Source organism: Burkholderia sp. PAMC 28687 (assembly GCF_001577465.1).
Taxonomy (GTDB): Bacteria; Pseudomonadota; Gammaproteobacteria; order Burkholderiales; family Burkholderiaceae; genus Caballeronia.
The window spans coordinates 1,309,443-1,424,785 of the sequence record NZ_CP014507.1 but is presented as its reverse complement, the minus strand read 5'-3'; the positions used below and the strand labels follow the sequence as shown (position 1 = coordinate 1,424,785).

The window sequence follows — 115,343 nt, the reverse complement described above, 5'->3', positions numbered from 1 at the left end:
CGCCGGTCATGATGGACGGCAACGCGTTCGGGAACTGCACCTTGTAAAGCAATTGCCAAGGCGTGCATCCGAACGCCTGACCCGCTTCCACGATCTCGCGATTCACGTGCTTGATCCCGAGCGATGTGAGACGCACGGCGGGCGGCATCGCGAAGATGACCGTGGACAAGATGCCTGGAACGCGGCCGAGGCCGAACAGCATGGCAGCAGGAATCAGGTACACGAACGCGGGCATGGTCTGCATCAGGTCGAGGACCGGACGCACGATGGTCTCTATGGTCCTGCTCTTCGCCGTCCAGATGCCGAGCGGAATGCCAAGCAACAAGCTGATCAAGGTCGCCGACAACGTCAGGCCAAGGGTGATCACCATCTCGTCCCAGAAGCCGGTTGCATAGATCAGCAGCAGGGACAACAACACGAAGAGCGCAAAGCGCCAGCCAACCCGCCATAAGCCGATGCCGACAAAGATCGCCATCATCAGCCACATCGGGATGGCTTGCAGCCCGTGTTCGACCATCGCTGCGAAGCTCTCGATAACCCGGCCGATCGCATCGAAGGTTTTTGCATCGTGGTCGAGCAGATATTTGACGCCGTGATCGACCCAACTGCCGAGCGGAATAATTTCAGACATGGGAGCCTCTATGTCGAGTCAGAGCCTTGAGGACGTTCGTCTTGTTGACCGAACCACAATACGATCCGTCCGCGTCGACCACCGGCAGCGGTGCGCGGCTTGCGACCACGCGGCTGACCACCACATCGAGCGGCGTCGTGCGTTGAATGCATTCAATGACGTTGATTTCCGGCGATGCCTGGCCCACCGAATCGCGGCATACAAACCCGCGGATCTTGCGTTCCTGGTCCATCACGAACGCGTAGTCGGCGCTGCCGTTGAGCGCTTGCGAGACGCTCGATGCATCGATCTGCGAGCCGTGTCTCATCAACGGCACGACATCGGTCTGCATGAGATCGCCGGCCGTCAGATAACGGCTTGTGTCGATACCGTCGAAGAACGCGCGCACATAGTCGTCGGCGGGATTCGAAATGATTTCCTGCGGCGTGCCGATCTGGACCACGCGGCCGCCTTCCATGATCGCGATGCGCGTGCCGATGCGCAGCGCCTCTTCAAGATCGTGCGACACGAACATGATCGTGCGCTGCTGTTCGCGCTGCAGATCGAGCAGCACGTTCTGCATTTCCTTGCGCTTGAGCGGATCGAGTGCCGAGAACGCCTCGTCCATGATCATCAGCGACGGGTTCACGGCCAGCGCCCGTGCGAGACCCACGCGCTGCTGCATCCCGCCCGACAACTGCGCGGGCAGTTTCTGCGCAAACGGCGCGAGACCCACTTGTTCGAGCACGCCCATCGCGCGTTTTTCGCGTTCCTTGCGTCCGATCCCCGCCACTTCCAGTCCGAACGCCGCATTCGATAAAACCGTGCGTTGCGGCATCAGCGCGAACGACTGGAACACCATGCTCATGTCCTTGCGCCTGAGCGATGTCAGCTCCGAGCGCGGGACGGACGCCACATCGCGCCCGTCGATAAGGACCTTGCCCACGGTCGGCTCGACCAGCCGGTTGATCAGCCGGATCAGCGTCGACTTGCCGGAACCCGACAAGCCCATCAGCACGAAAATCTCGCCCTCGCGTACGTCGAAGGACACGTTGTGGACGCCGACAATCTGGCCGGTCCTGGCAAAGACCTCTTCTTTCGTTGCGCCGCCGGCAAGCATGTCGATCGCCTGCTTCGGGCTCGTACCGAAGACCTTGCACAGGTTTTCGACCACGACCTTTTCGGATTTCATCGAACGCTCTCCTGGTTGGCGGACGTGCGTCCGCGCTCTGCATACATAGTTGCCAGAAAAAAGTGCGGGTTGCCGACTATTTCCGACGCTCACATGTGGAAATACGACACCTCGATTTGCTTTTTCTCGAAGCAAAAAAGACGGAGCCTTGTTGGGAAAGGGTTTGCGAGCAATCGAGAGCGATTTTGTGAGGTTTTTCGGATGTCGCGCCAGAGCAAGTGGCAGCGCTTTTCTTCGAATTTCAGGCAGCTTTCAGCCTTTTCCCGGGACCCGGAAGCGTTGCGAACGGTCGTTTCAGGTCAAGAATGCCGCCTCGCTGCCGTTAACCCTTCATATTCCCTACATGTATCTCAGAAATCAATATGTCGAAATTCAACCTCCGCCGGGCAAGTGCCGGCGCGAAGTTCGCTGTTCTTGCGTGCGTTCTTGCGGCCATGGTCGTCGCCGGTTTCACCATTGTGGTCACCCATTCGGCCGGCGAGGAGATCGATGCCCAGGCGCTCGACCGCATGGACGACGATAACCGTGCAATCGGCACGATGATCCGTCTCTACGACAAAGCCGTCACCGCAGAAGTCGAACGCGCCATGACGCTGTTTTCGAGCTTCCTCCCGGCGGATTTTGCGCTGGACGAAACGCAAAAGGTCGATATCGGCGGACTGGCGACGCCGACATTCAAAGCCGGCGACAAGCCGATGAACCTCGATTTCTCGATTCCCGATCAGTTCCTCGAACGCAGCGGCGCGATTGCGACCGTGTTTGCGCGAAGCGGCGACGATTTCGTGCGCGTGACGACCTCGCTGAAAAAACAGGATGGCGAGCGCGCGATCGGGACGCTGCTCGACCGCAAGAGCCCGGCGTATGCGCTGATCGTGGGCGGCAAGCGATTTACCGGCATGGCGTCGCTGTTCGGCAAGCAGTACATCACCGAGTACAAACCCGTCGCCGATGCATCGGGCCGCGTGATCGGCGCGTTGTTCGTGGGCGTGGACATCACGGCGGAGATCGCCACGCTGCAGCAGAACATTCGCGATCTGAAGGTCGGCGAGAACGGCTACTTCTTTGTCATCGATGCATCGAGCGGGCCGAATCGCGGCAAGCTTCTGGTGCATCCGGGCATAGGCGACTCGACCGGCACGGCGCTCCAGTCAGCCGATGAACGCATCGCGCCGTTCAAGCAGATGCTGGACGCAAAAGAAGGCCGCCTTTCCTTCGATGCCCCTTCCACGCCCGAGCTTGCGAACCCGCAAGTGCATGGCGGCGCGAAGGAGATCGTGTTTCGCTCAGTGCCTGAATGGCAATGGGTGATCGGCGGAATTGCGTATCGCGATGAACTTCTCGCGGATATGCGAGCCATGCGCCATCGTTTCCTGGTGCTGGGGTTGCTCGTGATCGCCGGGTTGGTCGCCGTGCTGCTTTTTGCCGTGCGCAAGCTCGTGACGCAGCCGCTGGAACACGTCACGCACGCGTGCGAACAGATCGCCGCGGGCGACCTCAGCGTGCGCCTCGCCACCACGCGCGAAGACGACGTCGGCCGGTTGATGATCGCAATCGATGGCATCGCGACGGGCCTGGCGCGTATCGTCACGCAAGTGCGCAGTGCATCGGCGGACATGTCGGATGGCACCGGACGGATCGCGGCCGGCAGCAGCGACATCTCGCAGCGCATCGCGACGCAGGCCAGCAGTCTCGAGGAGACGGCCGCGAGCATGGAACAGATCACATCGACAGTGCAGCAAAACGCCGCCAATACGGCGCAGGCGGATCAACTGGTGGCATCGGCAAGCGAAGCGGCACGTGAGGGCGGCGAAGCGGTGAGCCGCGTCGTCACCACGATGAGCGCAATCGATGCATCAGCGCGCAAGATCTCGGACATCACCTCCGTGATCGAAGGCATTGCGTTCCAGACGAACATCCTGGCGTTGAACGCGGCCGTCGAAGCGGCGCGCGCCGGCGAACACGGCAGGGGATTTGCTGTCGTGGCATCCGAAGTGCGCGGCCTTGCGCAACGCAGCGCCGCCGCGGTGAAGGAGATCGAGGGGTTGATCGCGGAATCGGTCGGCCGGGTCGCCGATGGTTACCGGATCGCCGAAGAAGCGCGCGGCACGATGACCGGAATCGTGGAACGCGTCGCGCGGGTGAATGCGATCATCGGTGAAATCAGCGTGGCGTCGCGCGAGCAATCGAGCGGTATCGAGCAGGTGAATCTCGCGGTCGCGCAGATCGGCGAAGCGACGCAGCAGAATGCGGCGCTGGTCGGCGAAGCGGAACAGTCAACCGCTGAACTGCTCGAACATGCGATTGAGCTCAACCGCGCGGTGAGCGTGTTCCGGGTCTGATCAACCTACGACGTCGGCCGGATCATCTCGAACATCTCGCCAATTGCGGCGTAGTCCCCGCGATATCCCGCCCGCATGATTGGCTGCGCGGCGGCGGTATCGAAGATGCCGTCCTTCAGGAACTCACGGCGGATATGTACGCCGACCACCTGGCCGAGCGCGAGCCAGTTGTTCATTGGCGTGCCGTCCAGCGCTTTTAGCCGGACGATCTGCAGAAGCTTGCATTCGAGCGCCGCCGGAGACTCCGCCACGTGCGGCACGTTCACATTCACGCCCGGCGCCTTGGTCAGCCCGGCGAGTTCGAATTCATCGACCTCATGCGCGACCGGCGCGGATGTCTTGTTCATCTGCTCGGCGAGCGGCCTGCTCGACAGATTCCACACGAACTCGCCGGTTTCCTCGATGTTCGTGATGCTGTCCTTGTACCCTTCGCTCGAGAACCCGATGATGTACGGGAACGTCGCGAACGCGCCAAAAAAGCTGTACGGCGCGAGGTTGACGCGGCCGTTCGGATCCCGGCTTGATATCCACCCGATCACCCGCGGCGCAACGATCGCCTTGAACGGATCGTGTCGCAGCTGATGTCCTTCGTCGGGGTGGTAGAAATGTGTGTCGGTGGTATTGCTGCTGTCATTCATGATTCTTCCTGGTCTGCTTTGCCGTGTGATGGATCAGCCGTTTGCGCCCTGCCTTTACGCGCGCGTGGTGTGCATCGTCCCAATCATAAAAGCCCTGCCCGCTGCGCACGCCCACGTGACCGTTTTCCACGCGCTCGCGCATCAACTGCAGGACGTCTTCATCCTTCGCAAGTTCGGGCATCAAATGCAAGCCGATGTCGAGCAGCGTGTCGAGCCCGCCCAGATCCGCGCTTTCCAGCGGTCCGACCATGCCGTAACGCCGGCCGAGCGACGCTTTCATCACGGCATCGACAACTTCCGGGGTCGCCGCGCCCGACCTCACGATAGCCAGCGCCTCTCGTAACACGGCAAACTGCAGGCGGTTGCCAACGAAGCCCGGAATAGCCTTTGTCAGCACAACGGGTTCCATGCCGATGGCCGTCATCAAATCGGCCGTGCGGCGTGTGACCCCGGGATCGGTTTCTGTACCCGGTACGACTTCAACGAGCGGGATGGTATGCGGTGGATTCCAGAAATGCGCAATCACGAACCGAGCCTTGTTTTCCAACACTTGCGCGAGAAGATCGGGCGGAAAACCGCTGGTATTGCTGGCAAAGATGGCGTCGTCGCGCAGTAACGGTTCGAGCGCCCTATAGGTCCGGTTTTTCAGTTCGAGCACTTCGGGAATCGCTTCCACGATAAACCCCGCCGTCGCCACACGTTCGAGCTTGTCCGTGGTTTCAATGCGCCCGAGGACAACCGCTTTATCGTCCGCATGGAAAACGCCGGCGTCGATCAGTTCCTCAAGGATTGCCTCTGCTTTTGCCTGCACCGACGCCAGTCGCGCGGCATCGATGTCATGAACGATGGTCGGGTAACCGTGCAGCGCCGCCTGTGTTGCAATGCCAACGCCCATGAGGCCACTGCCCACCACGCCGATAGTGATCTGATTCAATTTCTCTCCGCTGTTTTTAAGCCGATCATTCAACCCTTGCCGGCTAGGATAGCGTAGCGGCCTGAAACCCGCGCCTCGGCCAAACGGCCGTGACGTGCATCGGAGCGGCAAATCCAGGGCAAAAAAAAGCCGGCGGCCTTTTCAGGAAGCCGGCTTTTGCCGTGCATCTCGTTCTGATCTCAGCCCGTGAGATCAGTCATGGTGGTGGTCATCATGCGGCGGGTGGTGCGGACCCTGATCATGCGGGTGATGGCGCATCCATTCGTCGCGCTGCCAATACCGATGACCGTCCCAATAGCGGTCGCCGTGCCAGCCGAGGTTGATCACCACGGCGGTCTTCATCATGTGGGGCTCGCCGTAGCTTTGCTGCATGGCCGGTCCGTGAATCATGCCGTTGTCGACCTGAGCAAATGCCGCCGTGCCCGTCATTAACGCGCCGCCGGCAAGCAAGGCAGCGATGATCGTGCGTGATGTTTTCATGACTATTCTCCTTTTTTAGCTTCTCACAAAACGCGCGGTGAACGTGGGGATGTGTTGCGCCAGTGCCGCGTCGTTGAAACCACTTTAGCCACGCCGCAGATTGCACGACGTGAGGGCTTGTAAGTGTTCGTATCAATAGAAAGAACAGTCCGAGCTTGGTCGTAAAGTTTTCAAGCTATTGATTGAATTGAGTTTCAGGACGTATATGCGGCGGCGGGCCACTGGTTTTTTTGGCGCACCGTGTAAGCAACGAAAATATGAAACCACGTTTTTCGTATGACATATTACGGAACGATTTCAGTAACCTGATCGGTTATGTAGTTGTAATCGAAGGCGTGAATCAGGCCTCGTCCAAGCGAGTATGGGGAATCGATACGGTGGGGCAAGCGAAACGGAAAGCGCGCGAAGCAACGCCGATGAAGCGGGGAATTAGTGACGATGGCCCCAGAGACAATCAGGCTATCGGTAAAACGTTTCCAAGCTAGAAAAACTACATCATTCAAATTCTAAGAAAACAGGCGGACCGCACTACGAAAATTTCATGTCAAGCAAAAAACAACAGCATGATCAACTTTCGACGCGGTCCGCGCTGCTTTCGCGACAGCTCACAGACGAATACCGAAAACGGTGCCACGTGCCTTGCGAACGCGCTCTGCTTCGGCTTGGCGGGCTTGGTACGAATAGTCCGAGTCCATCGGAAGATGCGGCGATTCAAACAGCGATGCGATTTTTTGCAGCAGTGCGAAGAGGTAGCTCATGTCAAACTCCGGTTGGTTGGTTCAGGGTTATCCCTTAGGCATGATTATAGGGTTTTCACTGACGGATTCCTAGCGCAAGGCAACATTTTCTTCGTAGTTTTTCTACATCTATGCGTTTTAGCAACGGCAGGGCAGTATCAAGACCGCAAAAACCGTAAAGGTTACCGGATTGTTTCGGCTAGGTTTCCTACACGGATGGGTTCAATGCAGGAAAGTGTGAGCCGCGAGGGTGGCGGCCCGAGTCCTAGTCAACCTGCGGTGAGCTTTTTCGGGAGCCGGTGTGCGGTTCCGTGTTCGAGTGATCGGCTGACGCCAGCGGCAATTCGCCGTTGGCGGGTGCTTCGGGTTGACTACAACCGGCAGTATCGTCCTCCCTTGCTTCGTGCCGCGTCGCGCGTATCGATGCCAAGTGCTCTTGCGCGTCTTCCATCGACGAGACAGCCTCCACCGCCGCCATGAACACGTCCGGCAATTCGAAGCCCGGCAGCGTGCACTGCCGGATGTCCGTGTTCAACGCCTGGAGCGTGGCGCGCTCGGTATCCTCGGCGAACAGATCGAGCGTCGGCGCTCCGTACGGCGCGCGGCTCATCACAGCGCCACGCTGCACTGGCCGCGCGGCACGAGCAAGTCTGGCGGCGGCGTCAATAGGAGCGGGCGCGCAGGCAGCCATCTTGGCGGGATCATCGGCCGAGGCGGGAGAAACATCTGGACGAGCGGGATCTACAGCGGAATCGGGCATAAGTCGATGATGAAGAACAACGCGGAAAGCGAAGCTTGCGAGCGACCACCACCACTTATAAAGCGGCCCGGCGCCAAACGTCTGCGGGATTTTTTGAGCGCGCATTGTCGCACGTCGGTGCCGATAATTTCGGCAACCACATCGCTACAGTGCGCCTTCTTCCTTGAATTCACGCACGGTATCCAGCGCGCGCAACCTTGCGCAAATCGCCTGATATTCCGTCGCCGACACCCGCGACAGCGAAATCTGCACTTCATCCAGGTCGGCGGAATCATCGCTTTGCTGCACGACAAACTGCTTCACCCGCACGCTTCCCGCACCGAGCGCCTCGTGCAGCGCGTGGAAATTCAACGTGCCGCGCTCCACGAGCAAGGTCAACTGACGGCGCTGTTTCACCGATATGAACCGCCGTTCCAGCGGCTTGATACCCGCAAGAATGATCAGGATGATGATGGTCGCAGCAATCGATGCCGTGTAGAGTCCGCCGCCCACGGCAAGTCCGATCGCGGCGACCGACCACAGGCTCGCCGCCGTCGTGAGGCCGCGGATGATCTCGCCGCGCAACAGAATGGAGCCCGCGCCGAGAAAGCCGATCCCCGATACCACCTGCGCCGCGATCCGCGATGGATCGAGGACGATGTGATCGCGGCCGAGGACATCGGCGAAACCAAACGCCGACACGATCATGATGAGCGTCGATCCGACGCATACGAGCATGTGCGTGCGCAGCCCGGCCGCCCACGACAGCCGTTCGCGTTCGAAGCCGATCACGCTGCCGAGCGCAGCGGCCAGGATGAGCCGCGCGATGAGGTCCATATTGCCTGGCATAAGTGCGTTTTCTCCTTTGATTGCGTTTTGCGGTGGCCTTGCAGGCGTCGGGGCACCGACGATGGTCCGGCAGGCGGCCGTTTTGATTTATCCTTGGTGCCCGCGTCCGGTGGCAACGCCGCCGGGCTCAACCTTTATTCTTGAAGCCGTATGCACGACCCAGATTTCACTGCGGGAACATCCTCCACCGGCGCGGCCCTGAAGGCGCATTACGAGCGCGTCGTGTTGCCCATCTGGCGCGGCCCGGGCTACAACCCGGCAATGCGTCTCGCCTACGAAGCCGTTTCCGCCGATGGCGTGACGCCCGTCCCCGCGCGTCGCTACCGCGCCATGGCATGCGCCCGCCAGCTCTTCGTGTTCGCGCACGCGGGGGACATCGGACACGCCAATACGCTGTTCGATTCGCTTCAGACCTATTTTCAGGACAGGAAAAACGGCGGTTGGTTCTATAGCGTCGACGCGAGCGGCGCGCCGCACGAGCGCCAGAAAGACCTCTATACGCACGCATTCGTGATTTTTGCCTGCGCGGAATATGCCTGGCGCGCGGCACCGGCGGACGCAGAGAAAGCGCTGACGGTGCTCGAAGAAACATCGGCGATCATCGAGCGCCTGATGAGCGCCGAAGGCGGCTTGTTTCAATCCGCAATGACCGAGGACTTCTCCACCGCACTCGGCTCGCCGCTGCAAAACCCGTTGATGCATTTGACCGAAGCGTGGCTCGCCGCGCGCGACGCCACTGGCTTCGCCGTGTTCGACCATCGGCTGGAAAAGCTTGCGGCCGCTGTCTCGAGCGCATTCGTGCATCAGGAAACGGGGTGTATCGCTGAATTGCCGATTGGAAGCGCCAATAACTGGCTCGAACCGGGTCATCAATTCGAATGGCTGTTCCTGGTCGAAGGCAGCGGGCACGCGGCTTTCGGAGCGGCCGGGCTTGAGCACGCGTTGTTCCGCGCGTTCGATTTTGTGCAGCAATGCGGCGTGGATCCGGTGACGGGCGGCGTGGCTGCATCGGTCAGTGAACATGGCGGCGTGATCGATTCGACCCAGCGCATCTGGGCACAGACGGAATATCTGCGCGCGCTCGCCACGCACTCCGGCGATGCTGTTCGCGCTCAACTGCCCGCGCAGATCGAACGCTTTACGAATCGGTTCCTGCGGCCGAACGGGTGGATCGAAAGCCAGACGGCGGATGGCGTTATCGTCCGGTCGGAAATGCCTTCGACTACGCCCTACCACCTCGCAACCGCTTACGACGCGTTGCCCTGAAGCTTCAAGAAGTGTTTCGAGCGCGCTCCGGACGCCTCGCCATTCGCGCGAGGCGTTTCGCGTTTCAGGTTTCGTGTTTCTGCGTGAACTATCCCGTCCTGCGTTCAAATCGCCGATAAATCCCGTTTAAACCGGTAATTTGTCCGCGAATTCGAGATCGTCCTTGCACAGTGGAGAAGCGCTACCTACAGTCTTCTGCAGGACCGCGCCGATGGCCCTCGCCCCGATGCGGATTTGTGGGACTCAAGCTGACTGGACCGAAACCAAATGTAGGAGTGTCCGAATGGCCGAAATTGTCGATATCGCACGGGGCGCGTTGAACGCGCAGCCGTTTAGCGCCATGCTGGGAACGAAGCTCATGCAGGTCGACTCCACGAGTCTCACGCTATGCCTGACCATTCGCGATGAACTCAGGCAGCAACACGGTTTTGTGCACGGCGGTGTGGTGAGTTATCTCGTCGATAACGCCCTGACCTTTGCCGGCGCGCTGCGCCTCGGGCCGAAGGTGGTCACCGGCGAATACAAGATCAACTATCTGCGGCCGGCGGTATCGGGCACCTTGATGGCTCGCGCACGCGTGATCTATGCCGGAATGACGCAGGCAACGTGTCAATGCGACGTGTACGTCACCGATGGCGGCACCGAACGCCTCGTCGCGGTTGCACAGGGAACGATTCATCGGATCAGCGAAATGGCTGCGGAGATGGAGCCGGTGAGCGCTTGAATTTTCTGCTGCAATGAAACGAAAAAAGGGGCCGTTCCAATGGTTGTTGGAACGGCCCCTGTTCTTTATGGTGCTGGCTTATTTCGCGTCGACCGTGCGTTGTTGCTGTTCGCCCAATCCCTGAATGCCGAGACGAACCGTCTGACCTGCTTTCAGGTAAACCGGCGCGGGTTTCACGCCCATGCCCACGCCCGGGGGCGTGCCCGTGGAGATGACGTCACCCGGTTGCAGGCTCATCACCTTCGACAGATACGCGACCAGTTCGGCAACGCCGAAGACCATCGTCTTGGTGCTGCCGTTCTGATAACGGTGACCGTCGACTTCGAGCCACATGTCGAGACGCTGCGGATCGGCGATTTCGTCCTTCGTGACAAGCCACGGACCAATCGGGCCGAAGGTGTCGAAACCCTTGCCCTTGTCCCATTGCGTACCATGCTCGATCTGCCACTCGCGCTCGGAAACGTCGTTGATCACGCAATAGCCTGCAACGTAGTCCAGCGCGTCTGCTTCGCTGACGTACTTTGCATGCTTGCCGATCACCACGCCGAGTTCGACTTCCCAGTCGGTCTTTTTCGATTCACGCGGGATTTCGATATCGTCGTTCGGGCCGCAAATCGCGCTGGTCCATTTGCCGAACAGCACCGGTTCAGTCGGAACCGGCAGGTTAGATTCGGCAGCATGATCGGCATAATTCAATCCGATACACACAAACTTGCCCACGCGCGCCACGCACGGGCCAATGCGCGGTTCGCCCGTCACTTCAGGCAGCGTGGACGGATCGATTGCGCGCAGTTTGGCAAGGGAGGCGTCGGATAGCGTTTCGCCTGCGATGTCGTCAATAACGTTCGACAAGTCGCGAATCTTGCCGTTCTGATCCAGCAAACCCGGTTTTTCCTGACCGTTCGGCCCAAAGCGCAGCAGTTTCATCGTGAGTGATCCTTCAGTTTCAGGTTTTGATTCGGTTGACGAGGTGTTCGATGTGCCCCGTGTGTAAAGAGGGCTCGTCAGGAGCAGCGTTTCAGAGAATGTGAGATAGAACCATAGCATTCACATGACACGTCTTTTTACCATTCCCGGCTTTCGTTGCGATTGCTGACGCGAAATTCCATGTATACCGTCGGGATTCTTCACGCCTTATAAGCGGTAGAACGTCTTTGCGGTATCTCCGAAAAGGGCCTGTTGTTGCGGTGCGTTCAGATGCGACGTCAATTGCCGCGCTGCGTCATGCCATTGTGCGTAATCGCCGTTCAGGTTCAGCACCGGCCAGTCGCTTCCCCACATCAAGCGATCCGGTCCGAACTGCTTCAGAAGATGATCGACGTAAGGCTTCAGTATTGCCGTTGTCCAGCCCGGTGCAGCTTCGGTCGCCAAACCTGAGAGCTTGCAACGCAACCCTTGCGGCAAGGCCGCCAACTCTGCCATGCCATCCGCCCAGATTTGCCACCCGGCGTCTCCGTCCTTGATTTGCGGTTTAGCGCCGTGATCGATGACGATCCGCAAATCAGGAAAACGCTTCGCAAATATCTTCAACGACGCAACGTGGCGCGGAAATATCAAAGCATCGAAGGCGAGATTGTTTTTTATCAGCGCGTGAATTGCCGGCGCCAACGCGGGATTCTCGATCCAGCGATCATCTGGCAGGTCCTGAAGCATTGGACGCACGGCCTTGAATTTCGGCTCACGTGCCAGTTCATCAATCAAATCGGCTGCGTTCGGCGCGTCCAGTGGAACCCAGCCGACCACGCCCGCGATAGATGAATCATTGCGCGCAAGATCGAGCAGGTATCGGGTTTCATCGACGGTCTGCGCCGCCTGCACAACCACCGTTCGAGAGACATTCTCCGCTTCGCGAAGCGGCTTCAAGTCATCCGGACCAAACTCGCGATACAGACCGCCAAGCTCAGGTATCAACCAGCCGTAGTCTCCGCGCGAAGGGTCCCAGAAATGCTGGTGCGCATCGATGGATTCAACGCTCATGATTCGGCTTCGCCGGAACGTTCGGGCACGGGTGCCGATGCATGCAGCAGTCCCGCCGCCCGCAACGCGTCCCATAAATCGGCTGGCAGAGGATCAGCGAATGAAGCAACGTTCGACCGTACCTCGTCGGGGTTGCGCGCGCCCATGAGCACGGTAGCGACAACTTTATGCGCATAAGGAAACTGAAGGGCCGCGCTCGACAATGCGACGCCATGCTCGCGGCATATTCGTTCCAGCGCATCGACGCGCTCGATGATCGAAGGCGGCGCATCGCCGTAGTTGAACTTCTGGTTGATCGCTTTCGGCGGCACATCGTGCGTCAACCCACGCGCGAGAATGCCCGAGTTAAATGCACCGCCCAGCAAGATGCTGACGCCGCGTTTCTCGCATTCGGGGAGCAAGTCGTCGAGGACGGCTTGTTCAAGCAAAGTGTATCGGCCGGCGAGTAACGCGCAATCGATATTGAACTCCGCCATCGCTTCCTGAACCGCCGCGCCTTCGTTCACGCCGAGTCCGACCGCTTTCACGCCACGCGATGCCCGTAGTTCATCGAGCGCGCGAAAACCGCCTTCGTCCGTGAGTTGCCGCCAGTAAAACGCGTTCTTCTCGCCGTGCGTAACGCGGCCAATGTCATGAATCAGAACAATATCGATATCCACGATTCCCAGACGCTGCTGGCTATCTTCGAATGAACGAAGAATGCCGTCGTAGGTGTAGTCGTAGGTCGCCTGGAAAGGCAGGGGATTCGACCAGCCTTCGCTGCCGTCATATGGCGTCGTGCGCGGGACAAAACGGCGTCCGACTTTGGTGGACAACACGTAATCTGCACGCGGATAGCGTCGCAGTGCATCGCCCATGCGATGTTCAGCTTTCGTATGGCCGTAGTGCGGGGCGGTATCGAAAAATCGGATGCCAGCTTGCCAGGCGGCATCGACCGTTGCCTGCGCATCGTCTTCCGACAAGTCGTGATACAGGCCGCCAAGCGGCGCACTGCCCAACGACAGCGCCGTCACTTCCAGCGATGTTTTTCCGACCTTGCGCTTTTTCACGACGGGGTTTCCGGTGATTGGGTTCATCGCGTGGTTCTCGATGCGTAATTCGGTGCGTTATTCAATGCGTGGATCAAACCGGAGTAATCGATACCGCGTGCCGCGGCGTAGCGTTCGCCGGCAGGCACGCAGGCCCGACCGGGTCGAACGTCTTGTACGTCAGGATGAACTCCTGATGACCCAGCGATTCGGACTTCGACGCAGCGCCTGCCGCGACTTTTACGGTGACATCGAATACTTCGCGGCCTACTTCGTCGAGCGTTCCGCGGCCTTCGAGGATTCGGCCGGCATCTACGTCCATATCGCCGGAGAGATTGCGGTACGTTGCCGGGTTCGCACAGATCTTGATCACGGGCGAGATGGCCGAGCCGACCACCGAACCACGCCCGGTCGTGAACAGGATTACGTGCGCGCCGCATGCGATCAATTCGCCGATCTCGGCGTTGTCACTGATGTTCGGAAAACCGAAACGCGGTTCGCCGTCCGGCACGACATCGAGCAGATACAAGCCGCCGACCGGCGGGATATCGCCCGGTTTGATGATGCCGACAATGGGCGATGCACCGCTCTTCGCGTACGCGCCGAGCGACTTTTCTTCTTGCGTCGTGAGGCCGCCGTCCGCGTTGCCGACCGCAAACGAACCGTGTCCCAGGATCGAGTAATAGCGCGCGGCTTTATCCACGCAGGCGACGATCTCCTGCCCGAGTTCCGGCCGTGCCGCGCGGCTTTTCATATGGAATTCGCAGCCGACGAGTTCGCCGGTCTCTTCGAAGATGCAGGCGGCGCCGGCGTCGATGAATGCGTCGAATGCGCGACCTACCGCGGGGTTTGCCGTAATGCCGCTGGTGCCGTCGGAACCGCCGCAAATCGTGCCGACGATGAGTTCATCGAGCGCCATTGGCACTTTTGGCTGGGCGGCAAGCGTCGCACGCGTTTCGCGAATCCAGTCGAGGCCGTTCTGGATCGTGCTGCGGGTGCCGCCCTTCTCCTGAATTGTCAGGACCTCGGCGGGACGGCCGCTCGCGCGAACGGCATCGACGAGATAGTGCTTGTTCATGCTCTCGCATCCCAGCGATACAAACAGCACCGCGCCCACATTCGGATGTGTGGTCAACCGTTCCATCATTTTTTCGGCATAGCCATTCGGATAGCAGCCAGGAAAGCCGATCAGATGAACCGGTGGTTCCTGTTCGGTATTCGGGTCATCGAAGGCATCGAACGCGGGGCGAAACTGCGTGACGATCTCGCGCGCCACGTGATGCGCGCACTCCACGAGATAAGCAACCGCGATCACATTGCGAATACCCTTGCGGCCGTCGGCGCGCAAGAAACCCTGAAGCTGGGGAGCGGTGGTTGCTGTCATTGGCTTGGCTTTTCCCGGTGATCCACGAACGCGTGGCCGGCGTCGTGGGTAAAGGTCGGGATGTAGTCGCTCTCGAGATTGTGGGTGTGCAGGTGGTCGCCGGGCTGAACGTCCGAATTCACGTGGCCGATAATCGCGCCGTAACGGAGCACTTTTTGATCCGAGCGCAACGCGTGGCGCGCGACTTTGTGTCCAAGGTCGATGGTCTTTGCCAGCGTGACGACCTCCCCTTCAATCTCGACGCGCTCGCCCGCCTCCAGACGCGCACCTGCTATCAGGCAATTGTCTTGCGGGCTTTGAAGAATCAGACGTGGGTCGGTACGGTTGTGCGGGGTGTGCGGCACGCAGACTTCCTTGAATTCGTTTTCGATTGTGTCGCTAGCGCGGGTTTGTATCAGTACAATCGTTCATCAGTGAACGTATTATTCATATGCGGACAAGTCGAAGTCAAGCTAACTGCGCACCGAACCGGTCCGTGTTTTCCCTTAGCATCGTGCGTTTATCGTTTTCAACAAGGCCGACATGCAGGCAGAAGATCCCTCCGACGCCGACCGTTATCGCGCGCCTGCGCTGGATAAAGGGCTCGATATCCTCGAATTGCTCGCCGAGCAAAAAGATGGATTGACGCGCGCCGAGATCACGAAATCGCTCGGGCGCAACGCGAGCGAGATGTACCGGATGCTCGAACGGCTGGTCGCGCGGCAGTATGTGGTGCGCTCGCCGGCGGGCGACCGGTATTCGCTGAGCCTCAAGCTGTATGCGCTCGCGCATCGCCATCCGCCGATGAACCGCCTGATCACCGAAGCGCTGCCGGTCATGCAGCGTTTCGCTGATCGCGCCGAGCAATCGTGTCATCTCGCCACGTACGACCGGGGCAATCTTCTTGTAATCGCGCAGGTCGACGGGCCGGGCACGTGGGGTATTTCGGTGCGGCTTGGCGCGCGCATCGGGTTGATCGATACCGGTTCAGGGCGCGTGACGCTCGCGTTCCAAAGCGCCGAACAGCGCGCGCACATGCTTGCCGAACACACGCAGGTCAAGGGCGAGACAGCGCTGGACCCGGTCGCGCTCGAAAGCGCGTACGCGAGGATTCGCGCGGACGGCTTCCTCCATAAGGAAAGTCAGCAGACGTTCGGCGTCATGGATGTGAGTTTTCCGCTGCTCGGGCCTTCGGGTCAGGCCGTCGCGACGCTGACCTGCCCGTTTCTCAGGCGTATCGATGAATACGTCGCACCGTCACTTGACGACGTCAGCGCAATGCTCGGCGAAGCGGCCGCGGCGCTGTCGATGTATCGCGAGCCTGAGTTGAATTCGGTGGTTGAAGTCGATGGTTGAACTCGATGCCGTGCGCGATGCGCGGTATTCCAGCCCGGCTTGATAGAATGGCGCCCCTCTCAAAAAGCGGCTGGTCGTTTTCGTACGATCTTCCGCGTCTTCATTCAGCAAGGCCATGGCGAAACTTCTGTCCGATCCCGAATTCCAGCGCTTCTCCGAACTCCAGCAAAAACAGTCCAGCTTTACGATCACGAGCGAAGAAGCCGATGAACTGCGCGACATCGTTGCACGCGCGCAGAAAAAGCGTGACGACCGCGCAGCAGCGATGCAAAGCATCGAAACATTCATTGCGCAATTCGATATCAGCGCGGACGAGCTGTTCACCGCCGACCAGATCGCCGATGCCGCCCGCAACTTCGGCCTGATCCCTGCAGCGAAGAAAGAACGCGTCATGCCGCCGCAGTTGTCGTTCAACGGCAAGCCATATCAATGGACGAGCCGAGCGCTGCCCGACGACATCCGCGTACCCTTGTTCGAAGCGTTCACCTCGGGCGCATCGGTCAAGTCGTTTATTGCAACGCCCAAGGACACGAGCCGGTGCGCGGCTACCATCGCGCGTCTGGAGCGCGAAACCGGCAGCGTCTACGCCGACGCGTGGCTGGAAGAACTGGCGGTATCGCGTTCGCAAGTCGACGAAGCGCTCGCCAAGCTCGCGGCTTAAGCGTTAACGGTTCACGTCGGCGCCGAATCGGCGTCGGTCAGCCGCATGCGGAATCCCACCACGCCCGGATCATCCGTCGGCGTGATCTGAAAACCGCAGCGGCGCGCGAGCGCGATCATTCCGGTGTTTTCCCGCAGCGCCTCGCCGGCGAGCCACCGCGTTCCGCGCGACTTGCAATACGCGATGATCCGCGACAGCAGCAACATGCCCAGACGCCTGCCCTTCTGATCCGACCGCACCGCTACCGCGAACTCGGCGGTCTCGTTGTCCGGATCCGCTATTGCGCGAGCCACGCCCAGTGTCTGCATTGCTTCGTCCTCACCCGTCACTGCGATAAACGCCATCTCTCGGTCGTAATCGATCTGCGTCATGCGCGCGAGCTGCGAGTGATCGAAGCTTCGTACTGAGCTAAAGAAACGCAGGCGCAGGTCCTCGGGCGTCATTGCCGCGACAAAAGCGCTGTGGGCGGCTTCGTCGTCAGGACGGATTGGACGTATGGTGACCTGGAATCCGTTCCAGTCCAGCGTCTCCTCAAGCCGGCGCGGATACGGCTGGATGGCGAGCGGCGTGCGGTGCGCGGCCAGCGTCACGTGCGGCTCATAAACCACGACCGCCTGGCGTGTGACGCGTACTGTCAGGCGCAGAGCCACGATCTGCTCGATTTCACACACCGCATTCGATAAAGCCGTCAGCGCATTCAACAAGGTCTCGGCCGGCAATTCCCGCGCCCTTGGCGAGCGCATCACGAGGTCGCGGGCGAGCAAGGGATTCAGCGGCGGCAAGGCGAACTCGTGCAAGGAATCCGGCAAACCGAGCGCCCCGGCAGCCCTGAACTCGAATACCGGCCCGAATATGCGATGGTTGAGCAGACGTACATCGATTTCAATGGCGTCGTCGCTACGCGGCCCCGTTGGCCCCGCCTTCACCACAATTCCAAACTGACTCAAAACACGCGACGCACGCTCGCCATCCAGCTCGGCCACGCCAGTGCTCAACGCAGCCATCACCTGAGCCTGCGCGCTGTCGAGCGCCCCCACCGCCTGGGGTAGCGGCCCGTCGGGCGTTTGCATCAACAATTCACGGCCCTGGCGATAGTCAACCAGCCGGGCGAAACCCCGTGCGAGCCGCTGCGGTGTGGTGTGAACCGGAATGCCGTGCGCATGCAACGCGTCGCGCGTGGCTTCATCGACACAACCAAAAAAGCACGCCAGTAATCCGCGATACGCATGATCCTTCTGGGCGATCATCATGCGCGCGACCTCGGCAACCGGTGCTGCATGCGTCGGCGCATGGACCACAAACGCAGTCCCGGTCTCACGATGCGGCGCCAGCGCTTCGAGCGCCGCGCCGAAATCAGCGGCAATGGCGGCGTCGCCCAGTTGCAGCGGATTGCCGAGCCGCGCGCCCGGCAATGCTGCGGTGACGGACTTGCGGGCCGCGTCGGGCCAGAGTGCGAGTGCGTCGCCGGCGGTGGCGAATGCATCGGCTGCAAGCGCTGCTACGCCCCGGTCGCTCGTGATCACGGTTGCACGATCGCTCGCCGCCACACGGCCAACCCCGAGCGTCTCGATTTCGTCCAGGAGGTCGTCCAAAGAATCGACGCGTACCAGACCCGCACGCCGGAATGCAGCGCTGTATAACGCGTCGAACGGATCGTCGTGGCCGGTGCGTAGAACGAGCACAGGTTTATTGCGTGCGGCAGCGCGCGCCGCTGACATGAACTTGCGCGCCATTCGCACCGATTCAACGGCAAGCAGGACTGCACGCGTACGGGCGTCGCTTGCAAGAAAATCGAGGGTATCCCCGACATCGACATCTGCCTCATCGCCCAGCGCCACCACTCTAGAAAAGCCAAGACCGCGGGCGTTCGCCCAACCGAGCACGCCATTGGTCAGCGCATTCGACGCCGATACCCACGCTACCCCTCCAGCCGCAACCGGAGATGACGGCGCGCCCAGCACGGCGCCAGTGAGAGGCGTCATCACACCGAGGCTTGCCGGACCGACCACGCGCAACAAGAACGGCCGTGCCGCGGCAAGTGTCCGGTTTGTCCAGTTGCTGACCGTCTGGCCACGGGTTTCGCCCGACTGCCCAACGATTACGACTGCCCGCGTGCCCCGTTCGCCCAACTGCTGGACGATCGCCGGCCATGTTGAGGGTGGCGTGCACAACACTGCCACGGTGGGTGCATCGGGCAGATCCTCGATCCGGGCGTAGGCCACAGCGTCATCGATCTGACGATGCTTCGGGTTCACCGGCCAGATCCCACCCGCGAATCCCGCGCGACTGAGCCGCGACCACACCATTTCGCCGATACTGCCCGCGCGCAGCGACGCACCGATCACGGCGATCGATTTCGGATGGAATAGCGCGTCGAGATTGCGTACGGTCATGCAGCCTCCTGGAACGGGATGTATCCAGCATAGGCGATTCATGCCCCGCCAACTACTAGTCGAATGGCCTAGTCCCCTGCGTCTTATCCGCGGGTTCGCAGCTTTCCTGTTAGCCCATTATGAGAATTCCTGCTGCTTTAACCTTGGCCGAAAGGTCTATTGTTTCGCTCCCGGAATCAAGGTAATTTTATCGAACGCGGGACAAAGACCCTGGCTCGCAAACAACGGGGCGCATGTACCTGGCCAACAAGAACAACTGGGGAGACTGGCAGTCAGGAATCACTATGCGACACCTTCCATCGTTAATTGCGCTACGTTTTTTTGAAGAGACGGCGCGGCATTTGAGTTTCAACCGCGCAGCACGAGCGCTGTGCGTCACACAAGGAGCTGTAAGCCGGCAAATCCGGCTGCTGGAAGAATCGTTGGGCGTGAAGCTTTTCGAGCGCGACCACAAAGGGATCCGGCTGACGCCGGCAGGCGTGACATTGATGCCCTCAGTGACGGAAGCGTTTGATGTCATCGAGCGGGGAACACGGCATTTATCAGGTGCTGTGGAACGCAGGCGTCTCGTTGTGTCGTTGCCCCCCACGTTTGCAACGCAATGGTTTTCTTCGCGGCTGGGCGCGCTCGCGGAGCAACTGCCAGACGTGGATTTATCGATCCGGACGCAAGACAGCGGCGAATGTCATTGCAGCGTCCGGTTCGGCCGCGAACCCGCGCGCGAGTCAACCATAGAAGGCGGCTCGGAGCTTTTGCTGATGGAAAGACACGCACTCGTGGGCGCACCCGGATTGGCCGGCGTATCGGTCGAGCGCCTGCTTGATGAATTGCCCGCGCTGCATGTACTACACGAAGACGTGCGTTTGAAATTATGGCCAAACTGGTTGGCCAAAGCGGGGATGCCCGCGCGCTACGCGGATAACGGCATCGAGTTTTCGAATCTGCAACAAGCGATTCACGCGGCGCGGCGTGGTGTCGGACTCGCGGTTGTGGACCTGAACATGATTGATGACGAGCTGACCGAAGGCGCGCTCGTGAGAATGTCCGACGTGGAGATGGTCGGACCGTTTGGATATTGGCTCGATGTGCCGGAAACGCATCGTGAAACTGAAACGGTGAGTTCGTTCGCGGCCTGGTTGCGTTATGAGGCAAGTGAAGCGGAACGAATCAAATGAGCGCCTCGTTACCGGCCGGATTGCACTGATACCACTCGTGTGCTTCTGGCCGGAACGTTGAGTCACTTGAAAAGCCAGCTTCGTGTCAGCGCATGGCGCTTCCCGACGCCCCTGTTCCCGTGACGCCATTCGCCTGCATTTCACCCCAGGGCACACAATGCGATTGCACCGATAAATACCCTGGGTTATATGCCTTTGGATCTTTTTTTGGCAACGTGTAGCTGATCCTGCATTGCTCGACGGGGCCACTTCCCCACTTCACCGTAAGCGCGCCCTGATCTTCAAGACCGCGTGCAAAAACTCTGCTGTCCTGACCAACTACGCCCACCGTATTTCCTTGTTCGTTTTCCACGCTCGCTCCACATGGTAACGTTCCACCACCTAGTTTCGGCGCTTGAATCAGCGCCGCCCGACCACTCACCGTCTCGTACTTCATCATCACTATAGAGCCTGCACGGGGCGCCACCTGCGCGGATGTCGATTTAAATTCGACATCGGTGGACGTGCCTTTCGGATCGATATCGATCACGTTCATGCTGTAGGGCGACAGATACGGAATCACTGCATATCCACGTGAATCGACCGTCGTTCCCGGTGCGTTCGTCACGGTCGCGCCGGCAGCAGCAGGCGCATTCACAATGCCGAACGTATCGCCCACTGTTTGCGAAAATGTCACTCCGCCCGGGTGCGCCACGACCGATCCCTGCACGCCCGCCGATACCTGCCGCGTGCCGCCGCCACCGCTTGCGGATGCATTCACCGTAGCGTACGGCGCGCGATAGGTTGCGCTCACACCGGCGTTGCCATTGTTGGCAGAATTGCCACCGACGTTGTACGTGCCGTAGCCGTTGTAGGAGAACTGGTTCGTGGCGCCCAGCGATCCACTCACATTTGCCTGCATGTTCGTGGCGCCGTTCGAGTTGTACGAGGCGTTGGTAGTCAACATCGGCGCGTGCGCCGTATGCCCGAGCGGGATCGTCGTGCTCAGCAAGAATTCGTTCGATAACTCTCCGTCCATGGTCCGCGTGCGGCCGGCCGTCAGGCTATAGGTTCCGTATTTGAACGCGTTGGTGTAGCCCGCCTGAAACAAGGTATCAGTGCCGCCGCGATTCCAGTAATTCTGCGACGATCCGGTAACGAACATCGTGCCGTGATCGCCCAGCTTCTGGTTGACCGATACCTGCATGCGGTTGCGCTGTCTATAAATCGCATCGATATCGCCACCATGCTCCGAGATATCGCGAATGGACGCTGCATCGTTCAGGTTCAGATACCCTGCTGTCGAGAACCGGTAAGCCGCGACAGACACGTTCGTATTGGTCGCCCCGACAAACTTGCTGTAGCCCACGCGCAAGCTCGCGCCGTGCATCGACTGGGATTGCGGCACGCTGGTCATGGCGCCGGTGACGTCCATCGAAAACGCGCCGAAGCCGGTGTTCAATGCACCACCGAAGTTCAGCGCGCCATATCCGCTCGATGCAACCACGCCGCCGTAAGCCGTCACTGTGTTCGTCAGGCCATGTTGAAGCGTGAACTGGCCGAAAACGGGTTTTGTATCGATGGAATCGTTACGCAACTGGCCTGCCGTCGCGCTGAAACGGGTGACGCCGGGACGCAGCAATTGCGCCACCGATGCGAACGGTACGGTGAACTCCTTGCTGCGGCCATCGGCTTCGGTCACCGTCACGACCAGATCACCGCCGTAGCCGGTCGAATACAGATCATTGATCTCGAAGGGACCGGGCGCAACGTTTGTTTCTTCCAGCACCTGGCCGTTTTGGCGGATCGTCACGCGTGCATTCGATTCTGCGACACCGCGCACAACCGGCGCATAACCGCGCATTGAATCGGGAAGCATGCGGTCATCGGTGGCGAGTTGTGCGCCGCGAAACGACACGCTGTCGAAGATCTCGCCGCTTGTGCTGGCATCGCCGAGCGTCAGTTGCGCGCCGAGCGTTTCGACATCGCGTTGGGCGTAGGTCGCAATGTTGTCGAACTGTGTGGGCTGCCCCGTTCCTGACGATATCGACGATTGATGCCGAAGGTGCCATGCGCCCAGATTCACGCCGGCGTTGAGGCCGAGATAGCTTTGGGTTGAGCCGGGGCCCGAGCCGTCGGTCCGGAATGTGTTGGCGTTATAGCTCACGAATCCGCCGTTGACGCCCTGGTCCCATTGTTCGGGCGGCACGTAACCTCGTGCCGCGTTACGCATGACTGCCTGCGGCACGCTCAGTTCGAGTGTTTGCTGGGTAAAGTCGAAGTCGACCGTCGCGCCGGGCACCAGCGTGCCAATCTCTTCGCAGGTGTCGGTATCGGCTGCCGGGGTCGTTGCCGGTGCCTTCCGGCCGCCGGCCGCATCCGCCTTGGCCATATCGACGCCCGCGTGCTGCAACATCGCACGGGTGAAACACGGCTTGGCGCTGAATGGGCCACCCCTGGAAACAAAGCGGATGTCCTGGCGGCTCAGGCGCGCACCGTTCACGTACAGGTCAACCGAATAGGTTCCTGGTGAAACCGCGTTGCCGCGCGTGAACCGACTGGTATCGATCGGCGTTCCACCATCCTGCCGCAGGTAGGTGTTATCGAAGCTCACTTCAGCAACCGTGCCACTTTTGCTTTGATCCAATCCCGAGGCATCAGCCATTGCTTGCGGAATCGCGGCGCACGCCATCATTGAAAATGCGATTGCGGCAATCGGCTTCAGACGAAGCCGGATCGCATCCTGGCTTTGACGGGAGAAAGCATGTTGAGCAGCTTGTTTCATGGTTCGGCCTGCGTTGATTCGGTCTATTCAGTCGGTTCAGACGCGAGTTGACCCACCGGGCTGTTCGGACAGCCCGTTCGGCAAATGCGTAAAGTCTTTCTTGAGGAAGGCGTCGGCCAGTTACTGCCCGCGACGCCTTCAGTTACCCAGGGCGATGGCCGCCCCGATCAGGCGACGTCTTATGGCGCGAGAGGTGCGTCGAGCGACACGGCGCCGCCGAAATCGCTGATGGTTGAAAATTTGACACGGGCGTTGGCCGGCGCTGTTTTCATGTTCTTGATCGGGAACTGCGCGCTTCCATGCGGCTCGACCATGCCGCCTATGTCGTTGCTGAAGGTCTGACCGCCACCGACCACATTGATATTGCCGAACGACACGTAATAGGCCGTCGGATTGGTCGCCTTCACTTCATACCCTTTGTTATCGACGGCGGGTACGAGTTTCCACGTCACTTTTGCCGGTGCTTCATCGGCGGTTCCGGGCAAACCCTTCGGACGCGCAAATACCTTGATTCGAGTCCGGAACGCGAATTGAAGCGTGTTGACATCGGAATCCTTGGCAGTCTTCGGCGGTACGTCGAGCACGTTGAGCCAGAACACCGACTCGCGGTCCTGCGGCAATGCATCGCCCGTGTACATCATTCGTAGCGTCTGGGATTTTCCGGCGTCCATGCGAAAGATCGGCGGCGTCAACACGAAGGGCGCGCTTGCCTCGCCCGGCTTCGCCGCGGCATTGCCTTTGTCCATCCAGACCTGAACCAGCGAGGGTTCGCTGCGATCATTGGTCAGCTTGACCGTCATCTCACGATTCTCAAGGGGATACACCACGCGTGTTCCGCCCACTGTCACGCTTGCGCCCGCACTTCCGGCAACGAGGGCCGCGATCAAGCCCAAACCATATGCAATTTGCCTGAGGGACTTCATGATTGATGCATCTCCGTAAAAAACGTATCTCGAAAATTTAAAAAAAAACAGGCACCTGCACCTGCAGATGCCCGTTGGTACACCTTATTGGTAGTCGACGGTGTATTGAACCGACGTGCTTACCGGGCCAGCCTTTGCCGCACCCGTTGCGTAGTACTCTGCGAAGTACTTGAGGTCAGCGTTGCCCGAAACGATGGCCGCACCGTTGCCGGCCATGTCGTTGTTCTCGCCCGTCACCACGTTGATGGGCAGGTGCGACGCGTTCAGCAAGCGAACTTGCACGTTTTCAGCGCCGGCGGGGGCTTGGTTTGCCAGGTACCCCGTGGTTTGATCGACCGTCGGGCCATTTTCGAAACGAGCGACTGCCTTCGATTCTGTCGAGCAACCGCTCAATGAGAACGTCAGGTCGGTTGCGGAGGTCGTGCCGGCCGTCGAGCCCTTCGAAGCAAGCGTGCTGTTTGTTACGGTCGGCAATGTGACGTTCTTGTCGGCGGCGCCAGCAACTTTTGCGTCGATCGAACATGTCGTGTCAGTCACTGCACCGGTGAACGTGATGGTGCCGTCAGCAGCGCTCGCGCCGGTCGAAGCCAAAGCGATGGTCGCGATAGTTGCAGCAGCAGCGACAGTGGAGATGAATGATTTCATGATGTTTTTCCAAAAGAGAAATTAACGAGGTTTCGAACACTTGCGGCGCTTGAACTACGTGTCCCGTAGTGCCGTCCGCGCAGTGCGAGCCGCCTTTTTCATCGTCTGGATTCTGGTGAGAGGCGATGAACCGGTTCGTCTGCGAGTGAATGAATCTTAAAGCGCGATGCCTCGAATTACCCTCGGAACTCTCCGAAGAATTAGGACGAAACTAAGAATTCCTAATATCGAAATCGGGATGGTTTTTGGTTGATGCGATCGCGTTTTAAAATGCGGAAAGGCGTCCGCAAGCGGACGCCTTTTTTAAGGTGAGGTTTATCGGGAGCTGCTGCGCGAAGCCAACCTATCCGGCAGCACGCTTGGATCTCATGACGATCCGCTCGCGGCACGCAGAGTCAGGTTGCGTGTCTCAGGAGCCCAGGCGATCGATACGATCATGCCAACAAGCAGAACAGCGGCGAGAATCATCATGGTGTAGTGAAACCCGATCTGCGCGATGCCGACCGGTAGCAAGAACGTACCGATTGCCGAGCCAAGCCGGCTGCACGCAATGGCAAGTCCAACGCCTGACGCGCGTACTTCGGTTGGAAAGCATTCGGGGGGAAACACGCCAACCAGATTGCTGAATGCCGACATGGTCAATGTGAAAACAGCAAACGCAGCGATCATCGCAAGCGTTGCAGATGACGGCAGCAGGCTCATGGCCACCAGCATGGCGCAGGTCACGGCAAAGGATCCAATCAAAAAGTGCCGGCGGGGCAACTTGATGGTAAGCCAGATTCCGAGCACCGCACCTATGACCAGTACAGCGTTGAGCAACAGGTCCGCACCGAAACCACCACTCAGGCCGATCACTTTCAGGATGCCTGGCAAGAATGTGTAGATCGCAAAATACGGAATGACGAGACACACAAAGAATCCGCAGTTGAACAATGTCCTGCGAATCAGGTCAGGTTGAAATAGCCGTGCGTAACCGTGCTTTCCACCGCCAACATGACTGCTATCTTCAGCGTCGAGAATGACGTCGGGGCCGAAATGCTTGCGGACCACATCGTGCGCTTCCTTCACGCGCCCCTTTCCGAGCAGCCAGCGCGGAGACTCTGGCGTGCCAATGCGCAGCAGCAGGACGATGAATGCAGGAAGACTCGCCGATGCAAGCAGCCAGCGCCATGCATCCGGACTGGCTTCTCCATACGACATGCCGAGTACGTTCGCCACCACGTAACCGACCGTCCAGACAACGCTGAACGATCCGAGGAGCGCACCACGATGCTTGCGAGGCGAAAATTCTGCCAGGATGGCGTGACCGACCGTGAAGTCGCCGCCCATACCGAAGCCGATCAAAACCCGAAGCGCAAACAATTCCAGCGGCGATGTGGCGAAGAACTGAAGGAATGCGGCAATGGTAATGATGACAAAACTGGTGAGAAAAATGCGCTGGCGGCCAAGCCGATCAGACAGGCGCCCGAAGATCAGGCTGCCAAGGAAAATGCCGATCAACGCCGAGCTGCCGATTGCACCCATCCAGAACGAATCGAGCGGCATCTGCCGGTTCATCGAGGCCAGCGCGTATCCCACTGTGCCCAACGCGTAACCTTCGGTGAAATGCGCGCCGAAAGTCAGGCCCGCGATCTTCACATGGAAGCGGTTCAGCGGAATGTCATCGAGCAGCATGGGCTTCGAGGCCGAATTGTCGGGTGTGCGGATTGGCGCCATACCTGCATGTGGTCCGGGACCATTGGGGATGGCACTACTTGAGGTGTCCTGATGACTCACTGCGTCTCCTGTTTGTTCTTCACTTACTCGCGTTGCTGCCAGCTGTATGCGACAGCAACAACGCGGTTACAATCGATTAGCGACAATCAACGTTCGGTCGCCGCCAGGCCGCTGATCATCATGTATTTAAGTTCCATGTATTCGTCGAGTCCGTATCTGGAACCTTCGCGGCCCAGACCCGATTGCTTGACGCCACCGAACGGCGCCACTTCGGTGGATATGATTGCCTCATTGATGCCAACCATGCCCGTCTCGAGTGCTTCCGCGACACGCCATGCTCGGCCCAGATCGCGGGTATAGAAGTACGCGGCGAGTCCGAAGGGTGTGTCGTTGGCAAGCTTGATTGCCTCAGCCTCTGTTTCGAACTGGAAGCAGGCGGCGACCGGGCCGAACGTTTCTTCCTGCGCTATCGACATGCTTTGGTTCGCATGGGCCAGCACGGTTGGTTCGTAGAACGTGCCACCCAATAAATGGGCACGACCGCCCGTCATGACAGTTGCGCCTTTGGCCACGGCGTCCTGCACGTGATCATTGACCTTTTTCAACGCGGCATGGTTGATAAGCGGGCCTTGATCAACCTCTTGCTCGAGCGCGTTGCCTACGCGAAGCTTGCCGGCGGCAAGCGTCAGACGCCGCGTGAACTCGGCATAAACCCCCGCCTGAACAAAGAAGCGATTCACGCACACGCACGTCTGGCCGGTATTACGGAATTTCGATGCCATGGCGCCCTGCACGGCGGCGTCCAGATCTGCGTCGTTGAATACGATAAATGACGCGTTGCCGCCGAGTTCCAGGGAAAGCTTCTTCAGCGTGTGTGCGGATTGGGCTGCAAGACGTTTGCCGACCCGCGTCGAGCCAGTGAACGACAACTTGCGTACGACCGGCGACGCAGTCAACTCCGCCCCGATTGCCACAGCGTCGCCCGAGATGACATTGAACACGCCCGCCGGGATTCCTGCCTCTGCGGCGAGTACGGCCAGAGCCAAAGCGCTCAACGGCGTTTCCTCAGACGGCTTGAGGACCATCGTACAGCCCGCCGCCAGCGCAGGTCCGGCTTTGCGCGTGATCATTGCGAGGGGGAAGTTCCACGGCGTGATGGCCGCCACCACGCCGACCGGTTCCCGCGTGACGATGATCTTCGATCCAGCCTTCGAGCTCGGAATGACATCGCCATAACTGCGCTTCGCCTCTTCAGCGAACCACTCGAGGAAACTCGCTGCATACGCGACCTCCCCTTGTGCTTCCGCGAGCGGCTTTCCTTGCTCTCGCGTAAGCAATTCGGCGAGGGCATTGCGATGCTCGAGCATCAGCTCGCCCCAGCGCCGCACCCGAGCGCCGCGTTCCTTTGCGGTCAGCGCGCGCCAGGCTGGGAACGCGCCCTCCGCTGCCTGAATGGCTTGCTGCGTTTCACGCGCGCCCGCTTTCGAGACAACTGCGATCACGTCTGCCGTTGCGGGATTCAGGACCGAATAGGTCTCAGCGCTGCTCTGCCATACACCATCGATGTAGTGTTCTTTTCGAAGAAGATTCATGCCGCGTCCTTCATTGCCTGAACAAAAGCGCCCTGCGGCTCGCGTGCTTCACGCGCGACCCGGCGGCCGGCTGTGTAATCGTTGATGACATCACACGGGGTGTAGTTGCGCTCGAGTTCATAAAGCTCGTCCGCGTCGAGTTCCATGCCGAGCGCGTTAAGTGCGCTGTCGAACTGGGCCGGTGAATCTGCGCCGACCAGCATGCTCGCCACGCCATTGCGCTGCAGTACCCACGCCTGGGCAATTTGCGCGGCGCTCACGCCGCGTCTCCGGGCGACGCGCTCAACAGAGGCGGCGATCTCACGGGATGCCGCATCGCCGTACATCTGCGATGTAAAGAAGTCAGTCTGGTTACGCGTAGACGCGGTGTCGCACGTCAACAGCCCTCGCGCCAGCGGGCTGAATACGGATACACCCAGACCTTGGTCCGCGCAGTACGGCATCATCTCGCGCTCTTCCTCGCGGTATGCCAAGTTCAATTGCAATTGCATATTGATCGGCTTGTGCCAGCCATTTCGTTCGCAAACCTGAATGATTTTTGCAAGCTGCCACGTGTACATGGTCGACACACCGATATAACGCGCCTTGCCCGACCGGACGATATCGTCCAGCGCTGCCATGGTTTCTTCAACGGGCGTGGTAGTGTCGAAATAATGAAGCATATAGATGTCGACGTAATCCATGCCCAGCCGGCGCAGGGATGCGTCGATACCATCGAGCACGTGCTTGCGTGAATGACCGCCCGCATTTTGATATTCGCCCATGTCGTAGCCGACCTTGGTGGTGACCACGATTTCCTCACGCCGTGCAAGGCGTCCAAGGATTCGGCCAACCACTTCTTCTCCCACGCCCAACGAATAGAAATCAGCGAGATCAATGAAGTTCACGCCTGCGTCCAACGCGTGGCGAACAATGGGCTCGCTCTTTTGTTCGTCGAAAATCCACGGTTTCCATTGCGGCGTTCCCATGTTCATGGTGCCAAGACACAGGCGCGACACTTTCAGGCCGGACTGGCCCAGTCGAACGTATTCCATTATTCAATTCTCCGTAGAGCGCCGGCATGCGACACCCGTATGCGGTTTTTTAAAGGGCGGCTTGCGACGAACTCGGGGTATAGAAGGGATTCGACACTTCACGCGCCGCGGCGAATACGTCGCGCTTTAACGGCAGACCTTTCATGGCCGCCTTGATGGCGTTTTTAGTCGCGCGATAATTGTTGCGGAACACGGCATCCAGATCGTCAGCTGACGGATTGACCCAGTTCGCCGATACGACCACCCAGTCGTTTTCCGCTTCCGGCGGCAACGTGCCGTCTTCGAGCGATTCAGCGACGGCCTTTGCGATGCCCGCCTGCGAAGCGCCCCACGTCGCGTTCCCGTGGAACTCATTGGCAATCTGCGCCTTGTTCACGTACAGCGTCAGGGGCTTGGTAGGAACACCCGGCCGAGCGATGACGACAAACGGCGCGTGGCCCGCCGACGGCGTAGCGAGCGCGGTCGCGAATGCCTGTCCAGCAGGACCGCTGCGGGGTCCGACAAGCACATTGATATGGGCGAGATTGACGCCCGGCCCTTCAAAACCTTCGCCAATGTGAAGAGTGCGCTCGGATTGGGGTGTTGGCATGTTGGCTTCCGTTCAAGGAGTGGATCGATGAACAGATTGTGAGAGCCAGCGCCGCCGAGGAGGAATCGATGATTACTGCGCACCGGTATGAGCGGCGCTCAGATCGGTGAATTCCCTAGGGGGCGGCAGATGTTATCGATCAAAGGGCGCAATGGAGCCGTAGCGATCCAGGAACGCACGATGTTGGTGTTCATCTATGCCCGCTGGATGGACTTCCTTCGAGGCCGGGCGGCTGTCGAGTCGCGCTTTCGGACGGATCGGGCGAAACTGGAAGCCGCCGCCGCAGTTCGGGCATACGTTTTGAAGCCGTGACAGCGCGCACGATTCGCAGAAGGTACATTCAAAGCTGCATATCATGGCGTCACGGGCGTTTGGCGGGAGTGGCTTTTCGCAGCATTCACAGGTGGGGCGCAAGGCAAGCATGATGGATCTCCTTTTTTCTCATTTTAGATTCGGAGTTCCGCTTGCCTCGCCAATCTGCCCACGTTTCACGTCAGTGCTTATGTGAGCACGCCCCACATCACCAGCGTGAGCGCCAGGCCGACCACTGAGACGATCGTCTGAAGCACCGACCAGACGTACACCGTCTGTTTCAGCTGCAGACCGAAGTATTCGCGGATCATCCAGAAACCGGCGTCGTTCACGTGGCAGAAAAAGACCGACCCCGCGCCAATCGCCAGCGCCAGCAGCGAGTTGTGTGTCGCGCTCAGCCCTGCCACGACCGGGGCGATGATGCCCGCCGTCGTTGTGGTCGCGACCGTGGCCGAGCCGGTCGCCTGGCGCAGCGCAACGGCGATCAGCCATGCCAGCAGAATGAGCGGCATGTGCGAACCGATGGCAATCTTCCCGATCGTGGTGCTGATGCCTCCCAACACCAGCGTTTGCTTCAGGCCGCCACCGGCGCCGATCGTCAACAGCAGCGCGCAGATAGGCGGCAGGCTCTTGCGCAGGATGCCACTCACTTTGTCGCGCGGCATGCCACGCGTCCAGCCCAACGCGACGATTGCGAATAGAACGGTGAGTCCAAGAGCAATCAGCGGCTCACCGAGAAAATTGAGCGTATCGAATAGCAGCGTTTCGGGCTTGACCGCTAGTTTCGCTACGGTTCGGCCGAGCATCAACAATACGGGCAAAAGTATCGTCAAGAGCGAGATACCGAAGCTGGGGGCGTCGAGCGCACCGGCACCATCCATCTTCGATGCAAACAACTTGCCCATCTCCTCCGGTTCGTCGACGTGCATCCGGCGCGACAGCCATATTCCATACACGGGGCCTGCGAGGATCACAGCAGGAATTGCGATGATGAAACCAAGACCCATCGTAATTCCAAGATCCGCATGCAGTGCGCTCACCGCGATAAGCGGGCCCGGGTGCGGCGGCAGCAGCGCATGCAGCGTCGTCATGCCGGCCAGCGCCGGGATTGCGATCCGTAAGATCGGCTGTTTCGAGCGGCGCGCCATCACGAAGATGATCGGCACCATCATGACAAGGCCGACTTCAAAAAAGAGCGGCAAGCCGATCACGATTGCCACCAGCGCCATCAACCAGGGCAAGGACCGTGGCGTGGAGTGATCGAGAATGGTCGAGACCAGCCTGTCGGCAGCGCCTGACTCCGCCATTAATGCACCGAGCATCGCGCCGAGCGCGATGATGATCCCGACGTCGCCCAGCAGGCCGCCCGCGCCTTTACTAAAAGCGCTCGCGACGGCCTCAAGTGGCAAGCCTGCGGTAAAGCCAGCGACGAAAGTACCAACGAGTATCGATAAAAACGGCGCCAGTTTCAGCGCGCTAATAAGAACAATGATCGATGCCAATCCGAGCGCGCATGCGATGAGAAGACGCGTGTCGTGGTCGGACCACGCGGCGAAAGTCGAAGTCAGATGCACTGAAATGCCTTTGGCTGATTGAAAGAAGAGGCTAGCGTACCCGCGGCTGTTCGCCGCCGCTTAGTGGCGGCGATTTTACGAGTGCTTGCTTACGGGATGCTTGGAGCGGCATCGTGGAACGGTAGCGGGGTTGTGAATAGACCACCGGTAGTTCTAGCCGTATTTTTTTGATCACTATATTTGAGCATCGACATCTACATGACTACACAGCAAGCTCTTTCTTTTTCGCGTCAAGCACATGCGCGATGGGTACCACCCAAACGGAAACGAGCCTCTCATCCTGTGAGCGCCGTTCATGTTTGTCTTGCTCTAAGTCATAGTCGGCCGGACTTTATGCGCATAAAGCAACGTGCGGTCTGCGCAGGCCAGTAAGCTGCTGATGCAAAGGCTCGCCACTCAGTCGCAAAAATTAGACTCCAGCACGGGCCGCGATAGTACTGTCCACGCCATCGAACCTTGACGCATAAGTCGCAAGTCGACTTTATGCGCATAAACTCCGCCGATTTCTTGACCGAACGGCCAACCACCTACGTTATCGCTAGAATTTGTTAGCTTCTAATGTAAAATTCAAAAAGCTAAATTTGGGAGCAAAACGTGGCAGCTGAAATCATTGCGATCACGCAACAGAAGGGTGGAGTGGGTAAGAGCACGATCGCAATGCACTTAGGCGCTGCGTTTCACGAAAAGGGGAAACGGGTGCTCGTCGTAGACGCTGACGGCCAAAATACCCTAGTGCATTGGGCCAGCGCCGCGTCGGACGAGGCGAGTGGCATTCCGTTTCCCATCGTGAATCTTTCCGAGGCAGGCGCTCAGATCCATCGCGAGATCAAGAAGTTCGTGAATGATTACGACATCATCGTGGTTGACTGTCCGCCATCCATCACCGAGAAGGTTTCTGGTGTGGTGCTTCTCGCCGCAACCGTTGCCATAGTTCCGACGTCCTCATCCCCTGCTGATTATTGGTCAAGCGTAGGTCTGGTCAAGCTCATCCAGCAAGCGCAGGTCATGAACGAAGACCTGCATGCGGTGTTTCTCCTTAACAAGACCGAGGAGAAGCGGATGTTGACTCGAGAACTGAAGCGGGCGCTCGAAGAATTGGGCTTCCCCTTGCTCAAGACGCAGATCCCAACACGGGAGTGCTACAAGCAGGCAATGGCTTTGGGTCAGACCGTGCTCCAGATGAGCGACAGAGGTTCACGCCTTGCCGCGGCCGAAATACGTGCGTGTGCAGACGAAGTTCTCGCCATGCTTCCCTGACTTTATGCGCATAAAGGACCCCGAATGAAACCGAATCCGTTTGCCAAAGGCTTCAAGGCCCGGCCCGACACAACGAGCAGCGAGAAGCGCACGGCGCTCGATCGCATTAACGCGATCGACGAAATCGTTAATCAAGAGGCTGGCAACGACAAGCAAGTGACCGGCAGGTCCAGCGGATACACTGAAGCCGAATACGAAGGTGACACACAGAATCCGGAATCGGATGCGTTCAAAAACTGGCGCCGCAAGAATCGTTACGTTCAGGGTCAAGTGATCGAGTTGCCGTTGAAAGCAATCAAACCGAGCCCATTTAATCCTCGCCACTTTTACCTGAAAGCGTCGATCGCCGAACTGGCCGTCAACCTGGCCAAGCAAGGTCAGCAGCAGGCCATTCACGTGATACCCGACCATGATAATCCCGGCACTTTCTTTGTAAGCGATGGAGGGCGGCGAGTTCGTGCTCTTAAAGAAGCCAATAAGGAAACAGTGAAGGCGATTGTCATCGACCTCCCGATCGGGATCGAAAGCTATAAGCTTGGTTATGATCTGAACGTACAGCGCGACTCCCAGACAGTCTTCGACAACGCTGTCGTCTGGAAGCGTTTCCTTGAAGAAAACTACTTTCAAAGTCAGCGGGAACTCGCCGATCATCTAGGTCTGGACGAATCGACCATCGCGGTCGCGCTGGCTATCGCGAAGCTACCCGAAAATGTGATGCACGAGATGGTTGCCCGGCCAGACCGGTTCGGCTCGAACATGGCGTATCAGGTCTCGCGGTTCCACAGTGCACGAGGCGCGGATGCGACGCTGCGCCTGATCAACAAGATTGCGTCCGACGATCTGAGTACCCGACAAGTCGCGGACATCGTGAAGGGACGCGCAAGCGCGCAAGAGACACCGAAGCCAACCGGTCGCCAACGCTATGCTCAGCGACTGGAAATCAAACTGGAGGGAATTGCCGTGGGCGATCTTAAAACCTACGGCGATGACCGACTTGAGTTGCGATTGCGTGGCCTGTCGAAGGATAAGCGCGACGCGCTGCTGCAGCAGATAGAAATGATGCTGCAGACAGAATCTGGTAACCCGTAGTCCCGTAGCGACTCATCCACCACGGCGCCAGACACGAAAGTCTTGCGCCGTACAACCGCCGTTTTAGTCTACGCTGCGCGGTTCTGATTCAGTGTGAACGCGAGCAGATCCCCATCGGTCGGCTCTCCCCAAGTCTTGCGTGCGAGCCAATCGAAAAAGGACGTTTCCCCCATCTTCGAGTCGAGTCCGCGCTTACGCCAGTCGTCGCGCATGTGACCGCCGAGCTCCGGAAGTACATCTTCCTCGAAAGTCTGGCGCGCCAGTTCACGTTCCGACTCACCTTGCTCCTCGTACAGCGCGCGAGCTTCCTTCCGACGATAAACCGAAAACTCGCTAAGCAGGCGCGCCTTGAGATCGTCTGCCGGCGCGCCGTTGGTTTTCGCGGGGGTCGTTGCCGCAGGCAACGCCTCGAGTTGGGGCGCGTAACCCTTTTTCAAAGCATCTTTGAATAGCGCCGCCGCGCTTCTTACCGGGGGCAACGAGGTACTCCGCATCCGTTGCTCGGTCATTTGCAATGCCGCCCGAATCCGGTTTTCCTCGCTGTCCGCGTAGAGCGTTTGAGCATCTTTCAGGGGTATGCCGATCTTGACCATCCGATCAACCAGCGTACTGTCAAAGACATTCGGGTGTTCATCGAGTGCAAGCATGGGTTGCTTGCGCTCAGTTACGCGGAACTGGATCTCCGCGACTCGTCGTCCTTCCCTATGTTCGATCAACTCGACGAAAATATTTGTCACCGCGTTGACTTCGGCAATGGCCGGCCGGAGATAGTCGCGCTTGAAATATTTGTATTCGCGCTTCGCTTCGTCGCCGGCTTCGGTATCGGGTGTGCCCGACAAGATCGGCCGCCACCATTCCCACGTCTCACGCATGGTGAGATGACTCGGATTCGTCAGATATCGGACGCAGATTTCGTAGAGAGCCAGGCCGGCGCTGCTTCGCAACTGACTCTGAAACTGCAGACTCAGGCGAGCGTATTGCACCGGATCCAGCAGCTTTTTCTTGATCTTCGGTGCGAAGGAAAATTCAACCCACACGCGCCTGGTCGCGGGATCCTCAAGAATTTCCGCGTCCGCGATCAACGTCGATATCCCCCATTTCCGGCCTGGCTTCTGGCTGGAGGTGCCCGTGCTCCACTCGACCTGAACCGACACCATCCGGCGCAGGTGCTCTTTGACCAAAGCGGTATCGTTGGAATCGAACGCTGAATTTGCGACGATATCCGACAGCAACGCCCGATAGGTATCACCAGATTCGTCGGCCTGCTGTGCGACTGCCAGCAAGACGTTGAACAACTTGCGAGTCAACAGGGTGATCTTTCCGCTCTTGGGCTGAATCGCAATAGCCTCAACGGCTTTTCGCAGCTCCGCCGAACTCGGGCTCACCACGTCAGTCTTCTTCGCGCGTTTGGTTGCCATGCTTGGTGTCAGGGAGAATTTTGGGAAAGGATACCGGCGACGGTGACGCTCGTCTACAGGCACAAACTCACCCTTGAGCGGTGATCAGCAACTTGCGCACTGAACTCACTGAGGTGCGCTCCCGAAAGTTCTCACCCTCACCGTTCGTCGTCCGCCTTGCGTATCCCCGCGCCACGCGGGTAAACGGTTTGACGCATTCTTTTGCTTATATTTTGGCGCCCGAACTACGATCCCGTATTACCTCACCCAAAAAAAATTTTCGATTCCGCATGTCTTCCGCCAAAACTGCTTATCGTCGAAAAGGGGCTTTCTCCGTGCAGAGGCTGCCAAATTCTCATTGAATACCACTTACGAATGCTGTTTCTCTTGATTCCTGACGATTGCGCTCCTGAAAACACTCACCGTTACCTCGCTTTGAAGCCTCATTCTGCTTTAAACACCGAGTGATGTGCCCATCCGCGTGAACCATCACTGCTCCCGAATTCCCTCACCTTCGTCCCCACGATGACACCCGGGCCTGAAATAGACGATGGGGCACCTCCCGTAAAGCCTCACCTTTGCGGCACATCCAAGCGATTTCGAGGTCCAGCCGTGTGCCAAATCCGCCGGACACGCCCGATTACGACGATCCAAGACCCCGCAAAAGCTCACCTTAGCCAAGGATCTAAGGTCTGTGGCGCCGACTTCTACTCAAATCGCAGCCTCCCGAAAAGTCTCACCCTAAGCACGAGATGCTGTCGGCATCTGCCTTATATTCTTATTACTATCAACATGTTAGGTGATGAAGTCAGGGTTTTCAGATGACGAGCGGTGGTTTAAAAACGTCGAGGTGCAAGAGGGGCTCCCGAATACGCTCACCGATGGATCACTACTGGGTACTCGCTGGCATAGCAAATGACGGTTGATGCCTCCCGAAAAAGCTCACCTTTACCGCCGCTAGCTGAAATACCCCTTAAAACCGAGAATATTAGGCCTTTAAGGTTGAAACTTCACTCCCGAACCCTCCCGTAACTCCTCACCTTAAGCCGCAAACATCGCAGGCGATCATGCAAGCATTCGGTCTTGGCGCCTGTAAAACCTCACCCTCGAGTGACGTTGGCCCCCGTGAACCCTCACCATTAGGTAATAATGACCGATTATAACTAGATTTTTTGCGTTTTCTTAGCCCCCGCAAACACTCACTTAACAAATTGATGTCGCAGATGCTCCTTGTCTACTGGGCGGGCTTGTTCACTACGGGGTCTCCCGAATAATCTCACCTGTCAAAACGGCACGACTCCCGAATCCGCTCACGGATGCTCCCGTGATGACTCACTGTCGTTCCTGAACCCCATCACCTCCAGCCCCCGTCAGCGCTCACCTTCTATCCCGCAGACACTCACCTTTGCGTCCGGAAAGCCTTACTCCATAAGGGTTTGCCGTGGCGTTAACGTTTTTAACTAGGGTTCAAAGGTGTTTACTTCTAATACTCTCAAGACAGGGAGATTCTAGATAGAGAACCGTTACACCCCTTCGACTCGTGAAACATCGTCGAAGCAGTCACGGCTTAAACAAACTGCTAGTAATCAACAAGTTAAGCTATTAAGCTCTACATGTTTCACGGAAACCACTGCCGCCGGAAGGTGATTTTGGCGTAACGGAGCACGAGCGCGTGCAAAGCCTGCTTAGTTCTCAGCTTTCTTTGGAATCGTAGTGATCGCTACGTAATGTATTATGTATCGAACGAAATAAGTGCCGGGAGGGTTTATGAATGATGAAGAGCGCCTCGATCTGCGTACTGAGCTTGCTGACTTAAAAGCGAATGGCGCACGAAGGCAAGACCTTTCGCAACATGCATGCAAGCGGCTCTTCTTCGATTTCGGCATCCGGCCATCCATGGCTACCGTAAGGGACCTAACTCAGACCGGAAGCGCAAGCGACATCCCGAAGGATATCGATGCGTTCTGGACCCGAATCAGGTCGGCGTCCCGAATTCGCATCGATGGTGGCGCGATTCCCGATGCTTTGCAGGAGCGCGCAGGCGAACTCCTTGGGCAACTGTTTCAGGAAGCAAGGCATTTAGCGAGTCAATCGCTCGAGATAGAACGTAATGCAGCAAAGAGCGACGCGGACACCGCATTGAGTCGTCTTCACGATTTCGAAGTACGGTTCGCTACCGTCAATGAAGCGCTCCTACGAAGCGAAGCGCGGGCGGACGCGGCGTTGGCACACAATTCTGCATTGGAAGCAGAAATGCATGCGCTCCGTGACCGGGATTTAAACGCTCAGGGCGGTCTCCACGCGTTAATCCAGCGTCTGGAGGGTGAAAACGATGCCCTGACCAAACGTCTCGATGCCCAACAACTGACAAACGCCACGTTACGTGATCGACTGGATACCTTGAATTACGAATTGCGGCAGAACACGGAGCACTATGCGCAGCAGATCAAGGACGCGGTGAGTGAGGCTGAGCGGCGCGTCAAACCGATGCTGGTTGAACTCGATTCGCTTCGCGGCATGGCCGCGACGTACCAGACGAGTGTGCGCCAGGCCAGTCAGAAAGAATTTGATTTCATCCAGCAACTCAGCACTGCGAAAGCGCGCGCCGACCGACTTGAGCTGCAACTGCGCGAGAAATCCGACGAAATCGATGAACTCTCCTCCGAGCGCGACACCCTTCGCGCGCAAAGCGGAATCAGTAGAAGTGCAGCCCGGCTCATTTGCTCGTTGGTCGAAGAAGGACGGTTATTGAACAAGGAAATTTTGGCGCTCGGCACCGAAGTCGACGCGTTTATCGTGCTGCCGTCGCGTTGTCCAACATGCATGGCTGGTGAGCCCGAACTTGCTCAGCACGGAAACGAGTTCGAGCTTTCGTGCCCTGAGTGTGAGCGATCGTCGGGTGCCACGGCGTCACGGATTATGGCTGTCGCATGTTTCAAGACCGCAGAAATGCTCGATGCGAGCCAGCAAGTCGAAAGGTGAGGTTATTCGGGACCTGATTTTCCGGCGGATCGTTCGTCCGCAAGCGAAGCGTCATGCTTTGCATGGGCCAAATCACGCTCCCGTATTTCCTCACCTCTCCAGCGTTCCCACGCCCGATGCAGCCTGTGCGCTGAGATGTCTTGCTGAAATCCCAGCCACTGTCCGACCTGCTCGGGCACCGTTCCGCTTTCAAACCGGTCCGCGGCAAACGTGTTGCGCAAGGTCTGGGGACTGGCGCGAGCTACCCGGGAATCTGCAATACCGGCGGCCAGCGTGACCGCATCGATAGAGCGCAGCATCGTGGCCTTGTGCATGATCCGCCCCGACGCGGTAGACGGAAATAACAGGTCGCCTGGCAATCCGGCGGTTTTTCGTTCGCTGATCCACTGATCAAGCAACGCGACGGCGAAAGGCGCGAGCCGGGTTTGTCGTATGAGCGCGGAATTTGAGGCTTCGATTGTGAGCCATGGCTGATTCCAGTCAAAGCTACTAACGGTCAGCGCGGCCGCCTCTCCCGTTTTCACTCCCCCTCCAAGAAATACGCCGACGAGTGCACGGTCCCTGCTTTCACGCCAGCGTTGACCGGCCGATAAATCACCAATCGGCGAGAAAAGGTAGGCGACCAGCGCCGCGCGCTCGTTGTGCGATAGAAAACCGGTTGGCTCGTTCTCCCGTGCATCCCGCCAGGGTGCTTCGCCATCTTGTGCAATAAACCGAGCAGGATTCGTGGACGCGAGTTCTATCTGACGAACATGGTCCAGCACGCGCTCGATGAGCCGTAGATAGCGTACGCGCTGTGGTTTCCGGATATCCAGTTGGGTTACAAACTGTTCGATGGCGGGCCGGTCCACGGTCTTGAGATTGACGCGTTTGACGTCCAGCCATTCAAGAAACAGGCCCCATTGCGCGCGGTAGACGTTCGCTGACGATGCCTTGAATGCCTGACCTGCCATCCACGCATCGAACGCACTTACCGGATCGGCGTACCAACTCGCGCGCTCTCGCTCGAAAATGTCGTCGGTCCTGGCGTTCAGGGGCATCAGGAATGATCCTTAGAGGTGAACCTGCGGGCGAAGCCGCTTTTAATGCGTAACTGCAACCGCTAACTCGGGATGCCCGGCGCGTGCGGCCTGGTCGTAAGCATCAACTGCGAATGCAAACACGGGCGGCAGCGCATTGGACCTGCGAAAGTCTACAAGATCGTCTGTTTCGGGAAAGCTCAGGTCAACCGGGCGTGCAAACAGAGCTCTGAGCGCTGACTCGTGCCGGCCGGCAAAACCAAGATCCGCGAGAGCCTCTGCTTCGATTGCGAGCAGGAGCCGCCACGACAGTGGGACTCCTTGCACGATATAGCGATTCGCAACCTCGCGTGTGATTCGCTTAAGGTCTCTCACCACGCGGGCGAATTCGGGGGTGTCGATACGATCTTCTTCGATGTCCATTTTTGTCTCCCTCTTTCGGCGATAATGGCAAGGTACAATACTGTACAAACATACAGTGGTTTTCGCAATCTCCCTTTATCGCGGCGCTCCGATTCGCGCTGATGCAAGCTCGCAATGTGCGATTCCGCCTACGCGCTAATCAGACGCCATCGGCTGTCGGACCCACCATGGATTTGCGATGCTGTCTACACGGTCAGGACATTTCCTGACATGGCGCCGCGAACTTCATTACATCGGATTCGCGCTTTTGATACGAAAGGAGATGAAGATGAACAAGGATCAGAAAGACGGCGTAGTAAAGCAAGCTAAGGGCAAGGTCAACGAAGTCGTCGGCAAGGTAACGGGTGATCGCGCCCAAGAAGCCAAGGGCGACGTGCAGCAGGCGGCCGGGAAGGTGCAGAAAGGCGCAGGCGATGCCCGCGAAGACATGAAGGACGCGTTGAAGAAGCACTAAGCGGTTCGACCGCGCCGTCACTATTTGATTAAGTGGCGGTTGTTTCATTCGAAGTAGATCAGCAAGCGAGGCCGTGTCAGACGCAAGTCGGCACGGCCTTCTTGTTATGTCGCCCCACGCCAAGCGGAAACTTTATGCGCATCAAGTTTCTTGGTTAGACGCGTATATCAAGACCCGGCAGCACTCATTGATATCTGAGGTGCGACGAATCGCGACTCAAGGGCTCTGAAACCCTCGCAGCTTCACACAAATAAACATAACGTTCATGTACAGTTCCGCTCGGATTTGATACCAAAAAACTCGCCCGTTCGGTGACTGCTGCCGAGCGAAGGTAAACGTACAGGCCCGGGCCGAATGAAAACGTTAGCGGTGATTCCCAAGAAGTCTCTGTTACCAACGGCGCTTTTCGCGCTGGCAGCGTTTGTCGTACCTTCTTACGGCACCGCAGCCGAAATATGTGGCGATGGCCTGTGGGCCGACGCCATGATCGGCTCATACCACGTACATCCTAAAAAACACTTTGATCAATTCAATCCGGGCGTGGGTTTGGAATGTTGGGTTTCGCCCCAGTGGGCCGTGACTGGCGGATATTTTCGAAATTCGCTTTCAGCGCCTTCATTTTATGGCGGCGGCGTGTGGGCGCCGGAGTTGACGCATTGGGGTTACGTTCGCCTCGCCGTCATGGGCGGCGTTATCTCGGGCTACGATTACGGCAAGTGGGGATTTGGCCACGATCATAAGGTCGGGCCCGTGGCTGCGCCTTTGATCATGGCCGAGTACGGTCGTATCGGCGCGAATATCATCTTGATTCCGCCGATACCATCAAGCGACTTGCCTTTTACGCTGGGTTTCCAGCTTCGCGTTCGATTTTGGTAAGCGGATCGTCATCACCTGAATCCATTGTTTCCAGCATCGGTAAAAGCTGAATCTTCCAAGGTGAGCCTTTACGGGAGACCGAACACCTCTCAATTTTTAAAATTCACCTGCGCCAATCGGCCGTGGACCTCAAGCGTCAGCGCTTCGATGCGTTCGCTCATTTGCCGCGTGATCTCGGTGAGTTGCGTATTCTGCTCGAGCAGCGCGACGAGTTGATCCGCCTGCTTCGCCGCCTGCTTCTGGCGTTCCTCGTTCGCTGCGGCGATATCTTCCCGATGTCGGGCATCGGCGTCCGAATTCACCTTGTCGCGATCAGCCTGCCGTGTCTGCGCGAGCAGGATCAGCGGCGCAGCATAAGCAGCCTGAAGACTAAAGGCGAGGTTGAGCAAGATAAACGGATAGATGTCGAACTTCGTCAGGCCCGCGACGTTCACCCCGATCCAGCACGCGACAATAACTGTCTGTCCGATCAGAAAAGTGGGCGTGCCGAAGAACCGTGCGAAGCGTTCGGCTTTGAGCGCGAACCAGTCATCGCCGAATACCGATGAAAGATGCATGTGCGGCAGATGAAAACGCAGATGGTGGCGCTTGTCTCCACCGTGTTCGTCGGGCGGAAAAGGTTTGCTCATGGTCGCTCGCGATGAATGGAATACGTGTTGACGTTATACACATCCAGGCAAGCGACCGCATGAACGAAAAGCGTGGAAAGCGCCTACGCCTTGCCGATCTCGAACTCAAACTCCGCTACACCATCGACCCCGCCCGCAACCTTGTCGCCGCGCTTCAACGCGCCGACGCCGGCCGGCGTGCCGCTGAAAATCAGGTCGCCAGGTTTGATGACAACTGCTTGCGACACGTGGCTGATGATGTCCGCGACCGGCCAGATCATGTCGGCGAGATCGCCCGTTTGCCGCGTTGCGCCATTCACCGATAACCAGATCCTGCCGGTTCCCGGATGGCCGATTTTGTCGGCGAGATGAATGGGCGTGAGGGGTGCGGATTCATCGAAACCCTTGGCCCAGTCCCAGGGCCGGCTCATTTTCTTGGCGATTGCCTGCAGGTCGCGACGCGTCAGATCGACGCCAACGCTATAACCCAGCACGTAATCGAGCGCGTCCTTGGGATCGATCCTGCTTCCCGCCTTGCCGATCGCGATCACCATTTCGATCTCGTGATGCAGGTCTTCGGTCAGCATCGGATAAGCGAGCGTTCCTGCCGCGGGCACAACGGCGTCGGTGGGTTTGGTAAAGAAGAACGGCGGTTCGCGATCCGGGTTCGCGCCCATTTCACGAGCGTGATCGGCGTAGTTGCGTCCGACGCAAAACACGCGGCGCACTGGAAACGACGCCGTCGATCCGGCGATGGGAACCGCAACGATGGGAGAAGGAGCGAAGACGTATTCGGTCATATCGGGTACTCGAAGAGATGGGGATGTCGGTGCAGAAAGGCTGCATCACCCATGAACGATATGCTTCGAGCATCTTCCATAGCAGGACAAAACCGGCCCGCGCCTTGGACTAAACTGACCGGCCCGCAAATTGCGCTGCACGGAATTGCGTCGGCGATGAACCCTCAGCCTGACGAAAGCGCCGCGTGAAATAGGCTTCATCGCGAAAGCCGACCAGGAAAGCGATGTCCTTCACGCGGCGTGTATCGTCGGCGAGCAGCGCTTTTGCGCGGCTGATTCGCTGGTCCGTGACCCATTGCACGAAAGTGCGTCCGGTTTCCTTCTTCATCAAACGCGCGACATACCCCGTCGTCAAACCGGCGGCGTCCGCGGTGGATCGCAGGGACAGCGCGTCGTCGTTCAGGTGCTTGAGTACATGGCGCATCACCTTGCTGACTGAGCCGCGGCGGCTGACGGCCCGCTCGCTGAGCGCCGCGAGGTGCAGCAACGAATCCGCGTATCGTGCGCAAACCAGTCCGATCAACTGCAGCAGGTATCCGCGCAAGCGGCCGACGGCGCCAAATCCCCGCGTGCCATCGATGTCCATCATGACCCGAACGATGCGTTGCACCTCGGCGAGATCGGCCGGCGCGAGCTGGAAATCCAGCTCGCTCTGAAAGCGGAAGGGCGCCAGCTCCGGAAAGCGGACGACAGGAACGTTGTTCAGGTCGATACGGCCATCGTAGGCATCGATATCGAGCCCGAGGAAATCCAGCGCGAAGTTGATCACGATAAACCGCGATTGCGCCGGATGCGGGATCATATGCGCCAGATGCGGCGCGATAAACGCGACGGCTCCGGTTGGAAACGCACGGGTTACATCGCCGATATGCTGCTGCGTGTCGCCCCCCAGATTGATCTGGATCTGGAAGTAGTCGTGCTTGTGCCGTTCCGTGATGGCGGAGCGCAGGGTCTGGTCGCGAATATAGAAGTCGAGCCGGTCGCTGCGCTCAGGCATGGCGTAAGTCCGCGATGCACGTCTGGCAATGGAATTCATCGACATGGATTCTGGGGCGGTTACGTAAGAAAACCTACGTTACTAGCATACTGCGTGGCTTCAAAACTTGCCGGTGACGTACGAAGCGCAGCATCGAGCAAGGTCGTGATTTCCTGCTTGCTGCGATCTTCAATAAGATCGAATCTGAGTAATGGCTTTGACGGTTCCCTCTGGTGGCATGAGAACCCAGTTCAGTGCGATACCCGACAGTATTGGGACGTTTCAAACGAACTGATTGTTTTCCCAAGAAAACAATCAGTCAAGGAATCGCCAAACAAAGTATGCGTGAAGCCTTGAAATAAAGGCCATATCACGAGTAGGGTGGCGAATGCTAGGGCGCTGCAAGCGGTAACATCGAACACGACGTCGATTGCTTGGCGTCGACTTGTTCGGGGACACCACTTGCGCGCCCTTGTTTACTCTTGCCACTTGCTGGGCCCACAACGCCCAGGTCACCGACTCAAAAGCGTTCCATGACCTCTGTACTTCTACTCGAAAATATCCACGACACCGCGGTTGCCCGTTTCAGCGAGTCAAAGCTCGAGGTCGAGCGACGCGCAGGCGCGCTTGCTGGCGCAGAGCTGCTGAGCGCGCTCCAGGCGCACAACCTTGTCGGGATTCGATCGGCGACGCATCTCCGGCGCGATGAAATCGATGCCGCGCGTCATCTGCTTGCGATTGGCTGCTTTTGCATCGGTACGTCGCAAGTCGATCTGGACGCCGCTGCACAAGCAGGCATTCCGGTGTTCAACGCGCCGTTTTCGAACACGCGTTCGGTGGCGGAACTGGTTATTGCAGAAGCCATTCTGCTATTGCGCCGCGTTCCGGAAAAAAGCGTACAGGCGCATGCGGGCAAGTGGGCGAAGGGCGCAAGCGGGTCGTTCGAAACGCGCGGCAAGACGATCGCGATCGTGGGTTACGGCAACATCGGCTCGCAGGTTGGCGTGCTTGCCGAAGCCATGGGAATGCGCGTGGTTTATTACGATGTGCAGGCGCGTTTGTCGCTGGGCTCGGCGCGTGCATCGCAATCGTTGGCCGACGCCGTATCGCAAGCCGACGTCGTCACACTCCATGTGCCGGCGACCGCGCAAACCAACTGCATGATCGATGCAGAGACGATCGCCTGCTTCAAACCCGGCGCAATCCTGATCAACGCGTCGCGCGGATCGGTCGTCGATATCGAAGCGCTCGCGCAAGCGTTGAACGCGAAGCGGCTGGGCGGTGCGGCGATCGATGTATTCCCGGAAGAGCCGAAAACAAACGCCGATGAATTCAAAAGCGTGCTTCAGGGCTTGCCGAATGTGATCCTCACGCCGCACGTCGGCGGCAGCACGGAGGAGGCGCAGGAGAATATCGGCACGGAGGTCGCGACCAAGCTGATTTCGTTTCTGACCACGGGCGACACGGTCGGGGCCGTCAACTTCCCGCACGTGAATCCGGGACCGCTCGACGCAGCCGCGCGTTTGCTCAACGTTCACGGCAATGCGCCGGGCGCGCTCGCCACGCTCAACACGAAGCTTGCGGCGGAGGGCGCGAATATTGTCGCGCAGCATCTGCAAACGCAGGGCGAAACGGGATATGTGGTCACGGATCTGGACCGCGCGCCATCGAATGGACTGATCCAGGCACTTTCGAAAGAGCCGGGCTTTATCCGAACGCGCTTGCTGCTGAAATAACCGCGCTCGACCATCTAAAAGGTGAGCTTATTCGGGAGCTGACCGCAATTGATGATTTGCGATCAGCCCCGGAAACTAGAACGATTCCTTGAACGGCCGCAAATCGATTTCTTGCGTCCACGCCGACGGATGTTGCACGTGAATGGCCCAGAACGTTTCGGCGATTGCATCGACGTTGAGCAAGCCATTCTCGCCACGTTCGGCAACGGCTTGCGGACGCGAAGTCCTGAGCCTTTCACCGTCGATACCCCCATCCACCACCACATGCGCGACGTGCAATCCAAGCGGCCCGAATTCGCGCGCCATGCTTTGGGCGATCATGCGCACGCCCGCTTTCGATGCCGAGAAGTGAGCGAAGCCAGGCTTGCCGCGAAGGCTCGCTGAAGCACCCGTGAAGATCACCGTGCCGCGTCCCAGCGGCACGAGTCTGCGCGCAGCTTCCCGGCCCACGAGGAATGCGCCCACGGGTCCCGTGCGCATGAAGCTTTCGAAATCGTCGAGGCTCAAATCGCGAAAGTCGACGCGCCTGTTATTGCCGACGTTATAGATGACGAGCGACGGCGGTTCAATTCCTTCGCGGGACGCCATGGCTTTATCGAAGAGATCGAGGACATCGGGTTCCGATGTTGCATCGGTTACGACTGACTCGGCGTGATGCCCGTTCGCCGTAATCGCGCGCACGACGGTGTCGAGCTTTTCAAGCGAACGGCCCGCGACAAACACGTGATAATCCTGCTGCGCAATCAGTTTGCAGAGCGCGGCACCCAGGCCGAGGTCCGCACCTACGCCAATCACGATCGCACTTTTACGCGTCATGGGAGCACCTTGAGGTTGGTATCAAACGTGATTCGATTCTAAGCGTGTAACCTCAAGCATGCTTGAATGGTCGTCCTTACATGGAGCACTTCTACATGCCGGGTCATGCAGGAAGCTGTCATTGCGGCTCAGTCCCGCGCGAACCGTTTATTTGAAGTCCCAGCGCATCTGCTCGACAATGCCCACGCCCCGCGATGTACGCACGCATTCGCTGACATAGTCGGTGAACGGCAATGGCTCGAAGCCGATTTCATCGCGCAGACGATGGTTGTCGAAGGTGTAGTCGAGCGCGGCAAAGCCGGCATACAGCCGCAGCGCGTGTTCGATCAGCCGGCCGCTCGCCGAGTTCTCGCGGCCGACAACCTCGCGCGCCATCTTGCGAAAATCGCGCTCGCCGCAAATGGTGTAGCGGCGGCCGTGAATGCCGGTGGCTTCGTCCATCGCGATCAGGATCTTGCCGATAGTCGGCGCTTCCGTTCCCGCCGACACGTGGTACAGGTCGAACGCCAGATTCGGCTTCACGGCAAGCAGCATCAGCGCGCGTGCGCAATCGTCGCCGGAGACGACATCGAGCCGGCTCATGGCGCGTGCGGTGAAACGGCGCGCGCCATGCACCACGCGCATCACCCAGAAAATGCTCGCCGACGGCAGTGTCCCCAGCACGGTATGCCCCACCACGATCGATGGCCGCGCGACCACCAGCGGCAGGCGCGGAAAGTTGCTGCGCAGCAGATGTTCGGCGTCCCGCTTGCTTTGCGTGTAGGGCACGAGATGTCCCGCGTCCGCCTGCGAAAACGCCGACTCCCGCACGTTGCCGCCGCATTGCGTGCCGCATGCCATTGCGGTGCTGACGTGCAGGAAGCGTTGCAGCGCGGCGCTTCCATCGAAACGCGATGCAAAGCGCAACGTGTCGCGCACGTTGATATCGAGCACTTGCGGGTTGCTCGAGAACGATGCCATTGCGGCGCAGTTGATCACATGAGATGCGTCGCGAAGACGCGCGAGATCGGCGCCGCAGAACTCGCCGCCCAGTTCGCCCACGATCACGTTCGCCGCGCTCAAACGCTCCGCTTGTACGTGAGGCAAGCCGCACCGCGCGGCTGAAGCGCGTAGCCGCGCGATCGCCTTGCTGATGTCGGCGGCACGCACGAGACACACCACGCGGTCCAGTAAGCCGCCATTGACCAGCGAAACCAGCACATTCCCGCCGATAAAACCCGTCGCCCCCGTGAGTACAAGACTGACCACACCGGCCGGACGTGCCTGTCTGTGAGGCGCCGGGCGTTCAGGCCAGGTGCGGGAAGCACAGGAGGCGTAGTTGAGAGGGGTTTGCCATGCGAACATTGTGTGCTCCGTTCGGTAACAGGACAGGGTCGTAAAGGATCGACGGGAACGAGCTGGGATCAATAGCGGTAGGTCAGCGCCGATATCGCGAAGTAATTGACCTTCTTCTGCACGATCGGGCTGTCGCCGGAATTGCCGATAAGACGGCTTGCGCCAGCTTCGGTGTGCACGGACCATCGTGGGGAGAAGACGGTCGCGGTCCAGCCGACCGAAACCTTCGCGCTGTCGATACCGCCTTTCACCGAGTAAGGCCGGAAGTTGCTATTGGCCGCTTGTGCGTCGGTAACGCCAAAGAAGGTTTGCGCATAACGCCCGGTGCCCGCGTGGATGGAGCCGGTGATATCGACTTGATTCGTGGGCGTTTGCAGAAACGGCACGGTCATGGCGACGTGACCGCTCAAGCCGCGGCCGGTATGTGTGAGCGGTTGGTCGAGCGTCACGCTGATGGTCGATGTACCGAACACATGCGCGCCCGCCTGCACGGAGAGCATCAGCGAGCCCGGAATGCGGCCCATGCCCTTGAGGTAATTAGAGCCGGGCAGGTCGGTGCGATTGCTGTCGCTGCGGCCGAAGTCGTAATCGAGCGCCGTCGATACAAACAAGCCGTTCGCAAATTCCTTCTTGTAGCCGGCGCCTTCCATGGGGCTGAGAAAAAAGCCGTTGTCGAACTGGGCGGCAATAACCGGCGCGACGACCGGCCGATAATCGCGGCTACCCTCATATCGCGGTGCGATGCCGGTGGCGAGCGAGAACATATAGATGTTCTCGGCGTGCGCCAGTGAGACACCGGTCAGGCCGAGCGTCGAAAGACAAAGGTGAGACAGACGTTTGCGCACAATGGGAGCGTTCGAGGGAGAGGAAGCCGCAGTGTAGGTAGGCGGCTCTCCCGCGTCTGTCTTGAATCTGCGGGGATTTGTGCGGGTTTGTGTTCGCGTGTCGGCAAGTGTTTCAGCGAAGCTTGCTCACGCGCGTATTCTTGCGATATTGCCGTTTCGATCCCACGCCGATGAACCCATCAAACGCACTGATCAGGTCCGCCATGTGTTGCACTCTGTTTGCGTTCGCGAGTCCAATTACGGGCTCTAATGCGATCGCAGCGGGTGCGCGCACGAATCACGGTAACGATCCGTTCTTTCAGATATCTACGGCTGTTGCGCATTGCCCCGCGCCTTTAGGTCCGTTGCAGACCGACCAGGAATGGCTCGACGATGCCCATTACCGCATCGAGCGCGGCAATAGTTGCTGGGTGGAGGGGCGATGCCGCTTGTCCAATGCGTATCGATACGATGGCGAGATTGCCGAAGCCGTGCAACGGCGTCTGAACGCAATCAATGCGACCTTGCACTGGCGTGAAAATTCGACGCTATGGCTCACGCTGCAGCGGCGATTTATCTATGTGCAAGGGTGTGTATCGAAGCAATTCGATACCGCCAAGTTCCTGTCTGAGCTGGAAAAGACAGCGGACGTGGATCGGGTTATCGACAACACCACGACCATGCCTTCCAGGCTACCGTTGCCGTACAAAACGCCCGATGACTGATGCCTGCAGGGAGGCGAGGCGTGCGCGAAATCGGTATTGGCGATATTGAGCGCATTCGCGCGAACCGCCGCAAACCATCCACCGCGCAGCCTCGCTTCAGTAACTCAATTCTGCGGCACGTTCGCCTTGTTGCCCGCGAGCGGCGAGCCATAACCGCCGCTTTGCGTGTTATTGGGCAAACCGTTGACCAGCTGAGCGCGCGGATCGGTCGGATTCAGGTTCATCTCTCCGGCCTGCACATTGCCGTGACTGGGATATTCGCTCCCGAGCGGCGCATTCGGCATCAGACGAGGATTGTTCGCCGGTGCGCTCATGTCGTCGTTCGGGCTCTGTCCGTGATTCATGCCCGTGGTTTGCGCCACGACTCCTTGCGCGGCGAACGAGGTCACAAGCGCCGCGGCGGCTACCGTCAAAATGCGATTCAACTTAACGTGATTAACCATGACTGAACTCCCTTTGTTGGGTTTTCGTGTCCGTGATTTATGGGATTCGCGTTAAGCCGTCACGCGTTTTTATGGGTAAGTCTGCTTGGCGAAACTTGCGACCTTATTTGCGCGCCTTCTTCAACTTCTCTTCGCGCTTGGGCCTGTCGTCGATGATTTTTGTCCGGGCCTTGTTCTTCAGCTTTTTCCACTTCTTGCACTCGTCCTTCGTGCGCAAGCAGCCAATGCACAGGCCGGTTTTGCTGTCGAACTTGCAGATGCTGATGCAGGGCGAATCAACTGCCATATCAATCCAATGGAACCCGAGAAAAATGCGTGCTGCTCACCACGTGACATCTCGCACAATGCATGCCCGAGTGCCAAAAACATAATTGCGATCAGGCCAATAGCCGACGCAGCACGGGTGTACACAAATTGTTCATCCGGGTAGCTAATCCGTGGCACGTGTGACCCGGATGCTAAGATTTGGAACATTCCGTCGCGTTGTGCGTAAAGACTGTATGTTATGTCGTGCATTACGCCACCTGCGACCTACCGGCTTTTGCTTCGGACCATGCAAAAACCCCCATTGTTCTCGACGCTGAGCCAGCTTGAATTCGAGCGCGCCGTACTGGGACGCGTCGTGGCCGGCATGCCGCTCGCCGAAGTGCTCGAACACGTGATCCATCGGGTGGAAAACCGCTCGGAGCAACCCATGCGCGCCTCCGTGCTGCTGGTCGATACCACCGGAAAACGCCTCGTTCATGGCGCGGCGCCGAGTTTGCCCGACGAATACAACCGCATTGTCGACGGCCTCGAAACCGGCCCTTTAATGGGATCGTGCGGGGCCGCGGCGTTTCGCGGGGAACCGGTGATTGTCGAGGACATCGATACAGACCCGGTTTGGGCCGCTTTTCGCGATATCGCCCGGAAGTTCGAATTGCGCGCGTGCTGGTCCATGCCCATTTGCGCCGCCGATGGCCGCGTGCTCGGCACCTTCGCCAATTACTATTCGATGCCGAAAAAGCCGTCGCCCGAAGAACTGGACGACATTGCGCAAGTGGCGAGCGTGACGGCGCTGGCAATCGAGCGGCACGCTGGCGACCGCGCGCTGCGGGAAAGCGAAGAGCGTTTGCGGATCGCGCAGCAGGCCGGCGGGATTGGTACCTTCGAGCTGTTTCCGGACAGCGGGCGTATTGCGGTATCGGAGGAACTTTGCTGGCAGTGGGGTTTGACGCCCCGCCATGAGACCCATCTCGACGTACTGCTGGACCTCGTGCATCCCGATGACCGCGCACGCGTGTTGACGGCGCACCAGGACATGCATACGGGCGCGCTGGATTATCTCGAATATCGCATCCGCCGCGCGGACAATGGCGAAGAGCGCTGGATGGCACGCCGCGGCGAAGCCATCGCCAACAGCAGCGGCGGCCTGCGTTTTCTTGGCGTGACATACGACATCACGGGCCACAAGCGTTTCGAAGAACGCCTGCGCGTGAGTGAAACGCAATTGCGCCGGCTGAACGATTCGCTCGCGGCCGAAGTCGATGCCCGCACTCGCGAGCGCAACAGCATCTGGCGCAATTCGCGCGATCTTTTTATCGTGGCGACCAGTTCGGGCGTGCTGCGCGCGGTCAATCCCGCGTGGACCGACATCCTGGGTTTTCGTGAGGACGAACTGATCGGCAAGTCGTTCGCGGAAATCGTTCATCCGGATGACGTGGAAGCCACCGAGACCGCGCTGCAATCCGTCGCGCGTTCGGGGATCGTGCGGTTTGAAAATCGTAACCGTCACAAGGACGGGTCTTACCGATGGGTATCGTGGGTCGCGGCGCCCGAGGGCGACACGCTGTACGGCAACGGCCGCGATGTCACCAGCGAAAAGGAAACCCAGCACGCGCTGCAGCAAACCGAAGAGGCCTTGCGTCAGGCGCAGAAGATGGAGGCGCTCGGGCAACTGACGGGCGGTATCGCGCACGATTTCAACAACCTGCTGCAAGGCATTACCGGTCCGCTCGAACTGATCCGCCGTTATACCCAGCTCGGCCGGACGGACGACATCGACCGCTTCATCACGATGGCAACCGGCGCTGCGAACCGCGCCGCGTCGCTGACGCATCGTCTGCTGGCGTTTTCGCGGCGTCAGCCGCTCGACCCGAAGCCGGTGAACGCGGACGAGTTGCTGCATTCCATCGACGATCTGCTCAAGCGCACGATGGGCGAGGCGATCGATACACGCGTGATTCCCAATCCGAGACTCTGGCTCACGCGCTGCGACGCAAATCAGCTCGAAAACGCCGTGCTGAACTTCGCGATCAACGCGCGTGACGCGATGCCCGAAGGCGGCCGCCTGACGCTCGAGACGGACAACGTGGAACTCGGGCCCGAGTTCGCAACGTCGCATCCCGATGTCGCGCCGGGCCAGTACGTGGTGGTATCGGCGTCGGATACGGGCGCCGGCATGCCCGACGACGTCAAGGCGCGCGCCTTCGATCCGTTCTATACGACCAAGCCGCTCGGGCAGGGCACGGGGCTGGGTTTATCGATGGCGTACGGGTTTGCCAAGCAATCGGGCGGAATCGCGACCATCGAAAGCGCGCCCGATGCCGGTACGACCATCCGGCTTTATCTGCCGCGGTTCACCGGCGGTGCGGGCAAGACCGAGGTGACAACGGAGCTGACGGAAGCGCATCGCGCAGCCGGCGGCCACGTGATCCTGGTGGTCGAAGACGATGCGTCGGTGCGTGAGCTCGTGTGCGAGATCCTGCGCGACCTGGATTATGAGGTGCTGGAGGCCGTCGACGGACCGTCCGGACTTGCGATACTGAATTCGCCGGCGCGTATTGACCTGCTGGTCACCGATGTCGGCTTGCCCGGGCTGAACGGCCGCCAGCTTGCCGATGCCGCCCGGGCCTCTCGCCCCGCGCTCCGCGTGCTGTTCATGACGGGTTACGCCGAGTCGGCCACGCGCGCCAACGGCTTTCTCGACACCGGCATGGAGATGATCACCAAGCCCTTCACGCTCGAATCCATGGCGAGCCGCATCCGCCGCATGGTGACCATGGCGGGCTGATTGCGGCTCCCGTATTGCCTCACCGTCAAATACCCGCCCGAATGGCATGGTCTTTGCTCATGCATGGCGGGCGTGTGCGTTTCCCGAGACCGCAGGACACCGGCTCGCGGCTGACAACTCTACAAACCATCGCAACGCTTGGCCGGAGATCCTTGATGGATCGCCGGCGCGACCGCATCATGAACCCCGCTAAAGCCAATAAGAGAACGATGTGATGACACCAAATCCCGTCCCGCGCCGGCCCGCGTCGAAGGTCTTGCCTCCCGAGGCGCCGGGCATGCGGGCGTTGCTTTCGCTGGTCACCGGCGTGGTGGTGATCTGCGCGCTGTATTTTGGGCGCGCGGTGCTGATCCCGATCATTCTCGCGGTGTTGTTGAGCTTCCTGGTTGCGCCTTTCGTCGATTTGTTGCGGCGGTTGAAACTGGGGCAAGTGCCGTCGGTGATCCTGGCCGTGCTCGTTGCGTTGTCCGTGCTGACGGCGGTTGGCGCGCTGATCGGTGCGCAAGTGGCGCAGCTCGCCAGCGACCTGCCGCGTTATCAGGTCGCCGTAGAACGGAAAATCGATGCCGTGCAGGAGAAGACAGTTGGCCGCGCTGATGCGTTCCTTGGCAAGGCGGCAACCGCGCTGAAACGGATATCGCCGAACCGGCAGGAGGAGATCCGCAAGAGCCAGGAGAACCAGACGGCGTCTCCTATCGACGCACCCATGCCCGTCGAAGTCCACGAGCCATCCCCTTCGCCAGTGGAACTTGCCCAGCGCTTCCTGTCGCCGATCATCAGTCCGCTCGAGACCACGGGCATTGTCCTTGTCGTGGCGATATTTATCCTGTTGCAGCGAGAAGACCTGCGCGACCGGCTGATCCGGCTGTTCGGATCGCGCGACCTGCACCGCGCAACGACCGCCATGGATGAAGCCGCGCGGCGGCTTTCGCGCTATTTCCTCGCGCAGCTCGGCATCAACATGGGCGTGGGTATCGTGATTTCCATCGGGCTCGCGATCATAGGCGTGCCCGGCGCGCTGCTGTTCGGCGTGCTGACCGGATTGCTGCGTTTCGTGCCCTACGTGGGGACGTGGATTGCGGCGCTGCTGGCCGTTATCTTCGCCACGGCAGTCGGCCCGGGCTGGTCGATGATGATCTGGACCATCGTGCTCTTCGGGGTCACCGACATCGTCGCGGGCCAGATCGTCGAACCGATGCTTTATGGCCACAGCACGGGTCTTTCGCCCTTTGCCGTGATTGTTGCGGCGGTGTTCTGGAGCTGGATCTGGGGGCCGATCGGGCTGGTTTTATCTACGCCATTGACGCTGTGTCTCGTGATTCTCGGGCGTCATGTGGATCGGTTGGAATTCCTCGACGTGCTTTTCGGCGACCGTCCAGCCTTGACGCCGGCGGAGAATTTTTATCAGCGGCTGCTCGCCAACGATCCCGACGAAGCGCTCGTACAGGCCGAATCGCTACTCAAGGAGCGCTCGCTCAGCGCGTATTACGACGAGGTCGCGCTGGAGGGTTTGCGGATCGCGCATCAGGACGTGCTGCGCGGTGTCGTGACGGCGGACCAGTTGAAACGCATCAACGAATCCGCAATGGATATCATCGAAGGGCTGGAAGAGGTCGAGGACGTGGTGATGGCCGCCCGCCCCGATGAAGAACCGCCGGCAAGCCTGGAGATGTCGGATCGCGAGGCGGGCATTTTCCACGAAGCGCCGCCTGCTCATTTCGATGCTGCCAGCGAAGGGCATACGTCGTCCGTGCTGTGCATCGCGGGGCGCGGCGTGCTGGACGATCTGGCCGCGACGATTGCCGTGCAACTGTTTCGCAAGCACGGACTGGGCGCCGATCTCGCGCCGTACGAGCGTTTCTCCCGTACCCGTTTCGATGAAGTCGACCTGACCGGCGTTTCGCTGATCTGCGTGATTTCTTTCGATGCCGCCGAATCGCCGCCTTACTTGCGCAATCTGCTGCGCCGATTGCATCAGCGGGCAGGGGCGGCGGATCTGATTGTCGGGCTGGTCGTGCCGGACAGCGCGCTGGAAGGCGAGGCGGTGATCAGGAAGACATCGGCGGCGACTTCGTTCAAGGAACTGGTCGAGGCGTGCGTGGCTGCTGCGCGGCTACAGACTACCAATGGCGTCTCCTGGGAAGGCCTGAACCCGGAAGAACCCGTGCCGGTTGCAGATTCGGGAAAGGCGCCGGCGGTTGTTCCTGTCTTGCGCGGCGCCTGAATGCCGCTTAACGATTTCCGTCGAAGAGATCGTTCAGCATGGTGTCGAAGGCGCCTTGCGCCTCTTCGAGTTCCTGCAACGCAGCGTCGAAAGTCTGCAATGCGATCTGCGTAGGCCGGCCGTCGCCGTTCGGCGGAAACTGCCCCTGTAATGCCGTGAACGCCGCCTGGACCTGCTGTGTGGCGTTCACGATGCGCTGCATCGCCTGCGCTTCTTCTGTTCGATTGTGTTCGGCAGTCATCGGAGTCTCCGTTCTGGGAACCCCGATATTACCAATTGATGTGACAGGCGGCACGCCTACTGCGACGTCCAGCCGCCATCGATCTGAAGCGCCGAACCGCGCATTTCATCGGCGGCTTCCGAGCAGAGAAATACCGCCAGCTTGCCAATCTGCTCCGGCGTCACGAACTGTTCCGACGGCTGTTTCTCGCCGAGCAGCTTCGAGCGCGCCGCGTCCGGCGAGATGTTTTCCTTCGCGGCGATATCGTCGATCTGCTTTTGCACCAGCGGCGTCAGCACGAAACCCGGGCAAATCGCGTTCACCGTGACGCCCGTGCGCGCATTTTCGAGCGCGGCTACTTTCGTCAAACCGACAATGCCGTGCTTCGCGGCCACATACGCCGATTTCCCCACCGAGCCCACCAGCCCGTGCGCCGAGGCGATATTGATCACGCGACCCCAGCCGTTATCGCGCATTTTCGGCAACGCAACCCGCATGGTGTGAAACGCCGAGGTCAGATTGATCGCGATAATGGCGTCCCACTTCTCGACCGGGAAGGTATCGATGGTCGCGACGTGCTGGATGCCCGCGTTGTTCACGAGTACATCCACGGCGCCGAATTGCTCGATGGCAAACGTGATCATCGCTTCGATCTCGGTGGCCTTGGACATATCCGCGCCGTGATGCACGGCCTTCACGCCGTGCTGTTCGATCTGCGATTTCGCGTTCTGGATCACGGTGGCGTCGCCGAAACCATTCAGCACGATATTCGCGCCGGCTTGCGCGAGCGCATTGGCGATCCCGAGGCCAATACCGCTGGTCGATCCGGTGACGAGTGCGGTCTTGCCGGCGAGCGGAGTTGCTGCGAATGAAGTCATGGGGCGGGTCCTGTCGAAGAGGATGTTGGATGGCGGCATCAGGTGTCGATGCCGCCAAGTTTGCCAGATGTCGCGCCGGGGGTTAAACCAGGCCGGTCGTGTAATACACGGCGATCACGAAAAATACCGCCAGGGTCTTGATGATCGTCACGGCGAAAATATCGCGATACGCCTCGCGGTGCGTCAACCCGGTCACGGCGAGCAGCGTGATCACCGCGCCGTTATGCGGCAGCGTGTCCATGCCGCCGCTGGCCATCGCGACCACGCGATGCAGCACTTCGAGCGGGATATGCGCGGCTTCCGCGCCCTTGATGAACGTGTCCGACATGGCCGCGAGCGCAATGCTCATTCCGCCCGACGCCGATCCGGTGATGCCGGCAAGCGAACTCACGGAAACGGCCGCGTTGACCAGCGGATTCGGGATGCTCTTGAGCGCATTGCTGACCACGATAAACCCCGGCAATGCCGCGATCACGCCACCGAAACCGTACTCGGAGGCGGTGTTCATCGCGGCGAGCAACGCACCGCCCACAGCCGCTTTCGTACCCACGGCAAAACGTTCGCGCACGCGCCCGAACGCTGTCAGCACGACCAGCAAGATGCCGAGCAGCAGCGCGCCTTCGACGGCCCAGATTGCAACCACGGATTTGATCGGCGTGACGATCGCCGCATGAACGCCCGGCAGCACATCGGGCGCGACGGAATAACTCGCGCCGTACCAGACGGGAATCAGCTTCGTCAGCGCGAAGTTCGCAACGCCGACCAGCACCAGCGGCGCGACCGCCAGCAACGGATTGGGCAACTGCGCGCTTTCCACGCGATCCGGCTCATTGACAAGCGACGTGCCGTAACCCTCGCCGGTCGCCATCACCGAGCGGCGGCGCCATTCGAGAAAGGTCAGCCCGACCACGATGATGAACAGCGAACCGGCCGTTCCAAGAATCGGCGCGGCCCAGCCCGTGGTCTTGAAAAAGGTCGTGGGGATGATGTTCTGGATCTGCGGCGTGCCGGGCAGGGAGTCCATCGTGAACGAGAATGCGCCGAGCGCGATTGCGCCGGGCATCAGGCGCTTCGGGATATTGCTTTGCCGATACATCTCGGCCGCGAACGGATATACGGCGAACACGACCACGAATAGCGAGACACCGCCATAGGTGAGCAACGCGCACACCGCCACGATCACCGCATTCACGCGCGTCTTGCCGATGTATCGGATGGCGGCGGCCACGATCGATTCCGAGAATCCCGACAATTCGACGACCTTGCCGAACACGGCGCCAAGCAGGAAGACGGGGAAATACAGCTTGACGAAGCCGACCATCTTCTCCATGAAGATGCCCGAAAACACCGGCGCGACAGCCGCGGGTTCAGTGAGCAGGACGGCGGCGAGGGCGGCGAGCGGCGCCACCAGGATCACGCTGTATCCGCGATACGCGGCCAGCATGAGAAACGCCAGTGCGGCGAGGACGATGATGAACGACATTGAGTCTCCGTACTTTGTTGTATATCCCGGCGCGCAATGAACGGTCCGGGTAGGGCGCGCCTTTATTGCAGCATCCGTGCCAATCGTTGTTTGGCAAGGCTTTCCGGGAATAATCGGCGGTCGTGGCAACGGATTCATGACGGAAATCCATGAATCGAGACGAAAACCGTTGGAAAGCTATCCGAAATTTCTGCTGGATTTCCTCTAAATCGCGGCCAAACGGCCGGTAGTGTAATGCCTTGCTGATTTTCCACGTTTCGAGATACCCTGTCTCGATATCGAGAAAACCCACGAGACACTGATGCTCAACGACTGGACGCACGTCCCCGTCGATTACAGCGACGTTTTGCGCCGCGCGATGGATTCGCTCTTCAAGACCTTCGAGAATTTCAGCGAAGGCACGTTTATCGTCGATAAAGATGCGCGCGTCGTCTGGATCAACAAGCGCTACGCCGCGCGTTTCGGGTTTGCAGATCCCGAGGACGCCATCGGGCGGGACTGCGAAGCGGTGATTCCGAACAGCCTGATGCGCGAGGTCGTGACGACCGGCAAACCGATCCTGCTCGACTTGCTGGAGACGGATCGCGAACCGCTGGTCGTCACGCGCTTGCCGCTGAAGGACGATTTCGGCGAAACGGTCGGCGCGATCGGCTTCGCGCTCTTCGATGAAATGAAAGCGCTCACGCCGCTGTTTTCCCACTATTCACGCGTGCAGCAGGAACTGATCGCGACACGGCAATCGCTGGCACAGGCGCGGCGCGCGAAATATACGTTTGCAAGTTTTGTCGGCACGAGCACGGCGAGCCTCGACGTCAAGCGCCAGGCGAGGCGCGCCGCGCAGGTCGATTCGCCGGTTTTGTTGTCCGGTGAGACGGGCACCGGCAAGGAGCTGCTTGCGCACGCCATTCACGGCGCGTCGGCGCGATCGGCGCGGCCGCTGGTATCGGTGAACGTCGCGGCCATTCCCGACACCCTCCTCGAAGTCGAATTTTTCGGCGCGGCGGCGGGCGCTTATACGGGTGCGGATCGCAAGGGGCGGGTGGGCAAATTCGAACTCGCCGACGGCGGCACGTTATTCCTCGATGAAATCGGCGATATGCCGCTCGCGCTGCAGGGCAAGTTGTTGCGCGTGTTGCAGGAAAAGGAGTTCGAGCCGCTCGGATCGAACCGCATTGTGCGGGCGGACGTGCGGATCATCGCCGCGACGTCGGCGGATTTACCGGCGCTTGTGTCGAGCGGACGGTTTCGCGCGGATCTGTTTTATCGGCTGAACGTGCTGGCGATCCATGCGCCGCCGTTGCGCCAGCGTATAGGGGATATCGAGGCGCTCGTATACGCCATGCTCGAAGAGCTCTCCGCCGATGCCCGCCCGCGTCACGCCGGCCAGTTCGTTCTTCACGACGACGCGTTGCGCCTCTTGTGCGCGTATTCGTGGCCTGGGAATGTGCGTGAATTGCGCAATGCGCTGGAGCGAGCGGTGATGTTGTCGGACAGCGAGCATATCGATGCCCGCGCGCTGGGGTCGTTCATGGGTGCGGAAAGTATCGCGCCGGAGCCGGAACCGCCAAGGGCATCTGCGGAAGACGAGGTCGTGCCATATGCAGAAGCCATGGCGTCGTTTGAAAAGCAGTTTCTCTCCGATGCGCTGCATGCCAGTGGTGGACGAGTAGCCGAAGCGGCGCAGCGAATCGGCATTGGGCGGGCGACGATGTACAAGAAGATCGTGGCGCTGGGGATCGCGGTCTGACGAACCGATTTCTCGCCGAAGGATTCGCCACCAGATTCGCCATGGAGTCGATATCTATCTGGAATATAATGGTTTTTTATGGTTTTTTAGTGTCCATAAGATTCGCCATTAAATCCGCCAGATAACAACCATGACGCTCGCTGAATCGAAATATCCGTACTACGCGGTCCATCAGATGCATCCAATGCTGCCTTCCGAGCTGAAAATGGATACATTGCGTCCACTGGCGGCGGATGTTATCGGTCAGGCGAAGGATCTCGCGGCGCATGGCATGCCTCATTTGCGCGATCTGTTGCGCGAAGCGCTGCGTCCCATGAATTCCTACTATACGAACAAGATCGAAGGGCAGCATACCGAACCGCTGCTGATCGAGCGCGCGCTGCAGGAGGATTTCTCGGCCAAGCCGGGAGAGGCGCTTAAGCAGCGCATCGCGGTGGCGCATATCGGCACGGAGCGCTGGGGCGAAGAGACCTTTCCCGCCTTCGATTCCACAGCGTTTTTCGAGAGCTCGGTCGTCCAGGCGATTCATCGGCATTTGCATGACCAATTGTCGGAGCAGGACTTGCTCCAGACGGGCGATGACGGCAAAGAGGAAAAAATCACGCCGGGCATCTGGCGGGACCGAGGCGTCAAGGTCGGCGCGCACATCCCGCCGGATCCGGCCACTGTGCCGCGGTTCATGGAAGAGTGGACACGCGGATATCGCTACGCGCGGGCTGGCGAAACGGCTGTTATTGCACTAACGGCGGCGCATCACCGGCTCGCATGGATCCACCCGTTTCTGGATGGCAACGGGCGCACGGCGCGGTTGCATACGCATATCGGGCTGTCTGCGCTTGGGCTGACGCAAGGGCTCTGGTCTCCCATGCGCGGCTTTGCGCGCGAACAAGCGGATTACTACAAGCATCTGATTGCAGCCGATCAGCGCCGCAAAGGCGATCTTGACGGCAGGGACGTCCTGAGCGAAAGCGGTCTGGTGGAGTTCATAGACTTCTGCATGAGCGTTTATCTGGATCAGATCAGGTTCATGGACAGCATGCTGCAGATGCAGGCTTTCGAAGCAAGACTCGCGCAAATGCTGGCCGCCGAATCGACCAAGGCCGATACCCGTTTTCTGCGCGTCGAGGCTGCGCAACCGCTTGCGTACCTGGGTACGGTCGGAACTCTCGACAGGACGCGGTTCAAGGGAATGACGGGGCTTGCAAGCCGAACCGCGGACCGCGCGTTGGCCGATCTCTTCAAGCTGGGCATCGTCAGTTCGAAGACGCCGAAAGGACCGGTCGAGCTTGCGTTGCCGCTCAAGTTGTTTCGCTACCTTTTTCCCCGCCTGTGGCCCGAAGCCGAGGTCGATACGGCGCGTCAGGTGTGAGCTTCAAACGCACGCCTGGAAGGCGCCCCGAAACCGCCGCGTGGCATACTCGCGTTATCATAAAAACAGCGATAAAAAGGGGTATCGGATGAAGCTTTCCTGGGTATTTGCCGTGCGTTCTCTGGCGCTCGTGCCGCTTCTCGCGGCTGTTTCTGCATTGTCCGCATGCAGCAGTGCGCCGCCGCTGTTTTCATCCGACGGCCGCCCGACCTCGATGATCAATTGCCCCTCGAACGGCGGCTGGAGTAACTGTCAGGAAAACGCGCGTGCCATGTGTGCAGGCAGTTACGATGTGCTGGATCAAAGCAGCGAGAACGGCCAGAACGGATTACTTATCGCCTGCCGCGCGAAGTAAACGTGGGTGCGCAGCCCTTGGCTTCGCCCACGCCAAATGAATCAAGGCTGAACGGTGATCCGCGCAAACTGATATTCCAACAAAAAACGCCAATAGGGCGACTTGGTTTAAACCGCGCAAACGATTCAATAGGAATTTTTTGATCGCTGATGCAAATACGCAGTAATCACGAATGGTTTCACGGCGCCGAAGCTGAAAACAAATACAAACTTTACCAGCGCCATTATTTCCGCTTTGCGCTCATTTGTTTAACGAAGTATTAAATATTCACGAATATTTTTCCGACTCGAACACGCTCATAGTTTCATACTTACTGCATTGGCTCCGCGCAATACACGTCACTCATCAAATTGAGATATGCTGCGATCAGAGTTTGCGGCGGCGTCGTTCGGGGCAACAGCGGCGCTACAGCCCATTTGTATCAATCCGGCGTTTTGATACCTAGTGTGGATCGGTTATTCGTTCCACATGAAGAACACTCTCGTTTTAAATAAAGCAAAAATAACGTATCTAATGGAGTGGCGAATGAATCACCGGCAGATCGAGACAGATATTCTTCACCTTGAACGCATCATCGGCAGGATTTCTCCCGAAGACCGTATTCCTTTATCTTACTGGCGTAACAGAATCAACTCGGTGGCTTCCAGCGCGCTTGTGCCTGCCCAGCAAAGCCGCATGCAGAGAATCCACGAACGGCTTACGCAACTTGAGGCATCGAATTGATTATTCCGGAATCCGTTTCCGGGAGTGCCAACATTTCCCCTGTTCCAGGTAACTCTTCCTAGGCGTCACCGATTTGACCATGCTTAAATACCAGCACTGAACAGCTCGTTTTGAAGGACATGAATGTCTGCTGCTGGATTCAGCGCCTCGCGCCTGGAACAAACCCGAAGTGCAATGCAGGAGTTCGTTGATCGAGACGAGGTCGCGGGCTGCGTATCCCTGATATGGCGGCGCGGCGAAATCGCTATGGTCGAAGCACTCGGCTGCCGGGATCGTGAAACGCGGGAACCCATGTCGCGAGATACGCTGTTTCGCATTGCGTCCATGACGAAGCCCGTAACCAGCGTCGCTGCGCTCATGCTCGTGGAAGACGGCCTGATCGCGCTGGATGAGCCCATCTCCCGCTGGCTGCCCGAACTCGCCAAACCGCAAGTTCTCCTGGATCCGAGCAGTCCACTCGATCGCACCGAACCGGCCCGCGCGCCCATCACCCTGCTCGACCTGCTTACGCATCGCACTGGCTTTGCTTACCATTTCACCGCATTCGGCGCGCTCGCCGATGCTTACAGCGAAGTATTCAACGGCATCGACGCGACGGTCGATTCAAGCGTGTGGCTCGAACGCGTTGCCAGATTGCCGCTGATGTTTCAGCCGGGCACGCGTTGGCACTACGGCATTTCGACCGACGTGCTCGGTTCGTTAATCGAGCGTGTCAGCGGCGTGCCGCTCGAAACGTTTTTCCGCACGCGCATCTTCGATCCGCTGGGCATGACGGATACCGGCTTTGTCGTGCCGGCCGGAAAACTCGAAAGGCTCTCTGTTTCCTACGCCATCGATCCATCGACGCAAGAACACGTGGTGGAAGATCATCCCGCAACGAGCCGCTTTGCCAAGCCCGAGCGGTATCAAAGCGGCGGCGGAGGGCTGATATCGACAGCTGATGACTATCTGCGTTTTGCCCGCATGCTGCTCGGCCGAGGCCGCCTTCGAGGCGATGCCACCGAGCGTGCGAACGGACCGCGATTGTTGTCGCACCGTTCTGTTGATCTGATGCGTACGAACTTCCTGACGCGCGAGCAGCGTCGCATTCCCGCGTTTGGGCAGGTCGTTTGGGCGGGGCAGGGGTTTGGTCTGGGCGTTGCGATTGTCGATGACCCCGCGCAGCAACGCACGGAAAGTTATCGGTCGAAGGGATCGTTCGGCTGGCCGGGCGCATTGGGTACGAACTGGTTTGCCGATCCAGTGGAAGACATGATCGGCATCTTGATGATCCAGCGGCGCGGCCTCGTGCCGTTTCCAATGGCTGCTGTCTTCGAGCGTCATCTCTATGACGCTATCGATGACTGACGTTCAGTGCAGCGTCTCGCGCAAGAGCGTGACGTCATAACCAAGCTTGCGCGCACGATCGATCAACGCCGTACGCATCTGCGCCGATGGCTTCGCTTCACGCGTGAGTATCCATAGATATCGCCCGCTTGGTTCACCGACGATGGACCACGTGTAGTCATCGGCGTGATCGAGCACCCAGTAATCGCCCACATAGAACGGTCCGAAGAACGAGACCTTCAGCTTCGCGCTATTCGAATCAGCGACGATCTTGGCCTTGCCTTCGACCGATTTCGGCGTGCCGTCCACACTTCCCTTGCGGCACGAGTTGATCACCGATATCAAGCCGTCTTCCCGTTTTGCGTAGTTCGCAGTGACTGCTTCGCAGCCCCGTTCGAAACGGTTTTCGTAGCGTGCAAATTCATACCACTGGCCGAGGTATCGATCGAGATCGACCGCCTTCGCAGGTTCCGGCACGTCGTCGTTGCCGCTCTTGCCACTTCCTGCTGATGCACAGGCAGCCAGCACGCCCAGTCCGCCGATCACCAGCAAAGCCGCGGCGCCGATGGTGACGGATCTCTTGAATGTCATGTATGTCCTCGTTGTGTTTATGCAGTGGCGTGGCACTCTCAGCAAGCTTCGTTCCGTTGATTGCCGCGCTTGATCAGGTCCCGCATAAGCTCACCTTTAGCGACCGGATTCATGCTGAAGGGTAGCCGAGAAGCCTGTTAGCAAAGGTATCCGTGTGTATCAACTGTTTTAACAACAGGCCGCAAGCCATTGATCACGCTCGCTTTAGTGATGTGTGTTCAACATTGAGGTGCAGCGTGCGGGTGAGTCTTAATGTGCTTTCTCATCACCGCACACCAGGGTCCCGTATTGCCTCACCTCAAGATGCACGACGCCGCACGATGGCTCGTACTCTGCATTGATCGCTGTATATCGATCATGGCGAGAAGCAAAGTAGACGGCGCGTGATGAAAGCTCGCAAGCCTTTATGGTAAAAGGCTTTCCAGCCGATACCTAAGCCATTCGATGAACTCGGCAGGCATCCCCTATCTAGTTAGCGATACTTGTAATCACCCTTAGCGTGAGTTTTTGCGGGATACCAAGCTCACCTCCACGCAGGTCCCGAAATCGCTCACCTTTGGTTTTTGGCGCTCAGCGCCAACACGCATCTACCGCTATGCTTGGCGCCCTCGTCAATCAGTTGCGCTCTGCTCATGCCGTCGTTGGTCTCGTCGCTTTTCACCATCATCCTTCCTGTGTTCGGTCTCATCTTTGCCGGCTATGCATGCCGCAAGACGAATCGATTGGGACCGAATGCATCGTCGGAACTCAATCGCTTTGTCGTGTATCTCGCATTGCCCGCGCTGCTCTTCGACATCATGGCCACCACACCCTGGCGCTCACTCGATCAACCTGCGTTTATCGCTGCGTTCGGAATTGCATCGGGTGCCATCTTCGTGCTGACCTTGCTGATCAGCTTGAAACGATCAAAACATCTCGCCGATGCCAGCCTCGATGCACTCAATGCCGCCTATCCGAATGCAGGGTTTATCGGCTTGCCTTTGTGTGCGCTTGCGTTCGGTCACGCGAGCCTCGCACCCGCGGTGATCGCGTTGATCATGACGGTATGCGTGCTGTTCGCGGTGGCTATCGTATTGATTGAACTCGGGTTGCAGACCGAGAAGAACTTCGCTGCGACTATAGGCAAGGTGATCAAGTCGCTCGTGACCAACCCGTTGTTGTTCGCGCCGTTTGCCGGATGGTTATTGAGCGGCGCCGGCCTCACCATCTCGGGCGGCGCGGATACGTTTCTCAAGCTGCTGGGTGCAGCGGCAAGTCCCTGCGCGCTGGTCGCGCTTGGCTTGTTCCTTGGCGAGAAGTCGAAGGGTGGCGCTGCAGGAACGACATCGATGCTCGTCACCGGCAAGCTGATCGCGCAACCGTTGCTAACCTGGTGGCTGGCGTTTCATGTGTTCGCGTTGCCCATCTTGTGGGCGAAGACCGCCGTCATACTCAGCGCGCTGCCGACGGGCACGGGCCCGTTCATGCTGGCGGAGTTCTACAGGCGGGAAGCGTCGGTGACGTCGAGCACCATCTTGTTCTCAACGCTGATATCGCTCGTTACGGTGACGTTATGTCTCGCCGCCATCACGCGATGACGCAAATAAAAAAGCCCGGCATATGAATGCCGGGCAAGCCTCATCGGAGCGAGGTGTGAGAAGAATGTGCTGGAAGCGTGTTGGCTTATTGCGCGCTGATACGCGCGCTGTTCGCCTGCATCACAGAAGCTGTACGCGATGCATCCAGCGCCTTCGCCGTTTGATACGGCAGCAATTGCGGATAACTTTCCGAATGAATCGTCTCGAGTTGACCGCTGTTTCTTGCCACGATGAGTTCAGCCTTCACCTCGGCACGCGTTCTTGGCGCGACGTTCGAAGATTGAGCAAAGACGCTGGCTGAAGAAGCCAGCGCACCAATTAGCAAACTGCCGATAAGCGCGCGTTTCATGTGAACCTCTGATTTGAATGACGGCACGTCTTGCGCCATCGATATGAATCAGTCTATCCACATAGCTATCGGCGACCAATGTCGATTGAGAAAACATATTGTTGTAGTTTTCGCATGAATGTCGGCCGGTGGGGCGCTGAACGTTTCATCGTTGCGGGTTCGGTAAGAACCCGTTTCCGTGTTCGGTATTTTTCCTCTTTCACTTCGCTTTTATTTTTTTGCTGGGATCCAGCTTTTTGCCGCCAAACATCTGGCGGTTTAGTGCGAATTATTAAACATCTACAAAGTTGTCCACAGATTCTGTGGACAACTTTGTGGAAATCATCTCAAAAACGCGCTGAAAGGGGCATGTCAGGCGGCTTTCGCTTGGATTGCCCAATGCAAGGCCAAAGTGCTCGCTGATTACGCTTCTCGATCCCGCCGGTGCACATCGAGTCGCATAACCTGATGGCCGTATCCGCGCCTATGATATTGCGACGATGCGTTGCAAAGCCGCGCGTTTAGTCCTTCATTCATAACGCGATCAACTCAGTTGGAGGGAATAACCATGGCCTTTAGGATTGCGGTTGTTGTTGGCAGCATCCGGCGTGATTCGTTCAACAAGCAACTCGCGCACGCGCTCATATCCCTGGCGCCGCAGGATTTCTCGTTCGAGTTTCTCGATATCGCCAGCCTGCCGCTTTATAGCCAGGACTACGACGCCGATTTTCCCGAAGCTGCGCGAACGCTCAAGCAGAAGATATCGGAGGCGGATGGCTTGCTGTTCGTCACGCCCGAGTACAACCGCTCGATTCCCGGCGTGCTCAAGAATGCGCTCGACTGGGGTTCGCGGCCGTGGGGGCAAAGCGCGTGGGCCAACAAGCCGGGCGCGTTGATCGGGACGTCGGTGGGGGCAATAGGCACGGCGCTCGCGCAGGCGCATCTGCGCAACGTGCTTGCGTATCTAGATGTGCCGCTGATGGGCCAGCCGGAAATGTTCATCAAGCACGATGAAAGTCGTATCGATGCAGCCGGCAAGATCGTCAACGACGACACCCGCAAGTTCCTGCAGGCTTTCGTCGATAAATACGTGGCCTGGGTCAAACGGATTTCGGCGGCTTGACGCCAATGAAAAACGGCCCGCGGAAGCGGGCCGTCAGCAGCCAAGGCAATCAACGGATCACAAGTGATGATGCCCCGTAACGCGGTCCCATCCGTGACGCACTGCGAGCTTGAAGCGCTCCCACGTATCTTCACCATGCGGATTACGGTTTTGCCAGTCGCGCTGCAATTCGGTTTCCATCGAATCATCCCAGCTTCGGCCGCGATAACGATCATCGTTGCCTAACGTCGCGCCGTAACGATACGCATCTTCGTATTCCTCGTAGCGTGCGCCGGTGGCCGCGTAACGCGATTCATAGTCGGTGCGGAAGTCGTCCTCGTACTCCATGTATTCGTCGGGCATGGAGTTGCGCGACAGCGGCAGGTCGGGCCGGAGCGGATCCGCAGCGGATTGGCTAAGCGACCCGGCAACGGGCGTAGCCAAGCTGGCACGTTGCGAAGACGTTTCGGTTTCATCGAGCGGATCAACCGGTGTAACGGGGCGCCAGCCCTGCGTCGTTTCGTGGGCTTCATCTTTTGCCGGCCATACCGAGCCGCTGGTCATCGGATCTCCCCCAGTCGCGCGGTACGTAGAATCGCTGCTGCCGGCGAACGGGTCGCGTGCAACCGGGCTGATCGGATCAAGCGAATCCACGGCTGCCGGCTCGCTCAGGTTGCCACGCGGATAGGCGCGGGCACGGGTATCGGCACGGGCTGTTGCGAGCGGATCGGCCGCCGGATTGACGGGAGCGCGTCCCGGCACGGCACTGCCCGAACCCAAGCCGAGTTCATCGAGCAACGAATGATCGCGGTCATCGGGAGCGGCAACAGTGCCAAAGCCCGCGCCTGGATGATTCAATGCGCCCCAGCTTGCGGCGCGTTCATCGATGTCAATTGCGCCTTGCTCGGCGAGCGTATGACGGGCTGCATCGGCGCGCTCTTCCGACGGCGTGTCGACCGCCACCAGAATTCCGCCACGCCGCACGGCTTCCGAATAATGTGCGACTTCAGGCGGCTGATCGCGACCGCCGAACAGCATCGAAAAGAACCGTTCGATGTTTGCCAGCACGCCGCCTGTTTCCGGCGGCTGCATTGCGCTGGTCGTCGGTTCGAGCGCGGGATCGGCCAGCGAAGACGGCTCCGGCGCGGCCTGGAGTTCAATGTCAGCGTGGGCGAAGCCCGAGGCCACCAGCGCGCTGCGCGCAACTTCGGCCTGATCGTAGGTGTCGAAGATACCGATAACTGTGTGTCGCATGGCTGCCTCCCTGGGTGGCCTTGGAGTGAGTTGCGACGCGATGTACATGTTTGTACGGATCTGCCGCAAGTCCCGCTAGGGTTCGCAACTCCCGTGCCGGGTCGCGCGGCAGGCGCAGCAGGGCGGCGCGGGAAGTGCCAATTCCCCGCGTTCCCATGAAAAGTGCGGACGTTTTTACAAAACCCGGGCGAAAAAACTCAGTGCGGGGTCTCGCCGTGCTCGGCGCGTGCCGTCAGGTCTTCGCGAATGGCTTGAAGAAGGGAGTCGAGCAGGCCGATATCGAATGGTTTCGACAGCACGCGCGCATCCACATGACGCGCGCGGTCGAGTTCTTCCGCGTAGCCGGTGACGAGGATCACGGGCACGCGCGGCGTCCACGTCTGCAGGATCTCCGCCAGGTCGATGCCGTTCAGCTTGCCGGGCATATGGATATCGGAGAGAACGACGTCGAACGGCAAGGCGCCGCCCGTGGAGGCATCCTGGCGGGCAAGGTCCAGCATTGCGATCGCGCCGTCGGCGTTGAAGATATGCGTGACCTGATGGTTCATCATCGTTAACAACGCTTCCGTGCCCGCAGCCACTTCCTCGTTGTCTTCCACCAACAGCACGCGCAAACCCGCCGAATCGCCAAGCGCGGCGGTCTCGTTCGGGACGTCGGGCGTCTGCACCGCCGATGCGCTCGCCCGCGGCAGATAAAGCCGCACCGACGTGCCCGCACCCACAGCGCTGTCGATGGTCGCAACGCCGCCCGCGCGCTCGCAGAACGCAAATACTTGCGGCAATCCGAGCCCGGTGCCCATGCCCTTCGACTTGGTCGTGAAAAGCGGCTCGAACGCGCGGCCGAGAATCTCGGGGCTCATGCCGTCGCCGGTATCTTCGAGCGTCAGTTGCACGAACTCGCCGACTATCGGAAAGCCGTCTTCGTGGCGAAACTGCACATTGTCAGCGCGCACGGAGAACGTGCCGCCGTTGGGCATGGCGTCGCGGGCGTTCACCGCGACGTTGATCAGCGCGAGTTCGAGTTCGGCGGCATCGACGCGAATCGGCCAGACATCCGAATCCGATTCCAGCGTCAGCGCTACCTTCGCTCCAAGCGATGCCTTCAGCAGTTCGCGGCACGCGGGCAGCCATTTGCCAATCGCGATGGTCTCGTTGCGCAGCGGCTGCTTGCGCGCCACGCCGAGCAACTGGCGTGTCAGCGACTGGCCGCTTTTGAGCGCGCGTTCCATTGCCGACAATTCGCGGTCGAGTCCCGGCGCGCCGCGCCTTCGCGCGATCTGCACATTGGTGGAAAGGATCATCAGCAGGTTGTTGAAATCGTGCGCGACGCTGCCGACCAGATTGCCGAGCGCTTCCATCTTGCGCGCCTGCCGGTAGGCCGATTCGATGGACCGGCGCATCGACGCTTCCGCCTGCCAGCGTTCCCACGCGTCTTCTTCGTTGGCGAGACGGCGCAGCGACAGCCAGATCACGCCCCACAAAACGATGCAAGGCGCGAACAGCGACAACACCAGTACGCTGACATGCCTGTACCAGCCGGCCCAGATCGTTGCGATGGGGTAGCCGCTCGATACATAAACGGGGTAGGTGCCCACGCGCCGGAACGCGACCACTTTCATCTGGTTATCGAGCCCGGAGCGCATACGCACGACGCCCGCGTGCCGGTCCGACAAATACGCTTCGCGCAGCGGCGAACTGGCCGCGAGTTCCATGCGGTTCGCCGGGCGCACCGGATACCACGCGAGTACGGCGCCGTCGGCCCTTGTCAGGCCGAGGGAAACGCTGGTGTTATCGCCGAGCAGTTCTTCATAGAACCCCGCGAAGTAACTCGGACGCAGCGCGATCGATACGATCCCGGCGAACTGCCCGTCCGGCGCCTTGCGCGGCACCGCGGTATTGAAAACGCTTTCGCCCACTACCTTGCCCTGCATGACGCTCGAGACATTCTCGACCGCCGGACGATCGCGCACGGCAATGAAGTCCTCGCGCGTGGCAATGGATATATCGGGTGCCGGGAACACCCGGCTGGTGGCGATCAGCCGTCCATCGGCGCCGAAAATGCTCACCGATGCCACCTGCGGATAGCCTCCGCCCATCGCCTTGAGTTTGTCGTGGATGGACGCCTCGTCGCGGCGCAGCGTGACGTCGTCAACGCCGTCGATCAGATCGATTACGCGTGCGTTGAGCGTCTGGTTCATATCGAAGACTTTCAGCGCATGCTCTTCGGCGACGTGGGCGTTGCGCTCGGCCACCTCGGCGGCATCGGCTTCCCGCGCCTTCAGGTCGCTCCACGACATGACCGCCACGTAGAGGCAAGGCAGGACAATGGCTGCGATCAGCAAGACCCGCAACGTGGCGCGCTGAGCGGCGAAGTTGCGCTCGGGCACGACCGGGAACGGCGGCTCGTCTTGCCAGTGGTCAGCGCCTGAGTCCTCGCGATGCGGCGTCATGGATCGTTTTCACTCGAGTGCGGATGGTTCCGGCCGCGCGGGATGCGCGCTGATTACCTGGCGCGCATAAATCATGCCGTTATTCCATGTCGGCGCCTGACGCGATTCTATTTGAAATCGGATGGTTTTTTGGAGGAGTTGCGCAGGAAGTTGGGAAACCGTGCGCAATGCATGCCCCTGTGCTAATGCGAATGGGATTTAAGAAGGTATTGCGCAATCTGACGTACTTCGTCGAATTGGCTGATGAGTTCGAAACAAATAATGAACGCCAGCGCGCCACTCGGGCCAGGGTATCGGTTGATCAATTGCATTACAGGCTGTGTGACCGCCGGCCGGATTTCATCTCTCGTCAACAAATACGTGATCATCATTCCGAGTAAAGCGCCGGCAATGATATCGGTCGGATAATGCAGTCCCAGGTACACGCGCGGCAAGCAGATAAAGACGAGCGTATAGGCAAGAGCGGCAGAGCCCGCGCGTTTCCAGACAATGAAAATTCCCATCGAGACCGCCATCCAGATCATTGCGTGGTCACTCGGGAATGAACTCCAGCTTCTCAGGACCTCGTCAAACCTGGCGCCAACCGGCATGGTGAAATGCAGATTGGAATTAAAGCGTGGCCGCGAACGAAACGGGAGGAAATAGGCCAAACCGCGGCCCACAATCAAGGCGACCAGACCAGCAGCAAATGTCGCGATGACAACTTCCCGCCGCCAGGGTGCACGATTGTCAGGGCTGAACCAAACCCACCAAAGCGCTGCGACCAGCAGTAATCCTTTTGCGATATAAAGTCCCGCCAAAGAGCCAATGGCGAAATTGATTCCGGGGGAAACGAACGAGTGTCGAGCGATAAAACCAAGGATCGAAGCATCGAAGCCGTTCATATTGGATTTTCTCGTTTATCCAGCAAGCCGTTAATCGAGCGTTCCCCTGCATGCGGCTTATGTATTTGCGTCGGTGCTATGACGACATTTATTGGTAATATTTATGCCACAAAAATGTCACAGACAAATAGCTCAAAGTCGCCTTTACGGCGGCCTCATCGGACAGGGGCGTCCTCTTGATTTGCTGCGCTTATAAAACCGGTGCCTTAATCCGGGTGCGACAAGCTTTTATGCTTGGCTGGGAGCGGGTAACCGGCGATTGATATCAGCGGTCAGACCTGAACCGTTGGGGATTTCCTCGCGGTCATCGAGCCGATCCACCGTGTGGTATGCACGCGATCCGAAGGACACGGCGCGCTGATCCGCACGATCTGCAACGAGGGTTACATGCTGACGCAGATGTTTTGTACGAAGGTTGACGCGGTTTTCCGAACCGCGGAAGTCGCCTAGGGGCAATCGGTCACAAACATTGATATACTTTTCGTCGCTTCAGGCGTCGTTTGAGCGTGTTCCTTAAACCGCTCCAACGCAGCAAGAAGCCGGTTTGCGCCGGTTTGCACGAGCGTCCGCTTGGCCGTTGCAACACGGCCGGGCGTTTCACGCACGGCGCCCGATCTAACACTACTGCCCTTGGGGGCGCCACAGCGGAGTCCGTCTTGGCCGTTTCCAATCTTATCGCCGATGAACCTGCGCCCGACGCCGCCAAAGCGTCCTCGGGCAGCTCGTTCTATCTCGCCATGCGCATCCTGCCGGCTGCGCAGCGTGACGCGATGTACCAGGTCTACGCGTTTTGCCGCGCGGTGGACGACATAGCCGACGACGGCACCATGCCGCGCCACGAACGCGCTGCCGCGCTCGAGCAATGGCGCACGGATATAGACGACTGCTACGCCGGCAAGCCGCGCAAGTCGCTGAGCGCGCTCACGCAGCACATCCACGCGTTCCATCTCTCGCGCGATGACTTCATCGCCGTGATCGACGGCATGGCAATGGATTCAGAAGACATCGTTGCGCCCGACGAAGCCAGTCTCGACCTTTATTGCGATCGCGTGGCGAGCGCGGTGGGGCGTTTGTCGGTGAGGATATTCGGGATGCAGGAAGATGCCGGACGGCGTCTCGCGCATCATCTCGGCCGCGCCTTGCAGTTGACCAACATCCTTCGGGATATCGACGAAGACGCGGCCATCGGCCGGGTTTATCTGCCGCGCGAATTGCTGTCGCGCGAAGGCATTTCCACCACCGACATTGCATCCATAGTCGGCGACGCCCGCTTGCCGCGTGTGTGCCTGACCATTGCCGAGCGCGCCCGCATTCACTACGCCCAGTCCGACGCCATCATGGCCAACGCGCCGCGCGCCCAGGTCAAGGCGCCGCGGATCATGTCGGGCGCGTATCGCTGCGTTCTCGAGGCGAACCTGAAGCGTGGCTTCGATCTCCCGCGCAATCACGTCCGTACGCCACGTTCACGGCTGTTGTGGATCGTGGCGCGCAACGTGTTCTGATGTCACGGACAGTTCATGTCATTGGCGCTGGATTATCCGGGCTCGCCGCCGCGGTCCAGTTGCAAAGGCGCGGCGCGCGGGTCGTGCTGCACGAAGCCGCGCCGCATGCCGGCGGCCGGTGCCGCTCTTACTTCGACATCAAGCTCAACGCCACGATCGACAACGGCAACCACCTGATCCTGTCCGGCAACCACGCCGCGCTCGGGTTTGCCAAAGCCATTGGCGCCGCCGACGAACTCATCGGTCCGACCCAGCCCGACTATCCGTTCATGGACCTGCGCAGCGGTTCGCGCTGGACCCTGAAGATGTCGCCGGGACGGTTTCCAGGCTGGATCTTCGATTCCGCCACGCGTGTTCCCGGCACCATGCCCGCCGATTATTTCGCGCTCGTGCGACTGCTGTTTGCCAATCCGGGACGCAGCATCGGGCAAACACTGCGCGCGAACGGCCGGCTCTGGGACGCAATGCTCGATCCGTTCTTGCTCGCGTTGCTCAACGTCGATCCGCGTGAAGGCAGTGCCGTGCTCGCCGGCAACGTGCTGAAAGAAACGGTGCTGCAAGGCGGACAGGCATGCCGGCCAATAACGGCGCGCAATGGCCTGGGCCATGCGTTTATCGAACCGGCTTTGAGGCTCCTGCAATACGGCGGCGCGGAGATACGGCTCGGGTCGCGCTTGAGCGCAATCAGTTTTGCCGGCAGTGATTCGAAGACGCGCGTGGCGACGCTGGATTTCGATGAAACGCGCGTGGACATCGGCCCGAACGACGGCGTCCTGCTCGCCGTGCCCGCACAAGTCGCGCGGGAACTCGTGCCGGGGCTTACCGCGCCGACCGAATTTCGCGCGATCATCAATGCGCATTTCGCCATTGATCCGCCGCTTGCATTCGAATCCATGACCGGTCTGCTCAACGGCACGGCCGACTGGCTTTTCGCCTTCGATGACCGCCTGTCCGTGACCATCCACGACGCCGACAGGTTCACCGATACCCCGCGCGAAACCCTTGCCCACACGCTGTGGCAAGAAGTGGCGAAAGCCGCGCGTTTGCCGGTTGAACGCATGCCGACCTGGCAGATCGTCACCGAAAAGCGCGCGACGTTCGCCGCGCTGCCGAGCCAGGAAAATCTCCGGCCGGCGACCCGCACCCGCTGGCCCAATCTCATGCTGGCGGGCGACTGGACGGCCACCGGGCTGCCTGCAACCATAGAAGGTTCGATCCGCTCCGGCCAGAAGGCCGCGGACCTCCTCATGAATCCCCCGACGGAACTCTGATGAACGATTTTGTCCAGCCACCCGATGCCTCAAACGCGCCAGTCAGCGCGGCGGCGTTGGAGGCATCGGTATCCCGCGCGGCCGACGCGCTGCTCGCCGATCAGCATCCCGAAGGCTACTGGCTCTACGAACTCGAAGCCGACGCCACCATTCCCGCCGAGTACGTATTGCTCGTGCATTACCTCGGCGAGACGCCCAAGCCCGACCTCGAAGCAAAGATCGGCCGATACTTGCGCCGCATCCAGCGCGACGACGGCGGCTGGCCGCTGTTCACCGACGGCGCCATGGACGTCAGCGCCACCGTCAAGGCGTACTTCGCGCTGAAGATGATTGGCGACCTGCCCGAAGCCGAGCACATGCAGCGCGCGCGCCGGGCGATCATCGCGGCCGGCGGCGCGGAAAAATCGAACGTGTTCACGCGCATCCTGCTCGCGCTGTTCGGCGTCATTTCATGGCGGGCCGTACCCATGATGCCCGTTGAAATCACGCTCTTGCCCGAGTGGTTTCCGTTCCATTTGTCGAAGGTGTCTTACTGGGCGCGGACCGTTATCGTGCCCTTGCTCGTGCTCAACGCGAAGCGGCCGAAGGCGCGCAATCCGAAGGGCGTGCGCATAGACGAGCTTTTTTTCGATGCCCCTGTCAACACCGGCATGGCCGCACGTGCGCCGCATCAGCATCAGGGCTGGTTCGTGTTGTTCCGCTGCGTGGATGCCGTGCTGCGCACCGTCGATCCGCTGTTCCCGCGTCATACACGCCAGCGCGCAATAGAAGCGGCCGTGCGTTTCGTCGATGAACGGCTCAACGGCGAGGATGGCCTCGGCGCGATTTTCCCCGCGATGGCCAACTCCGTGATGATGTACGACGTGCTGGGTTATCCCGAAGACCATCCGAACCGGGCGATTGCGCGCAAGTCGATCGAGAAGCTCTTGATCATCGATGAAGCGCCCAATGGCGAGGCGTATTGCCAGCCGTGTTTATCGCCCGTGTGGGACACGTCGCTCGTCGCGCACGCGTTGCTCGAAGCCGATACACCGAAGGCGCGGGCGGCGGTATCGCGTGGACTGGACTGGCTCGTGCCGTTGCAGATCCTCGATGTCCGCGGCGACTGGATCTCGCGCCGGCCGACTATCCGGCCCGGCGGCTGGGCGTTCCAGTTTGCGAACCCGCATTATCCGGACGTCGACGACACCGCCGTTGTCGCCATGGCAATGGATCGCGCCGACCGCGAAAACGGCACCGCGCTGTACGGCGAAGCGATTGCGCGCGGGCGGGAATGGGTCGTCGGCATGCAAAGCAGCGACGGCGGATGGGGCGCGTTCGAACCCGAAAACACGCAGTATTACCTCAACAACATCCCGTTCTCCGACCACGGCGCGTTGCTCGATCCGCCTACGGTGGATGTGTCGGGACGATGTCTATCGATGCTCGCGCAGCTTGGCGAGTTGCCCGCGACGAGCGAGCCGGCGAAGCGCTCGCTGGATTACATCCTGCGCGATCAGGAACGCGATGGAAGCTGGTACGGACGCTGGGGCCTGAACTATATCTACGGGACGTGGACCGCGTTGTGCGCGTTGAACGCGGCCGGATTGCCGCTGACCGATTCGCGGATGCAGCGCGCCGCGCAATGGCTCATCAGCATCCAGAACGCCGATGGCGGATGGGGCGAGGGCGGCGAGAGTTACAAGCTGGATTATCGCGGGTATGAAGCGGCGCCGAGCACGGCGTCGCAGACATCGTGGGCGTTGCTCGGGTTGATGGCGGCGGGGTTTGTCGGTCATCCGGCGGTGGCGAAGGGCGTCCAGTATCTGACGTCCACGCAGCGCGAGCACGGGCTTTGGGACGAAACAAGGTTCACGGCGACCGGCTTTCCGCGCGTGTTTTATCTGCGATACCACGGCTATAGAAAGTTCTTCCCGCTTTGGGCGCTGGCTCGTTACCGGAACATGCTGCGCGATGGCACCACGCGCGTGATGGCGGCGATGTGAGCTTGCCCGTTATCGCAGTAACGGGGATGGCGTTTGAAGCGCGTATCGCGCGCGGGCCCGGCGTCGAGGCGGTGTTTGCGGCTCGGGCGGATTTGCTCGAGCGCGCATTGAGCGAGGCGTTGGCGCGGGGGTGTTCCGGTATCGTCAGTTTTGGGACGGCTGGTGGTCTTGCGCCGGAGCTGGAGCCGGGGACGGTGATCATTGCGAGCGCCGTGTCGGGGCCGCTTGGGGTTATCGATACGGATCCCGAATGGTCTGCGCGGATGTTTGCGGCTTTTGCCGGAACGCCGGTCGAGGCGAAGGCCGTTCGAGGGACGATGGCCGGCGTTGCGGCGCCGCTGGCGGGGGAGCAGGAGAAGCGCTCGCTTTATCGGTCGACAGGGGCGCTGGCGGTGGATATGGAATCGCATATCGCCGGGGCGATTGCCCAAGCGCGGGGATTGCCGTTTGCCGTGTGCAGGGCGATTGTGGATCCGGCCTGGAGGAGCTTGCCGAGGGCCGCGACGGTCGGGCTGCGGGATGACGGGACCACTACGATCTTGCCGATTCTGCGGGAGCTTTTACGGGAGCCAAAGCAGCTTGGGGCTCTGTTGAGGATTGCGGGGGATGCCAGGGCGGCGAAGGGGTCGCTGGTGCAGGCGCGGCATGCGATGGGGAGGGCGGGGGTGTTGAAAGCGTAGCTCCGCCGTCCGCTACTTTCCCACCCGCGCAGCCGTTCCCCGACACACACTCAGCGCCAACTGCCGAAGCCATCGATGAACCGGATCGACTTCCAAACGTGGGTGCCACATCTGCGAGACCGTGATCTCCTCGGTCTTCACCGGCAGCTCGAAAGCATGAATGCTGGCGGATTCGGGCTGACCGTTCACAAGTGAAGCGGGCACGAGCGCAATCAGGTCAGAAGCGCGTGCCACGGCGAGCGCTGCAGGAAAGCTCGGAACCACCGCGACAATCGTCCGCTCCAGCTTTAAAGCAGCCAGCGCTTCATCCACCGGTCCGTTCGTGCGGCCGTGCCGAGAAGCAACCACATGGCCAAACGCTAAGTATCGTTCAGCCGTTACTTTGCGTTTTGTCGCGAGCGGATGTTCCTTCCTGACAACGCCAACAAAGCGGTCCCGAAACAAGGCCTGCACGCGGACTTCCGGTCCCATCGCGCCCAGAACGCCGATTTCAAGATCAGCGGACCCGTCCCGCAAATACGCTGCCGTCTTCTCGAGCTTGGGCGCAAAACGCAAACATACGCGCGGCGCAGCGGAACTCGCTGCAGCAATAAGCGACGCGCCGAACGCTTCCACGAAACCATCGTTGGCGCGAATGGTGAAGGTTCGTTGCAACGTCGAAAAATCCGGTTCCATCGTCGATGGACGGAGCACGGCGCGCGCCTCATGAACCGCGTTTTGCGTGCGCTGACGCAGCGTCTCTGCATGGGGCGTCAACACCATCCCACGCCCCGCGCGCACCAATAACGGATCCCCGGTCGTCTCACGGAGACGGGTCAGGGTCCGGCTCATTGCCGACGCGCTCAATCCCAGTCGACGCGCAGCCCCGGCCACGCTGCCATCGGCGAGCAGCACATCAAGTGCGACGAGTAGATTCAGATCAGGTTCTGCCATGCCTTGATCGTAGCATGGCGTTTGATGCAGGTTATAAGTGCAATTGCTGCGTCTTCCGCCATGTCTGATGCATCGATATAGTCGCTGTGTGGTATTGACACACAGGGAGCTAACCATGCAAGACACATCTAAACAGAAAACCGTCCTTTTGATCAGCGCATCGCGCGGCCTCGGATTCGCGATGGTCGAGGAATACCTCAAGCGCGGCCGGCGCGTGATCGCCACCGGCAGGGACGGCTCGACAGAAAAGCTGTGTCAACTTTCGGACAGCGCTCAGGGCGCGCTTGAAGTCGAAACAGTCGATATCACCATTCCCGATCAGGTCGCCACGTTGCACGACCGTCTCGAAGGCCGGCGACTGGATGTGCTTTTCGTGAACGCGGGCGTCAAGAACGATGATCGCGAAACGATCGCCGATGTATCGACCGATGAATTCGTGCGTGTCATGGTGACGAACGCGTTGAGTCCGATGAGGGTCATCGAAGCGTTTCAGGACCTTGTGAATCCGGGCGGGACAATCGGCGTGATGTCGTCGGGGCAGGGGAGCGTGACGAACAATACGAACGGCAATTACGAGGTCTACCGGGGCAGCAAGGCGGCGCTCAACATGTTCATGCGCAGCTTTGCCGCGCGCCACAAAGACGACGCGAAAACCCTTCTGTTGATGGCGCCCGGATGGGTCAAGACGGACATGGGCGGGTCGGGCGCGCGTCTGACTATCGAAGAAAGCATTCCGAACCTGCTGAATACAATGGAGGCCTACGAAGGGCGCTCCGGATTGCATTACCTGGATTACCTGGGGCGGGTCGTGCCCTGGTGAACGTGGCGTAACCGGCTCGCAATAAACCGGTTACGCCACGTTCAACTCACCGGTCCGCCAGCTTCCCCGATATGGTCCTGACCAGCAACGCCCCGAGCACCAGGCACACGGCTACGAAGTACAGTCCCATCCGGTTATCGTGCGTGGTGACATTGAGCCAGCCCACCACATAAGGCGAGACAAACCCCGCCAGATTTCCCACGCAGTTGATCCCGGCAATCCCGACCGCCACCGACGTCCCCGCAAGAAACGACGACGGAATGCTCCAGAACAGCGACAGCGCCGACAAGATCCCAGCCGCCGCAACGCTGAGCCAGATCACGGCGAGCACGGGGTGATGCCCCACATAACCGCTCGCCGCGAACCCAACCGCGCCGATCACGGCAAGCACCGAAAAATGCATGCGGCGCGAGCGGAACCGGTCCGAACTCATGCCCGTCAGCACGATCGCCGGGATGGCGACAAGATAAGGAATCGCCGATAACCACCCGATGACCGAGACATCGGTAAGGCCGGAATCCTTGATGATCGACGGCAGCCAGAAACTGATCCCGTACAGCCCGATGATCTGGCAGAAGTAGACTGCGCAAAGCTTCCAGATATGTTTATCGGAGAGGATCGCACGCAGGTTGTGGTGCGTCGTTTTCTCGGCGTCCTCGCGATCGATCTCGCTGGTGACGAGGTTCTTTTCGGTATCGGTGAGCCACTTCGCCTGAGTGGGTTTGTCGACCATCAACGCAAGCACGGCGATGCCGCACAAGAGCGCCGGCAATGCTTCGATAAGAAATAACCATTGCCATCCCGCCATGACGGTGGAATGCGCGAAGCGCGTCAACACCCAACCCGACAGCGGACCGCCCACGACGCCCGAGAGCGGTATTGCGATGTAGTACACGCCAAGCGCAAAGCCGCGCTTGCGCGCGGGAAACCAGTACGTCAGGTACAGCATGATGCCCGGCGAGAATCCGGCTTCGGCCACGCCCAGGAAAAATCGCGCGGTGTAGAACTGCACCGGTGTCTTGACGAACAGGGTCGCGGCCGAAATGAGCGCCCACGTGATCATGATCCGCGCAATCCACAGCCGCGCGCCGACCTTGTGGAGCATCAGGTTGCTGGGTACTTCGAAAATGAAATAGCCGATGAAGAAAATGCCCGCGCCCAAGCCATAGACGGCATCGCTCATGTTGAGCGCGCTGAGCATCTGCAGTTTCGCAAAGCCGACATTCACGCGGTCGAGATACCCGCACAAATAACAGAGCACGATAAACGGCATGATGCGCCAGCTTATCTTGCGGTAGACGTCGGTACGCGCCGTTGGCGTGACCACGATGGTGTCGCTGATATGGCTCATGTCTCCTCCGTCGCCCTTTGGCGGGCGTTATAGAGAACAATCACGCGGACAAGGCCCGCGTGATCAAGGGGTCCCTACGATGCGAGCTTGGCCGCTGCCACCTCCACGCCAAGTTCCTTCCTGAACATCGCTTCCATTTCGAGGCGAACTTTTACGGCTTCCTTGGTGGCATCGAAGGCGACATCGGTCCAGCGAACCGGCTGACCCGCGGCAACGGGCCGCTGCAGCACCATGTTGTGCGCCAGGCCGATGGGCAACGCGCCCTGCATCAGCGAGTCGACAGCGGGCATCAGCTTGCCGTAGACGGTGTGGCCGCCTTCGCCATCGAGCCGCTCGCCCGCGCGCAAGTCGCGCTTCGCGGTGGCCGCGACATCGCCATGAAAGCCGGTGGTTGCGCCGGTTGCTTCACCGCGCACGGCAATGCTCGCAATCGATATCCCCAGTTCCAGCCCGATCAGGTGATACGGCTTGTACATGGCCGCGAAGCGTCCGCTGCTGTCGGTCTTGAGCCCGTATTGCGCAAAGCAGTCGCGTACATAATCCGATGGCGCTTCGAAGACCGCATACACGCCCCATCGCAAGTCGCGGAACACAGGCCGTCCATCGCGTTCGAGCGATGACACCACTTCCACGCTTCCCCGATGCGGGAGAATTCCGCCTTCGGACGCGGGCTTCAACAGGTTCGGAAGGTCATCGACGCCGCATGCCGGGAACGCGAGTCCGTCGGAAGGCGGCCGCAAGTCGCACGCATTCGATACAGCCGCCATCTCCAGCGCCGATTTCGTGCCATCCAGAAACGAGTTGAACATCTGCGCGTTGAAGTCTCCCGATCCGACTTGTTCCTCGGTGAAACCGTAGTAGCTCCATACTGTGTCGGGCGTGGACTGGTGATAGACCGGCAGATATTTCGTGCCTTTGCCGGCGCAGATCACCTTGAAGCCGATGGTGCGTGCCCAATCCACCATTTCCGCAATCAGCGCGGGCTGATCGCCTGATGCCATCGAGTAGATGATGCCGGCTTCAGCCGCGCGTCTTGCCAGCAACGGACCTGCGAGTACGTCGGCCTCGACGTTCACCATCACGATGTGCTTCTTGTGCTTGCAGCAGAGCAATGCATGATGGATGCCTGCGGCGGGACTGCCGGTGGCGTCGATCACGATATCCACGTGGTCACTCGCGATCATGGCGTCGGCGTCGTCGGTGATGAATGTCGAGCCGCTGCGCAATGCTTCGGACCACGAAGCAGCGGAATAACGCGCTTCTTCCCAGCCTACGCGATGCATCGCGTTGCGCGCCCGCTCAGGAGAAATGTCCGCGATACCAACCAGATGAATGCCCGGTGTGCGCGGGGCTTGCGACAGATACATCGAGCCAAATTTTCCTGCGCCGATCAAGCCGACGCGAACCGGCCGGCCTGCTTGAGCGCGTGCTTCGAGTTTCGCTATGAGCGACATGCTGTCTCCTTTGTTGTGATAATCGGAAGGGTGTTGAGAGCGTCCTTGATCCAAAGATAGCAGCATGCTTTTTGCAATAGAATGGGCAATTCCACAACCGCGCTGTGCAAAAATCCCCATGCGAAAATTCGACTGGGATGCGCTTCAAGCCTTCCTTGCAATTGCCCGGGCAGGACGCCTGACTATCGCGGCGCAGCAAATGGGCGTTGACCATTCCACGTTGAGCCGACGGGTTGCATCGCTTGAAGCGAGCATTGGGGTGACGTTGTTCGAGCGCAGTTCGGTCGGGTTTCTACTGACGCCCGAAGGCGAACGGCTGATGACCGATGCCGAGGCCATGGAGAGCCTGGCGATGCGTATCAACGCACGTCTCGACGATCCTTCAGGTGGTTTGACCGGGACGGTTCGCGTGGGAACGCCGGAGGGTTTCGGCACCTATTTTCTGGCGCCGAGGCTTGCGAAACTCACGGCGGCGCATCCGGATCTGGAGATAGAACTTGTTGCCAATCCGCGCATGTTCAGCTTGTCGAAGCGGGAAGCGGATATCGCGGTGACCATGACGCGGCCGACGCGCGGGCGGGTTTATGCGCATCGGCTCAATGACTATGCGCTGGGGGTTTATGCATCGGGCGCATATCTTGAGTCACATGCGCCCATCAATATGTTCCAGGACATCTTCAAGCATCGATGGATCGGTTATATCGATGACCTGATGTGGAGCACCGAGCTTGATTATTTATCGCAGATATCGACGGCGCTCATGCCGGCCTTGCGTATCTCGAATGTGATCAGCCAGGCGGCGGCTGTGAGCGGCGGTGCCGGGATCGGCGTGCTGCCATGTTTTATCGCGCGCAAGGAGGCTGCGCTCGTGCGCATATTGCCTGATGAAATCGCGCTGAGCCGTTCCTACTGGCTGGTGTCACATGCCGATACTCGCGACATTGCCAGAGTGAAGCTGCTGTCGGATTTCATTCGCACGGAAAGCAGCGGTTCGGAGGCGTTCTGGGGGCGGTGGCCTTGAGCAGTCGCCGAAGAGCTTCGGCGAATTTCAATATGCTTAGCCAGCCTCCAGCGGCTCGTGCTTTTCTTCGCCGGCCCCCGGGAAGAACTTGTCCCACACCGCTCTCACCCCTTCAGCCGCAACCACTTCCGCGCTGATGTCCCCGGTTTCCCGCGCCACGCCCGGATCGGCGACCAACCCTCTCCAGTGCGTGAAAACCAGCAACGGCTTTTCTGTCCACTCGCCCGCGCCAAACTTCGCAAACGCTGTGTTGCCGCTCGCGAGTTGAACTTCATACCAGCCGTCGCGAACCGGTGCGTGGTCGCTCAACGGAAACCATTCGGTCGATTCTATTTTCACACGTCCCCCAAAGTCGTTTGATCAGAATAAACGTTCGCCTCGACGCCTTCAGTTCGTCAAGTTATCGTCTAGCCAGAATACGACAGGATAAAAAGGTCGAACATGAGATTCAATCCCGGACTCGCCTGTCCTGCGCAAACACCCCGGATTCTTCACCTCGCGCTGCAATAAACCGATCTCCCATTCGTCTTCGATGTCAGCAGACATGGAATGATTAACGAAGCACATCCTGAACAGATCAGCAAACGCATCGGACGCAGTATGAAATAACGATGAATTACAGCCAATCTATTAAAAAAGTTCGAAATAGGGCAAATCCTGATGACTCGGTGATTTTTGTTTATCGATAATGCCTAAACACATAAACATGCACCCGACCCGCCCAGAACGTTGGGCGGATGGAATCGTAAGCTGAGAGGAGTCTGACATGCGCGACGGAGAGATCAGTTATAAAGACGTGACTCTGATTCCCCTGGCTGCTTACGACGATGGTACATATGCTGCAATGCTGATCGTCAGGGAACTCGACGGCATGCAGCGCGCGAGTGGCATCCTCGGGCACTTTGCGTGCGCGCTGGATGCCCGGAAGTTTGCGCTGGCCTACGGCATGACCGAAATCGATGCACGCTGGCGCGCTTACCCCGACCCGGCAAAAGTCGACGAATGGAATGCCAATGCGCAACCGGCTTTCGAGCGCGCTGCGTGAGCTTTATGCGTCAAAGCCAAAATGGCAGTTGGCGAGTCGCTTAATAGCGCTCGCCAATTGCCATTTGAATACCGTCGAGCCGTTAAACAATGGCTAAGCCAGATTCGCCCTTAACTCTTCCCCTAAAAACTCCACAAACGTCCTCAGCTTTGCTGACAATTGATGCCGTTCGAGATAAACGGCGTGAATATCCGCATTAGGCAGCGCCCAGTCGTTCAGCAACACTACGAGCTTTCCGTCCCGTACCAGCGTCTGCGTTTCCCATTGCGAGCGAACGGCAATGCCGCGTCCATCGAGCGCCCATTCAAGAACCGCGCTTCCGTCATTGCTGCTTAGCGGTCCGTCGACCTTGACCGTCTCAGCCTTCTTCCCGCGCGTGAAGTGCCACGTCCCGTAAGCCGATTCATTCTCCCGAAGCACGAGACACGCATGGCGCGTCAGATCATGCGGCGTCGTGGGCGCGCCGAACGCCTTCACATAGTCCGGCGATGCACACACCACCCGCCGATTCTTCACCAGTAAGCGCGCGTTGATCCGTGCATCGGGAACATCGCCGAAACGGATGCCCAGATCAAAGCCTTCCTCCTGCAAGTTCACTGGCCTGTCCGACAAATGCAGTTGGATCTTGATCGTCGGATAACGCGCGATGAACTTCGATACCGCCGGCGCCACGCGTCTGCGTCCAAATCCAAACGATGCATTCACGCGCAGCAACCCGGTCGGTTCGCCTCGGCTTTTCGTGACCAACTGCTCGAGTTCCGCGAGTTCATCGAGGATCCGGGAGCCGTCCGCCAGATACAACTCGCCTTCGGGCGTCAGACTGACGCGTCGTGTCGTCCGGTTCAGAAGCCTTACGCCCAGACGCCGCTCGAGTTGTGCAAGACGCTTGCTTATCGATGGCGGCGTCACGCCCAGGTCCCGCGCCGCCGCTGCCAGATTGCGATGCCGCGCCACCAGTGTGAAGAGGCTCAGATCGGAAAAACCGTCCATCGGATTCGTTCCTGAAAGTTAAGTCTGGATTGCCTGAATGGAAACTGTATCGGCTGACGCATCAATTAAACTTCATAAAACTGTTGGAGACAATGATGTTCGATCAATTCAAGGACGTATCGGCTACTGTCGATGGCGTCAAAATCAAGGCAATCACCGGCGGCGCCGGCCCGGCATTGCTTCTGCTGCACGGCCATCCACAGACGCACGCGATCTGGCACAAGGTTGCGCCCGCGCTGGCACAGCACTTCACGCTGGTGGCCGCAGATCTTCGCGGTTATGGCGACAGCGATAAACCCCAGGGTCTGCCCGATCACAGCAACTACTCGAAGCGCCGCCTTGCGCAAGATCAGGTCGGCTTGATGCGCTCGCTCGGTCATGAAACCTTTGCGGTGCTGGGTCACGACCGCGGCGGCCGTGTTGCGGTGCGCATGGCGCTGGATCACCCTGACGTGGTCACAAGGCTCATCACGCTCGACGTTGCGCCAACTCTGGCGATGTACGAAAAGACCTCGTTCGAATTCGCGCGCGCCTACTGGCACTGGTTCTTCCTCGTGCGTCCAGCGCCGTTCCCCGAAACGCTGATCAACGCCGACGCCGACCTTTACCTCAAGCAGACCATTGGCGCACGGAGCGCGGGCCTGAAGCCATTCACGCCCGAGGCCTACGCCGAATATCTGCGATGCCTGCAGATTCCCGGCACGGCGCATGGCATCTGCGAGGACTATCGGGCGAGCGTGACGATCGACCTCGAGCACGACCGCGAGTCGCTCGCGAATGGCCAGAAAATCGTGTGCGGATTCCTGGCGCTTTGGGGTGCGGAAGGCGTGATTGAAAAGTGCTTCGATCCCATCGCCGAGTGGAACGCGTTCTCCGACAAGGTCACCGGCCACGCGCTGCCCTGCGGCCATTACATCCCCGAGGAAGCGCCCGAGTTGCTGATCGAATGTGCGTTGCCGTTTCTAAAAGAGTAGAGCCATGCCGACCCCCACCACCTTCTATAAAAAGCTCGTCGATACGCACACGGTTTCGCATATCGACGACCAGAACGTCCTGCTGTACGTCGATCTGCATCTGATGAACGAGTACACGAGTCCGCAAGCGTTCAGCGGTCTCACGGAGAAGCACCGCCCCGTGCGCCGTCCGAAGCAGCAACTGGCGGTGGTGAGCCACATCATCCCGACGCACGCCGAATCGCCGCGCGTGATTCGCGATGCAGCGTCCCTGCTGCAAGCCGACAACCTCGCGCGCAACTGCGACAAAGCCGGCATTCGCCTGTTCGCCGCGAATGATCCGCTGCAGGGCATCGAGCACATCATCGCGCCGGAGCTGGGCCTGATCCGCCCGGGCATGGCCGTGCTGTGCGGCGACAGCCACACCACCACCTACGGCGCGCTTGGGGCGCTGGGGTTCGGTATCGGCACGTCGGAGGTCGAGCATGTTCTTGCCACGCAGACGCTTGTTTATCGCGTGGCGCAGACCATGCGCATCACGATCGACGGCGCGTTGCCATACGGCCCGTCGTCGAAGGACTTGATCATCTGGATCATCAGCCAGATCGGCGCTCAGGGCGCGCGGGGTTATGCGGTCGAATTCGCCGGCTCGACAATCGCCACGCTTTCGGCCGAAGCGCGCATGACCTTGTGCAACATGACCGTGGAAGCGGGCGCGCGAGCGGCATTGATCGCGCCCGATCAAACCACGTTCGACTACGTCCGTGCGCATGCAACATCGCTCGATGACACCGCGTGGCAAGCCGCGCTCGCCGACTGGACGCAGCTCAAGTCGGACGACGGCGCAAGCTTCGATGCCGAGCACCGCTTCAACGCAAGCGACATTGCGCCGTTCGTCACATGGGGCACGAGCCCCGACCAGGCGATGCGCGTGGACGCGCTCGTGCCCGACGCTGCTTCCCAGGCCACGCCGGAAGCCGCCGCGGCATTGCGCCGGGCGCTGGAGTACATCGGGCTCGAATCGAATCAGCCGATAGCCGGAACGCCGATTGACCGCGTGTTTATCGGTTCGTGCACGAATGGGCGGATCGAGGACTTGCGTATCGTTGCGGCGATCGTTCGCGGGCAAAAGGTCGCCCAGGGCGTGCGCGCGATGGTCGTGCCGGGCTCGGGCTCCGTGCGTCGTCAGGCCGAAGCGGAAGGCATCGCGGACACGTTGAAAAGCGCCGGTTTTGAATGGCGCGAGCCGGGTTGCTCCATGTGTCTCGCGATGAACGACGACTTTTTGCAAGCGGGCGAACGCTGTGCATCGACGACCAATCGCAATTTCGAAGGCCGGCAAGGACGCGGCGGCCTCACGCATCTGATGAGCCCCGCGATGGCCGCCGCCGCCGCACTGACCGGCAGGATCACCGATGTCCGCACGCTGGAGAAGTTCCATGTCTAAGTTGACCATGATCGAAAGCAGCGCTGCGCCGTTGCCCATCGAAAATCTGGACACTGACCAGATCATGCCGAAGCAATTCCTTCGGATCATCGACAAAGCCGGTTTGAGCGCAGGCCTTCTCTACGACCTTCGTTTCGACGAACACGGCGATCCGATCCAACCCTGCGTACTGAACCAGCCGCAGTACAAAGCCGCACGCATCCTGATTGGCGGATCGAATTTCGGTTGTGGATCGAGCCGCGAACACGCGGTATGGGGCCTTCAGCAAAATGGTTTCGATGCCGTCATTGCGCCGAGTTTTGCTGAGATCTTTTACTCGAACGCGATGAACAATCGCCTGCTTCTCGTGCAACTGGACCGTGAGGCGGTCGACGTCCTACTGCGTGAGTCCCTGAATGATCCGGAATCCGGGCTCAAGATCGATCTCGAAGCGCAGACCGTGACATCGGACACGAGCGGCAAGGTTTTCAGCTTCCCGCTGGGGGCGCGCCATAAACGCATGGTGATCGAAGGCATGGACACGATCGACCTGACGCTCACGCAACTCGCCGACATTCAGGCCTTCGAAAAGCGCCACTTCGAGCGCTATCCCTGGGCTGCCGTGATGTAGCCCGCGCGGCTTCGGCCGCATTCAAAACGACGCGACCCTGACTGCTTTTCGGCGTTTGCCAAAGGCGGCGGGGACGCGCTTTGCCTCAACCACGGAGGAGACATGAATTTCAAGCGCGCCAGGAAACCCTTCTACAAAGTGCTTTATGTCCAGGTGATCGCCGCGATCATTACGGGCATATTGCTCGGCCACTTCCTTCCCGCCGACGGCATCGCGATGAAACCGCTTGGCGACGCCTTCATCAAACTCGTGCGCATGATCATCAGTCCGGTGATCTTCTGTACGGTGGTGACGGGAATCGCGAGCATGCACGACATGCGCCAAGTCGGGCGTGTGGGCGGGAAGGCGCTGATCTACTTCGAGGTTGTATCGACGATTGCTCTCGCCATCGGCTTGCTCGCCGCGCATATCCTGCAGCCGGGCAAGGGCTTCAACGTCGATCCATCGACACTGGATGCAAGCTCGATCGCCGGATATGCGGCCAAGGCCGAGCACGGCGAAGGTCTGGCCGGTTTCCTGATGCACATCATTCCGGACACGTTCGTTGGCGCATTTACGCAGGGCGACATCCTGCCGGTGCTGCTGATCGCAATGCTGTTCGGCTCTGCGCTTGCCGTAATGGGCGAACCGGCGAAGCCGGTGATCGGGCTGATCGAGGCCTTGTCGAAGGCGTTCTTCAAGATCGTCCACGTGATCACGAGTCTTGCGCCCATCGGCGCATTCGGGGCGATGGCGTTCACCATCGGCCGGTACGGCATCGAATCCCTCCTGCCGATGATGAAACTCATCGGCACGTTCTATCTGACCGCGTTCCTGTTCGTGACGTGTGGACTTGGGCTGGTCGCGAAGCTGTGCGGATTCAGCCTGTTTCGCTTCCTGGCGTATATCAGGGACGAGTTGTTGATCGTGCTGGGGACATCGACATCAGAAGCTGCGTTGCCGCAACTGATGGAAAAGCTGGAACGGCTCGGATGTTCGCGCGGGATTGTCGGTCTGGTGGTGCCAACCGGTTATTCGTTCAATCTCGATGGCACCAACATCTACATGACGCTCGCCGTGCTGTTCCTCGCGCAGGCCACGAACACGCACATGACCGTCATGCAGGAAGTCACGCTGCTGGCGGTGACCATGCTGACATCGAAGGGATCGACGGGCGTGACCGGCGCCGGATTCATCACGCTGGCCGCGAGTCTTTCGGTGGTGCCGACCGTGCCGGTGACGGCGATGGTATTGATTCTCGGCATCGACCGGTTCATGTCGGAATGCCGGGCGCTCACGAATATTGTGGGCAACGGCGTGGCGACGATCGTGGTCGCTGCCTGGGAGAAGGAGCTGGATCGAGGGATGTTGCGCGCGCAGCTTGGAATGCCGCGGCTAGTTGGAGAACCCTCACCGGCGCCGATTCCTCGCGATACAGCCCGATAGCTGTACCGCGAGTTCAGCGGTAGATCAGCGTTACTTTGCTGCCGGGTCCGAATAATCCGGCAAGCCTTGCGACTTGCTGCTGCCGCCCGCGCCCGGCTGCGCCGGCGCGGTCGTAGCGCTCGCGCCTTCGGGCGGCACGGCAGTCGCGCCGCTTTCGTCGCCGTAGTCGGGCAACGTGGCGTTCGCTGCGCCCGTCAGCAGATACTGGCGGCGCTGCGTGTAGGCATCGCGCACGAACGCGTATTTATCCAGCGCCGCTTGCGACAGGATGTCGGTTGCGCCCAGCAAGTCGGCCCGTGCGCTCATGAAACGCACGCCGAACAGCGCGGCATTCGGCCCGGCGGCCAGATAGGTACCTGGATTGAGCGGATAACCCGCAATCCAGCTCGTGGAGTCACGCACCGAACTCGGTCCGAGCAGCGGCAACACCAGGTACGGACCGGACGGCACGCCGTAATGCCCGAGCGTCAAACCGAAGTCCTGGTTGTGCTTCGGCAAGCCAGCGAGCGTCGCCCAGTCGATCAAACCGCCAATACCGAAGGTCGAATTGAACGCAAAGCGCATCAAGTCTTCAGTCGCATCCGTGATCCGGAGTTGCAGCAGGTTGTTCGCGAAGTTGCCAATATCGCCGATATTCGAGAAGAAATTGCTGATGGCCGTGCGCAGCGGGCTCGGCGTGACCTTCACGTAACCCTCGGCGATCGGGCGTGCGACGTATTTGTCGGCGGCGTCGTTGAACTTGAAAATCTCGCGGTTCATCGGCTCGAGCGGATCGCCCGGTTTTCGGTCGGGACCGGTCGCGCAGCCCGCCAGCATCAATGCGGCGGCGAATGCCGCGCCGCCGGACAGGGCGCGCAGGTTGCGGGCGGCGCGTGGCGTGATTGCCATCGTCATGAGTCGTTTCCTTGGATCTTGCTGGTGATCGTACGAATTAAAGAGTGTCAGCGGCCTTCTTCTGCACCCGGGGTTTGCCCATTAGAACCGGCTGAAATACCACTGCGCCAATCAACGTCGTAAATAGCGCCAAAACCAGCAGGCGGCCCATGCTCGAGGTGCCCGGATGGTGTGAAAACCACAAACTGCCGAACGCCGTTGCCGTGGTCGCGGCGCTGAACATCACCGCGTGCGTGAGGCTGGAATGCAGCAAACCGGTCTGCCCGGAGCGCCACGCCATCACGAAGTAGATCTTGAACGCCACGCCGATACCCAGCATCAGCGGCAATGCAATGATGTTCGCGAAGTTCAGCGGCATGCCGAAGACAACGCACAATTCCAGCGTGACCACGGCGGAAACCAGCAAAGGTATCAAAGTTCTCAAAACGTCGCCCACTCGACGCAAGGTGATCCACAGCAAAACGGTGATCGCGATCAGCGACAACACCGCCGCCTGCTCGAACGCCTTGATGATCGTGTTGGCCGAATGCAGCACGGAAATCGGGCCGCCGATGGCGTTCGGCTCCGCCTTCTGCACGGCATTGGCGAAGCGGGCGAGCATCTGGTCGTCGTCGCGATTCTTGCCTTCCAGCGCTTTTGGCGATGCCTCCACGAGCGCGTGGCCGTCGGCGGCGAGCCAGCCTTCGGTCATGGACTTGGGCAGCGAATCCTGCGTGACCGGCGACGGCTGCAGCAGCGCACGCATCTGGCCGAGCGCGATGCGCAGTGGCTCCGACATCGCGTGTTCGGCGCGATCGCGCGTGGCGGCGTCGGCGGCGGCGAGCTTTTTCAGCGTCGCGGCAAGGCGGCGCGCTTCGTTTTCGCCGGGGCCGGGGTGTTCGTCGGCGGCGAGTTCCAGCGAGTTCGACAAGCGTTTGAGCGATGCCACCCGCACGGCGTCATTGGCCGGCTCGGCGGCGCGCTGGTTCAGCGCCGGCAGAAGCTGCGCTGCCGCGGCCGAGATCAGTTCGAGCTTTTTGGATTGATCCGTGGGAATCAGTGATGACAGCGTCGTCGCGCGCTCGACTTCCGGCAATTTGGCGAGCCTGGCGGCTATTTTGTCCGCTTCTTCAAGCGATGGCGCCAGCACTTTCACGTCGTTCACGGCCGCTTCGGGCGCATCCTTGAGCGAGATCAGCGTGGCCATCGACTCCGTTTTCGGGTCCTTCAGGTTCAGCGGATTGAAGTCGAAGCGCAGATGCGTCAGGAGCGGCAGCGCGCCGACCACGACGATCAGGGTGCCGATCAACACCGGCTTGCGATTGCGCGCGAGGAATTCGTCGACAGGCGCGAGCTTCGGAAAGCCGGGCGAACCCGCTTCGCCCGGCGGGCTGAACACCTTGATCAGCGCCGGCAACAGCGTCATGTTCGTGAAATACGCGACCAGCATGCCGACGCCCGCGATCTGCCCGAGTTCGGACACACCGCGATACGCCGTCGGCAGGAACGAGAAAAAGCTGGCGGCGGTCGCGGCGGCGGCGAGCGTCAGCGGCACGCCGACATGCCGCGCGGTGCTGACGAGCGCGACATCGAGCCGGTCGTCCTTGAAGCGTTCCTCGCGATACCGCACGCCGAACTGAATTCCAAAATCCACGCCGAGCCCGACGAACAGCACCATGAACGCGACCGAAATCAGGTTGAGCGCGTGGACCATCAGCAGGCCGAGCGCCGCCGTGATCGCGAGTCCGACGAACAACGTGATGAACACGGCGACAATCATCTTCCCCGAGCGCAACGCGAGCCAGAGGATCACCAGGACGACAATGAACGTCAGGATGCCGTTCAACACAGCGCCATCTTTCAGCGAAGCGAATTCTTCATCGGAAAGCGGTTGTTCGCCGGTGAGACGCACGACCGCCCCGTAATTCTCCGATAACTTCAGCGCGCTTGCGGTCGCGCGGATGGCGTTCGAACCGCTCGCGCCGGGCTCGAGCGCGTTGTAGTCGACCACTGGCTGGACCGTGACGAACGCGCGTGCGGGCTGGGTGGCCGAGGTATCGACGAGATTGCGCCAAGAGAACACGGCCGGCTGATTGGCGATGACTTTATCGAGCACGTCGGCGCTTTGTCCGAGCAGCTTCGACATCTGGCCGAGCGTCACCTGGCCGAGCTGCAGCGGGATATTCAGGCTGGTGTTGAGCGTGCCGGCCAGACCCGTCAGCGTGGGATCGTGGGCCAGCGCGTTGATCAGCGGACGCGCCTTGACGAGTTGCTGGGTGGTATCGGCGACTTTGTTGGTGGAGAGGTACAGCAGGCCGTTGTGCTCGAAGAAATCGCCGCCCGACGGTTGCGAGACGGCCGTGAACTGCTTCGTGTCCTTGGCTAACGCGGCGGCGAGCTCGTTGGCGGCGGCATCGGCGAATTCCGGCGCTTGCGCTTCGACCACCACGAGCACGGTGGAACCGCGCTCGGGGAAAGCTGCGTCGATGGCATGGCTGCGCGCCGCCCATTCGGGTTCCGTCTCGATGAGCTGGCTGATGTCGGTGCTGATCTTGAAGTGATGCAGCACGTAATAACCGCTGAAAACGGCGGCCAGCAGCGATAAAACGATAATCCACGCCGGCCGGCGGATGGACAAGGTGACAAGACGCGCAATGAGAGGCGTGAGCATGAAGACGGATGCCTCGAAGGGCTTTTTCGGTAATTCTTGTGGGACAAAGTGCGAAAGGCGCGTTTCAGGCGACTTTCGGCGACGGGTGAGTATACCGGTCGTAAGGAGCGGGCAGCGGGCAAGGGCGCCGTGCGAGTGATTTGCGCGCGTTTCCGAAAGATACAGTTAATGACAAAAGGCGGCGGCAGATTGTATTAACGTCCGGTTCCTGGAATAAAACGGAGGCACGATGGAACCGAAAAACGACGCGGCCGTTTCCTGCAAGCAGATCGAAACCACGCGGGAAGGCTGGGCTGAAGCGAGCAAGGACATTGCAGAAGCAGGCGACGATGCGCTTCTAGTTGACGAATTTGCCAATTCCAGCGATGCGGAGCTTTCCTGGTAGAGCCGCGGACTCAATCAGGTCTCGCTCCAAAGCCTCAACAAGTTGTGATAACACCCCACGAGCGTGCGCCGGGCGGCATCGTCGGCGTTTTCGGCGTTGAGCCTTTGAATCGCCGTATCCATATCGAATAGCAGGCTGCGCCGGGTGTCGTCGCGAATCAGGCTTTGCGCCCAGAAGAAACTCGCGACCCGCATTCCCCGCGTCACCGGCCGGACCTGATGCAAGCTCGTCGCCGGATAAACAATCGCATATCCCGCCGGCAACTTCACTTCCTGCACGCCATAGGTATCTTCGATAACCAGTTCCCCACCGTCGTATTCGTCGGGCGGCGTGAGAAACACGGTTATCGATACATCCGTGCGCACTCGCGTCCCATGCCCCGGCACGAGCCGGATGGCGCCATCGACATGACTGCCGAAGTGCATCCCGCCCTCGTACCGGTTAAATAGCGGCGGATACACCTTGTTCGGCAGCACCGCGCTGATAAACAGCGGATGCCGCTCGAGCGACGCGATGATCGCGTCGCCCAGTTCGAACGCAATCGGCGCTTCCTGCGCGATCTGCTGGTTGCGCTTGACCGGCGCGCCCTGGTAGCCGGCCGTCGCGCGCCCGTCCACCCAGGCGTCCGATGCATCGAGCCGCTGGCGCATCGCGGCGGCGTCCTCGGGACTGAGGACGTTGGGTATGGAAAGAATCATGATTTTTATACAGCGCCGCCGCGCCTGACCAATAAGTTCAATAGAACCGGTAGTTTAGCGTTGCCAGGAACGTGCGGCCGTAACCCGGCACTGCGCGGCCGCCGTCCGACGGAATCAGCGCATCGTAGTAATGCTTGTTGGTCAGGTTCTGCACGTTCAACTGGATGTCATAACGCTTCTGGTGATACGCGGCCATCGCGTCCCAGCGCGTGTACGCCGGCACCTGCACGAAGTTCGTGCTGGCCGCATACCGTGACGACGTGTACACCGGCCCGCCGCCAAACGTCCATTGCGGCGTGAGGTCGTAAGTCGTCCAGATGGTGATCATGTTGCGCGGCGTGTTGGCGAGCGTCTTGCCGTTCGTGTTGTCCAGCGCCTTCACGACCTCGCCGTCCATGTACGTGTAGCCGCCGAAGACCTGCCATTTGTTCGTGATGTGACCGGCCACGCCAAGTTGATAACCGCGCACGCGCACGTCGCCGTCGAGTGTGTAGCTGCCGTCGGGCTGGGCCGTGCGGGCATTGGTTTTATCGATGTTGAAAAGCGACTGCGTCACCGACAAACCGCCGTTGAGCAAATCCCATTTCGAGCCGATTTCATACGATCGGTTCGATTCCGGCGGAATGTTCTGCTGGTTGTTGGTGAGCGTCAGCGCTTCGAGCGACGGGTTGAACGACGTGCCGTACGACACGTAGTACGACTGCCAGTCGGTCGGCTGGAAAATGATCCCGGCGCGCACGCTCGTAAAGAAGTTGGTCTGCGTGCCATACGATGGCGCATTGATCGTGTTCTTGATCGACGCCTCGTAACGGTCCCAGCGCACGCCGCCCACGACCTTCCAGTACTGGCCGATGGACACCGTATCGTTGGCATAAACGCCGATTCCGTTCGCGCTCGACTCCACCAGGTTGGTCGCGACTTCCTTCGTGTTGGCCGGACGCTCGGTGTATTGCGGGTTGAGCAGCGGCACGATCGCGATGGTGTTCGACGGCAAGCCCGGCGTGGTCGCGGTGAACGACTGGTTGCTGTAGGTCTCGTGGCTCAGGTCGACGCCCGCGATCACCTCATGCTTGAGGAAGCCGGTGTTGAACTTGTAGTCGATATCGGTCGTGTTGTAGACCGAGTGGTCGTTGATATTGCGGTCCTTGCCCTGCAATCTGACGAAAAGCGAAGACAGTGGCAGCGACGTGAAGTTGCCGTTTGCCAGCGCCGGCGATGTTCCGAGCGGCCCGGTCAGCACGGCCGCGGCATTTGTTGCGCGGGCTTCGGTGCTGTAGTGGCTGAACTGCGTCTGGTTGCGCAGCGTGAGGTCATCGCTGAAACGGTGTTTGAAACGCGCCGACACCGTCTGCACATCCTGCATCGTGCGGTCGCCTTCGAAGCCGTAGAACTGGCTTTTGCTGACCGGCGCCGGTGCGCCGTTGACCGGCGGAATGCCGTAATCCGGCTGGTCGCGGTTGTGCTGGATCAGAGCGGACAACGTGATTTCCGTCGGCGTGCCAATCCCGAAAGTCGCCGTGGGCGCGAAGCCGTAGTCCTTGCTTTTCATTACATCGCGCGTCGAGCCCAGATCCTGGCCGAACGCATTGAGGCGGATGGCCGACGTGCTGGAAAGCGGCTGGTTGATGTCGAAGGTGCCCCTGTAGCGATCGTCCGTGCCGACCATCGCGGACACGGATGCGTGCGCCTTGAGTCCGGCCTGCTTGCTCACCTGGTTGATCACGCCGCCTGTGGAACCGCGCCCGAAATAAAGCGATGACGGGCCGTACAGCACATCGATGGATTCGAGGTCGAACGTGTCCCGATAGTACTGGCCGCGATCGCGGAAGCTATCCAGATAAATATCCGTACGAGCCGAGAACCCGCGCAAGTTGATGTTGTTGCCGATCTGGCCGCCTTCTGCCGCGCCGATGGTCACGCCGGGCACGTTACGAAGGGCATCGGAGAAAGAGGTCGCGGCCTGGGATTGCAGCACGGACTTGGGGACGACCACGGCTGCCTGAGGAATATCGCGTAATGCGGTGGGCACCTTGGCGCCGACGCTCGATTTTTCCGGTTGGAAATCATTCGACGTATCCACTTGCCCGTTCACCTGGACCGGCGGCAACGTCGCGTTTTCTGCGGGCGCGGCCGCTTCGGGCTGCGCCGGGGCCGGCGTTTGAACCTGAGCGATCGGCGCGGTTTGCGCGTAGGCGTAAAGCGGTGCGGCAACGGGTACAGCCACGAAACTCATGATCGCGGCGGCAAGCGGTGTCTTCCTCAACATGGGCGTTCCCGATACTGGATGGTTAATGGCCGCGCATGACGCAAGCCGAAAAGGGGAGTCGCGATTACGCGCGACGCGTTTTTGACGGGTTTGGAGCAGACAAGCGCCGACCGGCCGGCACCTCGCTTGAGCGATAGATGCAACCTAAGTTGTCGATTGTGTAAATGCGAATCGATATCATTACACAAGTAACAAAGGTTTTCAATTGAATAAAATGAACTTAACGAATGGCAGACGCACAAAGGCCCGCGCTGATAAAAGCGCGGCTCTGGCTGAGGGATTCCGAGTAAAACGAGGGATTGGGCGTTAAATCTGCCGGCTCTGACGGCAGGGCGTCATTTTTTCGATGAAGACGTCTGGTCATATAGCCGCAAGGCAGCGGCCATATCGCGCTGCAATTGTTCGAGTGCGGCGGCATTCGGATTAGGCGGCTGAAGGCCTTGCCATAAGAGCTGCGCGAGGCGGTTCGAGGTCTCTTCTATATCGACCGTCTTCTTGCTGATCGCGTCCCAGAGGACGTGTTCCATCGGACCGTAGATGCTCGATCGCAACAGGCTGAGCGGCATGTCGCCGCGAATATCGCCTGCAGCGACGCCATCCGCCAGCACCTGCATGAGCGGCGCAGTGTAACGGCGCTGGAGTTGCAGGATTTCACTGCCGAACGTGTCGTCTTTCGCGCGTCCCTCCGAGAGAATCAGCGCGCAGAGCCCCGGCCCGTCGATCATCAGCCGGTACAAATGCGTGCGGATCAGGAAGAACAGCTTTGCGCGCGTGCCCGTGACATGCGGCAACGTGGCTTCTATCTCCGCGATGATCTCGTCGTACCAGTCGCAGATCACGCGCACGCACAGATCGCGTTTGCCCGCGAAATACGTGAAGACCGTCGCCTCCGATACCCCCAGCCGCCGCGCCATTTCGATCGTCGTGGCCGACGAATACCCGCGCTCCGAGAACACTTCCCGCGCGACGGCGAGGATGTCCTTGATGCGTTGCTCGGACTTGACGCTCGATGGCGCGCGCCGGGCGGGGAGGGCTTTATGCTGGGTCATATCGATGCAAGATCTGGATGTATCTTGAGTCTAGCTCAAATTCTTATAGCCCTTGAAAGTCGATATTAAAGGTATCTACCAACTTGACGCGCGCTCAGGATTTGAGTTTTACTCAACCTCACTTCTTCCGGCGAACCCGACATGGAATCCACGCATCGATACCGCTCCGTCTTCCGCCCCGGCCTCTTCGCCAACAAGGTCGTCATGGTCACCGGCGGCGGCAGCGGACTCGGCCGATGTACGGCGCATGAACTGGTATCGCTGGGTGCATCGGTCGTGCTGGTTGGACGAACGCTCGCAAAACTCGAAGCCGTTCGCGACGAGCTCGCGGCGGACTATCCGGAAAGCCCGGGACGCGTTGGCTGCCACCCCTGCGACATCCGCGACGAAACCAGCGTCAAGCAAGTCGTCGCGGCCGTGCTTGCCGAGTTCAAGCAGCTCGACGGCCTTTTCAATTGCGCGGGCGGCCAGTTCCCCGCACCGCTCGAGAAGATTTCGCTGAACGGCTGGGACGCCGTCGTGCGCAACAACCTGCACGGCACCTTCCTGATGTCGCGCGAATGCTTTACGCAACACATGCGCGATCACGGCGGCGCGATCGTCAACATGCTCGCGGACATCTGGGGCGGCATGCCCGGCATGGGACATTCCGGCGCGGCGCGTGCGGGCGTGTGGAATTTCACCGAAACTGCTGCGTGCGAATGGGGTTACGCCGGCGTTCGCGTGAATGCGGTGGCGCCGGGATGGATTGCATCGGCGGGAATGGACAGCTACGACGAGCGGTATCGTGCATTGCTGCGCGAACTCAAGCACAAGGTGCCACTGCAGCGATTTGGTACGGAATCCGAACTGGCTGCGGCGGCGGTATTTTTATTGTCGGAGGCGTCGGCTTTCATCAGCGGGTCGGTGATTCGCGTCGATGGCGGCGTGCCCAACGCGCGCCATTCGTGGCCATTGGCGGCGTCTGAGCGTACGCTTGCGTTCAACGGTTTTTCGCGATACCAGCCGCCTTCGGGCTTGCAACAAGCCGACGAGTAAAACTCAAAATCAAGGAAGAAACGATGCTTCCCGCAGCCGATTCATACGACGCCCTGAACGCGGCGTTCGAGTGGCAGGTGCCCGCGCAATACAACATCGGCGTGGACGTCTGCGATAAATGGGCCGATGGCGCGGGCCGTCTTGCGCTCATCTACGAAACCCGTGAAGGCGAGCAAACGCGTTTCACCTTCGACGAACTCAAGACACTGTCCAATCAATTCGCCAATGCGTTGATGCGCGCCGGGTTGAAGCGTGGCGATCGCGTCGGGATCTTCCTGCCGCAATCGCCGGAGACGGCTATCGCGCATCTGGCGATCTACAAGGCGGGTTGCATCGCGGTGCCGTTGTTCGCGCTTTTCGGCGTGGATGCAATCCAGTATCGGCTCGCCGATAGCGGCGCCGCCGCGCTCATCACCGATCACGCGGGCTTCCAGAAACTCGAGCAGATCCGCGATACGCTGCCGGAGCTCAAAGCGGCGTATTACGTAGGAGGCGAGCACGACGAAAGTGCGCCGGAATACGCTCATATGTTCTGGGATACCCTGCGGGCGGAAACGGAAGCGTTCACGCCAGTCGATACTTCCTCCGATGACCCCGCCGCCATCATCTACACGTCCGGCACGACGGGAAAACCCAAGGGCGCATTGCTTGCGCATCGGGTGTTGCTCGGGCATTTGCCGGGCGTCGAGATGTCGCAAGGCCTTTTCCCGGCGAACGCGAAACTGATGTGGACGCCTGCGGACTGGGCGTGGATCGGCGGATTGTTCGATGTTTTGCTGCCGGCGTGGCATCACGGCGTTGCGGTTTTGGCGCGGCGTTTCGAAAAGTTCGATGGCCCCGCCGCCTTCGACCTGATGGCCCGCCACGGCGTCACGCATACGTTCCTGCCGCCGACCGCGCTCAAGATGATGCGCTCGGTCGCTCGTCCCGAGCAGTGGAAGCTTTCCCTGCGCGCGGTGGCGAGTGGCGGCGAATCGCTTGGGGAGGAGCTGATTGCGTGGGGCCGGGCGGCGCTCGGCGTGACCATCAACGAGTTCTACGGGCAGACGGAATGCAACGTGGTGGTGTCGTCGTGCTCGACGTTGTTCGAGCCACGGCCGGGCGCTATCGGACGCAGTGCGCCCGGACATCGCGTGACGATCGTCGACGATAACGGCACGGAACTCGCGCCCGGCACGCCTGGCAATATCGCGATCAAGTCGCCCGATCCGGTCATGTTCCTGCGCTACTGGAACAACGAGCCGGCCACGCGCGATAAATTCCGCGGCCCGTTCCTGTTGACCGGCGATCTCGGTCTTTGCGATGCCGATGGTTTCATCCGCTTCGTCGGGCGCAATGACGACGTGATCACGAGCGCGGGATATCGGATCGGGCCGGCGCCTATCGAAGATTGTCTGTTGCGGCATCCGGCGGTGAGCATGGCGGCGGTCATCGGCGCGCCGGATGCCGCGCGCACGGAAATCGTGATGGCGTTCATTGTGCTGAACGGAGGTTTTATCGCTGACGAAACCCTCGTGCGCGAACTTCAGCAACATGTGAGGACGCGGCTCGCGGCGCACGAATATCCGCGCGAGATTCGTTTCGTCGATGCCTTGCCGATGACGCCAACCGGCAAAGTCATGCGCAAGGAATTGCGTTCTCAGTTGCCGTTGGGGACATAGCGCGGCGACGTGGCTTGGCCTTCAGCACAGTTTCCTCGTGAGCCGTAATATGAAGCACAAGGAGGCGCTGCCATGAAACTTTCCCTGCTAGCACCCGTTTTCGCCGCGGCCGTGGCGAGCCAGCTCGGGTTCGCCGCAAGCTCTGTTTCCATCGATCAACACACGTGGCACGATCGTCTGCTCGTGATTTTCGCCGCCGATCCGCAATCGGCGCAGCTTGCCGCCCAGCGCGCGGCCATCGAGGAAACCGGCTCGGGATTCAAGGAGCGCGATCTGGCGCTGATCGAGGTGATCGGCGACTCGGTCAAAGGCGCGAGCGAAAACGCAAACGCGCTTCGACAGCGGTTCAGCGTAAAGCAGCACAGCTTTCGTGCGTTGCTGGTCGGCAAGGACGGCGGCGTGAAGATCGATTCGCCGAAGCCGATTTCGGCGAGCGAGTTGACATCGACTATCGACGCCATGCCGATGCGCCGCCAAGAAGCGGGCTCGAAACTTCCATGAACTGTCACCCGGGACGCCGGTCGATATACTGACGATGCATCGAGTCCGGACTGATGCAACGATCGCCACGCAGGTGACGTTTGCTTTCGGCCGGACACTGCCCTCCAATCTCGAACTATCGGTCGTATGAAACGTTATTTGCCCGCTCGTATTGCCCTTGTCGCCCTGGCTTTTTCGGCGGCGCTTTTCTCCAGCGCGTCGTTCGCGCAAACAAGTCCTGACGCGGTGGTGAAAAGCGCCGTGGAAGGGACAGTCAACGCGATGAAGGCTGACCCGCAAGCTCGCGGCGGCGATATGGCCAAGATCACGCAACTGGTCCAGACGCGTTTCGTGCCCGCCACCGACTTCCAGCGCACCACGCGGATTGCGGTCGGCAAGGCGTGGACCACGGCGACGCCTGAACAGCAAAAGCAGCTTTATGAACAATTCCAGACGCTGCTGGTACGCACGTACACGTCGTCGCTTTCGCAACTGCGGGATGAAGACGTCAAGTTCAAGTTCGATGCCCCCACGCTCGACGCCGGCGCCAAAGACGCTGTTGTTCAATCGCATGTGTATTCGACGGGTGGAGATAATCCGGTGCGGTATCGGCTGGAAAAGACGCCCGATGGCTGGAAGATCTACGACATCGACATGATGGGCGCGTGGCTGATCCAGGTGTATCAGACGCAGTTTGCCGGCCAGTTGCAAAAGGGCGGCGTGGATGGCTTGATCAAGTTCCTGACCACGCACAACGCGCGCACGGCGGAATAAGGTCGATCGAAGTGGATTAGAAAAACGCAGCCCGCTTTCGCGGGCTGCGTTTTTTATGAGGACCGATATTGGTTCGACGTGACGGAACGTGAATGCGAGGCCACACCGATATGTCGACGCCATTGAAATCTGCAGCAAAAACGAAAGCTGAACCAGTCGGTGCGCCCGATGCCATTGTATTTAAAAAAGCGCGTGTCTCGAAGACATTGGTAAAGACCCGCTCAACCAGTTGCGTGGATCGCTATTGCGTTACGAAACCCCAATGAGCGCTGTCGGAGAAGATGACTGGAACGCAAAGTGACTCCCCCCGCGAAACTTTATGCGCAGCAAGTTCCGGCTGTTGCTATCAGCACTCTGACACAAGCACCATCGCGGCCGAGGAAACGTTCTTCGCCGACTTCATCGCCTTCTCCCTCACTGCGATCATGTCTTCGGTCGCGCTTGAATACCGGAACGAAGCCGGCAGCAGCCGATAATCCGCCGCCACTTGCGCCGCCTTCGTCTCGCTGAAACCTGATTTGCGCAGTGTCTTCGCGAGCAGCAGATAGTCGTCGAGGTCGGCCTTGCCGAGGTTGATCATTACGTTGAAGTCGGCCATAGCGTCCTGCTTGGTTTGCCTGAAAACAAGCGATGCTACACGGGCTTGCCTGAAGCGCGTCTTGAAAACAAGAACGGGTGGAAAAACGCCGCTTAACGCAACGTCTTCCACCCGTTCGCTTCCATGCGATCTGCCGCAGGAATCAAGCGCGCTTGAAAACTCAGGCCGCAGCCGTCGTTGTCTGCTTGCCGCCCTTGTTGGTCTTGGCGCGGCCGATTTCTTCCAGCTTGATCTCGACATGCTTCGAGAACACGAATTCCGCCGGGCGCTGATTGTCGACCGGCAGGTCTTTCGCGTACGCGCCTTCGGTACGCGGACCGCGCAACGCAACGCGCGCCGCCTTCAGCGGATGCGCAACCGTGTCCATCACGGCAGTCGCTTCAAAGCCGCAATGCACCATGCAGTCAGCGCATTTCTCGTACTTGCCCGTGCCGTATTTGTCCCACTCGGTCGTTTCCATCAATTCCTTGAAGGTTTTTACATAACCTTCGCCGAGCAGATAGCACGGACGCTGCCACCCGAACACGGTGCGCGCCGGGTTGCCCCAGGGCGTGCATTCGTACGTCTGATTGCCGGCCAGGAAGTCGAGGAACATGCTCGACTGGCTGAACGACCAGCGTTTGCCGTTATCGCCGCGCTTGAAGATATCGCGGAAAAGCGTCTTCGTTTTTTCGCGATTCAGGAAGTGCTGCTGATCCGGTGCGCGTTCGTACGCGTAACCCGGCGACACCGTGATGCCGTCCACGCCCATCGGTCCGAGCGTATCGAAGAAGTTCGCCACGCGTTCCGGATCGGCGTCGTTGAACAACGTGCAGTTGATGTTCACGCGAAAACCGCGGCGCTTCGCTTCCTTGATGGCCGCAACGGCTTTTTCATACACGCCGTCTTGCGAGACCGAATGGTCATGCGCCTGCTTGTCGCCGTCGAGATGAACCGACCAGACGAAGTACGGATTCGGCTCGTAGTCGTCCATTTTCTTTTCCATCAGCAACGCGTTCGTGCACAGGTACACGAACTTCTTGCGCGCGATGATGCCCTTCACGATCTGCGGCATTTCCTTGTGCAGCAGCGGTTCGCCGCCAGCAATGGAAACAACCGGCGCACCGCATTCGTCGACGGCCGCAAGGCAGTCCGCCATGGAAATGCGCTGGTTCAGGATGGGATCCGGATAGTCGATCTTGCCGCAGCCATTACACGCCAGGTTGCAGCGAAACAGCGGCTCGAGCATCAACGCGAGGGGATAACGCTTGTTGCGCATGAAATGCTGGCGCGCGATGTATGCGCCAACCCGGACTTTTTGCAGCATCGGAATAGACAATTGCGTGTGCTCCTTAATCTTCGCGAAGGGCGCCGGCGGAAGCCGTCGCCGCGGCAAGCGGTTTTGTCAGCTTCGCGGGGAGTTTGAATTCAACTTTTTCTTCGCGGCCGGACATTGTCGTCACTTCGACAGGGCCCAGCGCGCGCAGTGCATCAATTACGTGTTTGACCATTTCTTCCGGCGCCGACGCGCCAGCCGTGATGCCCACAGCCTGCGCACCCGCAAACCATTCAGGCTTCACTTCCGAACCGTCCGCCACCAGGTAGCTCGGCACGCCGGTTTCGGCGCCGATCTCGCACAGGCGGTTCGAGTTCGAACTGTTTGTCGCGCCAACCACGAGCAGCACGTCCACTTGCGTGCTGAGCTCGCGGACCGCGGCCTGACGGTTTTGCGTGGCATAACAGATATCACGCGTATCCGGCCCGACAATATCGCTAAAACGCCGGTGCAGTGCGTCGATAATGCCGCGCGTATCGTCCACGGACAAGGTGGTTTGCGTGACATACGCAACCGGTTCGTCCAGCGGCAGCGACAGTGTTGCAACTTCGGCCTCGCTCTGCACCAGTACCACGGTGCCGGGAATCTGGCCGATCGTGCCTTCGACTTCCGGATGCCCGGCGTGGCCGATCAGGATCAGCGTGCGGCCCTGCGCGACGTATTGCCGCCCTTGCACGTGAACCTTGGTGACGAGCGGGCAGGTTGCATCGAGTACATCCAGTCCGCGCGCCAGCGCGTCAGCTTCTACAGTTTGCGCGACGCCGTGTGCGCTGAAAATGGCGACGGCGCCGTGCGGGACTTCGTCGAGTTCCTCGACGAAACGCGCGCCCTTGCTTCGCAGATTGTCGACAACATGCCGATTGTGAACGATCTCATGGCGCACATAGACGGGCGCGCCATGTCGTTCCAGAGCACGATCGACAATCTCGATCGCGCGGACCACGCCCGCACAAAAGCCGCGAGGTTGAGCAAGGATAATACGCATATTCGGGCGAACTCCGACTGACGCGGGTTTCGAATGGAACCGGCTATAAGCTTCGATCAAATCCGGTCAATTTATTGTAAGCAAAATTAAAGCTTCGCCGAAAAGCTTCGCGAAACAAATGCCTGAAAACAGATCATTCGTTTCAACTTTAAGGCCGAACTTGACCGCGTATTCTAACGCGTTCGCTTTTTGGATGCTTGTTACGGGGTCGTTCCACTTCATGTAGCAGGGTCGAATTATTTCCTGGGCGGCGATGCCGTAAGCTCGTGCTCGGCATGTCTTCATGGACAGGGCGAATGCTGCCAGCGCGCGAATGCCGCTCAATCACGCTTCGATCGCGGCAAATTCAGCGTGAAAGGGCCATATGGTGCGGTGCGAGGGCGTTGGAGCGGTGTCCGTTCCGACCTGACTATTACGGCTAGCCGCGTATCCGCGCACGTAAGTGGCCGAATTTCATTCGCACTTTTGACTTTCGACGTCTGGTTTATCGGCTGTTGGTCGTTGCGCTTAGCCAACAAAATTGACACTCTCGGCCACGTCGGACAGCACGCGGTTCGCTTCGTTGGCGGATATAACCGACGTGCGTGCCTCGAAATGCTACCTCGGCCGAATGGCATATCGACACGAAGCGCTGCCACGATACATGCTCGACACTCGGCGTCGGCAATCTGGCGACACCTCCCGCCGTGCCCTGTCGGCGAGCCTTTCGTCCTGCCTACGCCAGCGTTTGGGCGTAAAGTTGCGCTCCGCCAAGCGTTCCGCCGAAACCCCGGCGGTATTGCGTTTGTTTAACTAGCAACGAAACTGTAGAACCGAACTGACGATGCTCCTGATTGCCTGGTTGTCCCTTCTCATCTGGATTGTCCTGCTGTTCGCCCGCGGCGGGTTCTGGCGTGCGCAAGCTGTCGAGCGACTCAGCGAAAGCACCGTTCACGCGGTCGGACAGGCCGAAATTGCACGGCGCGGCGCCTGGCCCGCGGTGGTCGCGGTCGTCCCGGCGCGCAACGAAGTCGATGTCATCGGCCGCGCGGTCGCGTCTTTGCTCGCGCAGGATTACGCAGGATCGTTTCATCTGATCGTTGTCGATGACCACAGCACCGACGGCACCGCCGACGCCGCGCAAGCCGCCGCCCGCGACCTGGGGCTTGAAGACCGCCTGACGGTGCTGACGGCCGCACCTTTGCCGGCGGGCTGGTCGGGCAAGGTGTGGGCACAGTCGCAGGGAATCGGGGCGATCGACAAGCTCGGATTGCCGGCCGATTACCTGCTCCTGACCGATGCCGATATCCAGCATCCCGTCAACGCAGCGTCGCAGCTCGTCGCACGGGCGATTCTGGAGGATCGCGATCTTGTCTCGCTGATGGTGCGTCTGCGCTGCGATTCGACGTGGGAAAAAGCGTTGATCCCGGCGTTCGTATTTTTCTTCGCGAAGCTGTATCCGTTCTCATGGGTCAACGACGTGCAAAGCCGCACGGCGGGCGCGGCGGGCGGCTGCATGATGGTCCGGCGTGCGGCGCTGGTGGAGGCGGGGGGTATCGAATCGATACGCGGTGAGCTTATCGATGACTGCAGCCTGGCTTCGCGCATCAAGTTTCGCAATGGCGTGAATGCGGCGCGTCCAATCCGTCTGGATCTCGCTGCCGACAGCGAGTCGCTGCGTCCCTATGACGACTGGCGCGAAGTCTGGAACATGATCGCGCGCACGGCCTTCACGCAACTTCGCTATTCCTCGCTGTTGCTGGCGGGCACGCTGATCGGCATGTGTGTGATCTATCTCGCGCCGCCGGTCATTGCGCTATCCATGGGCGCGAAGGGATGGCCGGCGTGGCTTGCATGGATCGCAATGTGCTGCGCCTACGCGCCAATGCTGCGGTATTACCGCCGCTCGATTTTCTGGGCGCCGCTGCTGCCGCTCGTCGCGCTGTTCTATGTCAGCGCAACGGTGGGATCGGCAGTGCGATTCTGGAGCGGAAAAGGCGGCCAGTGGAAGGCGCGGGTTCAGGCGCCGTGATGCATTGATTTGCGCGGGCACGGTTGCTGAAAACCACGGCCTGCTTCCATCACCGTTGCGTCAGCATTGCGTACAGCTCGATCACCATATCCGGTGAAAACGAGAAGGGCACCCAGCCGTGGCCCGTGTGGCGCAACACCAGCAAGCGGTCACCATTCGGATAGCGCTGTGTCGCCATCACGGGGTTTTTCGTCGCGACATACCGCCAGCCGGGGGGCAAGCCGTTCGGCTGGTCGACGGTCATCGAGGCACGCGCGTTCGACAATTCCTCGATCAATTGCGACACGCCTTCGGGACTCAACGCCACGGTCTTTCCGCCGATTGTCATCTCGATCACGTCTTTCCCGGGACGCGAGACATTCAGCGTGGGTTTTTCATCGGCCGTGGGCGCCGGATCGGGCGCGGTGGTCGCAGCGACATCGGCTGCGGGTGAACTAGCTACAGGAGAATCAGCAGCGGGGGTGGAAGCAGCGGCCAGAATCAGCTCATCGAGGCTTGATTCCAGCGCGCCGAGCTGGTCGGTTAAGTTCATGCGGTGTATGCCTTTTCTTGCCTTGCATCGAACCTGCGATTTTAACTGCTGCGTACTCTGCGTCGTGCCACGTGTTGTAACAAAATGCGTGTTGGCGCGCGTTAAATACTGAGCGCGCCTGCAGGTCAGCGGTCCAGATAACCGTTTTCACGAAACCAGTCGAGCGCGTGACTCAGGCCTTCGCCATAGGGTCGCGCGCGGTAGCCAAGCTCGCGTTCCGCTTTTGCCGACGTGAAGTACATCTTGTTTTTCGACATCCGCAATCCATCGATCGTGACGAACGGCTCCTTGCCGCTGAACTTGGCGAAGAGTTCAGCGCCGGCCGCGAGCGGATACAGCGGGCCACGCGGCAACTTGATGGTCGGTGGCTTGCGGCCGGCCAGCCCGGCGATATCGGCGAGCATTTGTTGCAGCGACAAATTCTCGCCGCCCAGGATGTAGCGCTCGCCGATCACGCCGCGTTCGAGCGCGAGAAAATGCCCGTTCGCGACGTCGTCCACATGCACGAGGTTCAGGCCGGTATCGACGAAAGCGGGGATCTTGCCGGTCGCCGCCTCCACGATGATCCGCCCGGTCGGCGTCGGCTTCACGTCGCGCGGGCCGATCGGGGTGGACGGATTCACGATCACGGCCGGCAAGCCGTCGTTCGCGACCATGCGCTCGACGGCGCGCTCCGCCAGCACCTTGCTGCGCTTGTACGCACCGATGGTCTGATGGGCTTGCGCGGGTTTGGTTTCATCGGCGATATCACCCGACGGGTTCACCTTCAGCGTCGCGACGCTGCTCGTGTAGACAATCCGTTCGATGCCTTCGGCGAGCGCCGCACGCATGGTGGCTTCGGTGCCGTCGAGGTTCGCGCGCTCGATCTCGCTCGGGTCGCGCGCCCAGATCCGGTAGTCCGCCGCCACGTGCATCAGATACCGCACGCCTTTCATGGCGGCGCGCATGGACGCTTCATCGCGCATGTCGCCATACACGACTTCGGCATCGAGACCTTCCAGGTTCTGCCGGGAACTGGTCTTGCGTATGACAACGCGGACATCGAGGCCGCGTTCCCGCGCCAGTCGCGCAACCGCCGAGCCCACGAATCCGGACGCACCGGTAACCAGCACGCGCCCACTGCGACCATGTACAGCGTCAGTCATTTTTTCCTCTGATTGGTATTGAAAGGTAACAGTTGCCCGTCTTCCGAAGCGTCGTAATCGGCTGTAGGCCCATATGTGACAAGGGCTGGCGGGTCGTGCTATGGTCCGGTGCTGCCTGTTCGGCGCCTGACAAAATCTCAACAATATTCACTCGCCAATGCATATAGACAGCAGAAACCGCTCCGTGTGGCTTTACTTTGCGATCGTCTTGATGCTGATGATCGTGTTCGCCATCGACTGGCTCACGCCGCTGAGAATCGCCATCTGGGTGTTCTACATGCTGCCGGTCGCGCTGTGCATGTGGGTCGACCGGCCGACCGTGCCGTTCATGACTGCGGGCGCAGCGTCCGTGCTGACGGTGCTGGGTTTTTACCTCACAACAGGCGACGCCGTCGTCACCACGTTCGTGCTGCAGATCAACCGGGTTATCGGCGTGATCGTGATGTTCGTGCTGGCCGGCGTGGGGCATCTCTATATCAAATCGCGGCTGAACCTGCAACGCAGCGCCTGGCTCAAGCAGGGCGAAGTCGAGGTCGGACTGCAAATTCGCGGTGAACTCACCCCTGCTGCGATTGGCGAAGGCATCCTTCGTTCGCTGGTGCCGTACGTTGGGGCGCGCGTCGGCGTGCTGTACGCGCGCAAAGGCGACGTGCTGGAGCGCATCGCGGCGTGGGCGCTGCCTGCCGACAGCGCCGTGCCGCAACGGATCACACGAGGACAGGGACTCGTCGGGCAAGTGCTCGATGAGAAAAAGGCCCTCGTCGTCACGGGAGCATCGGCGCAATTCCTGAAGGTCGGTTCGGCGCTCGGATCGGCGGCGGCGAGCCACAGTGTCGTTGCGCCGATGATGGCCGACGGCGACGTGACCGGTGTGCTGGAACTGGGTTTTATCGGCGACGAAAACGCCTTCAGCGACACGCGTGAACTGCTCGACAACGCGTCCGAAGCGATGGGCATGGCGCTGCGCTCGGCGGAGTACCGGGCGCGCATGGTCGAGCTCCTGGAAGAAACGCAGCGCCAAAGCGAGGAACTGCAGGTCCAGCAGGAAGAGCTTCGGGTATCGAATGAAGAACTGGAGGAGCGCGGTCGCGCGCTGATGGAAACGCAGGCGCGGCTCGAAACGCAGCAGGCGGATCTCGAACAGACCAACGTGCGGCTGGAAGAGCACACGCACAGTCTCGAGCGGCAGAAAACGGAACTCGTGCGTGCGCAAAAGGAACTGGAGGCGAACGCGCTGGCGCTCGAGCGCGCGAGCCAGTACAAGTCCGAGTTCCTCGCCAACATGTCGCACGAGTTGCGCACGCCGCTCAACAGCTCGCTGATCCTCGCGAAGCTCCTGCAGGATAACAAGCACGGCAATCTCAGCGACGAACAAGTGCGCTACGCCGCGACCATTCATTCATCGAACAGCGATCTGCTGTCACTGATCAACGACATCCTGGATTTGTCGAAGGTGGAAGCGGGGCAGATGGACGTGCAGTTTGCGCCGGTTGCCATTGACGGAATGCTGCAATCGCTGCGCCAGTCGTTCGCGCCGATCGCGGATTCGAAGGGGCTGAAGCTCGTGACGGAGCGCGCCGAGGGCGTGCCGGAATATTTCGTCACGGACAACCAGCGCCTGCAGCAGGTGCTGCGCAATCTGCTTTCGAACGCCTTCAAGTTTACGGAGCGCGGGCAGGTGACCGTGTCGGTGCATAAGGCCCAGGACGACGATGACTCCGTGCGCTTCGATGTCCGCGATACCGGCATCGGCATCGCACGCGACAAGCAGGACCTGATCTTCCAGGCGTTCCAGCAAGCCGACGGCACGACCAGCCGCAAATATGGCGGCAGCGGCCTTGGCTTGTCGATATCGAGGGAATTCTCGCGTTTGCTGGGCGGCTCGGTGAGCGTTTCGAGCGAGCCGGGCAAGGGCAGCGTCTTTTCGGTCACGCTGCCGTTGGGCGTGCGTGAGGGTACGGTTACTGCAAAGCTGGATGTGATCGGGCACATGGGCGAACCAGTGGAAACTTCCGAGGCTTTCGCCAAACCGCAGCATCAGGAAGCGCCCGTGCAAAGCCACGCGCCGGCGCATCTGACGGCGCAGGCGGCATCGAATATCTCCGAGCCTTCGTCGTGGCGTGCGTCGGTTGCGAGCCATCATGTTCCGCAACCCATCGCCGATGACCGCGCCAACCGCAAGCGCCCCGACCGCGTGATCCTCGCGATCGAAGACGATTTGCGTTTCGCGCAAATCCTGCACGACCTCGCGCACGAACTCGAATTCGACTTTGTCCACGCGACGACCGCAACGCATGGCGTGGAACTCGCCCGCGAGTTGCAGCCGAACGGCATTCTGCTCGATGTCGGCCTGCCAGATCAATCGGGCCTGACCGTGCTCGAATGGCTCAAGCACGACCCGCTGACGCGCCATATCCCCATACACGTGGTTTCATCGACGGATCACGCCGATATCGCGCTGCATCTCGGCGCAATCGGCTACACGCTGAAACCGAGCGCCCGCGACACGCTCGCGGGCGCGATCCGCAAGCTCGAAGCGCGGTCCGCACAGGGCACGCGGCGCGTGCTCGTGGTCGAGGACGATCCTACGCTGCGCCAGAGCATCCACGCGTTGTTGCAGAGCACGACCGTGGAGATCGTCGAAGCGGGAACGATTGCGGAAGCCATGGACGAGATCAATCGCGGCACGTTTGATTGCATCGTGATGGATCTGGCGCTGCCCGATGGCTCCGGCTACGACTTGCTGGAACGGGTATCTACGTCGCAGGAACATGCATCGCCGCCGGTGATCGTATACACGGGGCGCGTGTTGTCGCCCGACGAAGAGCAGCGTCTGCGCCGCTATTCCAAGTCGATCATCATCAAGGGCGCGAAGTCGCCGGAACGCCTGGTCGATGAAGTCACGCTGTTCCTGCACAGCGTGGAAAGCGCATTGCCGCCCGAGCAGCAGCGCATGCTGCGCGCGGCGCGCCAGCGCGACGACGTGTTCGAAGGCCGCACGATCCTTCTCGCCGAAGACGACGTCCGCAATATCTTCGCGTTGTCGCACGTGATCGAGCCGCTCGGCGCCAAGCTTGAAATTGCGCGCAATGGCCGCGAGGCGCTGGACGCGCTGGCGCGTCATCCGGATATCGATCTGGTGCTGATGGACATCATGATGCCGGAGATGGACGGCTTTACTGCCATGACCGAGATCCGCAAGGACCCGGAACATGCGCGCCTGCCGATCATCGCGCTGACGGCGAAGGCGATGGCGAGCGATCGCCAGAAGTGCCTGGAAGCCGGGGCGGACGATTACATTTCGAAGCCTATCGACGTGGACAAGCTGGTCTCGCTATGTCGCGTCTGGCTGCGGCAACGGTAGAAGGCCGCCATGCCAAATCGAACCTCGAAAGATCCGGACGAAGCCATCTTCGACATCGAGTTGAAGCTGTTGCTCGAAGCCGTCTATCTGAAATACCAGCATGATTTCCGGCATTACTCCGTGAGTTCGTTACGGCGGCGGCTAGGGCAGGCGTTGATCGACCTGGGCTATCCGACGCTCTCGCAACTGCAGGAACGCATTCTTCGCGATGCCACCCTGTTCTCGCGCCTGTTCCAGTACCTCACGGTACAAGTCAGCGAAATGTTTCGCGACCCGACGTATTTCCGCGCCATTCGCGAACAGGTCGTGCCGATCCTGCAGACGTATCCATCGATCAAGGTCTGGGTTGCGGGATGCAGTACCGGCGAGGAACTCTGGTCGCTCGCGATCCTGTTCGCGGAGGAAAACATCGCGGACCGTACGGTTTTGTACGCCACCGACATCAACGCCGGCGCGCTCCGGCAGGCCGAAAGCGGCATCTATCCGCTGGATCGGCTGGCGAGTTTCAGCCAGAATTACCTCGCGGCCGGCGGCAAGCGTTCGCTTTCGGACTACTACCACGCGGCTTACGGTGCGGCGAAGTTCTCGCAGACGCTCAAGTCGCGCGTGGTTTTCGCCGATCACAGCCTTGCCACTGACAGCGTGTTCCTGGAAGCGCATCTGGTGTCGTGCCGCAACGTGCTGATCTATTTCGATCGCGCGTTGCAGGATCGCGCGCTGGGTCTCTTCAGCGATTCGCTCGTGCGGCGGGGGTTTTTAGGCTTGGGCAGCAAGGAAAGCATCCGCTTTTCGAAACACGCGGACAGCTTTGCCGACTTCGATGCGCGCGAGCGCCTGTATCAAAAGGTTTAAACGATGAAAGTGCTGGAAGAATCGTTCAGCCCGCTGGCCGGGATCGACGCCATTGTCATAGGTGCGTCTGCCGGCGGCGTGGAGGCGTTGAATCAGTTGTTGCCCGCGTTGCCGGCGGGGTTTCGCCCCGCGGTGCTGGTCGTGGTTCACGTGCGCGCCGACTCGCCGAGCCTGTTGCCCGAGCTGTTTGCCGCGCGTTGCCGCTTGCCGGTGGTGGAACCCGACGATAAAGCCACCATCACCGGCGGCACGATTTATCTCGCGCCACCGGGTTATCACATGTTGGTCGAGCCCGATGGCACGATCTCGTTATCGGTCGATCCGCCGGTGCGGTTTTCGCGGCCATCGGTGGATGTGCTGTTCGAATCGGCGGCGCTGTGTTTTGGCGATGCATTGCTTGGCATTGTGTTGTCGGGCGCGAACGACGATGGCGCGCGCGGCCTCGCTGCGATCAGGAACGCCGGTGGCCGCTGCTGGGTGCAGGACCCGCAGACTGCGTCGTCCACCGCAATGCCGCTGGGCGCGATTGCGCGCGGCGGAGTACATGATGTTCTTACACTCGACGCGATGGCCGCACGCTTGCGCGGCATCGGACAAGGATCTGCGACGTGACCCAGGTTGACTTGGAGCTGACACCCCAAATGGAACTCCGCTAATGGAACTCAACAGGCAACCGATTTACGTTCTGATCGTTGACGATGTGCAGAACAACATCACCGCGCTCGAAGCCTCGCTCGCGCGGCCCGACATTTCCGTGCTGGCCGCCGGATCGGGTCCCGCCGCGCTCGAATTGCTGCTCAAGCATGAAGTCGCGCTCGCCATCCTCGATGTCAACATGCCCGGAATGGACGGTTTCGAGCTTGCGGAACTGATGCGCGGCAGTCCGCGCACGGCGCACGTGCCGATCATCTTCCTGACCGCGACCGCACAGGACACCGGGCGCACGTTCCGTGGCTACGAAGCCGGCGCGGTTGACTTCCTCTACAAGCCGTACGATTCGCGCATTCTCAACTCGAAGGTGGATGTGTTCATCCAGATCGAGAAGCAGAAGCAGCAACTGGCCACGCAGCTTGCAACCGTCCAGCATCTCCTCGATGCCAACGAAATGCTCATGGCTGTGCTCGGCCACGACCTGCGCACGCCGTTGTCGGCGGTGATTGCATCGGCGGAATATCTGGCGCGTTTCGTCCCTGATGAAAACGTCGCGAATATCGGCACGCGTATCAAGAGCAGCGGCATGCGGATGGTGCGCATGGTCGATCAGCTGCTCAACCTCGCACGGCTGCGAGGCGGACGCGTGACGCTGCAGCCGCGGGCAGTGGAATTGCTGACGCTGGCGAAGAATATCGTCGAGGAATACGAAGCGCGTGTGGGCAAGGGGCGCATCTTCATTTTCCGCGACGGCGATACGTTGCTGCAGGGCGATGGCGATTTGTTGTCGCAGGTGTTTTCGAACTTGATCGGCAATGCGTTGACGCATGGACGCGAGAGTTCGCCAATCCACGTGCGCCTCAACGGTGAGACAGCGGACGAAGTGACGATCACGGTGCAGAACGCCGGCGAGATTCCCGTGGATGTCCTGCCGACGATTTTCGCGCCGTACCGGTCGGGCAGGCCGCAGCAGGAAACGGGTGGTCTTGGGCTCGGGCTGTACATCACGCGCGAGATTGCGCAGATGCATGGCGGCCGTGTGGAAGTGCGCTCCGATGCCGAGAATGGCACGGTGTTCGAAGTCACCGTGCCGCGCGAGGCGGTGGCGCGGCGCGCCAGCAGCAATTCCGGAGAGACCGCGCAGCCGTTCCGGCTTGACTGATTGGGGACGATGAAGCGGACGCGTGCGCTGTCCGTTTTGCCGGTCTTGTCTAGAATGCTCCCTGATGGGCGTGAGCCGGTTCATGGCCGCCCAAAAGTTTATGCCTTGGTTGGCGCAATAATCAGGAGAAGCGAACATGCCGAGTCCGGATCTCGATACTCGAATAGAAACGTATTACGTGCGTGTGCAGGGCGCGGTGCAGGGCGTCGGTTTCCGTCACGCGACATTGCGGCGCGCGCATTCGCTGGGCGTCCGCGGGTGGGTGGCAAATCTCGAGGATGGGTCTGTTGAAGCGATGATTCAGGGGCCCGCAAATCAGGTCGATCTAATGCTCGAATGGTTGCGGCGCGGACCGCCGCATGCGCGGGTTACGGATCTGACCAGTGAGGAGCGGTATATCGAAAAGCGGTTCGAGCGGTTCGAGCAGCACTAGGTTCAAGCGCTTGTCGGCGGGCGGATACCGGTAACGTCATCGGCCGTCGGCCCCAGTCCTTCACATGCGCATTGACGAAACCCGCAGCACCCAACTGATTCAGTCGGAGGAGTGCGCGGGTTCTGAATAACGCCACACGCGGGAAAGGCGATCAATGCTCACCCCGCGACCAGCAAACTCTCTGCAAAGCCCCATTCATCATCCGTCCATTGCCTTGCGCAACGGAAACCCGCGTCCGATGCCAGCGGCCCCACTTCATCCGCGCTGTACTTGTGGCTGCTCTCCGTCCAGATCGTTTCGCCTTCGCGAAACTCCACGGTCAGATCAGCAGCGCGAATCGTCGCCTTGACCGGGCGCGTTGCGCGCAAATGCATTTCGATGCTGCGTGCATCGGGATTGAAGCGCGCGAGATGTTTGAACGCATCCAGCGGAATATCGGCGTCCAGTTCGCGATTGATCCGCGCGAGCAGATTCAGATTGAACGCGGCCGTAACGCCAATCGGATCGTCGTAGGCGGCGATCAGCGTTTCCAGCGGCTTGAGCAGATCCATGCCGAGCAACAACGCATCGCCGGGTTTGAGCATGCCACGTATCGATTTCAGGAAACGCGTCGCGGCAAGCCGCGAAAAATTGCCGATCGTGCTCCCCAGGAATAGCACGAGCAGTACTTCGCCTTCGCGCCGGTTGGCACTGACTTCGGCGAGTCCGGCAAGGTAATCACGCTCATATCCAACGATCGCAACACGCTCGATATCCCCAAGTTCACGCTTGCACAATTGCAACGCGGCAGGCGAAATTTCAATCGGACAGTATTCGGTCGCGCCGTTTGGCCGCTTCTTCGATAACGCTTCCAGGATGCGTCGCGTCTTGCGTCCGCTGCCGCTACCCAGTTCGGCGACGGTCACGTTGCGCGGCAATTCAGCCACGATATCCGCCGAATGCGCCAGCAGCACGCGCTCCTCCGCACGCGTCACGCCGTATTCTGGCAATGCGGTGATGACCTCGAAAAGCGCGGAGCCGACTTCGTCATACAGATACATCGATGGCAATTCTTTCTGCGGCGAATGTGTTAGGCCGTCATGAACGGCGGCGGCGAACGCGGAGGGAAAACGCGATTGATGAGCGGCGTGATTCGTTGCCAAAGGCATGGGGTGTCTCCAGATGTCGCGCCCGGTGGACGCGGCCAGTTGTGCATGACAGGCAATCTACGAACGCACCGGTCATGAGATCGGGCCCCGCGATGCAATGCCTCGCAGGGCGCAACAGAGTCAGCAAGAAGCGCGCTTGGCAACGCATATTGGAGCGTATTGTTTGAAGTTGCGCTGAGATGGCCTGTAAAAGATCAAGCGCCATCAGGGAAACGCACGAGATCCTCACCATAAAGCGGGCGATATCAACTTCATTGCGAAGCGCCTCCGCCGGGAAAATCGCGCAAGAACTACAGGCCATCGTGACGCTTTTTACACGCCGCATATGAAATGCAGACGACTGCCTGCGGTGGGGCGTCCACTCCACAGCCTCCGCAACGATAAACATCGTGGATAGGCCCACTGGCGCGTTGTTTGCTTGCAACTAGCGATTACGCCCAGCGCATACATCACTCTAGCTTTGCGCTGTCATGCCGTTTCCCCTCGCCTGTGCCCGATTCATGACCGACCCCGTTAGCCCCGATTCCGCGATCGCACGTCTCGACGATACGGGTGCACACTGCTTCCCGGCGCCCGAACCCACCGCGCGCGCCGACGTACCGTTCGGTTTCCCCCTCGGTCCGCAACCGGCGGAGCCTGAACCCGGCGTGACCACCGCCCCGGCCCTCGACGCCGCGCCTAATTCCGACCCGTTTTTCCTGAGCGTCCTCAACGGCAGCACCGATTGCATCAAGATCGTGAAACCCGACGGCACGCTCGAGTTCATGAACGCGAACGGCATCTGCCTGATGGAAATCGATGACTTCGCGCCGTTCAAGGGCAAGTCGTGGGT

Annotated in this window: 103 protein-coding genes and 2 pseudogenes (2 of these 105 cut by a window edge); 46 read left to right on the top strand and 59 right to left on the bottom strand. The window is 59.9% G+C overall.

Annotated features, from left to right (window positions below; genetic code table 11):
* Positions 1-631 carry the 5' portion of a choline ABC transporter permease subunit gene (choW, locus tag AX768_RS29380; protein WP_062003541.1) on the bottom strand. 272 nt of this gene lie to the left of the window's left edge, so the window shows 631 of its 903 coding nt (coding positions 1-631); its start codon is at positions 629-631; its stop codon lies off the left edge, out of view.
* Positions 624-1,802: a quaternary amine ABC transporter ATP-binding protein gene (locus AX768_RS29375; protein ID WP_062003539.1), complete on the bottom strand. Its 1,179-nt coding sequence runs from the start codon at positions 1,800-1,802 to the stop codon at positions 624-626. The genes choW and AX768_RS29375 overlap by 8 nt, the downstream gene beginning before the upstream one ends.
* 362 nt (positions 1,803-2,164) lie before the next feature.
* Between AX768_RS29375 and AX768_RS29370 the strand changes: the two genes are divergently transcribed.
* Positions 2,165-4,141 (top strand): methyl-accepting chemotaxis protein, encoded by a 1,977-nt coding sequence (locus AX768_RS29370; RefSeq protein ID WP_062003537.1) that lies wholly within the window; start codon positions 2,165-2,167, stop codon positions 4,139-4,141.
* Positions 4,142-4,146: 5 nt separating this feature from the next.
* Here AX768_RS29370 and AX768_RS29365 read toward each other — a convergent pair whose 3' ends face one another.
* The 6 genes from AX768_RS29365 to AX768_RS29345 all read right to left on the bottom strand — a co-directional run bounded on the left by AX768_RS29365 (position 4,147) and on the right by AX768_RS29345 (position 8,518).
* Entirely contained in the window at positions 4,147-4,779 is a 633-nt protein-coding gene (locus AX768_RS29365; protein WP_062003535.1) for a flavin reductase family protein, read from the bottom strand.
* Positions 4,772-5,674 carry a 3-hydroxyacyl-CoA dehydrogenase family protein gene (locus tag AX768_RS29360; RefSeq protein ID WP_231941625.1) on the bottom strand — a complete coding sequence of 301 codons (903 nt, stop codon included), beginning with the start codon at positions 5,672-5,674 and terminating at the stop codon, positions 4,772-4,774. Before AX768_RS29360 ends, AX768_RS29365 begins: the two co-directional genes overlap by 8 nt.
* A 231-nt stretch (positions 5,675-5,905) precedes the next feature.
* A complete protein-coding gene (locus AX768_RS29355; RefSeq protein WP_062003533.1) occupies positions 5,906-6,193 on the bottom strand; it encodes a hypothetical protein in 288 nt (95 codons plus the stop codon).
* Between the two features lie 605 nt (positions 6,194-6,798).
* Positions 6,799-6,951: a hypothetical protein gene (locus AX768_RS33390; protein WP_162916086.1), complete on the bottom strand. Its 153-nt coding sequence runs from the start codon at positions 6,949-6,951 to the stop codon at positions 6,799-6,801.
* A 244-nt stretch (positions 6,952-7,195) separates the two neighbouring features.
* Positions 7,196-7,540: a hypothetical protein gene (locus tag AX768_RS29350; protein WP_155524358.1), complete on the bottom strand. Its 345-nt coding sequence runs from the start codon at positions 7,538-7,540 to the stop codon at positions 7,196-7,198.
* Positions 7,541-7,834: 294 nt separating this feature from the next.
* Entirely contained in the window at positions 7,835-8,518 is a 684-nt protein-coding gene (locus AX768_RS29345) for an MgtC/SapB family protein (RefSeq protein WP_062003530.1), read from the bottom strand.
* 150 nt (positions 8,519-8,668) lie between these two features.
* Between AX768_RS29345 and AX768_RS29340 the strand changes: the two genes are divergently transcribed.
* Together AX768_RS29340 and AX768_RS29335 are read left to right on the top strand one after the other, a co-directional pair.
* Positions 8,669-9,784, top strand: coding sequence for an AGE family epimerase/isomerase (locus AX768_RS29340; RefSeq protein WP_062003527.1), 1,116 nt, complete (start codon positions 8,669-8,671; stop codon positions 9,782-9,784).
* Between the two features lie 283 nt (positions 9,785-10,067).
* A complete protein-coding gene (locus tag AX768_RS29335) occupies positions 10,068-10,508 on the top strand; it encodes a PaaI family thioesterase (protein WP_062003526.1) in 441 nt (146 codons plus the stop codon).
* A gap of 78 nt (positions 10,509-10,586) precedes the next feature.
* On the opposite strand, the gene AX768_RS29330 is transcribed toward AX768_RS29335, so the two are convergent.
* The 5 genes from AX768_RS29330 to AX768_RS29310 form a co-directional block, all read right to left on the bottom strand.
* On the bottom strand, positions 10,587-11,435 hold the full coding sequence (locus tag AX768_RS29330; protein WP_062003525.1) for an ureidoglycolate lyase: 849 nt from the start codon (positions 11,433-11,435) through the stop codon (positions 10,587-10,589).
* A gap of 207 nt (positions 11,436-11,642) precedes the next feature.
* Positions 11,643-12,485, bottom strand: a complete 843-nt coding sequence (locus tag AX768_RS29325) for an amidohydrolase family protein (RefSeq protein WP_062003524.1) — start codon at positions 12,483-12,485, stop codon at positions 11,643-11,645.
* A complete protein-coding gene (locus AX768_RS29320; RefSeq protein ID WP_062003523.1) occupies positions 12,482-13,561 on the bottom strand; it encodes an aldo/keto reductase in 1,080 nt (359 codons plus the stop codon). The genes AX768_RS29325 and AX768_RS29320 overlap by 4 nt, the downstream gene beginning before the upstream one ends.
* Before the next feature lie 46 nt (positions 13,562-13,607).
* On the bottom strand, positions 13,608-14,897 hold the full coding sequence (locus AX768_RS29315; RefSeq protein WP_062003522.1) for a UxaA family hydrolase: 1,290 nt from the start codon (positions 14,895-14,897) through the stop codon (positions 13,608-13,610).
* On the bottom strand, positions 14,894-15,241 hold the full coding sequence (locus tag AX768_RS29310; protein WP_062003521.1) for a UxaA family hydrolase: 348 nt from the start codon (positions 15,239-15,241) through the stop codon (positions 14,894-14,896). Before AX768_RS29310 ends, AX768_RS29315 begins: the two co-directional genes overlap by 4 nt.
* Positions 15,242-15,419: 178 nt before the next feature.
* On the opposite strand from AX768_RS29310, the gene AX768_RS29305 reads away from it, so the two are divergent.
* On the top strand, positions 15,420-16,232 hold the full coding sequence (locus AX768_RS29305; protein WP_062003520.1) for an IclR family transcriptional regulator: 813 nt from the start codon (positions 15,420-15,422) through the stop codon (positions 16,230-16,232).
* A gap of 115 nt (positions 16,233-16,347) precedes the next feature.
* On the top strand, positions 16,348-16,893 hold the full coding sequence (locus AX768_RS29300; protein WP_062003519.1) for a hypothetical protein: 546 nt from the start codon (positions 16,348-16,350) through the stop codon (positions 16,891-16,893).
* A gap of 11 nt (positions 16,894-16,904) precedes the next feature.
* On the opposite strand, the gene AX768_RS29295 is transcribed toward AX768_RS29300, so the two are convergent.
* Positions 16,905-19,286, bottom strand: coding sequence for a GNAT family N-acetyltransferase (locus AX768_RS29295; RefSeq protein WP_062003518.1), 2,382 nt, complete (start codon positions 19,284-19,286; stop codon positions 16,905-16,907).
* Between the two features lie 284 nt (positions 19,287-19,570).
* On the opposite strand from AX768_RS29295, the gene AX768_RS29290 reads away from it, so the two are divergent.
* Positions 19,571-20,461 carry a LysR family transcriptional regulator gene (locus tag AX768_RS29290; RefSeq protein ID WP_062003517.1) on the top strand — a complete coding sequence of 297 codons (891 nt, stop codon included), beginning with the start codon at positions 19,571-19,573 and terminating at the stop codon, positions 20,459-20,461.
* Between the two features lie 85 nt (positions 20,462-20,546).
* Here the strand turns inward: AX768_RS29290 and AX768_RS29285 are convergent, their stop codons facing one another.
* From AX768_RS29285 to AX768_RS29245, 9 genes are all read right to left on the bottom strand, one after another.
* Positions 20,547-23,225, bottom strand: a complete 2,679-nt coding sequence (locus AX768_RS29285) for a fimbria/pilus outer membrane usher protein (RefSeq protein WP_062003516.1) — start codon at positions 23,223-23,225, stop codon at positions 20,547-20,549.
* Positions 23,226-23,404: 179 nt separating this feature from the next.
* Positions 23,405-24,148: a fimbrial biogenesis chaperone gene (locus AX768_RS29280; protein WP_062003515.1), complete on the bottom strand. Its 744-nt coding sequence runs from the start codon at positions 24,146-24,148 to the stop codon at positions 23,405-23,407.
* Positions 24,149-24,232: 84 nt separating this feature from the next.
* Positions 24,233-24,793 (bottom strand): fimbrial protein, encoded by a 561-nt coding sequence (locus AX768_RS29275; RefSeq protein ID WP_062003514.1) that lies wholly within the window; start codon positions 24,791-24,793, stop codon positions 24,233-24,235.
* Between the two features lie 366 nt (positions 24,794-25,159).
* On the bottom strand, positions 25,160-26,509 hold the full coding sequence (locus AX768_RS29270) for an MFS transporter (RefSeq protein WP_155524357.1): 1,350 nt from the start codon (positions 26,507-26,509) through the stop codon (positions 25,160-25,162).
* A gap of 146 nt (positions 26,510-26,655) precedes the next feature.
* The gene (locus AX768_RS29265; protein ID WP_062003512.1) at positions 26,656-28,101 is read right to left on the bottom strand and encodes an NAD-dependent succinate-semialdehyde dehydrogenase; all 1,446 of its coding nucleotides are present in this window, start codon (positions 28,099-28,101) and stop codon (positions 26,656-26,658) included.
* Entirely contained in the window at positions 28,098-29,135 is a 1,038-nt protein-coding gene (locus AX768_RS29260; protein ID WP_062003511.1) for an aldo/keto reductase, read from the bottom strand. The genes AX768_RS29265 and AX768_RS29260 overlap by 4 nt, the downstream gene beginning before the upstream one ends.
* Positions 29,136-29,184: 49 nt before the next feature.
* The gene (fae, locus tag AX768_RS29255) at positions 29,185-29,724 is read right to left on the bottom strand and encodes a formaldehyde-activating enzyme (RefSeq protein ID WP_062003510.1); all 540 of its coding nucleotides are present in this window, start codon (positions 29,722-29,724) and stop codon (positions 29,185-29,187) included.
* 132 nt (positions 29,725-29,856) lie between these two features.
* Complete coding sequence (locus tag AX768_RS32260; RefSeq protein WP_082779127.1) at positions 29,857-30,147, bottom strand: DUF1272 domain-containing protein; 291 nt, start codon at positions 30,145-30,147, stop codon at positions 29,857-29,859.
* A gap of 77 nt (positions 30,148-30,224) precedes the next feature.
* On the bottom strand, positions 30,225-31,610 hold the full coding sequence (locus AX768_RS29245) for a GntT/GntP/DsdX family permease (RefSeq protein ID WP_062003508.1): 1,386 nt from the start codon (positions 31,608-31,610) through the stop codon (positions 30,225-30,227).
* A 594-nt stretch (positions 31,611-32,204) separates the two neighbouring features.
* Here AX768_RS29245 and parA point away from each other — a divergent pair.
* The 3 genes and pseudogenes from parA to AX768_RS29235 all read left to right on the top strand — a co-directional run.
* Positions 32,205-32,867 (top strand): ParA family partition ATPase, encoded by a 663-nt coding sequence (gene parA / locus AX768_RS29240; protein WP_062003507.1) that lies wholly within the window; start codon positions 32,205-32,207, stop codon positions 32,865-32,867.
* A 24-nt stretch (positions 32,868-32,891) separates the two neighbouring features.
* Positions 32,892-33,009: pseudogene (locus AX768_RS34560) on the top strand (ParB/RepB/Spo0J family partition protein); the annotation flags it as partial.
* A gap of 95 nt (positions 33,010-33,104) precedes the next feature.
* A pseudogene (locus AX768_RS29235) lies at positions 33,105-33,956 on the top strand (ParB/RepB/Spo0J family partition protein); the annotation flags it as partial.
* Positions 33,957-34,024: 68 nt separating this feature from the next.
* Here the strand turns inward: AX768_RS29235 and AX768_RS29230 are convergent.
* Positions 34,025-35,374, bottom strand: coding sequence for a replication initiation protein (locus AX768_RS29230; protein ID WP_062003505.1), 1,350 nt, complete (start codon positions 35,372-35,374; stop codon positions 34,025-34,027).
* Positions 35,375-37,120: 1,746 nt separating this feature from the next.
* On the opposite strand from AX768_RS29230, the gene AX768_RS29225 reads away from it, so the two are divergent.
* Positions 37,121-38,335 (top strand): DNA-binding protein, encoded by a 1,215-nt coding sequence (locus tag AX768_RS29225; protein ID WP_062003504.1) that lies wholly within the window; start codon positions 37,121-37,123, stop codon positions 38,333-38,335.
* A 2-nt stretch (positions 38,336-38,337) separates the two neighbouring features.
* On the opposite strand, the gene AX768_RS29220 is transcribed toward AX768_RS29225, so the two are convergent.
* Complete coding sequence (locus tag AX768_RS29220) at positions 38,338-39,375, bottom strand: tyrosine-type recombinase/integrase (protein ID WP_062003503.1); 1,038 nt, start codon at positions 39,373-39,375, stop codon at positions 38,338-38,340.
* 42 nt (positions 39,376-39,417) lie between these two features.
* Complete coding sequence (locus AX768_RS29215; RefSeq protein ID WP_062003502.1) at positions 39,418-39,777, bottom strand: DUF2471 family protein; 360 nt, start codon at positions 39,775-39,777, stop codon at positions 39,418-39,420.
* A gap of 268 nt (positions 39,778-40,045) precedes the next feature.
* Between AX768_RS29215 and AX768_RS29210 the strand changes: the two genes are divergently transcribed.
* Both AX768_RS29210 and AX768_RS29205 read left to right on the top strand, forming a co-directional pair.
* Complete coding sequence (locus AX768_RS29210; RefSeq protein WP_056363795.1) at positions 40,046-40,231, top strand: CsbD family protein; 186 nt, start codon at positions 40,046-40,048, stop codon at positions 40,229-40,231.
* 354 nt (positions 40,232-40,585) lie between these two features.
* Positions 40,586-41,107 (top strand): hypothetical protein, encoded by a 522-nt coding sequence (locus AX768_RS29205; protein WP_231941581.1) that lies wholly within the window; start codon positions 40,586-40,588, stop codon positions 41,105-41,107.
* A gap of 89 nt (positions 41,108-41,196) precedes the next feature.
* On the opposite strand, the gene AX768_RS29200 is transcribed toward AX768_RS29205, so the two are convergent.
* The 3 genes from AX768_RS29200 to AX768_RS29190 form a co-directional block, all read right to left on the bottom strand.
* Positions 41,197-41,736, bottom strand: coding sequence for a DUF1003 domain-containing protein (locus AX768_RS29200; RefSeq protein ID WP_062003501.1), 540 nt, complete (start codon positions 41,734-41,736; stop codon positions 41,197-41,199).
* Between the two features lie 83 nt (positions 41,737-41,819).
* The gene (locus AX768_RS29195) at positions 41,820-42,515 is read right to left on the bottom strand and encodes a fumarylacetoacetate hydrolase family protein (protein ID WP_062003500.1); all 696 of its coding nucleotides are present in this window, start codon (positions 42,513-42,515) and stop codon (positions 41,820-41,822) included.
* A 109-nt stretch (positions 42,516-42,624) separates the two neighbouring features.
* Positions 42,625-43,551, bottom strand: coding sequence for a helix-turn-helix transcriptional regulator (locus AX768_RS29190; protein ID WP_062003760.1), 927 nt, complete (start codon positions 43,549-43,551; stop codon positions 42,625-42,627).
* 473 nt (positions 43,552-44,024) lie between these two features.
* Between AX768_RS29190 and serA the strand changes: the two genes are divergently transcribed.
* Positions 44,025-45,227 (top strand): phosphoglycerate dehydrogenase, encoded by a 1,203-nt coding sequence (serA, locus tag AX768_RS29185; RefSeq protein ID WP_082779126.1) that lies wholly within the window; start codon positions 44,025-44,027, stop codon positions 45,225-45,227.
* 75 nt (positions 45,228-45,302) lie between these two features.
* Here the strand turns inward: serA and AX768_RS29180 are convergent, their stop codons facing one another.
* From AX768_RS29180 to AX768_RS29170, 3 genes are all read right to left on the bottom strand, one after another.
* Positions 45,303-46,043 (bottom strand): SDR family NAD(P)-dependent oxidoreductase, encoded by a 741-nt coding sequence (locus tag AX768_RS29180; protein WP_062003498.1) that lies wholly within the window; start codon positions 46,041-46,043, stop codon positions 45,303-45,305.
* A 147-nt stretch (positions 46,044-46,190) separates the two neighbouring features.
* Complete coding sequence (locus tag AX768_RS29175) at positions 46,191-47,387, bottom strand: SDR family oxidoreductase (RefSeq protein WP_062003497.1); 1,197 nt, start codon at positions 47,385-47,387, stop codon at positions 46,191-46,193.
* 59 nt (positions 47,388-47,446) lie between these two features.
* Positions 47,447-48,142 (bottom strand): MipA/OmpV family protein, encoded by a 696-nt coding sequence (locus AX768_RS29170; RefSeq protein WP_062003759.1) that lies wholly within the window; start codon positions 48,140-48,142, stop codon positions 47,447-47,449.
* A gap of 251 nt (positions 48,143-48,393) precedes the next feature.
* On the opposite strand from AX768_RS29170, the gene AX768_RS29165 reads away from it, so the two are divergent.
* A complete protein-coding gene (locus AX768_RS29165) occupies positions 48,394-48,927 on the top strand; it encodes a hypothetical protein (protein ID WP_155524356.1) in 534 nt (177 codons plus the stop codon).
* Between the two features lie 104 nt (positions 48,928-49,031).
* Here AX768_RS29165 and AX768_RS29160 read toward each other — a convergent pair whose 3' ends face one another.
* Both AX768_RS29160 and AX768_RS29155 read right to left on the bottom strand, forming a co-directional pair.
* Positions 49,032-49,370: a hypothetical protein gene (locus AX768_RS29160; protein ID WP_144022006.1), complete on the bottom strand. Its 339-nt coding sequence runs from the start codon at positions 49,368-49,370 to the stop codon at positions 49,032-49,034.
* A gap of 103 nt (positions 49,371-49,473) precedes the next feature.
* Positions 49,474-49,656 (bottom strand): DUF1289 domain-containing protein, encoded by a 183-nt coding sequence (locus tag AX768_RS29155; RefSeq protein WP_062003496.1) that lies wholly within the window; start codon positions 49,654-49,656, stop codon positions 49,474-49,476.
* Between the two features lie 267 nt (positions 49,657-49,923).
* On the opposite strand from AX768_RS29155, the gene AX768_RS29150 reads away from it, so the two are divergent.
* Together AX768_RS29150 and AX768_RS29145 are read left to right on the top strand one after the other, a co-directional pair.
* Entirely contained in the window at positions 49,924-52,422 is a 2,499-nt protein-coding gene (locus AX768_RS29150; RefSeq protein ID WP_172812039.1) for a PAS domain-containing protein, read from the top strand.
* Positions 52,423-52,636: 214 nt separating this feature from the next.
* Positions 52,637-54,646: an AI-2E family transporter gene (locus AX768_RS29145; protein WP_082779124.1), complete on the top strand. Its 2,010-nt coding sequence runs from the start codon at positions 52,637-52,639 to the stop codon at positions 54,644-54,646.
* A gap of 7 nt (positions 54,647-54,653) precedes the next feature.
* Here AX768_RS29145 and AX768_RS29140 read toward each other — a convergent pair whose 3' ends face one another.
* The 3 genes from AX768_RS29140 to AX768_RS29130 all read right to left on the bottom strand — a co-directional run bounded on the left by AX768_RS29140 (position 54,654) and on the right by AX768_RS29130 (position 57,227).
* Positions 54,654-54,887, bottom strand: coding sequence for a hypothetical protein (locus AX768_RS29140; RefSeq protein WP_062003494.1), 234 nt, complete (start codon positions 54,885-54,887; stop codon positions 54,654-54,656).
* 56 nt (positions 54,888-54,943) lie between these two features.
* Positions 54,944-55,744 carry a 3-hydroxybutyrate dehydrogenase gene (locus tag AX768_RS29135; RefSeq protein WP_062003493.1) on the bottom strand — a complete coding sequence of 267 codons (801 nt, stop codon included), beginning with the start codon at positions 55,742-55,744 and terminating at the stop codon, positions 54,944-54,946.
* 82 nt (positions 55,745-55,826) lie between these two features.
* On the bottom strand, positions 55,827-57,227 hold the full coding sequence (locus AX768_RS29130) for a GntP family permease (RefSeq protein WP_062003492.1): 1,401 nt from the start codon (positions 57,225-57,227) through the stop codon (positions 55,827-55,829).
* Between the two features lie 301 nt (positions 57,228-57,528).
* Between AX768_RS29130 and AX768_RS29125 the strand changes: the two genes are divergently transcribed.
* The 5 genes from AX768_RS29125 (at position 57,529) to AX768_RS29105 (ending at position 62,768) form a co-directional block, all read left to right on the top strand.
* Positions 57,529-58,974, top strand: coding sequence for a sigma-54 interaction domain-containing protein (locus AX768_RS29125; RefSeq protein WP_062003491.1), 1,446 nt, complete (start codon positions 57,529-57,531; stop codon positions 58,972-58,974).
* A gap of 130 nt (positions 58,975-59,104) precedes the next feature.
* Complete coding sequence (locus AX768_RS29120; RefSeq protein ID WP_062003490.1) at positions 59,105-60,343, top strand: Fic family protein; 1,239 nt, start codon at positions 59,105-59,107, stop codon at positions 60,341-60,343.
* 88 nt (positions 60,344-60,431) lie between these two features.
* Entirely contained in the window at positions 60,432-60,698 is a 267-nt protein-coding gene (locus AX768_RS29115; protein ID WP_062003756.1) for a hypothetical protein, read from the top strand.
* Positions 60,699-61,223: 525 nt separating this feature from the next.
* A complete protein-coding gene (locus AX768_RS29110) occupies positions 61,224-61,421 on the top strand; it encodes a hypothetical protein (protein WP_062003755.1) in 198 nt (65 codons plus the stop codon).
* Between the two features lie 123 nt (positions 61,422-61,544).
* Positions 61,545-62,768: a serine hydrolase domain-containing protein gene (locus AX768_RS29105; RefSeq protein ID WP_062003489.1), complete on the top strand. Its 1,224-nt coding sequence runs from the start codon at positions 61,545-61,547 to the stop codon at positions 62,766-62,768.
* A 3-nt stretch (positions 62,769-62,771) separates the two neighbouring features.
* On the opposite strand, the gene AX768_RS29100 is transcribed toward AX768_RS29105, so the two are convergent.
* Positions 62,772-63,338 carry a lipocalin family protein gene (locus AX768_RS29100; protein WP_062003488.1) on the bottom strand — a complete coding sequence of 189 codons (567 nt, stop codon included), beginning with the start codon at positions 63,336-63,338 and terminating at the stop codon, positions 62,772-62,774.
* 632 nt (positions 63,339-63,970) lie between these two features.
* On the opposite strand from AX768_RS29100, the gene AX768_RS29095 reads away from it, so the two are divergent.
* Positions 63,971-64,915, top strand: coding sequence for an AEC family transporter (locus AX768_RS29095; protein ID WP_062003487.1), 945 nt, complete (start codon positions 63,971-63,973; stop codon positions 64,913-64,915).
* 85 nt (positions 64,916-65,000) lie between these two features.
* Here AX768_RS29095 and AX768_RS29090 read toward each other — a convergent pair whose 3' ends face one another.
* A complete protein-coding gene (locus AX768_RS29090) occupies positions 65,001-65,264 on the bottom strand; it encodes a DUF4148 domain-containing protein (RefSeq protein WP_082779123.1) in 264 nt (87 codons plus the stop codon).
* Positions 65,265-65,811: 547 nt separating this feature from the next.
* Here AX768_RS29090 and AX768_RS29085 point away from each other — a divergent pair.
* Positions 65,812-66,366 (top strand): NADPH-dependent FMN reductase, encoded by a 555-nt coding sequence (locus tag AX768_RS29085; RefSeq protein WP_062003486.1) that lies wholly within the window; start codon positions 65,812-65,814, stop codon positions 66,364-66,366.
* 57 nt (positions 66,367-66,423) lie between these two features.
* Here the strand turns inward: AX768_RS29085 and AX768_RS29080 are convergent, their stop codons facing one another.
* The 3 genes from AX768_RS29080 to AX768_RS29070 all read right to left on the bottom strand — a co-directional run bounded on the left by AX768_RS29080 (position 66,424) and on the right by AX768_RS29070 (position 70,933).
* Positions 66,424-67,599, bottom strand: a complete 1,176-nt coding sequence (locus tag AX768_RS29080; protein ID WP_062003485.1) for a hypothetical protein — start codon at positions 67,597-67,599, stop codon at positions 66,424-66,426.
* A gap of 197 nt (positions 67,600-67,796) precedes the next feature.
* Entirely contained in the window at positions 67,797-70,049 is a 2,253-nt protein-coding gene (locus AX768_RS29075) for a hybrid sensor histidine kinase/response regulator (RefSeq protein ID WP_062003484.1), read from the bottom strand.
* A gap of 182 nt (positions 70,050-70,231) precedes the next feature.
* On the bottom strand, positions 70,232-70,933 hold the full coding sequence (locus AX768_RS29070) for a phosphatase PAP2 family protein (RefSeq protein WP_062003483.1): 702 nt from the start codon (positions 70,931-70,933) through the stop codon (positions 70,232-70,234).
* Positions 70,934-71,589: 656 nt separating this feature from the next.
* Between AX768_RS29070 and hpnD the strand changes: the two genes are divergently transcribed.
* From hpnD to AX768_RS29050, 4 genes are read left to right on the top strand one after another with little or no spacing between them, the layout of a single operon-like run.
* Entirely contained in the window at positions 71,590-72,435 is an 846-nt protein-coding gene (gene hpnD / locus AX768_RS29065; RefSeq protein WP_062003754.1) for a presqualene diphosphate synthase HpnD, read from the top strand.
* A complete protein-coding gene (gene hpnE / locus AX768_RS29060; protein ID WP_062003482.1) occupies positions 72,435-73,706 on the top strand; it encodes a hydroxysqualene dehydroxylase HpnE in 1,272 nt (423 codons plus the stop codon). The genes hpnD and hpnE overlap by 1 nt, the downstream gene beginning before the upstream one ends.
* Positions 73,706-75,691 carry a squalene--hopene cyclase gene (shc, locus tag AX768_RS29055; RefSeq protein WP_062003481.1) on the top strand — a complete coding sequence of 662 codons (1,986 nt, stop codon included), beginning with the start codon at positions 73,706-73,708 and terminating at the stop codon, positions 75,689-75,691. The genes hpnE and shc overlap by 1 nt, the downstream gene beginning before the upstream one ends.
* A gap of 26 nt (positions 75,692-75,717) precedes the next feature.
* Positions 75,718-76,371, top strand: coding sequence for a phosphorylase (locus AX768_RS29050; protein ID WP_062003480.1), 654 nt, complete (start codon positions 75,718-75,720; stop codon positions 76,369-76,371).
* A gap of 12 nt (positions 76,372-76,383) precedes the next feature.
* Here AX768_RS29050 and AX768_RS29045 read toward each other — a convergent pair whose 3' ends face one another.
* Complete coding sequence (locus AX768_RS29045) at positions 76,384-77,304, bottom strand: LysR family transcriptional regulator (protein WP_062003479.1); 921 nt, start codon at positions 77,302-77,304, stop codon at positions 76,384-76,386.
* A gap of 115 nt (positions 77,305-77,419) precedes the next feature.
* On the opposite strand from AX768_RS29045, the gene AX768_RS29040 reads away from it, so the two are divergent.
* Complete coding sequence (locus AX768_RS29040; RefSeq protein WP_062003478.1) at positions 77,420-78,124, top strand: SDR family NAD(P)-dependent oxidoreductase; 705 nt, start codon at positions 77,420-77,422, stop codon at positions 78,122-78,124.
* 46 nt (positions 78,125-78,170) lie between these two features.
* Here AX768_RS29040 and AX768_RS29035 read toward each other — a convergent pair whose 3' ends face one another.
* Both AX768_RS29035 and AX768_RS29030 read right to left on the bottom strand, forming a co-directional pair.
* Positions 78,171-79,475: an MFS transporter gene (locus AX768_RS29035; RefSeq protein ID WP_062003477.1), complete on the bottom strand. Its 1,305-nt coding sequence runs from the start codon at positions 79,473-79,475 to the stop codon at positions 78,171-78,173.
* A 74-nt stretch (positions 79,476-79,549) separates the two neighbouring features.
* The gene (locus AX768_RS29030) at positions 79,550-80,929 is read right to left on the bottom strand and encodes an NAD(P)H-dependent oxidoreductase (RefSeq protein ID WP_062003476.1); all 1,380 of its coding nucleotides are present in this window, start codon (positions 80,927-80,929) and stop codon (positions 79,550-79,552) included.
* Between the two features lie 118 nt (positions 80,930-81,047).
* On the opposite strand from AX768_RS29030, the gene AX768_RS29025 reads away from it, so the two are divergent.
* Positions 81,048-81,950, top strand: a complete 903-nt coding sequence (locus AX768_RS29025; protein ID WP_062003475.1) for a LysR family transcriptional regulator — start codon at positions 81,048-81,050, stop codon at positions 81,948-81,950.
* Between the two features lie 36 nt (positions 81,951-81,986).
* On the opposite strand, the gene AX768_RS29020 is transcribed toward AX768_RS29025, so the two are convergent.
* Entirely contained in the window at positions 81,987-82,289 is a 303-nt protein-coding gene (locus AX768_RS29020; protein ID WP_062003474.1) for a hypothetical protein, read from the bottom strand.
* A 427-nt stretch (positions 82,290-82,716) separates the two neighbouring features.
* Between AX768_RS29020 and AX768_RS29015 the strand changes: the two genes are divergently transcribed.
* Complete coding sequence (locus AX768_RS29015; protein WP_062003473.1) at positions 82,717-82,995, top strand: hypothetical protein; 279 nt, start codon at positions 82,717-82,719, stop codon at positions 82,993-82,995.
* Between the two features lie 93 nt (positions 82,996-83,088).
* On the opposite strand, the gene AX768_RS29010 is transcribed toward AX768_RS29015, so the two are convergent.
* Complete coding sequence (locus tag AX768_RS29010) at positions 83,089-83,985, bottom strand: LysR family transcriptional regulator (RefSeq protein ID WP_062003472.1); 897 nt, start codon at positions 83,983-83,985, stop codon at positions 83,089-83,091.
* A 95-nt stretch (positions 83,986-84,080) separates the two neighbouring features.
* Here AX768_RS29010 and AX768_RS29005 point away from each other — a divergent pair, with 95 nt between their 5' ends.
* From AX768_RS29005 to AX768_RS28990, 4 genes are all read left to right on the top strand, one after another.
* Positions 84,081-84,959, top strand: coding sequence for an alpha/beta fold hydrolase (locus tag AX768_RS29005; protein ID WP_062003753.1), 879 nt, complete (start codon positions 84,081-84,083; stop codon positions 84,957-84,959).
* A gap of 4 nt (positions 84,960-84,963) precedes the next feature.
* A complete protein-coding gene (leuC, locus tag AX768_RS29000; protein WP_062003471.1) occupies positions 84,964-86,385 on the top strand; it encodes a 3-isopropylmalate dehydratase large subunit in 1,422 nt (473 codons plus the stop codon).
* A complete protein-coding gene (leuD, locus tag AX768_RS28995; RefSeq protein WP_062003470.1) occupies positions 86,378-86,995 on the top strand; it encodes a 3-isopropylmalate dehydratase small subunit in 618 nt (205 codons plus the stop codon). Before leuC ends, leuD begins: the two co-directional genes overlap by 8 nt.
* 102 nt (positions 86,996-87,097) lie before the next feature.
* The gene (locus AX768_RS28990) at positions 87,098-88,420 is read left to right on the top strand and encodes a dicarboxylate/amino acid:cation symporter (RefSeq protein ID WP_062003469.1); all 1,323 of its coding nucleotides are present in this window, start codon (positions 87,098-87,100) and stop codon (positions 88,418-88,420) included.
* Between the two features lie 30 nt (positions 88,421-88,450).
* Here the strand turns inward: AX768_RS28990 and AX768_RS28985 are convergent, their stop codons facing one another.
* Together AX768_RS28985 and AX768_RS28980 are read right to left on the bottom strand one after the other, a co-directional pair.
* On the bottom strand, positions 88,451-89,308 hold the full coding sequence (locus tag AX768_RS28985) for an MlaA family lipoprotein (protein ID WP_086381289.1): 858 nt from the start codon (positions 89,306-89,308) through the stop codon (positions 88,451-88,453).
* Between the two features lie 43 nt (positions 89,309-89,351).
* Positions 89,352-91,964, bottom strand: coding sequence for an MMPL family transporter (locus tag AX768_RS28980; protein ID WP_062003468.1), 2,613 nt, complete (start codon positions 91,962-91,964; stop codon positions 89,352-89,354).
* A gap of 229 nt (positions 91,965-92,193) precedes the next feature.
* On the opposite strand from AX768_RS28980, the gene AX768_RS28975 reads away from it, so the two are divergent.
* Entirely contained in the window at positions 92,194-92,349 is a 156-nt protein-coding gene (locus tag AX768_RS28975) for a hypothetical protein (protein ID WP_231941579.1), read from the top strand.
* Positions 92,350-92,363: 14 nt separating this feature from the next.
* On the opposite strand, the gene AX768_RS28970 is transcribed toward AX768_RS28975, so the two are convergent.
* The 3 genes from AX768_RS28970 to AX768_RS28960 all read right to left on the bottom strand — a co-directional run bounded on the left by AX768_RS28970 (position 92,364) and on the right by AX768_RS28960 (position 96,362).
* Complete coding sequence (locus tag AX768_RS28970; protein ID WP_062003467.1) at positions 92,364-93,047, bottom strand: Fe2+-dependent dioxygenase; 684 nt, start codon at positions 93,045-93,047, stop codon at positions 92,364-92,366.
* 37 nt (positions 93,048-93,084) lie between these two features.
* A complete protein-coding gene (locus AX768_RS28965; RefSeq protein ID WP_062003466.1) occupies positions 93,085-95,313 on the bottom strand; it encodes a TonB-dependent receptor in 2,229 nt (742 codons plus the stop codon).
* Positions 95,314-95,648: 335 nt separating this feature from the next.
* Entirely contained in the window at positions 95,649-96,362 is a 714-nt protein-coding gene (locus AX768_RS28960; RefSeq protein WP_062003465.1) for a TetR/AcrR family transcriptional regulator, read from the bottom strand.
* 141 nt (positions 96,363-96,503) lie between these two features.
* Between AX768_RS28960 and AX768_RS28955 the strand changes: the two genes are divergently transcribed.
* The 4 genes from AX768_RS28955 to AX768_RS28940 all read left to right on the top strand — a co-directional run bounded on the left by AX768_RS28955 (position 96,504) and on the right by AX768_RS28940 (position 100,315).
* Positions 96,504-97,400, top strand: a complete 897-nt coding sequence (locus AX768_RS28955; protein ID WP_062003464.1) for an SDR family oxidoreductase — start codon at positions 96,504-96,506, stop codon at positions 97,398-97,400.
* A gap of 23 nt (positions 97,401-97,423) precedes the next feature.
* On the top strand, positions 97,424-99,061 hold the full coding sequence (locus AX768_RS28950; RefSeq protein WP_062003463.1) for an acyl-CoA synthetase: 1,638 nt from the start codon (positions 97,424-97,426) through the stop codon (positions 99,059-99,061).
* A 72-nt stretch (positions 99,062-99,133) separates the two neighbouring features.
* Positions 99,134-99,562, top strand: a complete 429-nt coding sequence (locus AX768_RS28945; RefSeq protein WP_062003462.1) for a DUF4174 domain-containing protein — start codon at positions 99,134-99,136, stop codon at positions 99,560-99,562.
* Between the two features lie 126 nt (positions 99,563-99,688).
* Positions 99,689-100,315, top strand: a complete 627-nt coding sequence (locus tag AX768_RS28940; RefSeq protein WP_062003461.1) for an MlaC/ttg2D family ABC transporter substrate-binding protein — start codon at positions 99,689-99,691, stop codon at positions 100,313-100,315.
* Between the two features lie 346 nt (positions 100,316-100,661).
* Here AX768_RS28940 and AX768_RS28935 read toward each other — a convergent pair whose 3' ends face one another.
* From AX768_RS28935 to AX768_RS33070, 4 genes are all read right to left on the bottom strand, one after another.
* On the bottom strand, positions 100,662-100,913 hold the full coding sequence (locus AX768_RS28935) for a hypothetical protein (RefSeq protein WP_062003460.1): 252 nt from the start codon (positions 100,911-100,913) through the stop codon (positions 100,662-100,664).
* Positions 100,914-101,073: 160 nt separating this feature from the next.
* A complete protein-coding gene (hpnH, locus tag AX768_RS28930) occupies positions 101,074-102,231 on the bottom strand; it encodes an adenosyl-hopene transferase HpnH (protein ID WP_062003752.1) in 1,158 nt (385 codons plus the stop codon).
* A gap of 13 nt (positions 102,232-102,244) precedes the next feature.
* Positions 102,245-103,213, bottom strand: a complete 969-nt coding sequence (ispH, locus tag AX768_RS28925) for a 4-hydroxy-3-methylbut-2-enyl diphosphate reductase (RefSeq protein ID WP_062003459.1) — start codon at positions 103,211-103,213, stop codon at positions 102,245-102,247.
* 66 nt (positions 103,214-103,279) lie between these two features.
* Positions 103,280-103,537, bottom strand: coding sequence for a hypothetical protein (locus tag AX768_RS33070; protein ID WP_086381254.1), 258 nt, complete (start codon positions 103,535-103,537; stop codon positions 103,280-103,282).
* Between the two features lie 499 nt (positions 103,538-104,036).
* Between AX768_RS33070 and AX768_RS28920 the strand changes: the two genes are divergently transcribed.
* Complete coding sequence (locus tag AX768_RS28920) at positions 104,037-105,224, top strand: glycosyltransferase (RefSeq protein WP_062003458.1); 1,188 nt, start codon at positions 104,037-104,039, stop codon at positions 105,222-105,224.
* A 49-nt stretch (positions 105,225-105,273) separates the two neighbouring features.
* Here the strand turns inward: AX768_RS28920 and AX768_RS28915 are convergent, their stop codons facing one another.
* Together AX768_RS28915 and hpnA are read right to left on the bottom strand one after the other, a co-directional pair.
* A complete protein-coding gene (locus AX768_RS28915) occupies positions 105,274-105,756 on the bottom strand; it encodes a hypothetical protein (protein ID WP_062003457.1) in 483 nt (160 codons plus the stop codon).
* A 125-nt stretch (positions 105,757-105,881) separates the two neighbouring features.
* On the bottom strand, positions 105,882-106,901 hold the full coding sequence (hpnA, locus tag AX768_RS28910; RefSeq protein ID WP_062003456.1) for a hopanoid-associated sugar epimerase: 1,020 nt from the start codon (positions 106,899-106,901) through the stop codon (positions 105,882-105,884).
* 184 nt (positions 106,902-107,085) lie between these two features.
* On the opposite strand from hpnA, the gene AX768_RS28905 reads away from it, so the two are divergent.
* From AX768_RS28905 to AX768_RS28885, 5 genes are all read left to right on the top strand, one after another.
* Complete coding sequence (locus AX768_RS28905) at positions 107,086-110,265, top strand: response regulator (RefSeq protein ID WP_442857272.1); 3,180 nt, start codon at positions 107,086-107,088, stop codon at positions 110,263-110,265.
* A 9-nt stretch (positions 110,266-110,274) separates the two neighbouring features.
* Positions 110,275-111,117 carry a CheR family methyltransferase gene (locus tag AX768_RS28900; protein WP_062003455.1) on the top strand — a complete coding sequence of 281 codons (843 nt, stop codon included), beginning with the start codon at positions 110,275-110,277 and terminating at the stop codon, positions 111,115-111,117.
* 3 nt (positions 111,118-111,120) lie between these two features.
* Positions 111,121-111,729 carry a chemotaxis protein CheB gene (locus AX768_RS28895; RefSeq protein ID WP_062003454.1) on the top strand — a complete coding sequence of 203 codons (609 nt, stop codon included), beginning with the start codon at positions 111,121-111,123 and terminating at the stop codon, positions 111,727-111,729.
* Positions 111,730-111,772: 43 nt separating this feature from the next.
* Positions 111,773-112,930, top strand: coding sequence for a hybrid sensor histidine kinase/response regulator (locus AX768_RS28890; RefSeq protein ID WP_062003453.1), 1,158 nt, complete (start codon positions 111,773-111,775; stop codon positions 112,928-112,930).
* Positions 112,931-113,066: 136 nt separating this feature from the next.
* On the top strand, positions 113,067-113,363 hold the full coding sequence (locus tag AX768_RS28885; protein WP_062003452.1) for an acylphosphatase: 297 nt from the start codon (positions 113,067-113,069) through the stop codon (positions 113,361-113,363).
* A 158-nt stretch (positions 113,364-113,521) separates the two neighbouring features.
* Here the strand turns inward: AX768_RS28885 and egtD are convergent, their stop codons facing one another.
* Entirely contained in the window at positions 113,522-114,511 is a 990-nt protein-coding gene (gene egtD, locus AX768_RS28880) for an L-histidine N(alpha)-methyltransferase (RefSeq protein ID WP_062003451.1), read from the bottom strand.
* Between the two features lie 500 nt (positions 114,512-115,011).
* On the opposite strand from egtD, the gene AX768_RS28875 reads away from it, so the two are divergent.
* Positions 115,012-115,343, top strand: partial view of a hybrid sensor histidine kinase/response regulator gene (locus AX768_RS28875; RefSeq protein WP_062003450.1) — the beginning only. It continues 1,894 nt past the right edge of the window; 332 of the gene's 2,226 nt are visible here — the first part of the coding sequence; it begins with the start codon at positions 115,012-115,014; the stop codon falls past the right edge of the window.

Coding starts and splice junctions, on each gene's coding strand:
- AX768_RS29375 (WP_062003539.1), bottom strand. CDS start 1,802: ATGAAATCCGAAAAGGTCGTGGTCGAAAACCTGTGCAAGGTCTTCGGT.
- AX768_RS29370 (WP_062003537.1), top strand. CDS start 2,165: ATGTCGAAATTCAACCTCCGCCGGGCAAGTGCCGGCGCGAAGTTCGCT.
- AX768_RS29365 (WP_062003535.1), bottom strand. CDS start 4,779: ATGAATGACAGCAGCAATACCACCGACACACATTTCTACCACCCCGAC.
- AX768_RS29360 (WP_231941625.1), bottom strand. CDS start 5,674: ATGGGCGTTGGCATTGCAACACAGGCGGCGCTGCACGGTTACCCGACC.
- AX768_RS29355 (WP_062003533.1), bottom strand. CDS start 6,193: ATGAAAACATCACGCACGATCATCGCTGCCTTGCTTGCCGGCGGCGCG.
- AX768_RS33390 (WP_162916086.1), bottom strand. CDS start 6,951: ATGAGCTACCTCTTCGCACTGCTGCAAAAAATCGCATCGCTGTTTGAA.
- AX768_RS29350 (WP_155524358.1), bottom strand. CDS start 7,540: ATGAGCCGCGCGCCGTACGGAGCGCCGACGCTCGATCTGTTCGCCGAG.
- AX768_RS29345 (WP_062003530.1), bottom strand. CDS start 8,518: ATGCCAGGCAATATGGACCTCATCGCGCGGCTCATCCTGGCCGCTGCG.
- AX768_RS29340 (WP_062003527.1), top strand. CDS start 8,669: ATGCACGACCCAGATTTCACTGCGGGAACATCCTCCACCGGCGCGGCC.
- AX768_RS29335 (WP_062003526.1), top strand. CDS start 10,068: ATGGCCGAAATTGTCGATATCGCACGGGGCGCGTTGAACGCGCAGCCG.
- AX768_RS29330 (WP_062003525.1), bottom strand. CDS start 11,435: ATGAAACTGCTGCGCTTTGGGCCGAACGGTCAGGAAAAACCGGGTTTG.
- AX768_RS29325 (WP_062003524.1), bottom strand. CDS start 12,485: ATGAGCGTTGAATCCATCGATGCGCACCAGCATTTCTGGGACCCTTCG.
- AX768_RS29320 (WP_062003523.1), bottom strand. CDS start 13,561: ATGAACCCAATCACCGGAAACCCCGTCGTGAAAAAGCGCAAGGTCGGA.
- AX768_RS29315 (WP_062003522.1), bottom strand. CDS start 14,897: ATGACAGCAACCACCGCTCCCCAGCTTCAGGGTTTCTTGCGCGCCGAC.
- AX768_RS29305 (WP_062003520.1), top strand. CDS start 15,420: ATGCAGGCAGAAGATCCCTCCGACGCCGACCGTTATCGCGCGCCTGCG.
- AX768_RS29300 (WP_062003519.1), top strand. CDS start 16,348: ATGGCGAAACTTCTGTCCGATCCCGAATTCCAGCGCTTCTCCGAACTC.
- AX768_RS29295 (WP_062003518.1), bottom strand. CDS start 19,286: ATGACCGTACGCAATCTCGACGCGCTATTCCATCCGAAATCGATCGCC.
- AX768_RS29290 (WP_062003517.1), top strand. CDS start 19,571: ATGCGACACCTTCCATCGTTAATTGCGCTACGTTTTTTTGAAGAGACG.
- AX768_RS29285 (WP_062003516.1), bottom strand. CDS start 23,225: ATGAAACAAGCTGCTCAACATGCTTTCTCCCGTCAAAGCCAGGATGCG.
- AX768_RS29280 (WP_062003515.1), bottom strand. CDS start 24,148: ATGAAGTCCCTCAGGCAAATTGCATATGGTTTGGGCTTGATCGCGGCC.
- AX768_RS29275 (WP_062003514.1), bottom strand. CDS start 24,793: ATGAAATCATTCATCTCCACTGTCGCTGCTGCTGCAACTATCGCGACC.
- AX768_RS29270 (WP_155524357.1), bottom strand. CDS start 26,509: ATGGCGCCAATCCGCACACCCGACAATTCGGCCTCGAAGCCCATGCTG.
- AX768_RS29265 (WP_062003512.1), bottom strand. CDS start 28,101: ATGAATCTTCTTCGAAAAGAACACTACATCGATGGTGTATGGCAGAGC.
- AX768_RS29260 (WP_062003511.1), bottom strand. CDS start 29,135: ATGGAATACGTTCGACTGGGCCAGTCCGGCCTGAAAGTGTCGCGCCTG.
- fae (WP_062003510.1), bottom strand. CDS start 29,724: ATGCCAACACCCCAATCCGAGCGCACTCTTCACATTGGCGAAGGTTTT.
- AX768_RS32260 (WP_082779127.1), bottom strand. CDS start 30,147: ATGCTTGCCTTGCGCCCCACCTGTGAATGCTGCGAAAAGCCACTCCCG.
- AX768_RS29230 (WP_062003505.1), bottom strand. CDS start 35,374: ATGGCAACCAAACGCGCGAAGAAGACTGACGTGGTGAGCCCGAGTTCG.
- AX768_RS29225 (WP_062003504.1), top strand. CDS start 37,121: ATGAATGATGAAGAGCGCCTCGATCTGCGTACTGAGCTTGCTGACTTA.
- AX768_RS29220 (WP_062003503.1), bottom strand. CDS start 39,375: ATGCCCCTGAACGCCAGGACCGACGACATTTTCGAGCGAGAGCGCGCG.
- AX768_RS29215 (WP_062003502.1), bottom strand. CDS start 39,777: ATGGACATCGAAGAAGATCGTATCGACACCCCCGAATTCGCCCGCGTG.
- AX768_RS29210 (WP_056363795.1), top strand. CDS start 40,046: ATGAACAAGGATCAGAAAGACGGCGTAGTAAAGCAAGCTAAGGGCAAG.
- AX768_RS29205 (WP_231941581.1), top strand. CDS start 40,586: ATGAAAACGTTAGCGGTGATTCCCAAGAAGTCTCTGTTACCAACGGCG.
- AX768_RS29200 (WP_062003501.1), bottom strand. CDS start 41,736: ATGAGCAAACCTTTTCCGCCCGACGAACACGGTGGAGACAAGCGCCAC.
- AX768_RS29195 (WP_062003500.1), bottom strand. CDS start 42,515: ATGACCGAATACGTCTTCGCTCCTTCTCCCATCGTTGCGGTTCCCATC.
- AX768_RS29190 (WP_062003760.1), bottom strand. CDS start 43,551: ATGAATTCCATTGCCAGACGTGCATCGCGGACTTACGCCATGCCTGAG.
- serA (WP_082779126.1), top strand. CDS start 44,025: ATGACCTCTGTACTTCTACTCGAAAATATCCACGACACCGCGGTTGCC.
- AX768_RS29180 (WP_062003498.1), bottom strand. CDS start 46,043: ATGACGCGTAAAAGTGCGATCGTGATTGGCGTAGGTGCGGACCTCGGC.
- AX768_RS29175 (WP_062003497.1), bottom strand. CDS start 47,387: ATGTTCGCATGGCAAACCCCTCTCAACTACGCCTCCTGTGCTTCCCGC.
- AX768_RS29170 (WP_062003759.1), bottom strand. CDS start 48,142: ATGTTCTCGCTCGCCACCGGCATCGCACCGCGATATGAGGGTAGCCGC.
- AX768_RS29165 (WP_155524356.1), top strand. CDS start 48,394: ATGAACCCATCAAACGCACTGATCAGGTCCGCCATGTGTTGCACTCTG.
- AX768_RS29160 (WP_144022006.1), bottom strand. CDS start 49,370: ATGGTTAATCACGTTAAGTTGAATCGCATTTTGACGGTAGCCGCCGCG.
- AX768_RS29155 (WP_062003496.1), bottom strand. CDS start 49,656: ATGGCAGTTGATTCGCCCTGCATCAGCATCTGCAAGTTCGACAGCAAA.
- AX768_RS29150 (WP_172812039.1), top strand. CDS start 49,924: ATGCAAAAACCCCCATTGTTCTCGACGCTGAGCCAGCTTGAATTCGAG.
- AX768_RS29145 (WP_082779124.1), top strand. CDS start 52,637: ATGACACCAAATCCCGTCCCGCGCCGGCCCGCGTCGAAGGTCTTGCCT.
- AX768_RS29140 (WP_062003494.1), bottom strand. CDS start 54,887: ATGACTGCCGAACACAATCGAACAGAAGAAGCGCAGGCGATGCAGCGC.
- AX768_RS29135 (WP_062003493.1), bottom strand. CDS start 55,744: ATGACTTCATTCGCAGCAACTCCGCTCGCCGGCAAGACCGCACTCGTC.
- AX768_RS29130 (WP_062003492.1), bottom strand. CDS start 57,227: ATGTCGTTCATCATCGTCCTCGCCGCACTGGCGTTTCTCATGCTGGCC.
- AX768_RS29125 (WP_062003491.1), top strand. CDS start 57,529: ATGCTCAACGACTGGACGCACGTCCCCGTCGATTACAGCGACGTTTTG.
- AX768_RS29120 (WP_062003490.1), top strand. CDS start 59,105: ATGACGCTCGCTGAATCGAAATATCCGTACTACGCGGTCCATCAGATG.
- AX768_RS29115 (WP_062003756.1), top strand. CDS start 60,432: ATGAAGCTTTCCTGGGTATTTGCCGTGCGTTCTCTGGCGCTCGTGCCG.
- AX768_RS29110 (WP_062003755.1), top strand. CDS start 61,224: ATGAATCACCGGCAGATCGAGACAGATATTCTTCACCTTGAACGCATC.
- AX768_RS29105 (WP_062003489.1), top strand. CDS start 61,545: ATGTCTGCTGCTGGATTCAGCGCCTCGCGCCTGGAACAAACCCGAAGT.
- AX768_RS29100 (WP_062003488.1), bottom strand. CDS start 63,338: ATGACATTCAAGAGATCCGTCACCATCGGCGCCGCGGCTTTGCTGGTG.
- AX768_RS29095 (WP_062003487.1), top strand. CDS start 63,971: ATGCCGTCGTTGGTCTCGTCGCTTTTCACCATCATCCTTCCTGTGTTC.
- AX768_RS29090 (WP_082779123.1), bottom strand. CDS start 65,264: ATGAAACGCGCGCTTATCGGCAGTTTGCTAATTGGTGCGCTGGCTTCT.
- AX768_RS29085 (WP_062003486.1), top strand. CDS start 65,812: ATGGCCTTTAGGATTGCGGTTGTTGTTGGCAGCATCCGGCGTGATTCG.
- AX768_RS29080 (WP_062003485.1), bottom strand. CDS start 67,599: ATGCGACACACAGTTATCGGTATCTTCGACACCTACGATCAGGCCGAA.
- AX768_RS29075 (WP_062003484.1), bottom strand. CDS start 70,049: ATGACGCCGCATCGCGAGGACTCAGGCGCTGACCACTGGCAAGACGAG.
- AX768_RS29070 (WP_062003483.1), bottom strand. CDS start 70,933: ATGAACGGCTTCGATGCTTCGATCCTTGGTTTTATCGCTCGACACTCG.
- hpnE (WP_062003482.1), top strand. CDS start 72,435: ATGTCACGGACAGTTCATGTCATTGGCGCTGGATTATCCGGGCTCGCC.
- shc (WP_062003481.1), top strand. CDS start 73,706: ATGAACGATTTTGTCCAGCCACCCGATGCCTCAAACGCGCCAGTCAGC.
- AX768_RS29050 (WP_062003480.1), top strand. CDS start 75,718: ATGGCGTTTGAAGCGCGTATCGCGCGCGGGCCCGGCGTCGAGGCGGTG.
- AX768_RS29045 (WP_062003479.1), bottom strand. CDS start 77,304: ATGGCAGAACCTGATCTGAATCTACTCGTCGCACTTGATGTGCTGCTC.
- AX768_RS29040 (WP_062003478.1), top strand. CDS start 77,420: ATGCAAGACACATCTAAACAGAAAACCGTCCTTTTGATCAGCGCATCG.
- AX768_RS29035 (WP_062003477.1), bottom strand. CDS start 79,475: ATGAGCCATATCAGCGACACCATCGTGGTCACGCCAACGGCGCGTACC.
- AX768_RS29030 (WP_062003476.1), bottom strand. CDS start 80,929: ATGTCGCTCATAGCGAAACTCGAAGCACGCGCTCAAGCAGGCCGGCCG.
- AX768_RS29025 (WP_062003475.1), top strand. CDS start 81,048: ATGCGAAAATTCGACTGGGATGCGCTTCAAGCCTTCCTTGCAATTGCC.
- AX768_RS29015 (WP_062003473.1), top strand. CDS start 82,717: ATGCGCGACGGAGAGATCAGTTATAAAGACGTGACTCTGATTCCCCTG.
- AX768_RS29010 (WP_062003472.1), bottom strand. CDS start 83,985: ATGGACGGTTTTTCCGATCTGAGCCTCTTCACACTGGTGGCGCGGCAT.
- AX768_RS29005 (WP_062003753.1), top strand. CDS start 84,081: ATGTTCGATCAATTCAAGGACGTATCGGCTACTGTCGATGGCGTCAAA.
- leuC (WP_062003471.1), top strand. CDS start 84,964: ATGCCGACCCCCACCACCTTCTATAAAAAGCTCGTCGATACGCACACG.
- leuD (WP_062003470.1), top strand. CDS start 86,378: ATGTCTAAGTTGACCATGATCGAAAGCAGCGCTGCGCCGTTGCCCATC.
- AX768_RS28990 (WP_062003469.1), top strand. CDS start 87,098: ATGAATTTCAAGCGCGCCAGGAAACCCTTCTACAAAGTGCTTTATGTC.
- AX768_RS28985 (WP_086381289.1), bottom strand. CDS start 89,308: ATGGCAATCACGCCACGCGCCGCCCGCAACCTGCGCGCCCTGTCCGGC.
- AX768_RS28980 (WP_062003468.1), bottom strand. CDS start 91,964: ATGCTCACGCCTCTCATTGCGCGTCTTGTCACCTTGTCCATCCGCCGG.
- AX768_RS28975 (WP_231941579.1), top strand. CDS start 92,194: ATGGAACCGAAAAACGACGCGGCCGTTTCCTGCAAGCAGATCGAAACC.
- AX768_RS28970 (WP_062003467.1), bottom strand. CDS start 93,047: ATGATTCTTTCCATACCCAACGTCCTCAGTCCCGAGGACGCCGCCGCG.
- AX768_RS28965 (WP_062003466.1), bottom strand. CDS start 95,313: ATGTTGAGGAAGACACCGCTTGCCGCCGCGATCATGAGTTTCGTGGCT.
- AX768_RS28960 (WP_062003465.1), bottom strand. CDS start 96,362: ATGACCCAGCATAAAGCCCTCCCCGCCCGGCGCGCGCCATCGAGCGTC.
- AX768_RS28955 (WP_062003464.1), top strand. CDS start 96,504: ATGGAATCCACGCATCGATACCGCTCCGTCTTCCGCCCCGGCCTCTTC.
- AX768_RS28950 (WP_062003463.1), top strand. CDS start 97,424: ATGCTTCCCGCAGCCGATTCATACGACGCCCTGAACGCGGCGTTCGAG.
- AX768_RS28945 (WP_062003462.1), top strand. CDS start 99,134: ATGAAACTTTCCCTGCTAGCACCCGTTTTCGCCGCGGCCGTGGCGAGC.
- AX768_RS28940 (WP_062003461.1), top strand. CDS start 99,689: ATGAAACGTTATTTGCCCGCTCGTATTGCCCTTGTCGCCCTGGCTTTT.
- AX768_RS28935 (WP_062003460.1), bottom strand. CDS start 100,913: ATGGCCGACTTCAACGTAATGATCAACCTCGGCAAGGCCGACCTCGAC.
- ispH (WP_062003459.1), bottom strand. CDS start 103,213: ATGCGTATTATCCTTGCTCAACCTCGCGGCTTTTGTGCGGGCGTGGTC.
- AX768_RS28920 (WP_062003458.1), top strand. CDS start 104,037: ATGCTCCTGATTGCCTGGTTGTCCCTTCTCATCTGGATTGTCCTGCTG.
- AX768_RS28915 (WP_062003457.1), bottom strand. CDS start 105,756: ATGAACTTAACCGACCAGCTCGGCGCGCTGGAATCAAGCCTCGATGAG.
- hpnA (WP_062003456.1), bottom strand. CDS start 106,901: ATGACTGACGCTGTACATGGTCGCAGTGGGCGCGTGCTGGTTACCGGT.
- AX768_RS28900 (WP_062003455.1), top strand. CDS start 110,275: ATGCCAAATCGAACCTCGAAAGATCCGGACGAAGCCATCTTCGACATC.
- AX768_RS28895 (WP_062003454.1), top strand. CDS start 111,121: ATGAAAGTGCTGGAAGAATCGTTCAGCCCGCTGGCCGGGATCGACGCC.
- AX768_RS28890 (WP_062003453.1), top strand. CDS start 111,773: ATGGAACTCAACAGGCAACCGATTTACGTTCTGATCGTTGACGATGTG.
- AX768_RS28885 (WP_062003452.1), top strand. CDS start 113,067: ATGCCGAGTCCGGATCTCGATACTCGAATAGAAACGTATTACGTGCGT.
- egtD (WP_062003451.1), bottom strand. CDS start 114,511: ATGCCTTTGGCAACGAATCACGCCGCTCATCAATCGCGTTTTCCCTCC.